This is a genomic window from Lewinellaceae bacterium, from assembly GCA_020636135.1.
Taxonomy (GTDB): Bacteria; Bacteroidota; Bacteroidia; order Chitinophagales; family Saprospiraceae; genus JAGQXC01.
In genome coordinates, this window is record JACJYK010000002.1 from 267,501 (window position 1) to 382,843 (window position 115,343).

Genomic DNA, 115,343 nt, shown 5'->3' on the forward strand with positions numbered 1-115,343 from the left:
GAGACTTTGAAGCGGTCACGCTAGTGGTCGTGGAGTCGTCCTTGAAATACCACCCTTCCTATATTTAGGTTCTAACCCCGTAACAGCGGGGGACAGTGTGTGGTGGGTAGTTTGACTGGGGTGGTCGCCTCCAAAAGAGTAACGGAGGCTCGCAAAGGTGCCCTCAGCATGGTCGGTAATCATGCGTAGAGCGTATTAGTATAAGGGTGCTTGACTGTAAGACCGACGGGTCGAACAGGTAGGAAACTAGGCTAAAGTGATCCGGTGGTTCCGCATGGAAGGGCCATCGCTCATAGGATAAAAGGTACTCCGGGGATAACAGGCTTATCTCCCCCAAGAGCTCACATCGACGGGGAGGTTTGGCACCTCGATGTCGGCTCGTCACATCCTGGGGCTGGAGAAGGTCCCAAGGGTTGGGCTGTTCGCCCATTAAAGTGGCACGCGAGCTGGGTTCAGAACGTCGCAAGACAGTTCGGTCCCTATCTGTTGTGGGCGTAGGAATATTGAAGAGGTCTGACTTCAGTACGAGAGGACCGAGTCGGACGAACCTCTAGTGCACCTGTTGTGGCGCCAGCTGCATCGCAGGGTAGCTATGTTCGGTTTGGATAAGCGCTGAAAGCATCTAAGCGCGAAGCCAGCTCTGAGATGAGTATTCCATTTCCCTTCGGGGATAAAAGGGTCGTGGTAGATGACCACGTTGATAGGCTACAGGTCGAAGTGCAGTGATGTATGCAGCCGAGTAGTACTAATAACCCGAATGCTTCCTTTTTTTTATCTTCTTTGCACCTCATTCTCCAACTGTCTTTTTTACTACCAGCACAAAAAGACATGCTGAGTACACCGTCAACGGACGGTCTACGCACAAGATTAATGGTGGTTATAGCGAGGGTGTTCACCTCTTCCCATTCCGAACAGAGAAGTTAAGCCCCTCAGCGCTGATGGTACTAGGTCAAACCTGGGAGAGTAGGTCGCCGCCAATTTTTATGAAAGCCGTTTCCGCAAGGGGACGGCTTTCTCCGTTTTAGGGCTTTTGTTTTGCAGATCTCTTCAATGACGCAAGAATTTCCCAACCAACCTATTTTCTTGTGGATATTGCCTTTACCTGCTCAATGCTCCAACGATACAACCACTCCTAGATGGTGAATGCCGGCTCCTCCCCAGAAAAGATTATTTATCCAATGGTATAAAAGAAAGCCCATCAGGTTGCGTCAGCTTTGTCCATTGAATTGCACAGCAGTGTTCTATATTAAATTCCCTAACTTGTAAGAGCTAAATTTAATGGAAAGAGTGGCCCTTTGCCTTGATCAAAGCATAACGGGTGCCCACTCACTAATACTCATTTCGTCTGATTTGCTATATTTGTAGGACAATAAATTTTGATCCAGATATATTTTATCAGTAAATAGATGCATTACATTACATCTGCACCAATACGTGGGATGGTTTTCTTGACCAGAAGTACATATGAATAGATGGTTTCGGACAGTCTGAAAATTACCGACCAAACAACCACCCTGGTTGACAAAGTCGAAGAAAAATTGCTCAACTACATCAAGGAAAGCAATTTCATGCCTGGTGATTCACTACCTAATGAAAAAGAACTCGCTGAAGCACTCGGAGTTGCCCGTAGCGTATTACGGGAAGCCCTGAGCAGATTGCGTATGATGGGCCTGATCCAGTCCCGGACTAAAAAAGGCATGACTCTCGCAGAACCGAACATCCTCAATGGGATGAGGCGCGTCATGGATCCCCGCCTGATGAGTAAAGGAGACCTGCTGGATATCCTTAACCTGCGCATTATCATCGAGATCGGAATGTGCAATTCCATTTTTGTAAACAAGACCGATCGCGAGATTGCCGAGCTGGAAGAGATCGTAAACCGGGAGAGTGTGCTCAGTGATAATCTGTTATCCGTGGAGGAAGAATCAAATTTTCACCGTAAACTTTATGAGATCACGAAGAATAATGTAATCATTCAGTTGCACCAGATATTCAATCCCGTTTTTACATATGTAAAAGAACATTACTCAGAGATCCTCGATGACTACCGCAAAATATCCGGCAATACCAAAAGACCTACCCATAAAGACCTGGTTGGAATTCTCAAGAACGGAAGCGCCGATGAATTTCAGATCGCCATGAAGAAACACCTCGATCTTTATTTTCACCTTTTTGATAGTAAATACCGTAGAAAACTGAACGCAACTCAAAATTCGAGCAAGTCTGCCAGCGATAGCGCATGATGAGCTGGTACATTCTCCTGCATCTGTCATCCTAGCCGTCCTATAACTCAACCTGCCCATAAACTTGCATCGGTCTTGATGCACTGTAAATATCTTTATACCCATACTTCCATTGCTTTGATCTCCCTATCTGCCATATTATAAGGGCAAGAAATCTCCATTTGCCCATTTCTACTTCGGGTGTCAGTTCCGGAACAAAAATAAATTCTGTTTGAAATTTGGATTAGTCTGAAAAAAGTGATTTTTTAGCTGCTAAATATGATTTGTCAGACAAAACAGTATAATCAATAACCAACTTTACGCCAACGATATGTCATCTCCTTTCCTTACCGGTTTCATTGCCGCACCATTTACCAGCATGTTGCCAGATGGCAGCATCGAACTGTCGACGACTGAATCGTATGCCGCATTTCTCCGGTCTCAGGGCATCAGTGGTGCCTTTATATTGGGTACTACCGGTGAAGGCATATCACTCACCATTCAGGAAAGGAAGAGCGTTGCAGAAGAGTGGATGAAATACGATACACCGGACTTTAAGATCATCGTGCACGTGGGAAGCGCCAGTTTGAAGGTATGTCAGGAACTTGCAGCACATGCACAGGATATCGGAGCCAGTGCCGTCGGAGTGATCGGGCCATCTTTTTTTAAACCTGCGACCGTCCCTGATCTCGTGCATTACATCGAACAGGTGGCTAACCAGTGCCCCGATACACCGGTATACTATTATCATATACCCTCAATGTCGGGCGTGAATTTGCCTATGCCGGAATTTCTGAAACAAGTTAAGGGCCGTATTCCAAACCTGATCGGCATAAAATTCACACACCATGACCTGATGGAGATGAACGAATGCCTGATGTTGGAAGGCGGACAGTTTGAGATCCTGCACGGTTTTGATGAAACGCTGCTGTGTGGATTGGCTCTGGGTATTCAGGCAGCGGTAGGTAGTACCTATAATTATTTCGTTCCGGTCTATCAGGCATTATGGGAAGCCTTTGATTCCGGGGATCTGGAAATGGCCAGGAAGATGCAACAACATTCTGTGAAACTGGTCCAGGTACTAAAAAAATATGGAGGTGGTATTGTCTGTGGTAAAGCCATCATGAAAATAATCGGCGTGGACTGTGGCCCCTGTAGAACGCCTCTGGGTCAGTTGTCCCCCACCGAACTGAAGAACCTTTATAATGATCTGGTAGCTATCGATTTCTTTTCATTATCCAATACCAGCCCGCTGCATTTTGATGGGATACAAATTAAAAACCAAGGATGAGATTGCAATCAGTTGCGGTTGAGTCCGGATTATCGATGGATTATGAAGGATAACTAAATGGTTGAAAACCAATTAAGTGTAAAATCAACAATCCATCAGAGCTAAAATAAATTGACCATTTTTTAAAGTAAATCGCAATGAGATTGAAATTCGTTACACAATTTCCATTTAGAGCGGGACTGTACACCTTTTTATGGTTACTCTTTTCAGCAGCAGCGCTCAGTCAAACCAATACTGTTACCGGAGTGGTTACCTCTGGAGAGGACGGGATACCTTTACTGGGGGTTACCATTTCTGTCCAGGGCACCGGTAAAGGGACAATTACGGACCTCGATGGCTTGTTTTCCATCGATGTTCCCGTAAACAGCGTATTGGTCTTCAGCTACATTGGCTTTTCAGACCAGGAAGTTAACGTCGGTAAACTCTCTACCGTAAATGTAGTCCTCCAACCGGATGTCAAGAAACTGGATGAGGTCGTGGTGATTGGTTATGGAACCAATTCCAGGCGGACCCTGACTACTGCGGTATCCAAACTGGATGGGGAAACTCTGGCGGATAATCCAATCAGCAATGTTGGGGAAGGCATCAAGGGAAGAATAGCCGGAACACGGGTATTTTCCAGTAATAACGCACCCGGGTCCGATCCGGAGATTAGAATTCGCGGAGGTTCATCCATTAATAAGAGCAATGCACCGCTGGTATTGATCGATGGTGTAGAATTGAGCCTGAGTGACATCAACCCAAACGACATCGCCTCGATCGAAGTACTGAAAGATGCTGCTTCTACTGCGATTTACGGATCACGCGCCTCCAATGGTGTGGTTTTGGTTACAACGAAACGGGGCAAACTGAACCAGGCGCCGCGAATCACGTTTGAAGCTACTCTGGCCCAGCAGGAATTTGAGCGATTCTATGATTTTATGGATGCACGCCAGTACATTTCCGCGGTGCGGCCCATCGTAGCCACCAGCCCGTTTCCGGCACGCAATCAGCAATCGGGCTATTCTGCCAGTTCGGGCAATACCGAAAGTTCAATCTATACAACGCGATATTTACAGGATGGCGAAAGCGTGCCGGCAGGTTATGAATCCATGCAGGATCCGCTGGATCCTTCCAAGACACTGATCTTCCAGAACAACCCTGCCGAGGATCTGCTCTTCCGTAAGGCATTGTGGCAGAATTATTTCCTGGGGATTAATGGTGGCAATGAACAGGTCAGGTATTCCGGAAGCCTGGGCTATACCGGCGATGAAGGCATCGCCCTGTCTTCTGGCTGGAACCGGGTCAGTGCGCGATCAAATGTCGACGCTAATTTGTCAAAAAAGTTAAAGCTCAGCACGAATATTTCCATGACCAAGAGCACCTCTCAGGTGCCTTATAACCAGCAGAATGTGATTTCCCGTGGTTTGGCCACAGCTGCCACCCACCGGGTATACTGGGCTGATGGTACGCCTGCTCCCGGATACAATGCAACATCCCCGGCTCCCTTATGGAACGATTACGTCCGGCGGGATAACCGCGAAGAACTGCGACTGACTTTAGGAGGTCTGCTTAACTGGGAAATTGTGGATGGATTGCAAGCCAATCTGGCCACTTCTTATTATACCCGTAACTGGCAGCGTGATTTTTTTATGCTCGCTCAGGAGTTTGATGGCTCCAGGCATGCCGAATCCTCATTTTCATCCGATGCACAATCAAAACTGGAAGCATACCTGTCCTACGACAAGGTATTCGGAGACTATGGCTTGTCAGCGGTTGCAGGTTACTCCTACCTTGACCTCACCTTTAAAGACGTGAATGCAGAAGCTGAAGGGGCAAGTACAGATAAAATTCAAACGCTGAATGCGGCACCGACTAAAACCGATGCCAGCAGTGAAATACACGAAGAAACCCTATTGGGTTATTTCGGCCGTGTGACACTGGATTTCCGTAAAAAATATTTCATTTCCGGCACTTTGCGTAGGGATGGCTCTTCGCGTTTCCTCCAGGGTAACCAATGGGGTGTCTTTCCCGCCGGATCGCTGGGATGGAGAATCTCCGAAGAGGACTTTATGCAAAGTTTTCCCACGGTCAGTAATCTGAAATTGCGGGTAAGCTACGGTCAGACCGGTAATAATCAGGTAGGTCGTTATGATGCCCAGGGTATCTATTCTGTGGAAGGTAAGTATGATGGAAACCCGGCTATCCGCTCCGTGCAAATGCCGAACAATAACCTTACCTGGGAGACATCCACGCAGCTGGATGCCGGTCTGGACATTGGATTTTTTAACGACCGGATTAATATCACCGGAGATTATTTCGATAAGTTGACCAATAATCTCCTGTTCAGCAAACCGCTGCCCAACACTTCTGGATTTTCCAGTGTGGAAACGAATATTGGGGAAGTGCGTTTCTATGGATTCGATCTTGAAACGGATGCACTGGTTTACAAGGGAGATCATTTCAACTGGACCACCGGGTTAACCTGGAGTTTCGTGAAAAACCTGGTGTTAAAATTACCGGATAACGGAAGGTACAAGAACCGGATCGGTGGCATTGTCCTGGACCCGGATGACCCCACCCTGGATTATGGAGGCATAGCTGAAGGCGAGCCACTCTACCGTTATTACGGGTATATGGTTGATTACATCATCCAGACTCAGGAGCAGGCGGACAATGCCAATTACGATGAAGCATCCAGAGGGTTCAGTCCGGTGGATGGCAAGCGGATCAAGGGTCGGAAGTTGCCCGGCGATTATGAGTGGGTTGACCGCAACAACGATGGCATCATCGACTCCAGGGACCAATTTGAACTCGGCGTGACCGTTCCTCACACCACCGGTGGATGGAACAACAATTTCAACTACCGCAATTTTTCTTTGAATGTAGTCATGGATTGGGCATTGGGTCATTCCATCAATGACAATTCCTACATGCGCTACTTCATGAATACGTTTGCTTACAACTACAACCTGGTCGTCCAGGCCAATGACACCTGGACTCCGGAAAACACGGGCGCCACCTATGCCCGTCTTACGGCCAACGACCCGGGGGATGGCAGTAACAACTTTGCACGAACTTCAAGCGCATTCAATTTCAAAGCGAATTATCTGTGTCTGCGTGAAGTCACTTTGCGGTATCAGATCCCGGAAAAGACCTTCCGGAAGGTAGGCATCAAAGGTGCCAGTGTATATCTGTCCGGATACAATCTGCATTATTTTACTTCTCTGCTCGGTGCATCTCCCGAAGATGGAGCCGAGACGACCTATGGATCCGGGTACAACAATTACCCGGCGGTAAGGAAGTTGGCAGCAGGCATCAAAGTTTCCCTTTAATTAAAATTCAAAGCAACAAAAATGAAAGCTTCATATCGTTTCTTATTCATCCTTGGAATGGCCGTTTTCCTTCCATCCTGTGAAAAAGATCTCAACGTCATTCCCCGTAGTGTCATCACAGCTGCTTCCATGTGGCAATCGGAAGGAGATGCTGTCGCAGCTCTCAATGGTGCTTTATCCCAGTTTCGGGCAGCACTGAGCGATGCCTATATTCAATGGGGAGATTACCGGACCGGGCATTTCGGTGATGCGACCGGTTCACAGGCTTCTTTTCAGGATCTGTATCTCAATTCTCTGGACGATCTGGATGTAGGTACCAACTGGGCGGCCATTTACAAGGCCATCAACGACTGCAATCTCATTTTAAAATACGTACCTGAAATTCCATTTTCAAATGCAAATACGAAAAACTACACCCTCGCGACGGCCTATTTCTTAAGAGCGTTTTCTTACTATTACATTGCACGCGTCTGGGGAGATGCACCCATCGTACTTGCCGGTTTTGAGTCCGACACCCAGGACGATCTTTATCCCAGCCGGTCTCCGGTAGCAGAGGTTCTTAGCCAGGTGAAGAAAGACATCGATGCCTCTACCGGTTTATTTCCGGATGATGCTCCGGGGTCACGGAAAGCCGGATCAAAAGCTGCAGTGCTCATGTTGAAGGCAGACTTCAATCTGTGGATGGCCAAGACACAAAATGGGGGAACAGATGCCCTTAATGCTGCCAAATCAGCGGTTGACGCTGTACTTAATAATGGCAGCTATCAGCTAGCTGATGATTTCTCCAGTCTCTTTTCTTCCGATGATAACAATGAAATCATCTTCGCTTTGAATTTTGCCCGTGACGAATACGAAGGCGGATTCGCAGCAGACTGGCTCGTGGCTGTTCAGTATCTGAATGACAAAAGCCTGGTTGAAAATCCGGTGAAGGTGGGTAGTCATCAGCAGTGGGTTACCTTTACGGATGAATTTGAATCCTTCTTGTTTGAGCGCACCAATGACACCAGGGCGCCTGCATCACTGGAATCGTATAATGAGGAAGGCAATCAGCGCTTTAAATGGATCAATAAATATCCTGGTGAATGGAGCGATGGGACTCGTTTTTTCACTTCGGATATTAAAGTATACCGCCTGGCCGAGGCCATTTTGTTCAAGGCTGAAATTGAAAATGCACTTGGAAATACCGCAGAAGCCATTGTCCAGCTCAACAAGATTGCACAACGAGCCTATAAGGAAGACAATTACTATGGGGCAGGGCTATCCCAATCCGAGGTAAACGACATTATTCTTGATGAGCGCTTGCGTGAATTCGCTGCGGAAGGTAAAGCCTGGTGGGATCTTATCCGGTTTGGTAAGGTTTACGATATGGTTCCGGCGCTTCAGGGTCGGGAAGGTGAACAAAATTTATTGTTATGGCCGGTAAATGCCGCCTCCATAAATTCCAATCCGGCAATTATCCAGACTCCGGGGTATTGATTGAGCATACCGGGACTTCTTGAAACTTAAAATTGACTGGGTATTCTATGATTCGAACGTATTTCATAAAAGCATTTTTTGAACTGGTGATCATCGTATTGGTCACAGGATGTGGTCATCCGTTACCTGTGGACACGACCTATTCAAGCCACCGGGATCATACACCAATTTTGAAATATAAAGACCATAATCCTATTCTGCAGGTCCGGGTGGTCCATTCTGGAAATGAGCCGGTCGAGCTTTCGGAGATTACTATAACGATGGGTGGAAATGCAACATCAGATGATATAGCCGGCATTCAAGCCTGGTATATGGGACAGTCAGACCGGTGGGCCCTGACCGATGATCCGGTTGGATTCGGAACTGTCCTGTCATTCAAACCCACCCTGACCTTTACCGGCCAGCAAAAGCTTTTAGCGGATACCAGTTACTTTTTGATCACCTGTGATTTAACGGGCAATGCGGACTTATTGCACGGACTTTCGGTGCAATGTCCCGGGATTAAGGTCAATCAGCATCAGATATCATCCAATACGTCCGACAGTACTCTTTTTATACAGCGTTTCGGGGTAAGCGTCAGAAAACACCTGGATGATCATGTAGACACGTATCGAATCCCCGGTTTGGTTACGACGAAAGCAGGAAGTTTACTTGCCATTTACGATGTACGCCGTGAAAAGAGCAGGGACCTGCAAGGAGATATTGATATCGGTGTGAGTCGGAGTACCGATCGGGGAAATACGTGGGAACCCATGCGCATTGCTCTGGACCGGGGAACATGGGGAGGCCTGCCGGAAAAATTCAATGGCATAAGCGATGCCTCCATCCTGGTCGATGATAAAACGGGAACCATCTATATTGCCGGACTGTGGATGTATGGCGTGCTTGATGCCAATGGACACTGGATCAAAGGCTTAACCGAGGATTCTGCAGCCTGGGCGCATCAGTGGAGAGGTCGGGCGTCGCAACCTGGATTTGATGTGAAAGAAACAGCACAATTTCTGCTGACGCATTCCGATGATGACGGCCAGACCTGGAGTGAACCAGTGAACCTCACCAGGATGTGCAAAAAGCAGGAATGGTGGCTATGGGCACCGGCACCTGGTCACGGCATTACGCTTGCCGACGGCACCCTGGTTTTTCCTACCCAGGGACGGGATAATCATGGAGAACCGTTTTCGAACATAACGTATAGCCAGGATCACGGAAGGACCTGGAAGACGAGTAACCCAGCATATTCCAACACCACTGAAAATATGGCAGTCCAGCTGAGTGACGGTTCGATCATGTTGAATATGCGCTTTAATCCTAACCGTGGCAATCTCGGCGATGATAATGGCAGGGTGATCTCCATAACCAAAGACCTGGGCAATACCTGGACAGAACATCCGACCTCAAGGCATGCATTGATTGAACCCACCTGTATGGCTTCGATCCACAAACACCCTTACCGGTTGGAGGGTAAGACCGGGGAAATTTTGTTTTTTTCAAATCCAAATTCAAAACAAAGCAGGACACATATGACGCTGAAAGCGAGCCTGGATGATGGCAATACCTGGCCAGAAAAATATTGGCTTTTGCTGGATTCAAACAAAGGCCGCGGTTATTCCTGTATTACTTCTATCGATGAGAATACGATTGGTATTTTATACGAAGGAAGCCAGGCCGATATGACCTTCGAACAGATACCTGTCAATGAGTTAATCCATGGAGACAATACCGGTCAACCGAATTAATTTCTATCATTAATACAGATTTATCCTCTGCATATGAATAAGCTATTTCTTGTATTGATTGCCTCGGTCTTGCTGGTTCCTCTGGTCCATGCGCAGGATACTGGCAAAAAAGAGAAAAAGCAGTCAAGCTGGAATGCACCATTTATTAAAGTGGATGGGGACGCGCCTAATATTTTATGGATTTGCACCGATCAGCAACGCTGGAATACCATTGGGGCCCTCGGGAATCCATTTGTAAAAACACCGAATATCGACAGGCTGGTTCATGAGGGCGTAAGCTTTGATTACAGTTTTTGCCAGGCGCCATTTTGTACGGCGAGCCGGGCAAGCTTTCTGACCGGTATGTATCCTTCCCGGGTTCATGCTACGAAAAATGGCGCTGCGGAATGGCCTGAAGCTGCTCCCCTGGTGACAGAAACACTGAAAGACGCCGGATACGAATGTGGATTGGCCGGGAAACTCCATCTCTCCACCGCGATGGCGCACCGGCCTGAAAAAAGACCCTTGGATGACGGGTACCAGGTATTTTACTACAGTCACAGCCCTTACCAGGGCGGTTCCACAAATGATTACCTTACCTACTACCGGGATCGTGGGGTCGATGTACTTGCATTGAAACAAGAATTGGGATACGTACCTACCCAATACCACCAAACTACCTGGTGTACTGACCGGGCTATTGATTTCATTAAGGAAAAGCGCGAATGGCCCTGGCTGTTCAGCCTGAATATTTACGATCCCCACGGACCTTTTGATCCACCCCAGGAATACCTGGACCGGTATAAGGTCGATGACATAGCCGGGCCACTTTTTCAGCCTTCGGACCTGGAAGAAAAAAGTGTGTTTAATAATGTCATGTTCCAATCGAAACCAAAGCAATATCCGGATCATGAAAATAAAATGCGCCTCGCTCAATACTGGGCGCAAATAGATTTGATTGATGAAAACATCGGAAGGATCCTGAAAGTCCTGGAAGAAACCGGCCAGTTGGAAAACACCCTCATCGTATTTACCTCTGACCATGGGGACATGGCGGGTGATCACGGACTGGTGGCTAAGGGCTGCCGGTTTTACGAAGGCCTTGTCCGGGTACCACTGATCTTTTGGTATCCCGTAAAATTCAAACAAAATCTTCGCAGTGAAGCACTGGTAGAATTGATGGACATCGTCCCGACGCTACTTGAATTGACGGGGCTACCAGTGGATAAACAAATCCAGGGGACGAGCTTGCTACCAATACTTGAAGGCCAGGCAAATGCAGATGAGCATAAGTCTTTTGTACGTAGTGAATTCTACGATGACGGACAAGCGCAAGCCGGCCAGATAGGATTCGCTACCATGTACCGTACCAAAGATTTCAAGCTGATCACTTATCACGGCCATCCCATGGGCGAACTATTTGACCTGAGGAAAGACCCGGATGAATTCCATAATTTATGGAATGACCCCAACTATCAGGACATTAAGTTTAAGTTATTGAAGGACAGTTTTGATGCCACGGTATTATCCATGGACACCGGTCCGGAAAAAATCGGGAGATACTGATCTAATTTATAGTCAATTTATCAGGTATGATTCCAAATTGGTACTTGTTTCTCGCGTTGTTTTTCATCATGAAATCGTCTTATGCACCACAAGAGGTGAAAGTGCATCCAAATATCCTTTTCATTGTTTCGGAAGACAACGGGCCTGAGATGAGTTGTTATGGTGCGCCGGTTAACACACCCAACCTCGATCAACTGGCAGATAAAGGAACCCTCTTTGAACTGGCGTTTGTTCCTCAGGCCGGCTGTTCGCAGTCGAGAGCATCTTTTCTTACCGGGTTATACCCGCACCAGCATGGACAAATCGGGTTGGCGACCTGGGAATACCAGATGTACTTTGCCGATATACCCAATGTCGTGACCAGCCTGAAAGAGGCCGGCTATGCCACGGGAATCATCGGTAAACTGCATGTAAACCCGGAATCTGCATTTCCATTCGATTGGGCGCCGCAGTCCAAAGAACTAACCGGAAGTAATTTCGGGCGTAAACATCTGGACCAGTATGCCGTACAGGCAGAACAGTTTATGATGGCAAGTGATAAACCATTCTACCTGCAAGTCAACTATCCGGATGCCCATGCACCGTTTACACCGCAGGTTGACGGTGTTCCCGCAGTTCCGTTGGTCGGAGACGAAGTTCAGGCGCTTCCCTACATGGAGGTGACGGATTCACTGCTTAAACAAAAGACTGCCGATTATTACAATTGTATGATGCGGCTGGATAAATATGTGGGAGATCTCTTAGAGTCATTAAGACGTACCGGTAAAGCAGAGAATACATTGATTGTTTATATCGGCGACCATGGAGCAGACTTGCTGCGCGGAAAAAGGACCAGTCTGGAAGGAGGCTTGCGGATCCCGATGCTGATCTACGACCCGAGTCATCCGGCCCGGTTAAGAACCAAAGCGATGGTGAGTACCATCGACTTATACCCAACTTTTTTGGAAACGGCCGGATTGTCCATCCCCGGATATTTGCCAGGAAGATCATTGATCCCCTACATCCGGGGAAAAAAAGCCCGGGATCGTAAATACCTGTTTGCAGAATACCACACCCATTCCAATCACAACCCCTATCCCCAGCGGTCGGTCAGGGACGAACGCTATAAACTTATCCATAACCTGGTCACCGGTATTGAAAATCCGGGATATGCCTTTACCCTCGATCACACGGTGGAAATTACGGAAGAGGAGCTGAAGCGTATAGCTTCCCCAGTCGTTTATGAGGCATACCAGCGGATGAAGTATCCACCGGAATATGAATTGTATGATCTGGAGAAAGACCCCAATGAATTGGTTAACCTGGCCAATGATGCCGCATACCAGAAAATACTGAAAAGGCTTCAGACTGTATTGCTCGACTGGCAAAAGAAAACGCAGGATCCCATGATTGATCCGGAAGTGGCACGGAAAGTCTTTGAGGCGATCATGGAAACCGGGGTGGATCAGAAACCGAGAAGGATCGTGCCTTATCTTGAACTTATGACACCGAAAAAGCCTGTGTGGAAATAATGCAGATCTTATTCTATTTTTTCTTGCTAATCGGACGATTGGTTATTCCGGATTCTGTCCCGGACAGGCCCAATGTGCTCTTCATAGCAGTCGATGATCTGCGTCCTGACCTGGGATGTTATGACAACCACCGGGTTATTTCACCAAACATTGACGCATTGGCTAAAGAAGGAATCCGGTATGAACGGGCCTATTGTCAGCAGGCAACGTGTGCACCTTCCAGAACTTCATTACTTACCGGCCTGCATCCGGACGAAGCAGGTGTTACGGATCATGTCACTCACTTCAGAACCTTGCACCCGGATATTGTCACCCTTCCCCAACTCTTTACGCAGGCAGGCTATTCCACCTGCGGCATCGGGAAAATATTTCATTTCGCGGAGGGCTACCAGGATGCCGAATCCTGGAGTGAGCCGGCCCAGTTTGAAACGACATCCAAAGTAAACACGTATGTACAGCCGGGAAACCAAACCAAAGGCAAAGGAGTTTCGTTTGAAATCACGGATGCACCGGATACGGCCTTCACGGATGGGAAAATAGCCACGGAGGTCATCAATAAATTGCACCATTACCAGAAAGAGGGTCAGTCTTTTTTTCTGGCAGCAGGTTTTCTGAAGCCGCACCTTCCCTACTCGATGCCTCAAAAGTATTGGGATAGCTATGCTGAAGGTGACTTTTCATTACCGGAAAAGGATCAGTTGCGACCGGAGGGTGCGCCGGACATAGCCTTCCACCACTGGCAGGAACTACGGGGATATAAAGATGTGCCAAACCAGGGTCCGGTCAGATCATCACTCATGGATTCCCTGCGGAGAGCATATTATGCATGCATCACGTTTGTGGATGAGCAGATTGGTAAAATACTGGATGAGCTGAAAGCCACCGGCCTGGATAAGAATACCATTGTGGTGTTGTGGGGAGATCATGGTTATCATCTCGGGGAGCAGAACCTGTGGCATAAACATACCAATTTTGAACTGGACACACATGTTCCATTGATCTTTAAAGTGCCCGGAATGGCTGCTAAAAGCATAAGTGATGTGGTTGAACTGCTGGACATATATCCTACACTGGCAGAACTGGCGGGACTTAAACTTGCTAACCCGGTGTCAGGAATTTCATTGGTAGACCAGATGAAAAAATCCAGGAAGCAAAATACCCATTTTGCTTTTTCTCAATATTTCCGGCCTTATGGTGCCATTTCCGGCAAGGTCAGGCCAACCCATATGGGATACACGGTCCGGTCTGGTGAATTTCGGTACACCGGATGGTTCGGGACGGATGCAGATATTCCTCAGTTTGAGGAATTGTACGATCTGCGGCAGGAAGCTTTCGAGCGAAAGAATGTAACCGGTGAAAATCAATACAAAGCGATCCTGGAAGATCTGAGGAGGCGGGTCGTGAACTATAAAAATAAAAGATATGCGCAGGCTTATGCTATTGGAGGGTGAGGCGGAATATGCAGAGTATTGCAGATGGATCAGGTGTATAGCCCCGTGTAATGTAAATTGATCAGGATGAGGTTTACAGGATGTATTTTATTAATGCTGAATCTATTTGCTTGTACAGAGCAAAAACCAGAGCAGAGGCCTCCCAATATTCTGTTTATTGCAATTGATGACCTCCGTCCTGTTTTAGGATGTTATGGAAACAAGACCATGATCTCTCCGGTCATGGATTCACTGGCCAGGGCCGGGGTGCTTTTTGAAAATGCCTACTGTCAGGAAGCAGTCTGCAATCCGTCCCGGGCATCACTCATGACTGGCCGGAGACCGGATAACATTGGTGTTTGGACATTAAAGACGCACTTCAGGGAAAAGAATCCGGATGTGGTCACACTGCCTCAATTTTTTAAAGATCACGGGTACAGTTCCCGGGAAGTTGGCAAAATATATCATGACGGCGCCTATTTCAAAGACCCGGCATCCTGGTCTGGCGAATCCTATTACAATGTGACAAAGAACGATGCCGGGCACAAATACAATCTGGAGGAAAATCTGATCCCTCCCCGGAGTAAGGCTGCTGCTACTGAGGAGGCAGCGGTTGCAGACAGTGCTTACATTGACGGCAAGGTGGCAGATGCAGCAATCCGGTTATTGCATGAATTGAAAGACACTTCGTTTTTCCTGGCAGTGGGGTTCAGGCGTCCCCATTTGCCTTTTTCAGCACCTAAGAAATATTGGGATTATTACCAGCGATCTGATTTTGCGGAAGAACTGACCCATCTCAATGCACCGGACGGGACGCCGGAACTCGCAATGACCAATTCAAACGAATTGCGAGGCTATGAGGATATTGTTCCCGAGGGACCAATTGATGGGGAAAAGCAATTGGAACTGCTCCATGGATATTATGCAAGTACCGGCTATGTGGATGCTCAGATCGGCAAATTGATGGAGACACTCCGGCAGCTGGACATTGCTTCGAACACCATCGTAGTCCTCTGGTCTGACCATGGATACCATCTGGGGGATTTCGGACTTTGGTGCAAGTCTACCAATTTTGAAGCAGCTACGCGCGTTGCGCTACTCTTCTCGGGAGGGCCTGTTGCCCAAAACAGAAAAGAAAATGATATTGTTGAGCTGCTCGATGTCTATCCGACCCTGGTCGATCTCGCCGGTTTTCCGGTACCTGATTATGTGCAGGGTAACAGCATCAAACCATTGTTATTTGGTCAGGAGATGAACAAAGACCCGGTGGCCCTCAGTCAATTTGTACGTCCGTATGCTGCCATCAATCAACAGGATCCTCAGATCATGGGTTATTCAATACGCACGCCGGAATACCGGTTCACCGAATGGAGGAAATTCCCCGGGATGGAAGTGATTGACCGGGAGTTGTATGATTTACACGAAAACCGGGTCGAAGCCGTAAATCTGGCGCAGAGAAAGGAATTTAAGCAGCTGATGGACAGTCTCGCGGTTAAAATTGACCAGATCCGAAACTAGAGCATAACAGATAGCCAATGCATTGCTTACACACCAGTTCAACGACAAAAACCTGAAATAGAAAGGATCAGCCAGCCTATGAAGCGTCTTGTCATCCGGAATATGATCTATGTGATATTGGGGTTGTTTATGGTCGCTGTGAGTCATGCACAGGAGCCTTTTCAATTTGAATTCCTTCCCGATTTGCCGCCAAATAAGGGGCTTCAAACCCAGCCTGGATTGGCTGGACCCTACATAGGAGTCACTGAAGGTGCCCTGGTGCTTGCAGGAGGAGCCAACTTCCCGGAGGGGATGCCCTGGGAGGGTGGAATAAAACAGTATTACGACGGTATTTTCTATCTGACCAAAAGGGAGGATGGAACAATAGAGTGGAAATTATCAGCATCGGTATTGCCACAACCGCTGGCTTATGGAGGATGCGTACCGGTACCCGGTGGGTTGTTCGTTTTCGGTGGGAAGAACATAAGTGGTACTACGGATCAATCCTGGCTTGTCAACCTGGACCCGGTGACCGGATCATGCCAGATCGATGAAGGTGAACCATTGCCCATGGCTTTATCTGATTTTGCTTTTACGGTGGTAGGCGATTACGTATACGTTGCCGGTGGTGGAGATCAGGCAGGGGTAAGCACCAACACTTTTTGGCGCTATCCGGTCAGTGGAGCCAATGCACTGAAAGGTGGGTGGCAGCAACTCGAAGACCTGCCGGGACCGCCCCGGAGTTTCGCATTGGCTGCGTCCCAGAGTGATGGCAACCATAACTGTTTCTATCTTTTCAGTGGCCGGACGATAACCCAGGATGGTTCGATAACCTTATTACAGGATGGCTACGTGTATGACCCGGAGCTTGGGCGATGGTCCCGGCTGAACCAGAACGTTGCATTTACCGTGATGGCAGGAACCGCTTTCCCATTAGGCGCAGCCTCCATCGTATTTCCTTCCGGAGCGGATGGTGAGCTGATGTCAAGGGAACTTGCATTGCGTGACACACTGCAATTAGCCCAATCTGCAGGCGATTCTTCAGAAATGAAGCGCCTGGATAGGGCCCTGACCGGTCATATCACCGGACATCCGGGATTTAAAACCAAAATCAGGATTTTCAATACCATTACACAGGAAATGGAAATCAGAGGAGACCTGCCAACCACCGGACAGGTGACGACCACGGTCGTCAGCTGGGACGGCGGATTCATTTTGCCTTCCGGAGAGATCCGGCCGGGCGTACGCACACCAAAAGTCCTGAAGATCATTCCGGAGAACCATAAAAAGACCCTGGGTGTCTGGGACATCCTGGTTATCATCATCTATTTTGCTTTGCTGGGTTTTATGGGTTATTTCTTCTCCAACCGGCAGAAAGATGTCAATGACTACTTCAAAGGAGGGAATCGGGTGCCGTGGTGGGCGGCAGGACTTAGTATTTTCGGTACGGCCCTGAGTGCCATTACCTTCATGGCTATTCCCGCCAAAACGTATGCCACCGACTGGTCTTATTTTATGATGAATATGACCATATTTTTGGTTGCCCCGATTATCATTATCCTGTTTATCCCATTTTACCGGAACCTGAACATTACCACCGCCTATGAATATCTGGAGAAGCGATTTAATCTTACTGTCAGGTTACTGGGCAGCTCATCATTCATCCTGTATCAGGTTGGAAGGATGGGTGTCGTACTTTTCTTACCCTCCCTGGCACTAAATGTGGTAACCAACATCGACATCATTACCTGCATCGTTCTGATGGGAGTGATCAGTTTGATCTACACGATGATGGGGGGCATTGAAGCGGTCATCTGGACGGATGTGGTTCAGGTCGTGGTATTGATGGGTGGAGCTATACTGTGTCTTGGCCTGATCTTATCCCAGTTGGATGGAGGCATTGGTGAAGCCATTCAGGTGGCTGTGTCAAATCACAAGTTTAATGTGATCAACCTGGATTTCTCGCTGAAGCAGCCTACGGTTTGGGTCATGTTAATCGGTGGGGTTTTTGCCAATCTGACCACCTACGGTACGGATCAGACCCTGGTACAGCGATACCTCACCACCAGCTCCAGACAAATGGCCAATCGAAGTGTCTGGACCAATGCCATACTAACCATCCCGGCTACCGTGATCTTTTTCTTCCTGGGCACAGCGATGTATGTCTTTTTCAAACGATTTCCGGAAGAGCTCAATCCGTCGCTGGCAAATAATGATGCCCTCCTTCCCTGGTACATTTCTTCCCAGCTTCCGACCGGAATTTATGGCTTGCTGATCGCGGGTATCTTTGCAGCGGCCATGAGCAGTTTGTCCAGTAGCATTAATTCTGCGGCAGCTGCCTATGTGACGGATTTTCATTTGCGTTTTAACTGGACACCTATGGCCAGTCACCTTTATGTGGCGAGGATCACCTCAGTCGTTTTTGGCGCTGCCGGAATATTTTTTGCAATATTGATGTCGAGCTGGGATATCAAGTCCCTGTGGGATGAGTTTCAGAAAGTGCTGGGCCTGATCATCGGCGGGGTAGGTGGTGTATTTTTATTGGGTATCCTGACGCGCAGGGCGACATCCGTCGGCGCCATGATCGGGATCATCGGCAGTATTGGAATCCAGACCCTGGTCGCGTATTATCAACCGGTACATCTGTTATTGTATTCCATGACGGGAGTGGTATCCTGTTTCATCATCGGGTGGTTTTTCAGTTTATTCCTGGGTGAACCGCTCACAGCGACTGATCTGACGTATAAAGATTTACGGGCGAATAATAAACAGATCAGACCGTGATACGCATCCTGCTTCCAACCTATTTATTCCTCGTGATGGTATGCTGTCGGTCTGCACCGGATCAAGTAAAAGGACCGCTCAATGTACTGATGATTGTGGTGGATGATCTGAATGACTGGATTACCTTGTTTGATCCGGCGAATCCCATCAGGACACCAAACCTGGCCAGACTTGCGAGCCGGGGTGTATTCTTCTCCCGGGCGTATTCCGCTTCACCTGCCTGCAATCCCTCCCGGGCTTCCGTTTTATCCGGCCTGAGACCCAGCCGGACAGGAGTATATGGTAATGCCTCGGATTGGCGCAGTGCGACTGTCGGTAAACCTACACTTCAAAGGTATTTTAAAGACCACGGATACTATGTCGCCGGTGCCGGTAAGATCTTTCATCACCACAAAGACTGGGCCTTTCACGACAACGGCTCCTTCAATGAATATTTGATGATGAGCATAAACGAACCATATCCTCCGCACAAGTTGAATGGTTTGGAAGACTATGGTACCAGGAATACCGACTGGGGGATGTGGCCGGAGCATATCGAGGAGACTGCGGACTACCGCACCATGAAATATGCTGTGGATTTCCTGGAAAAAGAACACCGTGATCCATTTTTCCTGAATGTCGGGATCTACAAACCGCATTCACCATTTTTTGCTCCAGCGGACTACTTTGAACAGTATCCGATGGAAACATTGACGATGCCAGACACTTCCCCGGACGATATGAGGGACTTGCCGCAAGGAGCCAGGACTTTGCTGGAGCCTTCCGATTGGTTCTGGACCGGTATGATGGAGTCCCTGAAAATCAAACCGGAATCCTGGAGGACCTACGTACAGGCATATCAGGCCTGTGCCAGTTTTGCAGACGATATGATCGGACGGGTCATTGATGCTCTGGATCAAAGTTCGTATCGAGACAACACCATCATTGTCCTATGGTCCGATCACGGATTCCACCTGGGTGAAAAGGAACACTTTGAAAAATTTGCCCTTTGGGAAAAAACCAACCATGTACCCTTCATCATTATTGCTCCAGGCGTCACTTCTCCTGGTTCGGTCGAAAATATACCGGTCGATCTTAGTGTAATCTATCCGACCCTGAGTGAACTGTGCGGGTTGCCGGTACCGGATGTAGACGGTACCAGCCTGGTTCCTTTATTGCAAAATAGGCCCATGCAGCTGGGACCGGCTTTGTCTACGTACGGGAAAGGAAATCATGCATTACGTACGGATCGGTGGCGTTACATAAGATATGCCGATGGAAGTGAAGAATTGTACGATCATTCTTCCGATCCTGACGAGTACACCAATCTGGCTCTTCAAGCCGTGTATCGGACATTAATGGACAGTCTTGCGCAGTTTTTACCGGTTAATGAAGCCGACCAGGTACCCGATCTTTAATGCGTAGTGGGTTTCTTCGGGAATAAAAAAGGCCGGAACCTAATGGTTCCAGCCTCCTCTGAAATTATTTGAAGCGTTTGGATTAACTACACGAATCGGTACAGCTGCGGATGTCATTATCCACCTTCCAGTTGTTTCCGGTGGCTTCACAGCCGCATTCAGGCGCCTTTTCGGCCATTGCATCTTCTTCACTCATTGAGATTTTGAAGGCAACCGCCTCATCACCGTTTTTGGCGGTGACGGCATAAAAATAGGCTCCGGAATCTTCGTTCTTGACGACCGAAACGGTCTCTACTGCCGTGACATCATCAAAAGATTGGCTAATGGCGCTCGAAAGCTCCTGGTTTGAGATTTCTTTCACCGTCGTGAATGTGGTCGTTGCATCCTGGCCCTGGAATTGATTCGTTGGTACTGATAAAAACATGATAGCACTAGCTATCAGGCTAGCAATGAGCTTGACCATAAGATTACTGATTTAAAAGATGAATTAAAAAGCGTCTATTCGTGGAGGATGACTGTATCTATATAATCGCTATTTGTAAGTGGTTATTATTTAGGGATAATAAATTAACAAATGTTAATGGGATCGGAAACAGTATTCAGTACTCAGTATTCAGAAGAGTATTATCAGGCGGCACAAACCCTTCAACAATCAACATTCAATCCTCAACATTACTCATATTGCCACACTTCCCGGACCGTAAAGTTCAGATTCTTTTGCATCCGGTTGTCTTCATGTATTTCCAGGCGAAATCCGTAAGCCGGAATAAGCGTCAGCTCCATGTTCCGGGTACCGGTGATCTGATGCATAGCGTAAGAAATGTGGATTGAATCAGGGGTTGACGTTTCACCCGGCCAGATCATGATGGATCGTACGTATGGTTTTTTACTGATAGCCTCATACGTAAGCGGGTTGTCCCTGGTCTGCCGGAACTGATCTGCGAAGGAACGGTCGTTCAGGGCAAAAGACTCCAGAAATTTAAGGTCCTGATGAAATTCAGTGCTGTCGATGGGTTTGGTTTCTGTTGCTTCACCGGCGTATTGTAGGGTTTTCGATACCGGGTGGAACTGGTTTTGCTGGTAGATCGAATGCAGCATGGCTGGCAAATCTACCGGTAATGGAGCCAGGTTTCCGGATGCCGCATCCTTATCGGAGCACGATACCAGGACACTCAGGAGTAGGAAATGCAACAGGAACCTGGTCATGAACTTCCTTTAAGTTCCCGGATCAGGGAGTGGCCGGTCATCTCCCGGGGTTGTGCAATACCCATCAGATGCAATAAGGTCGGTGCTACATCCGCCAGGATACCGTCAGACACCTCATAGTGATGTCCCGGATAAATGACGATGCACGGAACCGGATTCTTGGTATGAGCGGTATTGGGAGTTCCGTCGTCGTTGATCATATAGTCCGAATTGCCATGATCGGCTATGATTACCAACCGGTATTTTTTTTCAATGGCAAGCGGGATCAGCCTGCTCAGACAGGTGTCCACTGTTTCTGCAGCTTTAATAGCCGCCGTGAATACTCCGGTATGACCTACCATATCCGTATTCGCAAAATTCAGACAGATGAAATCCGGGGGATCATTGGATATGCGGTTCATGATGGCATCGGTCACCTCGATGGCACTCATTTCTGGCTGTAAATCGTAAGTTGCCACCTTGGGGCTGGGAATCAGGATGCGATCTTCGCCCGGAAATTTTTCTTCACGACCACCGGAGAAAAAGAAGGATACGTGAGGATATTTCTCGGTCTCGGCGATACGTACCTGGGTTAAGCCTTGAGAAGAAACTACCTCACCCATGGTATTGACCAGGTTATCGGTCGTAAAGACCACCTGTAAACCTTTAAATTCCTTATCATATTCCGTCATCGTGACGTAGTCCAGTTTGAGGGCCTTCATCCCCTGTTCCGGAAAGTCCTGCTGGGTTAACACCTGGGTGATTTGCCGGGGACGGTCTGTCCGGAAATTAAAACACATGACGGTGTCACCATCCTGGATCCGGGCCAATGGATGTCCCTCCATATCGGTCACCACAATGGGTTTCAGAAATTCGTCGGTGACGCCTTCGTGATAACTGGATTCTACCGCTGAAACCGGATCAAGTGTTTTTCTACCTTCTCCGTGGACCAGCAGGTCGTAGGCGAGTTTTACACGTTCCCAGCGTTTGTCCCGATCCATTGCGAAATACCGGCCGATAACAGTGGCAATCTGCGCATGCCTGCCCTGCAAGAAGTGTTGCAAATCCCTGAGGTATCCGACGCCGGATTTGGGATCGGTGTCCCTTCCGTCCATAAAGGCATGAATAAAGACCTTTTCACATCCACAGGATTCCGCCATTTCGATCAGCGCTTTCAGGTGGTTGATGTGGGAGTGAACACCACCATCCGAAACCAGACCGATAAAATGCACAGGCTTCCCGGACTTAGCTGCCTGATGAAAAGCATTATTTAGCGTGGGATTATCAAATAGTGTCCGGTCACGGATCGCTTTATTTATCCGCGCCAGTTCCTGATAGACGATGCGCCCGGCACCGATATTGAGATGCCCGACCTCGCTGTTACCCATCTGGCCTTCAGGCAGCCCTACATCCTCTCCATAGGTGATCAGTTCACTATTGGGATAGTCCCGGTAAAGGGCATCTACAAAGGGTGTATTGGCTTGAGCTATTGCGCTTCTGGATGGATCCGGACCATGTCCCCAGCCATCCAGTATGATTAAGAATCCCTTATTTGTCATGATAACTGCTTGATAGGCTTAGTTGGCACAAAAGTCGGAAGAATGGCAATAAAAAATACCATGCTTAGGTTAATATCTTGTTATATTCTGCCGATTCGCATGGTATTTGACAGCCTGTTTGTGACGGACCGGTATCTGGTCGTCAAAAGGTAAAAGATGCAGGATCGAATTTTCATCCGCATTCATTTGTTTACATTTTTAGTTTGTTTTGCTTATACGTTGTAGAACTACATTGAAACTAAATGATTGCATATGAAAACCTTATTGTTGAGTTTTGTCGTAGTCACCTCGCTTGCTGTGGACCAGAATATGGAGTCCATCTACCAGGCGATGTCTTCCGGGCAGGTAGATCAACTATTGGCCCAAATGGATGACCAAATCGAGTTACACGTCCTGGATCATCAGACAATATACGACAAATCACTGGTTCGCAACCACTTACAGAAGTTTTTCCAGGATCATAAACCGAAATCGTGCCAGCCCATCCATAAGGGGGCAAACAAGTCGGATGAAACTTCATTTACCATTGCCAAGCTGACAACTGAGGACGGAGAATACCGTGTATTCTTCTACTTTAAACAGCAGGGAGATAAGTTTCTGATCCAGGAGATGCGCATTGACCAAGACTAAAATCGAAGTTTGGTGCAGACGGGGACCATTTGATCCTCAGAAAGTAAATGATCAGAAAAGAATATTCTGGATACGGGTGTCTGATGTGAATCTGGCACCCTTTTTTAGTAGTGACAGAATGAAATGATACGATACAACAAACCGAATGAATGTCGAAGGCAGAAATGATCCAGTCAATGCCGGTCAAATGTATCCCGGTCGTAGAAGTAGCGTTGGTCCTGCGTAGGCTCATCTTCATAACTGTAGCGTATTTCTTCATCCGGATCTTTGGCATGCCGGAATATAAAAGCTACCAGGATGCCGACCAGTGCTCCGTAGAGGTGGCTTTCCCATGAGATACCCTCCTTGATGGGCAATACGCCCCAGATAAATCCGCTGTACAATATGGTCACGATCAGAGCCAGTACGATGGAGCGAATGTTGCGCCGGAAGACACCGGACCAGAAGATAAAGGAGAGCAAACCGTAAACAACCCCGCTGGCGCCGATGTGATAAACCGGCCGTGCAAATAACCATACAGCCAAACCAGTGCCCAGATAGATCAGTACAAAACTGATGAATGCAATGCGGCGATAGAAGACGGCAAGAATGAGGGTCAATACAAACAAGGGTACCGTATTGGATATTAAGTGTCCCCAGCTGCCGTGGATCAGAGGAGCAAATAAGATGCCTTTAAGTCCGGAGAGATGGTGGGGATAGATTCCCAATGCCCCTAGTTGACCATTTAACAGATACTGAAACCCTTGGACGATCCAGATCAATACAACCAAGAGTACCGGCCATCGCAGTCTTTGTCCGGCTTGTTGCATAAAACTAGCTTCAGGTTCCGTGCCTTGGTTCATGGTATTAATTTAAGCGTACCCTGCAAAAATCCTAAGGTACCGCTTTGCATGCATCCTTTTTCGATGAATAGCCGGATTAGACAGATGGATATTTTCGGCGGATCAACCGGATAAAGGAGGTTGCTAATTCTGATTTGTCATCCTCGGCCCAATGATTAGGCATGGCAATTTCCCGTACCAGGTAAGCCTTGGCATCGTTAAATTGTGCAAATGAATTCAACCTTCTGATGGTATCAACAAACTTTCCGGAATCCCCTCCGAATAATTCATTGATGATCAGGATCCGCTCATTGACCCCAAAGGCTCTGGACAAATCCGAGATGGGAAGCTGCGAAAGTTTTTCAGACAGATCAGATGCCTTATTGGCATCGAACAATCGCAGGACAGCCTGTGACGGATTGATGCTTTGGGTGTAACTGGGTGCGGGTACTTCTACCGGATCCGGATCAGGTGCTGGTATGACCGGGTCAGACGGAATTACGGGTTGATGTACGGATAGGGTACGTTCCGGGACCGGTAGTGGATCGGCTGCAACAGGTCTTCTTATTTCAGATGGGGTGACCCGTTCTTCCACATAATGGGTGCCATTGGTATGGACAAACGGTTCTTGTTTGGGTGGTTCGGCTGGTCTTGCAACAGGTTCCGTATATTTTGGAGTTTCCTGATGAACGATGGGCCGCGGCTCGTATTCCGGCTTAACTGGTTTGCTGGCTGCTACCGGTTCCTGGTGCAGCGTCTTGGTGGAGCTGGTCCGGTGCTGCTGTACCGGCTCAGCCTCATCCAAAAACGAGTCATAGAGCTTACGCAGGTAGCTGAGCATCAGATCACGCTCGAGAGGTGACAGGTCGTTATCCGTCATGCGGATGTTTTGCCACAAAAGATTGATTTTATCCAGGTTGTTTTTGGCTTTATCCCAATTCATATTTGTTATACTTACTACTGGTTTTTAATTAGAATGAATTCTCAGGTTGGTTTCGTATAACTATTGATTGATAATTTCTTTTTTTGTTCCACCAATCAGTCCACTATAGACAGTTGCGGCAGAAACCATGCCAAATATTATTAAAAAATGTAATATAATTTACGTTCTGGATGTTTTTAGAACCACATTTCAAAGGGCAGCGCAGTGGATGGATCGAAGTGATCTGCGGATCCATGTTCAGTGGTAAAACGGAGGAGTTGATCCGCCGTTTGAAGCGTGCCCAGTTTGCTCATCAGGAAGTGATGATCTACAAACCCAAGATTGATACCCGCTATCATGAGCAACGCATCGTCTCCCATGATGAAAATGCCATCCGGTCGAACCCGATTACGTCATCGCGCGAAATGCTGGATCAGGTCGATGGTATAGAAGTGGTAGGCATTGACGAAGCGCAATTTTTTGATCCCGAACTGCCGGATGTCTGCCAACAACTTGCCAATCGAGGGGTCCGGGTCATTGCTGCCGGGCTGGATATGGATTTCAGGGGCAAGCCATTCGGTCCCATGCCTCACCTGCTGGCCATCGCAGAATACATCACCAAGGTGCATGCGATCTGTGTGCGTTGCGGGAACCTGGCCACCCACTCCTTCCGGTTGACCGATGAAGCGGATACGGTATTGGTCGGAGAGAAAGACAAATACGAACCACGCTGCAGGACGTGTTTTAATATGGGAAATATCCTGGACCTGCGTTAACGACGGCTGGCTAGTTTAGCCAGTAATCGCAGGATCTCCAGATACAACCAGATTACGGTAACCAACAAGCCAAAGGCAGCATACCATTCCATGTATTTTGGAGCATTTTGCTGAGCTCCATCCTCTATAAAACGGAAATCCATCAGCAGGTTCAGGGCAGCAACAACCACAACGACCAGAGAGAAAACTATGCCAACAGTCCCATTATCATGGATGAGAGGTACATGCATTCCGAAAAGATTTGCAACCATAGAAATGATGTAGCATAAGGCGATTCCCGCCGTCGCTGAAAATACGATCATCCGGAAGGTGTCGGTCACCCGGATGATTCGCAGCCGGTAAATGATCAGCATGCCGAACAGAATGGAAAAGGTCAGTAATATAGCTTCCATTGCGATGCCCGGAACACCATCATCAAAGAACGCCGAGATAGCACCTAACGCCAGGCCTTCGGCAACGGCATAGACCGGAGCCAGGTAAGGAGCCGTGGTTTTTTTGAAGATTATGATCAAAGCAAGGATGAATCCGGAGATGAACCCGACCTTCATCAGAATACTCACCAGTGCGCCGTCATCCGCGCGTTGAAACAAATTCCAGGTAAACATAGCGGCAAGCAAGGTCGCAAAGCCCAATAGAAGCACTTTTTGGGTAGCTCCAAGAATGGTCATGGTGGGGGCCCCGGAGTCAATGTGATCAAGAGTTTGGAAGGTGCTGGCACCAAGAGCAGGATTTTTCGTTTTAAAGAGAGCCATATTATCCAGTTTAAGGGTAAAACAAATCTAAATATAATAATCTGTAGTCATCCTTCGTCCGGAAAAATGGGAGGTCAAAACCTTAATTTATTACTCAGGATTAATCTCATACCCGTAAGATGATCCTTCTTCTATAGCAGTTATCCGGTTCCTGGTACCGGTACTCTTCAACCACTGAACCATTTCATGTAACCAATGTTACAGATCAGACAGTTTTACTGCTGTACTTTTGTTCCTGCATTATAAAATAAATCAATTGATACCATGGCAACGGTCAAACTAACAACCGAAAAATTCAAGACAGACATTTTTGATTATACCACCGAAAAAGAGTGGAAATATAAAGGTGATAAGCCGGCAATCATTGACTTTTATGCTGACTGGTGCGGTCCCTGTAAAATGGTGTCTCCCATCCTTGAGCAACTTTCCAATGAACATCCGGAAATCATCATCTACAAAGTGGATACGGAGGTAGAACAGGAATTATCCATGGTGTTCCAGATCCGGAGCATCCCAAGTATTCTCTTCATTCCGATGGATAAAACGCCCATGATGCAAGCCGGGGCATTACCCAAAAATATCCTCGAACAGATCATCACCAAAGAATTACTGGCTCCAGCTGAATGAGGGGAGGGCAGAAAGGTGACAAAAGTTACAGAGGTAGAAGAAGTATCAGAAGTAGAAGAAGTATCATAGGTAGAAGAAGTATCAGAGGTAGAAGAGGTTGAATGCTGAGAAACCATCCATGCCAGACCTCTTACAAGCATATAAAAACCGCAATTCGTTGCGGTTTTTTTGTTTCCGGCAATAGCGACCATACTATCTCCTTTCGTGATTCCGGGATAGATTGAGACAACTGGTCCGCGGTAGTCGTGATTTTTCACCGGAAAGCCTAACCTAAGCCGTTCTCTTCGGACTTATCTTCGTATCAGACCCTACTTCTTGTCTTCCGGACTACTCAACTTACTTGCGTTCTCCTTACCTTTGCGCTTTCTTAAAATCAACAGACCAATTCTGAGCATGAAAAAGATCCAATCGGCCCTGATATCCGTCTACCATAAAGAAGGACTGGACCATATCATCCGCCAACTGCATGAATTAGGGGTTACGATCTATTCTACCGGCGGCACCCAGACGTACATTGAAAGCCTGGGAGTGCCTGTGAACACTGTAGAAGACCTGACCGGTTATCCCTCCATCCTGGATGGCCGGGTAAAAACGCTCCATCCGAAAGTATTCGGAGGTATCCTTGCACGCCGTGAAGAAAGCCATCTTAGCCAGCTCGACGAATACAATATACCAGCCGTGGACCTGGTCATTGTTGATCTTTATCCATTTGAGGAAACAGTCCGCACGACGAGTGATGAAAAAAAGATCATTGAGAAGATCGATATCGGTGGCATTGCTTTGATTCGTGCCGGGGCCAAGAATTTTCAGGATGTGATCATCGTACCTTCCCAGCAACAATACGGTAAGCTGGAGGCATTACTGGCAGAAAAGGATGGTTATTCGGACCTGCAGGACCGCAAGGAATTTGCAACGGCAGCTTTTGCAGTTTCTTCCCACTACGATACAATGATACACCGGTATTTCGCCGGGGGTTCTGTATGGGATAGCAACGTGCCGGCATTCAAGGAGAGCATTCCTGCTGCCATGGACATGCGTTACGGAGAAAACCCGCATCAATCGGGACGTTTCTTCGGCCCGTTGGATGAAGTCCTGATACAGTTGGGTGGCAAAGAAATCTCGTTCAACAACATGGTAGATATTGATGCCGCAGTGGGATTAATGACTGAATTTAAGGATGACGCTCCTACCGTGGCCGTATTAAAACATACCAACCCCTGCGGATGTGCTCAGGCCGATTCGGTTGAGCATGCCTGGGATAAAGCATTGGCCGGGGACCCGGTATCTGCTTTCGGCGGCATTATCATCAGTAATCAGAAAATTGATGTTGGAACTGCCGCCAAAATCGATGAACTATTTTACGAAGTGTTGATTGCTCCTGACTACACGCCGGAAGCACAGGCCCTTCTACTGAAAAAGAAAAAACGCATCATTCTGCAGTTGAAGGCCTATCCTTCCGCCAAATACCAGTACAAAAGCATCTTAAATGGAGTGATCGTACAGGAAACAGACCGGAAAAGAGAGTCTGAAAGCGATTTGACCTGGAGTACGGTACGGAATGGTAATGAGCAGGAGACAGCCGATCTTTTATTTGCGGTACGTTGTGTCAAACATTTGAAATCGAATGCAATAAGCCTGGTCAAGGACCGGCAGCTGGTAGGTATGGGATGTGGTCAGACTTCGCGGGTTGATGCCCTGAATCAGGCCATTCTGAAAGCCCGGCACTATGGGTTAACGCTGGAGGGTGCAGTCATGGCCTCGGATGCTTTTTTCCCATTCCCGGATTGTGTTGAAATTGCGGATGAAGCAGGGATAACTGCCGTTATTCAACCCGGCGGTTCGATCAAGGATCAGGAGAGCATTGATTATTGTGACCAACACGGCATGGCCATGGCGCTGACAGGTTTCCGCCACTTCCGGCATTGATGGATATATGACAGAGTTGGTCTTGGATATCGGTAACCAGCGGATCAAAGCCGGCATCTTTCAGGATAATATCCTGAAGAAAGTAGCAATCTTTCCGGTGGGTGATGTTAAAGAAATATTAAACCTTGGTGACCAGTATTCTCCTGTAAGCGTCATAATGTCAAGCACATCCGTTTTAGAACAGGAAATGGCCAAGGCATGGAATAAGCTTTCAACTGTAATGATCCTGGACCATACCTTGCCATTGCCGATCCGGAATGATTACGCGACACCCAAAACGTTGGGCAAGGACCGGTTGGCCGGTGCGGTAGCAGCAGCTGCCAAATTTCCCGGTGAGCCGGTATTGGTTGTTGACGCCGGAACATGCGTAACCTATGACCTGGTCGATGCGGAGAACTCTTTTAAAGGAGGGTACATCACGCCAGGCTTAAGGATGAGGTTTCAGGCTATGCATGATTTTACTGCACGGCTGCCCAGGGTGGAGCCTGCCGAACGAATAAATCTTTACGGCAGAACCACAGAGGACGCCATGCGATCCGGTACAACAGCCGGGCTGGTAGAAGAGGTGCGCGGTCTGATTCGTCGCTTTCGCCGTTCCTTTCCCGGCCTGCACGTAATCCTTACCGGTGGTGATGGATTTTTTTTGTCAAAACAACTTAAATCTGAGATATTTGTGGAGCCAAATCTAGTTCTGGAGGGCTTACATCGGATTTTAAGATTCAATTTATCTTTATGAGGAAGCTTTGCATCCTGATCATACTTTTCGCTTTTGTACAGGGAATGGATGCCCAACCAAAGGTAAATTCACCTTATTCAAGATTTGGCCTGGGTGATTTCTTCTCCCAGGATTTTATCGCAGTGACATCGGTTGGTGGCACATCTGCCTCCTATACCGATCCCTACCACGTCAATCAGGCCAATCCGGCCTCGCTGGGTTATCTGCGGGCCACTTCTTTTGACGTCGGTGTGAATGTCGGCCGCACCAGGCTGACCGAACCTTCCCAATCCGTCAGCCGCTGGTCAGGGAATCTCAGTTACCTTTCTCTTGCTTTCCCTCTGATCAACCCCATCAATGAAGTATTGGAACGCAAGCAGAAGCCACTGCACCTCGGCATGAACGTAAGCCTGATGCCCTATACCAATGTTGGTTATAACATTGAGGACAGTATCCATATTTCCGAAATAGGTCAGGTGTCCCGGCAATATCGTGGATCAGGTGGAACGTATAAAGTTCAGTGGAACAATGGTCTGAAATACAAAGACCTCGCTGTAGGCCTTAGTTTACAGTATCTTTTTGGCAACATGGCCTATACACGGCAGGTTGATTTCCCGGATGCCTCTTCCTTTTCTGATGTATATGATGACATCATCGGCGCAAAAGGTTTTTTGTGGAATGCCGGGGCGATGTACGACATCGTTCTGGATCGCGAGGAAGCCAAAGCCAAAGACCGTCAGCCGGATAAAATTATCACGGTGGGATTAACGCTGCACAGCAAACAAAGCATTCGGACCCGTTCCAGCTCACTGTATCGCCGGGTATTTGCCACCTCCGGGGCTCTGATCGATACCATCCAGTATGTGGATGATGTCCAGGGTGATGGAACCCTTCCGGGTGGTTTTAGCGCCGGTATTTCCTACCGGCAGGGATTTAAATGGCGCGCAGGCATCAATTTCGCTTCAGAAGGTTGGTCAAAATATAAAAACAGCGCCAAGCCGGAACTCTTGCAGAATGCTTGGACGTTATCCTTTGGTATCGGTTACCGGCCGGATATCAATGCCTTTAACCGATTCCTACAAACCATCGATTACCGTTTAGGAGTGCGCTTTGGAAGCGATCCGAGGGTCTACAATGGTGATCAACTTCATGAATATGCAATAACTTTGGGTGTTGGCGTTCCTTTCTTTGTTCAGCGCAAAATATCGTTCTTGAACGCCGCTCTGGAATATGGACAGTTCGGCCAACCCGATATACTCAAAAACTCGTACATTCAATTGAATGTAGGTTTTACACTTAATGACGATGAATGGTTTCTAAAACGAAAATTCAATTAATCATGAAAAAAATCATGCTTTTGATCAGCGGGGTATTCTTGCTGGGAACCGTAGAACTGCCGGGCCAGTGTACGACTTGGAACTCCTTGGCTCCGGCACAAAAAGAAGAAGCGGAGAACCTGCATGTTACCTACCGGGACTTTATCAAAAGAGAAGACTACGACGGTGCTTTTGCGCAGTGGCAAAAAGCATTTGATCTCGCTCCGGCTGCGGACGGATTGCGGGATGATCACTATGTAGACGGGGTGGCGATCTACAAACATAAATTCCAGCAGGCTACAGATGAAGCCAAGAAAAAGGAATTTATGGAAAAAGCCCTTGGTCTTTACGATCAGGCGATTCAATGTTATCTGGATAAAGCCATCCAGGTGCCCAACTGCAATGAGCAGGCTTGTATCAATCGTACCGTAGGTTTGCTTTATGGTCAAAAAGCATACGATCAGTTTTATACGTTCAATACACCTTATTCATCTACCAGAGAGGCCCTCGATAATGCCATCAAATATGCCGGCAAGGATAACCTGTACACCATTTTTATGCCTTACGCAACCATCGCCGTCTATGAATTTCAAAAAGGTCGCATGGAAAAAGAGGAAGTGCGTGATGTCTATGATATCCTGAATGAAATCGCGGATTATAATGTCGAGAACAATCAGGACTATGGCGAATATTTCCAGCAAGCCAAAGATGCCATGAACGGTAAGTTTTCTGAAATCGAATCGGAAATCTTCGACTGTGCCTACTTTAAACAAAAACTGGAGCCGGAATACCGGGCTAATCCTGAGAACCTTGACGTATTGAAGTATGTATACAGCAAGCTGACACAGGAAGGTTGTGATAAAGAGGATCCTTTCCTCGTTGAGCTCTCGGGCAAATATGAAAAATACGCTGCCGAAGAGAATGCACGCCGGATGGCTGAATTTGAAGAAGCGAATCCTTCCTTTGCAGCCAAGAGGCTCTATGATGAAGGCAACTATACCGAGGCCATCAACAAATACCGGGAAGCCATCGATCAGGAATCCGATGATGCCAAAAAAGGCGAATATTGGTTCTCAATTGCATCCATCCAGTTTCGGAAAATGGATCAGTTAAGCACTGCCCGCGAATCAGCTTATAAGGCGGCAAGACTGAAGGAAAACTGGGGACGCCCCTATATGCTGATCGGTGAAATGTATGCACAATCCAGTCGGAATTGTGGTGATGACGCATTCGAAAGAGGACTGGCGATCATAGCTGCAATCAACAAATGGTCCCAAGCCCGCAGCGTCGATCCGGAAGTATCGGATGAGGCTTCTGACCTGATCAGCCGTTACAGCAAATACAAGCCACCTAAGGAAGACATTTTTCAGCGTGGTGCCGACGGTAAATCCTATAAAGTAGGATGCTGGATCGGTGAAACGGTGACGGTTTCTCTGTAAGTAACAGAAGATCTTAACTATCCCAAATAAATGCTTCGTTTGTTCAACACACGAAGCATTTATTATTTTTGGAGTGGTACCATTAAAAGGACATTTATCATGAAGCGCGGATCAATCTTGGCATACCTGACCGGTTTATTACTGCTCATCGGCTTGGGCTGTTCACCCAAAGTGACGGATCAAACCTCGACGTCTACAAATAATGAACCGGAGCCCCCTAAAGAAGCCGGACCATGTTCTACCTGGTTTGAGACAGGCCATCAGGATGAAGCAGAGACCGAGCATGTCCTGTACAGGGATCTTATCCGCAAGGAAGAATTCGTCGAGGCATTGCCCCACTGGCGTAAGGTGTTTGCCTGGGCTCCCATGGCCGATGGACAACGATCCATCCAGTTTGATGACGGTATAGCGATTTACGATTTCATGTTCCAGCAGGCCACATCGGATGCTCAAAAAAAGCTCTATCTGGATTCCGTCATGTATATCTATGATCATTTGGGGCAGTGCGAACCGAAGGCTCAGATTGAAGGACGCAAGGCTTTCGACTATTATTATAAGTACCGTGCGATGACAGATGACTATACGATCTATCAACTGTTTAAACAGGCGGTGGATAAATATGGTCTGAAAACTGATTATTATGTCCTGAATCCATTCACTGCGCTGATATTACAGATGTATGTGGAAGACCGTATTTCCATGGCTGAGGCACAGAAGTACAGTCAAAAAGTCAAAGCTATTCTAGCAGAAGGACTTGCTAACTGCAAAGATGACAAAGCTTGTGAACCATGGAAGATCATCGAATCGTATGCCCCTGTTCGCCTGGAGGAATTTGAAGGCGTGGAAGGATTTTACGATTGTGCCTACTACATGGACAAATACTACCAGGAGTACCTTGATAATCCGCAGGATTGTGATGTTATCCGGACCGTTCTGGCCCGCTTCCGTTGGGGAGGCTGTGATCCCGAAGACCCAAAGGTAAAGGAACTGTTGGGTGCGCTCCAGGTAAATTGTGTGGTGACCACGGAGACAGGCCCGCTGCGGCAGGGATTTGATGCATTGCAAAATGGTAAATACAAGGACGCGATTGATCAATTCCTTGAATTCGTTAAGAATTCCGATGACCCGGAGAAAAAAGCGAAATACTTGCTGGTAGTCGCCAAGATCTACTACGGCAACCTGCGCAATTTTCCTCAGGCCCGGAAATATGCCCTCGATGCAGCGGCACTAAAAGATGACTGGGGCGACCCTTATATGCTGATTGGTAAATTGTATGCCAGCAGCGGACCATTATGCGGACCCGGCAGGGGCTTTGACAGCCAGCGCGTGGTCTGGGCTGCAATTGACAAGTTTGAATACGCAAAAAAAATTGACCCGTCAGTGGCTGCTGAAGCCAATAAGTTGATAGGCGAATACACGCAATACATGCCAACGAATGGAGACCTCCATATGATGAACATGCATGAAGGAGACCGCTATACGGTGCCCTGCTGGATCAATGAAGTAACCCGTATCCGGGGAGTAAAAGGAGAATAGGTCATCCTGGGAAACCGTTAAGATTAGAGTGCAGGTTGGACAAGCGGGGACAGTTTCTCAACCAGGAAGATCTTGGTTGGTACACCCGGAGCTCCCCAGACCAACTGGCCATGCTGGTAAATCATGATGGTGGGAACGCCCATGATCTGCATTTTCTGAACCAGGTCCAAATGTTTGTCTACGTCAATTTTGATGATCTTGATTTGTTCTCCGAATTCATTTTTCAGTTCCTGTAAAATGGGTAAAAAGGTCATACAGGGACCGCACCATTCGGCATAAAAATCTATCAGAACGGGAATTTCGGACTGAATCAACTCATCAAACCTGATTTTCTCCATGGACTTGGTAAATTATGTAACGCAAACAGCGCAGAATGAAAATAGTTCGAGATTCTTTGTGTCAAAAACGAGCCGTAGACCAATGAATAGCTGCACTTTGGTACTTATCGGATTGACCACTCTCCTGATCGCCTGTGGGCAAACACCCCGGACAACCGAACCCGAAACAGATACGGATCTGGCAGTGTACAGTTATTACCATACCAATCCGGCAACTCAATTTGAACGGGAAGAAAATGCGATCATTGATTACCTGGGAGCTCATTATCCTGGGGCGACACGATTGGATTCGGGTATCTATTTGAAGATCCTGGATCTGGGCAGCGGAGACCCCCTCAAATGGGGAGATCTGATCCAGGTGGATTACAAGGTATCATACGCAGACGGCCGGATGATCGATGGTACCGAACGAAGAGGGGAGCCACTGAAAACCTACATCGGTAACGGAGTGGACGGATGGAACCAGGCTTTACAGCAGCTGCACGTCGGAAGTCATGCCGTCTTTGGGCTCACCAGTTCCCGTGCGTATAAAGAAAAGGGGTTGGGTAATGCCATACCACCGGATACACCGTTGATCTTTGAAGTCACTATTGAAAAAATCCTGGATCCCAGTGATTATTAGCCGCGGTCGAAATGCTGGATGATCCTTTCAGCCAATTCAAGGCCGATGCGGGTCTGTGCTTCTTCCGTACTGGCGCCGATATGGGGTGTGACGGAGACTTTATCGTGCGATAACAGGATTGGATTCGGTGTCGGTTCATTCATAAAGACGTCGATGCCGGCTCCTCCGACCTTGCCACTATTGAGTGCACTTAACAAGGCATCTTCATCGATGGCTCCACCGCGGGCGGTGTTGATCAGAATAACTCCATCTTTCATTTTTTCAATCTCTGCAGCGCCGATCAGAGGTTTACCTCCTTTGAAAGGCACATGAACGGTGATCACGTCGGCTTCCTGCAGCATGGTTTCCATTTTTTCTGATTCCAGGTGCAGGCGAACCTTGATGTCGGAATACCGGTCGAATTCAATATCAATTTCGGCTTCGTCAATCACGATATCTACGGGGATCACATGCATGCCCAGGGCCAGGGCTATGCGGGCTGATTCCTGGCCGATACGGCCCAGACCGAGGATTCCGAGCGTTCTTCCCCGCAATTCAAAACCACTGGAAAAACGTTTTTTAAGCTTGGCAAAATCAGTGCCCTTGGGGAGTTCCCGGTTTGAGAGGTGCAGCCCCCTTGCCAGGGCGAAGATGTGGGCGAAAGCCAGCTCAGCAACCGATTTAGATGATGCTGCCGGGGTGTTGAACACGGTGATGCCTTTGCTCTGGGCGTAATCCACGTCGATATTGTCCAGCCCAACACCGCCTCTGGCGATGACCTTGAGATTTGGACACTGATCGATCAGATCTTTGCGGACTTTTGTAGCACTGCGCACAATGATTACATCGTACTCAGGTAGTCTCTGGGGTAATTCCTCCTGGGGAATTTTTTCGGTATCTACAATGAAATTAGCTTCTTCCAACAGGGTTTGACCATCCTGTTCAATACCATCATTGACTAATATACGTATCATACTCCCGGTTGATTTTACCTCACAATTTTAAATAAAATATAGGGAAATCCCTTTACAAGTAGGAATAACCCCTGGAATGAGGCCTGGGGTATGCCTTTCAATATTGCGTATTTTGAAAGAATGGTTGGTGATTATTCTATACCGGCAAATTAACAACCAATATTTATAGAGATACGTGAATAAGAGCAAATGAAATTTTTTTTGCCATTGGGATACCGAGAGCCATTCCAGGAACCGTCTACCCATACCTGTGCGGCTATTGATTGCCGGAATCCTGCCCTTTGTTCATCTTGTCCAGCAGGGCCTGCATATCCAGGATGTCCTTTTTCAGCTTTTCATTTTCTTTCATCAATTCCTCGATCCGGGCTTCTTTGATCCGGACCTGTTCTTTCAGAATATCCAGGTTGTCGGTGTTAGCCGGATCACTGGAGGTAACCGTAACTTCCTTGCCATCCAGGTGCAGTAAGTGTTTGATGTTGGCGATACCATCTTCGCCGTTCACATAGGCGGCTACCAGATAAGCGACAGGTGCCAGGATGATGATCAGAAGGAAAAACCGGAAACATCCGGTTGTTTTATAGGGTCTGCGACTCATAGTCCAATATGAATTTAGATGTTACCAATTTACCGGGAATAGCCTTATTTCAAAGCATCTTTTCTACTGAAGGGCTTCATTTTCGGATTAAGCTGTGTATTTAGGGGCAGATCATCCAATTTTACTCCAGGTGATCTGATCCGCAATATGGTCCAGATAGAATCGCAGGGGAGCGTTGAACTCGGACTGCAACTGGGGGTCTTTGGTCAGTATCGCTTTGGCCAGAGCCCTGGCTGCCTGCAGGATTTTCCCGTCTTTTCCGAGGTCTGCAATGGCAAACTCCATTTGACCACTTTGTCTGGTACCTTCGATGTCACCGGGACCGCGTAATTCCAGGTCCGCCTCAGCGATTTCAAATCCGTTATTGGTGCGCACCATGATATCAATGCGTTTTTTTGCTTCGGCGGAAAGATTGAAGCCGGTCATCAGCAGGCAGTAGGATTGTTCTCCTCCCCGGCCGACGCGGCCTCTGAGCTGATGCAGCTGGGACAAACCGAAACGTTCTGTATTCTCAATAACCATCACGGAGGCATTGGGTACATCCACGCCTACCTCGATAACCGTCGTAGAGACCAGGATCTGAGTCTTGCGATCAATAAATCGCTTCATTTCATATTCCTTGTCTTCCGGTTTCATCCGGCCATGCACGATGCTCATCTGGTATTTGGGCCGTGGGAAATGCTGGAGCAGCGCTTCGTATCCGGTTTGCAGATTTTGCAGATCCAGTTTTTCCGACTCTTCGATCAGTGGATAAACCACATAGATCTGCCGGCCGGCTTCGATTTGCATCCGCAGGAACTCGATTACCTGCGGACGGGTGGCTTCCGTCCGGTGCAATGTTTTTATTTCTTTCCGGCCCGGAGGTAATTCATCAATGACGGATACATCGAGGTCTCCATAAAGCGTCATAGCCAGGGTTCTCGGTATGGGTGTGGCGGTCATGACCAATACATGCGGTGGATGGGGTGATGCTTTCTGCCAGAGTCGGGAACGTTGTTCCACGCCGAACCGGTGTTGTTCATCGATGATACACAGCCCCAAACGCTTAAAGCGAACCGGATCCTCCAGTAAGGCATGGGTGCCTACGATGATGTGGATTTCACCGGCATGCAACCAGCGTAATATCTCCTTGCGCTGGTTGCCCTTCACCGAACCAGACAGGTAGGCAATGCGGATACCCAGTCCCTGCGTTAACGCCGTAAGGGAACGGTAGTGCTGGCTGGCCAATATCTCAGTGGGTGCCAGTAGGCAGCTTTGAAAACCGTTGTCCAGGGCGATCAGCATGCACATCAGGGCAACCATCGTTTTCCCACTGCCTACATCACCCTGAAGCAGCCGATTCATCTGGTAGCCGGACCCCAGGTCCTTACGGATCTCTTTGATGACCCGCTTTTGGGCATTGGTAAGTTCGAAGGGTAATTTTTCACGGTAAAAATCATTGAGGTGATCTCCTACGACCGGAAAAGCATAACCGGCGGTTGCCAGAGTACGCTGTTGCTTCAGATAAAGTAACCTCAGTTGGGAGAAAAACAATTCTTCAAACTTCAGACGGAAAGTAGCGCGATCCAGTCGTTCCTGGTCCGGTGGATAATGGATGAACTCAAGGGCCTCCTGCCGGTCCATCATTTTCGTTTTTTGCAGGAGGTAGTCTGGCAGTGTCTCCGGTATGAGGTCTCCTTTCAACCGCTCCAGTAAATGTGCGACCAGTCGGGCCCGGCTCCGGCTGTCCAGGCCTGCCTGGTTCAGCTTTTCCGTGCTCCGGTAAACCGGCTCAAATCGAACCGCCTTTTGCTGACCCCCGGTTTTTTCGATTTCCGGGTGCGCCATGGTTGCAGTCCCCTTGAATACATTCACCTTACCGTATAAGATGTATTCATTCCCGACAACCAGGTTCTCAATCCATTGAAATCCTTTGAACCAGATCAGCTGCAGGATGCCGGTATCATCTCTCAGTTTGCCAGTCATTCGTTTTTTTCGGCCGACACCGATGGTGCGCAGGTCGGTAAGAATGCCTTTGACCTGCACCGTACTCCCGTCATCGGTTATGTCCCGGATCTGGTGAAAGGTGGTTTTGTCAAGGTAGCGAAACGGAAAATCAAACAACAGATCTGCAAAAGTATGAATGCCCAGCTCCTGCTGAAGCAGTAAGGCCCTTTTGGGACCGACTCCTTTCAGGAATTCAATGCTGCTGAGAAGAATGTGATTTCTGGCGATCAATGTTTCGCTTTTCGTAGTCAAGTAAGGTATTGCCGCTTAGTGCAAAGGTAAGCACCATTTGTTATTTGAACCCGGAGGCACCGTACAGCGTTAAGAGGTGCTGAGAATTATAATATATTTGCATTAAATCTCGCTCCATGCCTTCCATACGACAAAGTCAGGTTGCTGAACTTATAAAACGGAATATTTCCATGTTCCTGACCCAAGAAGGATCCTATTTGTATGGTGACCCGCTGGTTACAGTGACCAATGTGGTGATGTCTCCTGACCTTCTGATTGCCAAAGTCTACCTCAGTGTTTTCAATACTGAAAATAAGCAGGCGGTTATCCTCGAATTGGAGGAAAACTACAGCAGGGTGAGGCAGGCAATGTCAAGCCGTCTGCGCAAACATTTAAGGCGGATGCCTCAGTTTGAATTTTTTCTGGACGACACCCTGGACGAAATGTACCGGCTACGGGACCTCTTTCAGCGTTTGCGTGAAGACCACCAGATGGGAGAAGAGGAATAATAAACGGAGGTCTCAACCACATCCGGTGATCATGCGACAAGCTGATGACCGGGATACCATTCGGAAAGTATGCCTTCCTTCAGAGCAAACGGAGTATACCAAACCTCCGGGATATCAAAATGCTCGATCAAATAAGCGATCAGGACACAGGCCATTACTATGTAACCTACCCGCTCTGACGGAATAGCCGGATGTGCTGCCCGTGCCTCCTGATTCATCGCGGTAATCTCCCGGCAAATCTTGAGCACTTCTTCAGCACCCCAGGGGCTGGGTATGGGAAAATAATCATCCAGCACTTCAAAACTTCCGGAAGCCCCGATCATGACCGGCCTGGTATCCCTGAACCGTGCAATCAGTGGCTGAAAAAATGGATCCAGATAAGTCCGCATTTGATATTCCTCCGCTGCACTTAGCGGATCACTGTGGTGAAACAACCGGTGCAGAACGGCTACGCCGACCGGGAAGCTTACGGCTTCCACAAGATCATCGTGAGTATGAAAAATGCATTCCACACTGCCACCACCGATATCCAGCATCATGGAGGATGGCATATCGTCCAGGGGAACATCCATGCGGATACCTTTGCTGATCAACTCAGCCTCCCGGTCCGGACTGATAACATCAATTCTGAGTCCTGTGGCTTGTCGGACACGATCCAAAAAAACCGGAGTGTTTGTTGCAGTCCGTAATGCGGCAGTTCCGATGGCACGATAGTCTTCAACCTCATAATCCTCCAATTGCTGTGCAAAACCAGCTAACGTGCGGATACCTCTTTCCATAGCTGCCTCCGAAAGCTTGTGGATACCGTCCGCACCCAGTTTGACGTAATCACGCACCTTAACCAGTGTGCGCAGAATAGTTCCATCCTGCTCGACAATAAGCAAATGAAAGGTGTTGGTGCCTAAATCAATGACTGCTTTGCGCTGCATGTTGATTTTTTACAAAGATAAGTCCTGCCCGGTGAAGTACTTTGTGTGCCGCCTGGTTCAAAAGTTATAAAATGTATAGAGCGCAATGAAATAAGCTTTCCAGTCACGTAGGACGGGACTCGCTATCCGGCTCTTCTCCGCATCAAAAAGCTTATTCAATGACCGGGAAAAACGGATACCCCAGCCCCAGTTACGGTTGATTTTGTAGGCAACACCAAGGATGAACCCGATATCTGTGGAATTAAACTCTCCTGCAATATTGTTAAAGTTTTCTGGCCGGACGGTTGGGTCCGAGATCCTGGTGCGGATGAGCCGGCCAATGGTCGCTCCGGCATAAGCATCGACCCGGTAATATTTCTCCTGCTCGTGTTGCCAGTCCAGTAAATGAAACAAAGCATTTACCTCTGCATATTCCGTGGTGACTTTAAGCGGGGAATCGAGGTAATTTTGCACGCTGAGCCGGTTTGACTTGCTACCCCGCTGGTTATACATCAGTTCGACGGAAAAAGAAAATCGACCGGTGATGTGCGCGGTGGAGTTGAGCCCTGCCATTAATCCCAAATGATCATAACCCTGCAGATTGTCACCATCGATCTGGGACAAAGACATTCCTGCTATCGCGCCCAGCGAAAAACGCAACTCCTGGGCTTCGGTCAAATGACCATAACCAAGCAGCAGAACAAAAAGATAAAAATGGTTCAGATTCGGCACAACATCTATTACTTGGGTTACTTTCAGCCAGCCGGATCATATGAGCACATTTCGCCATGCTGCTATGCTGGCTGAACCTCAGAAAACGAATATCTTTGTTTTAAATTAAACACCCAATGGGAAATTACACGAAAAGAACCCTGGAAAAATTGGAACACGTCTACAAAGAGTTGGATTACACCGTGCGTTATGAGAAAGGTAATTTTCAATCCGGGTATTGTTTGGTTGAGCATCAAAAGGTGGTTGTCGTTAATAAATTCTTTGAAGTAGACGGCCGCGTACAGGTATTGCTGGACCTGCTATCCACGATCGGGTTTAACCCGGAGCAATTCAGCGAAGAAGGAAAGAAATATTGGGCTTCACTTCGACCTTTATTTAAAGCAGAAGCGGTCGGTGAAGATTAATGTACTTGGAACCGGCACCTCCCAGGGTATTCCGGTCATCGGATGCCATTGTGCAGTTTGCCGGTCCCGTGATCCCAGGGACCATCGGTTACGTACTTCGGTACTGGTCCGGACTGCCACCACCACGGTGGTGATTGACGTGGGCCCGGATTTTCGACAGCAGATGCTGCGTGAGAAAGTGGAACAGGTAGATGCGTTGCTGATTACCCACGAACACAACGACCATGTCAGCGGTCTGGATGACGTACGCCCCTATAACTTCATGACCCGCCGTGATATGCCGGTTTTTGGGCTGGAACGGGTGCTGGACGAACTAAAAATCCGGTTCAGATACATCTTTGACGATAACCCATATCCGGGGGCGCCCCGCATCAAAGCCATTCCTTTGGAAGCATATCAGGCGCTTAAAGTAGGCGACCTGGATATTTTGCCCCTGGCCATAGAGCACGGAACACTGGATATTTTAGGTTTTTTGTTCCCTCATTTTGCTTATCTCACGGATGTTAAGTTCATTCCTGCCCGGACTCTGGAGTTGATCCACGGCATTGACGTTCTGATCATCAGTGCCTTACATCACCATCCTCATCATTCGCACATAAATCTCGAAGAAGCATTGCAGTACATCGAACGGATCCAGCCTAAAAGGTGTTACCTGACACATATGAGTCATAGTATGGGGCTCCACGCGGAAACGCAGGCTTCCCTTCCTTCACAAGTCTTTTTTGCTTACGATGGACTCGAAATCAACATTTGAATGAATCGATTGGAAAAATCCACCAGCCCTTATCTGCGACAACATGCGCATAATCCGGTGGATTGGTATCCCTGGGGTGCAGAAGCACTGGAAAAAGCCCGGAGAGAAGACAAGCCCATCCTCGTAAGTATTGGATATTCCAGTTGCCATTGGTGTCACGTCATGGAAATGGAATCGTTCATGGATGAATCCGTGGCTGCCTTCATGAACGAGCATTTTGTGAATATCAAGGTTGACCGGGAGGAAAGGCCGGACGTAGATCAGGTTTATATGGATGCGGTCCAGTTGCTTACCGGTCGCGGAGGATGGCCTCTGAACTGTTTTCTCACTCCCGGGCTGAAACCGTTTTATGGAGGGACATATTTTCCTCCACAACCCCGCCATGGCATGCCTTCCTGGATGCAACTGCTGGAACGCATCAATCAGGCCTATCAACAGGATCGCAGTCAGGTGGATCATCAGGCCGATCATCTGACCAATGCCATCCGTGCCCAGAAATCCCATTTACTTCAGAAAGCAGGAGATGACTATACAAACCGAAATGCTCAGGAATCGCTGGACGAATGGTATTATGAACTGGCTAAACAATTTGACCGTCAGTACGGCGGTATAGGTCAGGCACCGAAGTTTCCGATGATTACCAGCCTACAATTGCTGCTCCGGATCTATTATCATACCGGAAAGGAGGAAGCCTTGGAACAGGTACAACGGACATTGCGGTCCATGCTGCGGGGTGGGATTTATGATTTGGCCGGTGGAGGATTATCCAGGTACGCCACGGACCGGGAGTGGAAGGTGCCGCACTTTGAAAAAATGCTCTACGATAATGCCCAGCTCCTAGAATTGCTTGGCCAAGTCTATCAGCTGGACAGGAATGAAACCTGGGTCTATTTCATCCGTGATATCATATACTTCCTGCGGCAGGAGATGCAGCATAGTCAAGGTGCATTTTACAGTGCACTGGATGCAGATTCAGAAGGAATTGAAGGAAAATTTTATACCTGGACCTGGACGGAGTTGGAATCATTGCTCAACGCCGAAGAATGGACCTGGTTCAAAAATACATTTGCAGTCACTGTCCAGGGTAACTGGGAACATACGAATATCTTATACCTGCGGGATGAGGTCAGTGTAGAAACACTTTGGACGAAAGACGCCCCCTGGCAGACCATACGTAAAAAACTCATGTCGCGGCGAGGGGACCGTATCCGGCCGCAGTTGGATGATAAAATATCCACACACTGGAATGGATTGGTGATTAAAGCCATCTATCAGGCTGGTTCCATTCTCGGGGATCAGCAAATAATAGAGATGGCCGATCAGTCCCTGGATTTTTTCCTGGATCGCTTTCGGAGTACTGGTAAGCTGGCTCATATTTTTGCCGGAGGCCAATGGCAGGATGAAGTATTCCTCGATGATTACGCAGGTATGGTGGCTGCTCTGGCTGAACGGATCCAGTTACCCGGCGGTAAAGCGTATGTTCAGGACGTTCAGGCACTGGTAACCGAGATGACCGGACGGTTTTACCGGCCGGATACCCGTGAATGGCTCATGGTGCCCCACTCAAAACACGAATTACCGGTCGAAGTCAAACCAATGTATGATTATGTGCATCCTTCTGCCGCCAGCTCAGCCGTATCTGCATTGATGCGCCTGGGTAATCTGCTGGATCGCCCGGATTGGCTGGAGACTTCCAGGGAGACCATGGAGCAAATGCAGCCCCTGGTACAGGGATATGTATCCGGCTTTGTTTCCGGTGCGGTCAATTTGACCGAGCAATGGTTTGGAATTCATCAACTGGCGATCATCGGCCCGCGCGCTAATGCCTTTCAGGCCTTGCTAAGCAGGATTTATTGGCCGGATGTTGTTGTTATGGCCGCTGAAGAACGCGATGAATCAATACCGCTGCTTCAGCACCAGCCTGTAGACCCAAAGAAGACATATTATTTTTTATGTGATCAATATGCCTGCAAGATGCCTGTTGAAAACGTTAAAGATTTACAGGCATTACGACAAAACGTTTATTTTTAAAGGAGAAGTGCAAAGATTCTGAAGCGGTTCATCCATATCATTGTAGCATGGCTATTGTGCATTTCCTGGTTGCAAGCCCAGCAGCTGGGGCAGTCTTCTTTATTCTTTGCTGATAAATATTTACAGAACCCAGCTTATGCCGGGTTTGATCGTTCACTCAGTATATTAGCCGGTTACCGGACACAATGGCTGGGCCTGGAGCGCAACCCTGTAAGCCAGATCATCAGTGCTCACATGCCTGTGTATGCACTGAATGGCGGGGTGGGTATAAATCTGGTCAATGAGTTTCTGGGAGCAGAAAAGACGTTGCGGTTAAGTCTGTCTTACAATTATGTGATCAACAATGATCTGGGCACCTGGAGTGCTGGTTTAAGGATGGGTATGGTGCAGAAGAGCCTTGACGGAGCCTTGTTGCGTACACCGTTTGGCATTTACGAAGGCAATCAGATCAATCATCAGGATCCTATTTTACCTGAGCAGCTGGTCAGTGGAACCAATTGGTTCTCCAGTCTGGGAGTCTATTATCAGGCTGATGTTTTTCAGGGTGGGGTGAGCCTGGAATACCTGAACAGTCCCCATCTGCGGTTTAATGGTGTCGAAGGAGGAAGTGTGAAAATGTTGCCAACCATGGTCGTCTTCGGTGAGTATGGATTGCCGGTAGCCGACCTGCTGGAGGTGTACCCATCGATCTTGTTCAAATCGGATTTTCGCCAGTGGCAGGTGGACCTGGCTGCACAGGCTGTCTACCAGGACCGCTATCTGGTGGGACTGGGCTGGAGAGGATTGACAGCTCATACACTGGATGCACTCGTATTTCACGTCGGTCTCTACGTCAATGAACATCTGAAAATCTTATATGCATATGATGTACCTCTTTCTAGTTTAGGGGTCAACAGTACCGGTTCGCACGAACTGGTTTTGCATTATAACTTGAACAAAATCATTGGATTGGGTCTTCCGCCACGGATTATATACAGTCCCAGGTATTAATTAGTTGGACCCTTAACCCAAATTTTGGCAAAATTTTTGCGTAACACAAAATATGAATATAATCACGGGCGTTGTTTTAACATCCATCGTGTGAAAATAGGCCCGGTAATTAGTTTAATTTTACGCCATTTTTATAACAAGATTGTTGGTAAAGCTATGAATAGGATGAGAAACTTTATGGTATTCGGTGTGTGCCTGTTACTTTCTGCGGTGGTGCTTCAGTCATGCGGAAAGAAAGAAACTGGTCAGCTGGTTGGAGTTTTGGACAGACCGAAGTGGAAAGGGATCAACCCATTGGGTATGCAATACATCAAGTCAGGTGTATTTCATATCGGGGGTAATGATCAGGACATATTTAATTCGTATGTCCAAAGGCCTCGTCAGGTATCCATCGTTGGATTCTTTATGGACGAGACCGAAATTACAAACAATGAATACCGTCAGTTTGTAAACTATGTAAGAGATTCTACCGCTCATACGATCCTCGGAGATTTTATCCAGGATGACTATGGCAACGAATCCATTGATTGGGAGTTACCCATCGATTACGCGGATGAGACATTGGATGAGATGTATGTCTCGGAAGATGATCAGATCTTCGGCAAACGTGAATTTGACAATACCAATTTACGTTATGCCTGGACGGAAGTGGATTGGGTAAAGGCTGCACACAGTCCGAAGACACCGCGCAGCCAGTTGGTACGCAAATTTGAAGTTCCGATTTATCCGGACACCCTGGTTTGGATTCGCGACTTCGCATATTCATACAATGACCCGCTGGCAAGAAACTACTTCTGGCATCCTGCCTACGATGATTATCCGGTAGTCGGAGTCAACTGGCAGATGGCCCAGGCTTTCTGTGACTGGAGGACCAAAATGTGGAACAAATATCGTCCGGACGAGCGCCATTCCGAAGGATTCCGTTTACCGACGGAATACGAATGGGAATATGCAGCTCGTGGTGGTCACGATCTTTCCAGCTACCCATGGGGTGGTTATTATCTGCGCAATGCCAAAGGCTGCCTTCTGGCTAACTTCAAGCCCGGTCGTGGTAACTATGCCGATGACGGCGCTCAGTACACCACACGCGTAGACTATTATTTCCCGAACGATTACGGACTTTATCAAATGGCCGGCAACGTATCTGAATGGACCGTATCCGCCTACTACGATAATGCAAACAACATCATTCACGACCTGAACCCGGATGTGAAATATTATGCTCAACAAGACGATCCGGATGTCCTGAAGCGGAAAGTGATCCGCGGTGGCTCCTGGAAAGACATTGGGTATTATCTCCAGTGCGGTGTCCGGGATTGGGAATATCAAGACTCCACCAAATCGTACATCGGCTTCCGTTGTGTGATCACAAACTTAGGAAGAACCTTAACGGAGTAGTATTAGCATCAATGCACCATTCTGCTCCCCCCAAACCATTTATTAATGTGTCTTACGAAACCGACCAATCGTAGAACAAGGATAGATGTGTTAACTAAATTCAATAACTATTTAAATTAAGTAACAATGGCCTTTTACAAAAAAAGTTGGTTCAAGTACATGAAGAACTTTATCATTGGCGTCGGTGCATCATTGGTTATGATCGGTGCTCTTGGTAAGATCAACAGTGAGCCCTGGGGTGGACCTGCCATCACGATTGGTCTGGTCACAGAAGCCTGCTTGTTCCTCATGCTAGGGATACTGCCTCCGGAAAAAGACTACTATTGGGAGAAACTGTATCCAGGATTGGACAATTACCACTCAAATATCGCCAGCCTGACTGCCGGTGATATGCCCGCCGACCTTTCCCGTCCTTTGAACGGAGAAGTCGTAGAAGCACAATTAGACGGAATGCTGAATGAACTGCAGACCTTGTCTAAGAGTATCGGATCATTAAAAGCATTGCAGGAAGTTGATTTCTCTGAGACCAGCAATCAACTGAAAACAATGGGTAACTTCTACAGCCGGATGAGCGACGCAATGTCTACGCTGACGGAAACGGTAGAAGACACCAAAGTTTACCAGCAGCAATTGGGTGCACTGAACAAGAACTTGACGTCATTGAATTCAGTGTACGGTAACATCTTGAACGCCTACAATCAAGGTCCGCGTGTCTAAGATGTAACAGTGCAACATTCATTAATCAAGTTAAAAATCAGAAGCCATGTCAATACCTAAGGAGCCCAGGCAGCTAATGATCAATATCATGTACCTCGTATTGACTGCGTTGTTAGCTCTTAACGTTTCAGCCGAGATTTTCAATGCCTTCAAAGTCGTAGACGATGGATTGAAAAAATCAAACTCGGTGTTGGATGACGAGAACGCAGTTAAACCGGCACGCATTGACCAGCTGTCGAAGAAAAAACAAGAAGAATTTAAAATCTATGCCGAGCGCGCTCCCCAAGTACGAGCACTTTCTGCAGAATTTGCCACCTATGTTAACGGTATCACCGACTATATGATCGACCAAACCGGTAACAAGGACAATAAAGTAGACGAAGGAGACTATGTGGAAGTACAGGGTCACACGCAGTTGCGCGGCAAGAAAGATAAGGACATTACCACTCGTTACCTGGTCGGGGACAAAAAAGAACCCGGAATCGGTGGCGAACTGAAAGCCAAAATCCTGGAATATCGTTCGAAATTCCTGGATTTGGTAGACGAAGCCGATCGCGCAGAATTTGAGAAAAAGATCGCTTTGAACGTGGATGAAGAGACGTGGAAGCACGCCAAAGATAAGAGCAGCTGGGAAGATTATTACTTCCGTCAAATGCCTTTGGCCGCTACATTGCCGATCTTTACCAAATTCATCAATGACGCGAAGAGCTCTGAAAACGCCATCCTCGACTATTATCTGGAAAAGGTAGGTGGTACCGAAATCGTATTTGATCAGTTCCAGGTCGTAGCTTCTCCCAAGAAGTCCTACATCACCCGGGGTGAAAATTACGAAGCCGATATCTTCCTGAGTGCTTTCTCCAAAAACGTTGAGAATCTGAGTGTTAGGATCAACGGCGCCAATGTTCCGGTGAACAATGGAGTTGCTTCCTTCAAAGCACCTGGCAGCAGTGTAGGTATGAAGAAATATACCGCAACCATTTCCTTTACCAACCCGGTAACCAAGGAAGTGACCACCAAAACCCAGGATTTTGAATACGAAGTAGGCGAGCGTTCCGCATCCATCTCTCTGGATAAGATGAACGTATTCTACATCGGTGTTGAAAACCCGATCACCGTAGCTGCAGCTGGTGTTTCCACCAATGATCTGAAAGTGTCCGGTGAAGGCATCACCATGAAAAAGGCCGGATCGGCCAACTGGATCGTTGAAGCCACTCGTCCTGGTTCTGCTTCCATCACCTTGTCAGGTGGCGGACTTGCACCAACGAAATTTGATTACCGTGTGAAGATGATTCCTGACCCGACACCACGTTTGGGTGGCGTAAAGGAAGATGAGGTAGGAAACGGTGTTTTCAAAGTACAAAAAGGTCTGATCGCAGCACTGGATGGCTTTGACTTCGACGCTAAATGCAGCATTACCGGCTACCGTATGGTACGGGTTGCTCCACGGCAGGATCCTGAAATCACCGTGAATGCAGGTGCTTCTTTCTCGGATGATGCCAGCCGTATTCGTGACAAAGCAAAACCTGGCGACCGGTTTTTCTTCGAGAATATCCGTTGCAAATGTCCGGGTGATGCGGCAGCACGTAAATTACCTAACATTGCTATAAGCATTAATTAATCTAACCGATGAAAAACTTATTCATTTTTCCAGTATTGCTATTGTGGGCCGGCATTGGTTTCAGTCAAAATGACCAGCCGCAGGCCGAAGCAGCCTTTATCACCGAGGCAGGGGATCCGTTTGAAGAGCAAGTTATCGATGGTGTAGTTGAACGCAGGATTATTGTGGAGAATCGAGTCTTGCCCTATGAACCGGTACGTGAGGCAGATGTGCCTTGGGAGAAAAAGATCTGGAGTGTGATCAATGTTCGCGAAAAGATCAATCTTCCTTTCGCTTACCCGAAGATGCCTTTCTTCACCATCCTGGCAGATGCCGCTAAAAATGGCGAGTTCTCTGTCTATAAAGATGATGACTTTAAAGACATCATGACGGTATCGGAACTGGAAGGTAAATTGTTTTCTGTTGACACCGTGTCTGTGACCGATCCCGAGACGTATGAGGTGACACTGGCAATTACCAGAAGCGATTTAAATCCTTCAGACATCCAGAGATTCCGAGTGAAAGAAGTGGTCTTCTTCGATAAAAAGGCCTCTCGTGTGAAACGTAGAATTCTGGGCATTGCTCCGATAAAAGATGTGATTGATAAGACCACAGGCCAGTTACTGTATCCAGAACCACTCTTTTGGGTTTATTATCCTCAGGCACGCGAAGCGTTGTCAAAATATCGGGTATTCAATGCTGAAAACGACGCCGCTCCAATGACTTGGGACATGGTATTGGAAGAACACATGTTCTCCAGCTATATCTTCAAAGAATCCAATGTTATGGATCGTCGTCTGCAGGATTATCTGACCGGAGTTGACATTCTGTATGAATCACAAAAGATCAAGGACCGCTTGTTCAACTTTGAACAAGACCTCTGGGAATATTAATAAGTGATTTCAATAAGGAAAGATTTAAAAAGCTTGTCTCTTCGGAGGCAGGCTTTTTTGTTTTTATCCATGTCTGGAATGCCTGACAGGCACTAGGGTTTGAGCAAGACCTTCATGCATCCCGGTGTCCGCTGGGCAAAACGCTGATAGGCCGCAGCACCATCAGACAGCGCAAACACATCGGTAAATGGACTGATCAGCTCCCACCCGGCATCCAGCAATTGTAACAGATCCGGAATGTGTTGCCTCGCCGAACAGCGTCCGGAATGATACGTGATGTTTTTATCGTAAGCGTCAACCGGGCTAAAACTAAATTGCGGTTGTGTATGTACCCCCACACTGGAGATGATACCACCTGCCCGCACCAGATTAAATGCCAGCTGCTGGGCAGAAGCTCCACCTACGGCTTCAACGACACCGTCAATTCCTCCTCCCGGCTGGTTTATGAGCCATTCTTGCAGCTGCGCTCCCTCCGCCGGATTGATGACATCCGCTCCAAGCTGGGAAGCATAGTGGCGACGTCCCGGATCGGTCTCAAATACCGTAACCCGCTCGTAACGCATTCGCTTCAGGACCTGCCACGCCATCATGCCCACCGGGCCGAAACCGATGACGCCTACATGGTTTAATACCCCGGATCCCAGACGGACGGCACCCTGATAGCCGGTAGCCAGGATATCACCAAGCAACAAAGATGTTTCAGGACCAAGATCGCCGGGAACCGGGATCAGGGTGGATTCTGCCAGTGGAACCCGAACCAATTCGGCCTGTCCTCCCTGTAATCCATTCCCTGCTGCTACCCAACCAAATAACTGTCCTCGTGTACACCGGGCGGTCAGGCCAATGCGGCAATAATAACAGGTCCCGCAGCTCGTCGTGAATGGACTGATCACGCGCATACCTTCCCGCAGGGTGGTGACACCCTTGCCTCGGGCTACAATAATGCCGGTAAACTCATGTCCCATGGTCGTACCGGCATCAAGACCTTTTTCTCTGCCGAAATAGACATGCAGGTCTGAACCACAAATGGCCGTATCGGTTACCTGAACGATCACATCACCCGGATCCAGTATTTCCGGATCGGGGACGCTCTCAAAATGAATGTCTTCGGGCCGGTGAAGTGTAAGCGCCCGCATGGTTATTTCTTTTCGACCAGTTCGATCCAGGCTGCATCAATACTGCGGCTTAAACCACTGCCTTTCCATTCCGGAGCACCGGGAATTTCTGTTGCCTGGGCGATCTCATCTTTGGATTTGCCGGCAGCGATTTCTTTTTCCATGAAACTCAGCAAAGCGGAGAGATAACCTTGCATGGCTTGCAGCTCTTCCTTTTTTCCGGTTATATCGTAATCCTCGCCGGAGTGACCAAAAACGAAAAGAGTGTCGCGATCAAAAGTATCAAGGGCATTGTCCAGCACCGAAATCCAGTTTGAGATCGATGCTCCAGCGGATTTGTCAATGAATGGAAATCTGCGATTGAAGACCAGATCACCCATATGGACGATATTGGCATTCGTAAAGTGGATCATGGCATCGCCATTGGTGTGACCGGGACCGAAATAATACATCTGGATATTTTCATCTCCGAGACTGGTTTCCCAGTTGGTGGTGAAGGTTTCGGTAGGAAGCCATTGCTGATCCATTTTACCATTCTCTTCCGCCACTCGTTGTTGGTTGGCTTTGGAATTTTCATGCGCCACCAGTTTTGCAGCCAGATCTTTGAAGGTGATGTTGCCACTGGTGTGGTCACCGTGGTGGTGGGTATTGATCAGCAGATCGATCGGGCGATCCTGCATTTTTTTGATTTCAGCGATCACATGGGCGGCTGGTTCAGGGAATTGCGTATCCACAACTGCGATATGATCTTCAGTTACATACCACAGGATGGTTCCGCCGCTTTCGGTAAATACGCCAACGTTTTCTCTCAACGGACGCATCTGATATTCTGCAAATAGGGAACGCAACCAGGTTGCGCGACCCAGGGTAGGCACCATTGTTGCCAAAGCCCCCTGAACTAAAAATGATCTCCGTTTCATTTATTGTGATTATTGGAACATTAAGTTAATAACTTTTCACTCAGAAACCTTCCGGTATGTGAAGACTCAACCTCCAGGATGCCTTCCGGCGGACCCTGATAAACCAGGTAACCGCCATCAATACCACCGCCAGGTCCCAGGTCGATCAGCCAGTCTGCGGTTTTGATCACTTCAAGGTTGTGCTCTACGACCACGACCGTATGGCCATTTTCTACCAGAGCATTCAGGGCATACAACAATTTATTGATGTCATGAAAATGCAATCCGGTCGTAGGCTCATCAAAAATGAAAAGTATCGACTGGTTGGATTGATCTTTATTCAGATAGGAGGCCAGTTTGACCCGTTGCGCCTCGCCTCCGGATAAGGTGCTTGAGGATTGGCCCAGTTTAACATAGCCAAGTCCTACGTCAGCCAGGGGCTGGATTTTATTGACAATATCCTTTTGGGAAGCAAAGAATACCAATGCCTCCTCAATACTCAGCTCAAGAATATCAAAGATGTTTTTACCCTTGTATTCCACATCCAGTACCTCTTGCTTGAATCGTTGTCCTTTGCAATCCTCACAGGTAAGCCGGACATCAGCCAGAAATTGCATCTCCACGATGATCTCACCTTCCCCTTTGCAGGTATCGCAGCGGCCTCCATCGGTATTAAAAGAAAAATGTCCCGGTTTAAATCCGCGCATCTTTGATAACGGTTGCTTGGACATCAGATTACGGATGGAGTCGTAAGCTTTAACGTAGGTGATTGGATTGGATCTGGATGATTTGCCAATGGGATTTTGATTGATCAACTCCACCTGATGAATGACCTGCAGATCACCTTCTATGCTGCCATGACGGCCTGGATTGGAAGGGATAGGCTCACCGAACTGGCGAACCAGAGCTGGATGAAGGATATGCTTGATCAGTGTCGTTTTTCCCGAACCGGATACGCCACTGACTACGGTCAGGCTCTGTAGCGGAATCGTGACATCGATGTTTTTCAGATTGTGATGGCGGGCACCTTTAATGGTAATCTTATTGGCAGAATGGCGTCGGCGATTGGGCAGTGCGATCTGCATTTTACCGGTAAGGTATTGTGCCGTAAGGCTATTCGGAGCTTTGTTGAGAAACTCCCGGTAGGGTCCGGCGAATACCACCTCGCCTCCATGAATGCCTGCCTCCGGACCAATATCCAGGATGTAGTCGGCATTGCGGATAACTTCTTCTTCGTGCTCCACCACAACCACAGTGTTCCCCAGATCGCGCAGTGATTTTAATACCTCAACCAGTTTTTCGGTGTCTTTCGGATGAAGGCCAATGCTGGGTTCGTCGAGGATGTACAGCGAGTTGGTCAGATTGCTTCCCAGGGTTCGCGTGAGGTGGATCCTTTGTGTCTCACCGCCACTCAGGGTAGCGGCAAGGCGGTCCAGTGTGAGGTAGCCCAGGCCGATCTGATCCATGATCTTCAACCGGCTTTCTATTTCCAGAAGGATGCGGCGGGCTATTTTGATTTCACGGTCGAACCAGGTATGGGAAGTGAAAAATGCCACTAATTGATCAATGGGCATCATCACCAGGTCATGGATATTCTTGCCTGCCACCAGAATATACAGGGCTTCTTTGCGCAAACGCGCTCCTTTACAGGTATGACAGGTCGTCTTGCCGCGGTAGCGGGCCAACAATACCCGGTTTTGAATTTTATACAGGTTTTCCTCCAACTCGTGAAAGAAATCGTGAATGCCCTGGACCCGGGTATTCCCTTCCCACAGCAACTCCTTTTGTTTGGCAGTCAGATCCTGGTAGGGACGATGGATCGGAAAGTCATCATCTACATGATCGATGAACCGGTCCAGCCAGCGGGAGGACTTTTCTCCGGACCAGCAAGCTACCGCTCCTTCGTAAACGGATTTTGACGGATCAGGAATGACTTTTTCTTCGTCGATACCCATCACCTTGCCGTAACCCTCGCAGGTGGGGCAGGCTCCGTAGCTGTTGTTGTAATTAAAAAGTTGCGGTGTCGGTTCGAGGAAGGATTCTCCATCCAGCTCAAACCGATTGTTGAAAGGGTGGATGTTTTCACCGATTTTGATCCAGCAGTCGCCTTCACTTTCGTAAAAAGCGGTTTGAACGGAGTCTGCCAATCGGCTGTTCAAGTCATCGTCGTTGTATTTTACGACAATCCGGTCGACCAGGATCATGTATTGCTGGGGCTCTATTTCATCCAGTGTCAGATCCAGTTCTTCGTGGGCTTCTTCGAGAAACTGATCTACGCGGATGATGTCGTCCTGATGGAAGATCCGGGTGAATCCTTTTTGCATCAGGAGCGACAACTCATGGCGGAGGGTACGATCCAGGTATTTATTTTGCAATGGTGCCAGGATGACCACCTTCGTCTCTTCGGGCTGTTCCAGAATGAAATCCACTACATCGGAGATCTGATGTTTTTTGACCTCTTCGCCGGTGACCGGTGAATAGGTTTTACCGATGCGGGCAAACAACAATCGCAGGTAATCGTAAATCTCGGTCATGGTACCTACGGTGGACCGGGGATTTTGAGTACTCACCCGTTGTTCGATGGCAATTGCCGGACAAATACCCTTTATGAAGTCCACATCCGGCTTTTTCATCCGCATCATGAACTGCCGGGCATAAGATGAGAGGCTTTCGACATAGCGTCGTTGCCCTTCGGCATAGAGGGTATCCATGATCAGCGAGCTCTTTCCCGATCCCGACATACCCGTTACGACAACCAGCAGATCCTTGGGTATGCGTACTTCTATGTCCTTTAGGTTATTGGATCGCGCGCCTTTGATGTGGATTTCCTGGGGTGTTTCAATGTCTGTGACTAAAAAAGTTTCCTCCAGTAGATGCGGTTTCATGAAAATTGGACCGGTTTTTGATTACTTATATTATAAGTATTTGAAAGGTGAAGCCAATGAGCTAAGATAGAATTAGTAATTGGGTTCATGCAAGCAAACCCAGTAATCGCCGGGAAAGTTTAAAAAAATTTACACGAGCACGGTTACTATTGCCAAACTTTCATATATTTGGTGCGAAAGTCTTAATTATATCACAAAACGTAGTAAGTATCGACTAATACCTTTACGCTAAAATTTCTGATTGATAACCGACCAAAAGATTTTAGTTATGAAGGTATTACCGATGAGTGATCAAGAATTGATTAATTGCTACTTAGAAGGTGACGAGAAGGCTTTCGAGACTCTCCTTAACAGACACAAGACCAAAATTTACACGTCGATTTACCTGTTCGTGAAAGATTCTGAGCAAGCCGAAGATATCTTTCAGGAAGTGTTTATCAAGATCATTGATACCATTCGTAGAGGTAAATACAACCACGAAGGTAAATTCCTGCAGTGGGCAATGCGTATCTCGTACAACATGTGCGTGGATCAATTCAGAAGATCCAAGCGGAGAACCAATGTTTCACTGTCAGACGAATTTGACATTTTTGACGTAATACCTGCAAGCGATTCCAACATGGAACAGAGCATGATCCAGACGCAGACCAATGATAAGGTGCGTAAGTTGATCGATCTGTTACCTGATGAGCAAAGGGAAGTGGTCATCTTACGCCACTATGCAGACATGAGTTTTAAGGAGATCGCCTCATTGACCCGGGTAAGTATCAACACAGCCCTGGGCCGGATGCGCTATGCACTGATCAACTTGCGCAAGTTGATCGAAGAAAAAGAACTGATCCTCCAGTAATGGAGGTGCAGATAAATGAAATAACCCTAGCACTTTTATAAGCGGTTATCATCATCTCTTTGGGCGTTAAAGGTGCGGCTTGAAGTAGCTGCACCTTCTTTTTTTGGTACCGGATCATAACCGTGACCACCCCATGGATGACATCGCGATATCCGTTTCATCCCCAGCCACATCCCTTTAATTACACCCCACTCCTGGATAGCTTCAACAGTATAATGTGAACAGGTAGGCGTATACCGGCAATTCTGACCCAGCCAGGGAGATATCAGCAATTGATACATCCGGATCGGGAAAATGAATATTTTCTTGAACATGTTAAAAGTGGATTTCTACCGTCTTCTGTTTCGGCTCAAATAAATGGTAAGTACGCTTCCCCTGCGGGTCCATCACCATCAGAATATTACGTTGATCATCGTATAGTTCCATTAAGACATCATAGCGCACGGACAAATCATTCACCGAGGCTATTCCCGGAATCTCAAGATAGATCCAAACGGCCTGATAGTCCGGCGTAGGTTCCTTGCCAACCCAATCGAAAGTTCTGGGTTCACCGTCTACGGTGAGCTGGAGGTGGGCGGAAAGATAATCGTAGATCCACTGGGTGGCTTCATCCTTCTCATGTTCGGTGGAGATCTTCAGGTCTGTGGCACCGTTCATCGCTTCAATTCCCCGCTCCAGGTCGTCTGTAAAGATGTGCAGACTCATCTGGATGGCCTGATCTTCGGAATTATAAGCCAATTCTGTCTTGGAAATATGCAGGTCGTGAAATGATGATAACGGTAAAGGACGGGGAACCCACCATCCGGTAATCACGCTGAATAAAAGTAAAGGCACATTCATATACCTTATAAGTTTCCCGGTTAAGAATTAGTTTCCAATCAAAGCTTCAAAGGTCTCCAGCATCAGGATAAACGCAATGCCGGCGGTGGCTCCGGAGATCACCTGCGTCCAGTCTTTTTTATTGACCTGCAATCGGTTAAGGAACAGATAGGACAATAACAAGATTACACTCACGATCATCAGCTGACCTACTTCGATACCCACATTGAATGCGAAAAGTGGTTTTACCACACTCTCTTCCTGGCCCATTAAGCTCCGGAAATAGTTGGAGAAACCCATCCCATGAATCAGCCCAAAGAAAAGAGCCATAAAATAATTCAATGTAATCCGATGGACATCTTGTGAACTGGGTTTGCGGGCTATGTTGTAAACACTGGTGATGAAAATGGTTACCGGGATCAGGAATTCGATCAAAGCACTGGGGACCTTGATGACACTGAGTGCAGCCAAAGCCAGGGTGATGGAGTGGCCTATCGTGAATGCGGTAACCAGGATGGCCACCTGCCTCCATTGATTAAGACTGTAGATGGCACAAAGTGCTATGATAAATACGATGTGGTCGTAAGCGTGGATATCCGCGATGTGATCAAGACCTAACCGTAAGTAAAACAAAAATGCACTTTCCACGCGAATCCCTTTTCAAAGCGAAGATACCGGCGGGACCATGACCATAAAGACCGTGGTTCCGCCAGCTTATATTAAGATCAATAGCGGTAATAATCCGGTTTAAAGGGACCTTCCGGAGTTACCCCGATGTATTCTGCCTGGTCCGGACTGAGCACGTCCAATTCAACCCCGATTTTAGCGAGGTGTAGGTTGGCTACTTTTTCGTCCAGATGTTTTGGTAGGGTGTACACCTTATTCTCATACTGATCGTGATGTTTCCACAATTCGATCTGAGCCAGTACCTGATTGGTAAAGGAATTGGACATCACAAAACTGGGGTGGCCGGTGGCGCAGCCCAGGTTCACCAGACGACCTTCAGCAAGTACGATGATATCATTTCCGTCAATGGTGTATTTATCCACCTGTGGTTTGATGGTATCTTTGGTCTTGCCGTAGTTTTTGTTCAACCAGGCCATATCCAGTTCGTTATCAAAATGACCGATGTTACACACGATGGTTTTGTCTTTCAGCAGGCGGAAGTGTTCTTCGGCCAGCACTTTTTTGCAACCAGTGGCGGTGATGATGATGTTGGCTTCCGGTGCTGCGTTGACCATTTTCTTGACTTCATAACCGTCCATTGCTGCCTGTAGTGCACAGATCGGGTCAATTTCGGTGACGATAACCCGGCATCCGGCGCCACGAAGTGAAGCGGCGGTACCTTTGCCGACATCGCCATATCCTGCAACAACGGCTACTTTCCCGGCCATCATGATGTCCGTTGCCCTGCGGATGGCATCCACCGCACTTTCCCGGCATCCGTATTTGTTGTCAAATTTCGACTTGGTTACACTGTCGTTTACGTTGATAGCAGGCATGGACAGGGTTCCTTTCTTTTCACGCTCATACAGGCGATGTACGCCGGTGGTGGTTTCCTCGCTGATGCCGCGGACATTCCGTACCAATTCGGGATAGCGGTCAAGAACGACATTGGTCAGGTCTCCTCCATCATCAAGGATCATATTGAGCGGCTTGCCGTCTTTGAAGGCAAACAGGGTTTGCTCGATACACCACTCGTATTCTTCTTCGGTCATGCCTTTCCAGGCAAAGACAGGAACGCCGGTTGCAGCAATGGCGGCAGCGGCATGATCCTGAGTGCTGAAAATATTGCAGGATGACCAGCTTACTTCCGCGCCCAGTTCAACGAGGGTCTCGATGAGTACGGCAGTTTGAATGGTCATATGCAGGCAGCCGGCGATGCGTGCCCCAGTCAGTGGTTTGCTCGAACCAAATTCCTCTCTGAGCGAAATCAGTCCGGGCATCTCGGCTTCAGCAAGTTCTATCTCTTTGCGACCCCAGCCTGCCAGGTTCAGGTCTTTTACTTTGTAAGCCGGTTTTTGTTCTATAGTTTGCATACAGTGTTATTTAAAATCATCGGTTTTTAAAAGATGGCGCAAGATACGAAGTTCAGTAGTTATCGTCAATTACCTGCCGGTAAAGATGGTTCCATTGATCAGCGACTCCGGCGGGATCAAACCGGGCGAGGTGTTTCCTTTTCTGTTCATCGTAATCAGGATCCGGTTTTGCATTCAGGGCATACAAGGTTGCCTCGGCGAGTTCACCAGGGTCCCTGCCACTGACATAATGGGCCAGCTCTCCTCCTGCCTCCGGTAATGAACTCTCACGGGTGGTGATGACAGGAACATCAAGTACAATGCTTTCCAGTACCGGAAGCCCAAATCCTTCATAGAGGGAAGGATAGATCACCGCCGACGCGCCCTTCATGATGAGGGGAACCTGATCGGGGGCTATGTGCCCCAGCCAGATCACCTGCCCTTGTAACCCATGAGTGTTAGCGTATTCACGGCATTTGCGTTCGTATTGTTTTCCTTTGCCCACGATGACCAGTGGGATATCCAGCTTGCGGTTAACATGCAATGCCTGGAGGACCAGCAGGGCATTTTTGCGATGGGAAAGCGCCCCTACATAAAGCAGGTATATTTCCGGCAGTTGGTATTGTGAACGCATTGCTGCTACAGCTTCCGTGGAAGGGGTATTCCTGAAGATAGGGAGGACGGACTGATGGATAACCCGGATGCGTTCCGGAGATACCGGGAAATGGGTGAGGATATCCTGCCTTGTATGCTCGCTGATGGCTACGATCTGGTCGGCATTTTTCAATGCATACTGCACTTTTCGTTCATAGGTGATCCGGTCAGGCAATGGAAAATCCTGAGGGAAATGCCGGTAGATCAGATCGTGGATGGTAACTACTTTTTTGACATTACTCCGGTCGATGGTAAATGGCAGTTCATGGCTCAGCCCGTGGTACAACTGCAATTCCGCAGGAAAACTCGACGGCAGCGAAAACGATCTCCACCACCAGGTCTTCCTGGCCGGATAATGCGTTTGGAACGGAGAAATTAAAAAAGGCCGGGACCAGGGATGATGTGATATGGAAGGTGAAAATAAATGATAGGCGTTCTCCGGATGATGGGTGCTCAGATCACGGAGCAATGTCCGGCTGTAGTTACCCAGACCGCTGGTATTGTGAAACAAACGTTTGGCATCAAAACCAAGGATCATAGACAGGACTTAATTCCAATTTCCATCGAAAGGTAAGGTCTTAAAAAGAACATTGGGCTACAGGAAACGGATCCAATAGCCCAATGAATACAAATTTCAAACAAATTCGATTCTTATTTTAACCCCAACTGCACCGGAACGACTGTTTTGTCCCAGATAAACTGCAGGGTTGCTGAATTATCCCGCAAATCATTCAAGGTAATCAGGAAACTTTCGCAGGAGACATTCATCATTTCCGGTTTTACCATGACACTTAAATCCGGAGTCTTTTCCATGTAAGCGTTGAATCCGCTTTCATTGTACTTGTAGAAATTGACGGTCCACTGAGAAGCTGTCGGGCTGGTCAGGATTGCATAGGATCCAGCCGGCAAAGATTTGCCTTCAACCATCACATCTTTGCTGAAAGTGATCTTGGTGGCGCTATTGGCACCGGTACGCCACAGCTTACCATAAGGTACCAGTCCATCAGCAGCAAATATCGTCCGGTCTTTAACTCCGGGACGTGAATATTCGATGGTGATATCGGTGGTTCCGGCCTTCTGCTCTACTTTAGAAGTCGGACTGGGCATTGCCTTGTCCTGCGCTTGAGCCGGTGTGAGATAGGCCATCAGGGCCAGGGCAAATAGAAAGACTAATTTCTTCATGTTCTTTTCTTTTGTTAACAGGTTAAAGTTGTGATAGTTAACTCAAAAGCGAACGAATGGTTTGCCGGTTTAAGTATATTTTAACAAATTTCCGCACCCCTTTATTTACTGCCATTGCCCGATTTAACACCAGGAAGATTGGTAGCGGGGCTTCCTCCCTGCCAGTCGAATGCCGGGGCTGATTTTGGATCCGGATAGACCTCAGCCAGGTTATCTGCATTGTAGAGTCTTCCGTTTTTCATCACAAAGGCCACCGTATTGGATTGCCGGATATTTTCCAGGGGATTTCCATTCAGGATGACCAGGTCTGCCAGCTTGCCAGGTTCGATGCTTCCCACTTCCTTGTCCAGTCCCAGGGCGCGGGCTCCCAGGATGGTTGCCACTTTCAGGGCATTGTGATTGGAGATGCCTCCGCTGGCTATCGACCACAATTCCCAGTGATAGCCCTGGCCTTCCAACTGGCCATGAGACCCGATGCCTGATAATCCTCCGGCCTGAACGAGGTGATTGACAAATTCGGCGTGGCGCGGGAAAATATGCTCTTCTTTCATAAACCATCCCGGGCGGCGGCGCGACTTATCATCGAGTTCCTCTTTCGGAGTGAAATAGTTCAATTTGGCATTGCCCTGCACATCTTCGGTGGCGTAATAATAATTCTCCGCCCATGGTCCACCGTAGGCGACCAGTAAGGTCGGCGTATAGGCCATATGCGACTGGGCCACCATCTGTACCACATCGTTGTAGATGGGATATATGGGGAAAGAATGTTCGTGGCCCGGGTAACCATCCAGCAGTTGGGTCATGTTTAGCTTAAAGTCCAGACCGCCTTCGGTCGTGGGCATGATGCCCTGTTCTTTCGCAGCCTGGATGATCCACTGGCGGTTCTGGCGGTTGCCGACCAGGTACATTTTGATGTACTGGGTGTGGTAATAATCCGAATACTGCTTCAGGATGTTGCGTGCGTGATCCAGGCTGGTGATGCGGTAGGCCCAGAATCCCACACCAGGACCAGTCGAATAGACCCGCGGCCCTAACATCATGCCTGCATCCACCATATCAGAGTAGGTCAGCACATCGGTGGTTGCTGTCTGAGGGTCGCGGGTGGTGGTGACGCCATAAGCCAGGTTAGCCGCATAGTTCCAAACCTGTTTTTTATGGATTCCCCATGCCGGCCACATATGCGCATGGGTATCCACAAATCCGGGAATGATGGTCTTTCCTTTCATGTCCATCACCTGGGTTCCGGCAGGTACTTTAAGCGTTCCGGATTTACCTACCTGTACGATTCTGGCATTCTCGATGTATATGTCACCGCGTGACAGGATCTCATCGCCTTTCATGGTTATAATGCGGGCACCTTTCAGCAGGACGTGGCCATGAGGGATGTCTTTTGGAACCATCACCTTGATCCGCATTTCGTTGGGCTTGTATTTTTTGTCATCCTCTTTCTCGTCCTTTTTCGAGTCATCCTCTTTCTTCTCTCCGGCTGACTTGGCCTTTTCCTTCTCCTTCTTTTCTTTCTCGAGCGCTTCTTTCGTGGTTCGGGCTTCCGCCAGATTGTAACGGAAATAAGCATTACCCAGCGTAAAATGAACCTCACTGGCGTCAGCAGTCCAGAGTGGAAATTCGCCTCCCAGTTCGGTAAGTTTCATCGATGGAAACGCTGCATTATCCGGGTTTGATACGCTGATCTTTGGCGTTTCACCCAGTACGGGAGGTATGGTGATGATGTAGATGTCGTTGTTGATCTTGGCCAGGGCCTGATCTCCTTCCGGAGCCATCAGGATCAACTCTGCACTGGATGGTTTGCGCTCCGGTTCGGTGGCGGTGGCTGTCAACAGACAGTCTTCTTCCAGTGAAGCCGGGAAGGTGGTTATGCCAGTCACTTTCACCAGTGTTTTTTCGTCGGTGCCATCCCAGCGCATGGAAAGCAGTCCTTCGCTTTCTTTGAAGAGGTATACGCGGTCATTACTTTTAACGAAATGTGGCTTGCTTCTGCCGTTGGCCTGTTTGATAATGGTCATGGACCCTCCGGCAGCCGGAACCCAGGCAATGTCTTCGCCTGCACCGAAAGCCACCGGTCCTATGGATTGAACATAGGATCGGGCCGGGCCATAGATGAATGCAATACGGTTTGTACGACCATCCCAGGCCAGGTCGGTATACAGCCCGGACTGGGTGGTGATCTGGTTGGGAGTTCCTCCGGATGCTGCTACCGTATAAATGTGACCGGCATTGCCTTCCCAGGTGCTGAAAGCAATGGTTTTGCTGTCCGGAGACCAGGCAGGCATAGCTTCTGTGACCTGCATGCCGGTAACTCTCCGCGGGGTGCCGCCTGGGAAATCCATCACGTATAAGCGATTCAGAGCGGTAAAGGCCAGTTTGGAACCATCCGGTGACAATGCCGGATCGCGGATCTGGTTGACGACCATCAGGGAATCATCCTTGATGGGATAATTGAAATGTACCTGAGGTCCGAAATCCAGATCGGTATCAACCATAAAGGGAATATCTGTGGCAGCGCCGCCGTCGACAGGTATCTGGTGGATCTTGCCACCATAGGAAGCGATCAGGAATTTGCTGTCCGGGGTGAAAGCCATACCCGGCAATACGCCCAGTGGAGCGATGGACTCTTGTTCATCATGTTGGACAGGATAGGCAAGCCAGGACTCATCGCCGGTCGCGAGGTCCCGTTTGACCAGGCCGGTTTCGGTGTTGTACCGGGATCCATAGACCAACCATTTGCCATCCGGCGAAAGCGTGGGGGCAAAAGCGGAGCCATACCGCCCGGTGTGCCGGGTCATTTCGCCTGTTTCCAGATTGTAAGTTCCCAGCTGATACTGTGGCAGCTGCGCATTGTAGTTCCAGGCGGAGTTACGCTGGGAAAACCACACCAGTTTGCCATCGGGCGCAAAGGTGGGTTCGGAAATTTTAAGATTGTCCGGTTTATCGACAAGTTGAATGCCTCCGCCGCCTTCATGATGATAGAGGTAGAGCTTCCAGTTACGGCCCCCCTTCGCTACTGCGATGTATTTGCTGTCCGGGGTCCAGTCCGCACTCTCGTAGTTCTGGTCGGTGTCTTTCGTGATCTGGGTTTCATCTTTCGTGGCAAGATCCATGATCCAGATGTTGTCGGCACCACTTTTATCGGAAGTGAATACCATGGATTTTCCATCGGGACTGATGCGGGGATGGGTCTCAAAGGCCATCCCGGCCCGAACCGGTTCTGCCGTACCTCCGGAGATGGGTATACGGTAGATATCACCCAGTAGATCAAAATAGATGTACTTCCCGTCCGGGCTTACATCCAGACTCATCCACGTTCCTTCATCGGTTTTCAGATGGAGGCTACGGGTGGGTTCCAGGGGCAGCTCCTTGGTTGCTTTCTTCACCTTTGATGAATCGGTTGCCGTTGAATCAGTCTGTGCCATCGCCAGCAAGGAAGTGGCTAACAGCACCAGCAGCATTGAGAATTTAATTTGCATGGTTTGAGACTAAAAAATGTTATCAAAACCGGTTTTACCGGAGAGCGAATAAATATAGAAAATCAATGAAAGTTGTACCCTACTTCTTCCCTGGTACCTTTTCACTGCCTGAAGCCGTACCTTTGATGGACAAATGCTGACCAATGATCAATGATTCTACGGATAGTCATTTTATGCAGCAGGCTATTGCACTGGCCAGGCAAGGAATGATCCGAAACATCGGAGGGCCATTTGGTGCCATTGTGGTTTATGAGGGTGACATCATTGGACAGGGTGTCAACCGGGTCACTTCAACCAACGACCCTACCGCGCATGCAGAAATTGTAGCCATCCGCGAGGCTTGCGTACACCTGGACAGCTATCAGCTGGAGGGCTGCACGATTTATACTACCTGTGAACCATGTCCCATGTGTCTGGGGGCGATCTACTGGGCACGACCGGCGCGACTGGTCTATGCGGCGAACCGTGAGGATGCAACCAGGGCAGGATTTGATGACGATTACATTTACCGGGAATTGCAATTGCCACCGGAAGACCGGCATCTTCCGACCCTGTCCCGGGAGCGGGAAGCATCACTGGCTTTGTTTGAGGAATGGGACGCGAAAAAAGATAAACGATTGTATTAGTATGAATTCCCTATCCGGTATACTGGAGGAATATTACCGGGATAGCCAAATGTAAATGGCGATCGTTGTCAACACCAGGAAAACGCTGAATGCAGGAGCATATTTCCAGGCGGCCAGCTCGACAGCATGATGATCTTCAACCTGGAATCTTTTCTTCACAGGGAAATAATAGGAAATGCCCAGCATCACAGCCATATTGAGCAGGAACTCGATGCCCCACAGATGAATAAAATGCAGATTGACGGGCCAGACGAACGTTGTAGCCAGGTAAAAAGCCAATCCCACGAAGAGAGCAGATCGCGCAGCAACAGCGGAAACCTGCGGGAGAAAGAATCCGGCAAGGATGATGCTGGCAATCGGGATGAAGAAAATGCCATTGAGTTGCTGCAACAACTGATAGAGGCCATCCGGTGCATTGGCTACCCAGGGAGCAACTACGATGGCAAATACGGCCATGATCACCGACACCAGTTTGCCTACCCTTACCAGTTGCCGGTCGCTGGCATCTTTGCGGATGTGCCTTTTGTAAATACCATTGCTGAAGATGGTGGCAGCACTGTTGAGCACACTATTAAACGTACTCAATACCGCGCCTAATACAACCGCGGCAAAGAACCCGGTGAAGGCTACCGGCATTACTTTTTTAACCAATTCGGGATAGACAGTATCCTGATGGTCGAAAAATTGGTCACCGAAATAATAAAACCCGATCACCCCCGGTAAAACGATAATAATAGGGATCAGGATCTTATACAACCCGGTGAGCAGCAAGCCCTTTTGAGCTTCCACCAGATTTTTAGCCCCCAATGCACGCTGTATAATCACCTGGTTCATACACCAGAAGTATAATTGATTGATGATCAGGCCCGTGAACAAGGTGCCGAATGGTAACACCGAGTCCCTGGTTCCGATCACATTAAACCGTTCCGGCACCGTTTCATAGACTTTGCCCAAACCGGTAAACACATTTCCGTCGCCAATAGCCCAAAGTGCAAATACCGGAATGGCGAGGCCGCCGATGAACAACCCATAGCCATTGAGTGTATCCGAAAAGGCAACTGCTTTCAGTCCGCCAAAGATGGCATAAACACTACCGATAACACCAATGGCGATCACCGTATACCATAGGGCTTCACCACGGGTGAGATGCAGTTGATCACTCAGATCAAAAAGGCTTTCAATATTGATTGCTCCGGTGTACAGGACGATGGGCAGCAGGGTTACGATGAATGAAAGCATCAGGAAAAAAGCGACCAGGGTGCGGGTCAGGCCGTCGAAACGGTATTCCAGATACTCCGGAATGGTCGTTAACCCCATACGTAAATAACGGGGTACGAAGTAAAGTGCAGCAACAACCAGTGCCAATGCGGAAGTGACTTCCCAGGCAATAATGATAAAACCATTTTTGTACGAGCTGCCATTCATCCCGATCAGGTGTTCCGTAGAGATGTTGGTGAGCAGCATGGACCCTGCAATCACGACCCCGGTCAGGCTGCGCCCACCCAGAAAATAACCATCTTTTGAACTGAGGTTCTCTTTGCGCAGGCGCCACCAAACGTATAGCGCGACAAATGCGGTAAAACCCAGAAATGTGATGATGGTTAAGGTCATGGCTTATGATGTTAAAGTTGCTTATACACCGCTGAAAGCGCTGAATCCGCCATCCACCGGCAGGACAATGCCGGTGATGAACCTGGCGCCCGGACCACACAGGAATAATGCCGCCTCATTCAATTCATCGGCATGGCCAAACCGGCGCATCGGTGTGCCCTGAATGATCAGCTGCCCCCGTTCGGTGTAACTACCGTCGGGATTGGTCAGTAATGCCCGGTTCTGATTGCCTATGAAAAATCCGGGAGCCAACGCGTTGACCCGGAGTCCTTCCCCAAACTTTAGGGCCAATTCGACAGCCATCCACCGGGTGAAGTTCTCCATGGCTGCCTTAGCCGCCGAATATCCGGCCACCCGTGTGATTGCCCGGTCTACCGCCATCGAAGAAATGTTGAGGATGGCACCCTGACCGGAGGAAGCCATGGCAGCTCCAAATACGAGAGACGGGATCACCGTTCCCATCAGGTTGATGTCGGTAACCCGGCTGAAATCTTCCAGGGATACATCAAATATGGTCTTGTCCGGAGGTACGGTTGCACCGGGTAAATTGCCACCGGCAGCATTGATGAGCACATCAATAGCACCCTGCTGATCCAGAACTTCTTCACGCACTACGATCAGTGAGGGCTTATCCAGTACATCTGCAGCATATATGGAACATTTACCGCCATTAGCTTGAATCATAGCCTGGCGTTCCTCCAGGGAATCAAGGGTGCGACCGATCAGGATGACATGGGCTCCCTCTTTAGCAAAAGCCTGAGCCATATGACCGCCGAGGACACCCCCGCCACCGGTAATTACGATTGTTTTTTGAAGAAAGCGCTGCATATACGGTCGGTGTGTTGACGTTCTGGTTCAATACATTCAGCTATTGCTCCACAGGCAAATCACTCTGCGGGCAGATTCTTGGTTCATCAGCCCCGACGCATTAAAATCGCAGGGTGTCGGGCAGGTATTTTGCGGCCAGGTCCTCGTAATATGGCCTCAGTTTTTTTACATCCGGCGGAGCGGGTGATTTGGAGTAGAGGTCGTAAGGATTGAAAGCTCGAACCCATTTGAACAACTCCCGGTCGTGGTCGTCCATCAGGTGGTCGTAAGCTTCTTCCCGGTGTTGGGCATAAAAGGAATGGTAGCGGATCATATAAAGTGCCGGCTCGGGAAGATGATTCTTCATGATGTGGTACAGGTATTCATCGTGTCCCCAGGAAAGATGTACATTTCTCAATCCACAGTTGGGTGTATAGACGCCATAGGTGGAATTGTACCGCTCATCGTAATAATCGGGATTGGCTGTAAAAAACTCCGGATAGACGATTTTATCGGAGTAGGCGCAGCCTACCGGGAAAGTGTCGCCAACGACAGCCCACTGCGGTTCGCCGAAAAGGCAAAGGACCTTGCCCAGGTCATGGAGAAACCCGGTCAATACGAACCAGTCGGGATGACCGTCAGCCCGGATAGCCTCGGCGGTCTGCAACAGATGCTGGGTCTGATCCAGATCGATGTCCGGATCCGAATCATCAATCAGGGTATTCAGATAGTCCACAGCATCCCACAGAGACATTTCCCGGCGGTTGAAAGCCAGAAATTCCTGCTCTTTCTGCCGGACAAATTCATACGTCTGATAGGTATGATTCATCCGATAGAACTCGCGTACGGTATCCCGGGCTGGATTATCGTAATTCCGGTAGTCGGCTTTGGCTTTGGTATTTTCAGTTGGATAGCGTTGAAGCAAATCCTGCTCCCAGAGCTCTTCCATCTCGTGGGGTGTTACCCTATTTTGAAGTTGATCCTGCATGCGTATCGCTTTAGTCGGCTGCTTATGCCATGACTAAAATAGGAAAACGATAGGAATTCGCTGGTTCTTTCATACCGAGGCTTGAAGGCCCAGGTTCCCGCAGCTATTCATTCGTGGTGTTGGTGCTTCGGGCATGCAGGATCAGATCAAGGCCGGCGCCGCTGATCATCAGCCGGTGTTTGCGATTGGGAATGATCGATTGCGTCCAGTCCACCAGCCCTCCATCTGCCAGCTCCCAGACCTGGCCTGCCCGTTCGACCAGCATCTTGAATTGTGCCAGCGGGTAATAGGAATAATCTCGGTCCTCATGCTGATGGTCCAATGTTGCTCCATCGGCTAATGCGCTCAGGGCTTCCATGATTTTTAAACGCAGTTTGTCATTGGCTTGTCGCCAGTAGAAATTGATCCTGAAGTTTCCATCGGCAAAACAGGTTTTCAGCATCCGGTAATGGGTCAAAACATGATGCGTGAATGCTTCGGCTTCGAAATCATGGTTTCCCTGGTCCCATCCACCGGTAGCCATGCCGATGATGGAAAAATGCGCTGAGAATCCCGGCCGGTCAAAAGCCTGGACCCGCACCTGGCGCTGGGTGGTGGCGTATTGTATCACCCTGTTTTTGTCCGGATTGGCACGAACGTCCCGTGCGATCAGCAAGGCCAGCAGGTTGGTGACATCAGAAACAACTTCTGTATTTCGCAGGGCAGGCAGGATGGTCTGTTGAGATACCGGGGCCATCGATGAACAAGTGCCAAGCGGCGCCAGGGGCCCAAACTGAACCAGTGAAAAACCGGCATTTTTGCAGCTATCAAGGTATTGTATTTCCAGCTCCCTGAGCCGCATTGGATCCGTGGTGGCGGGCATGGTGAACCGGTTTGTGACCAACTGGCTGACCAGGGCTGCGGGTTGCTCTTTTCCAGCCTGCAACCGGAATACCTCCATCAGCAGGGTATTTAGATCTGAACCGGACAGGTCAGCTAATTGGTCAGCTAAGCCCGGAAGTCCCATCCGTTTTTCGATGGTTTTATAATAATTCATTGCAGCCGGATTTTATCCTTGACATCAAATGGTGACTGGATCGCCAACCCGTATTTGCCCCTCTCCTGATTCCCAGCAGGCATTCACACCAAAAAGGACCTTATTGCCGTCCCTGCGGAATCCGGCCAGACTGGTGAGCACACCCGGATTGATGGATGCCGTATCGGGATCGATGGTGATGACCTGGCAGCGCGCGCAGGGCTTGGGCAGTCTCAGCCGGTGCCCACCGATATGGATCTGTTGCCATTGATCTTCCTCAAACGGGATGCGTGTCCGGATCACGATATTGGGACGAAAGCGTTGCACGATGAGGGTTTTCCCCATCCGCTGTGAGAAGTCGTCAAGGGAAGCGGTAGTGGTAATGAGGTAAGGGTAACCATCCGCAAAACTCACTTCTTCGCCTGCCAAGGCATAGTCCGGGTCCACCGGGCGGTGAGAACCGCTACCCATATAAACCAGCCGGCATGGAAACCCCAGGTTTTGTGCCAGCCATTCATCAATTGCAGAAGAGCTGATATGAGCCTGGACGGTATCCTTCCATATCCGGACCGGTACATGCGGATGCCCATCCCAGTGATTGAGTGGGATCTCTAAGCGCACTTCCGGGTCTTTTCGCTGAGAGATGTACAAATGAGCGGCATCGACGTGCGATTGCCACCCGGCAAGGGACGGATATTCCCGTTGACTGATAAACCCGTTCAGAGGATCGACCAGCATCCATCGCCGGTCATGACGGAACCCCCGGGCCTCGGGAGTAGCCCCGGATACGGGTGTTCCGGCCATGCCTTTGACCGGATAGACATACAGCGATTCAACTTCAAACATGACACAAAATAAAAAAGCGCCTGTGGTTCAGGCGCTTTTATGTTGGTTGAAAGTGTGTTTTTATATTATCCTTCCACCTCTTCAGCCTGGTAGGCATCGATGAGATGCTGCTGGATATCTGCTGTGACCGGCATGTATTCAGCAAATTCACGGGTGAATTTTGCCCGGCCCTGGGAGAGGCTCCGCAAGGTCGAAGAATACATATACATTTCCGCCTCAGGCACTTTGGCGATGATCTTCTGGTAGTGTCCATCGCTGTCCATACCCATGATCATTGCCCGGCGGGTTTGCAGATCACCCATGATGTCGCCCATGGATTCTTCCGGGCAAAGGATCTCCACATTGTAGATCGGCTCCAGGATCTGTGAGCCCGCCTGTCTGAAAGCATTGCGGAAAACCATACTTCCGGCAATCTGGAACGCCATATCGTTGGAGTCGACCGGGTGCATCTTACCATCAAAGATGGACACACGGATATCCCGGCAGTACGATCCCGTCAGAGGTCCTTCTTCCATCTTCTGCATGACACCTTTCTTAATGGCGCTGGCAAATTTGGCATCAATCGAGCCACCGACGATACACCACAGGAAGGCCAGTTTGCCTCCCCAGGGGAGATCGGTCATATCGGTATTCCGGACGGATAGTCCGCTGGGGTCCGGCATGCCCTCAAAATAGGGCTCGATGCGCATGTGTACTTCGGCAAACTGCCCGGCACCACCGGACTGTTTCTTATGACGGTAGGAGTCATTGGACGCCTTGGTGATGGTTTCCCGGTACGGGATGCGCGGTTTTACGAATTCCATGGTCACGCCGAATTCTTCCTGAATGCGGCTTTTCACCACATCAAAATGCAACTGGCCCTGACCATAGAGGATGAGCTGTTTCAGCTCCACCGAATTTTCCGAATGCAGCGTAGGATCCTCCTCTTCGATCATGTGCAGTGCCTTGACCATTTTCTCGAGGTCCGTTTTGTTCTGGGTGGTGATGGCCGTGCGGATCCGGGAAGCCGGGAATTCGATGGGCGCGATGACCACGTCGGTACCTTTGGTGTTCAGGGTTTGATTGGTATGCGTGTCCTTAAGTTTGACGGCAGCTCCGAGGTCACCGGCTTTCAGACCATCGACCTGCGTGCGGTTTTTTCCATTGGCCACCAGGATCTGGCTGAACCGTTCGTGAGCGCCCGTTTGGGCATTGATCAGCTCATCGCTGCTTTTGAGTTCCCCGCTGTATACCTTAAAGTAGGACACCATACCGATCCTAGGCTCGTGGACCGTCTTATAGATAAAGAGGGTGGTTGGTTTGGTGGAGTCACAGGGCAGTGTGGTGCCATCTGCCAGAGCAACCGGAGGCCGTTCTGCCGGGTTGGGACAGATGTCATTGATGAATCCCAGGATCCTGCCTGAACCCATATCTTTCTGAGCCGAAGCGATAAACACCGGGCAAAAATCACCGGCGGCAATGGCGATCTTCAACCCCTTGGTCAATTCTTCTTCCGAGAGTGTGCCCTTGTCAAAAAAAATCTCCATCAGCCCCTCATCATTTTCAGCAGCGATCTCAACCAGCTGGTTGTGAAGCTCTTTGGCACGGGCCATTTCACTGGCAGGAATGTCTGCTTTTTCAGGTCGGCCGCCTTCAGAAGGAAATTCGTACACGGTCATGCGCAGAATGTCTACGATCGCATTGAAGTCTTTACCCTGGTTCAGTGGATATTGAATCGGGAATACTTTACTTCCAAACCGGTTCTGAGCTTGTTCGAGGGTATTATCATAATCGCATTTCTCATGATCCATCTGGTTGATCACGAAAATGGTCGGGGTCTGGAATTTTTCAATGTATTCCCAGATGATTTCCGTGCCGACCTCCACACCATGTGCTCCGTTGAGGACCATGACACCGGTGCTGGCTACTTTCAGGGAAGAGATGACTTCACCGCAGAAGTCATCGAGTCCGGGGGTGTCTATGATATTGATCTTGGAATCTTTCCAGTTCAGGTGCATCAGGGTAGAGTATAAAGAGTTTTCCCGGTTGTGTTCTATGTCTGAATAGTCGGATGTTGTGTTGTGGTCCTGCACGGTACCCCGGCGGTGGATCTCATGGCCTTCGAACAGCATGGTTTCGGCCAATGTAGTTTTCCCGCATCCGGAGTGGCCGAGCAAGACCACGTTACGTATGTTTTTGGTGTCGACACTCATATCCAATATGTTTTAGAGATGATCAAATAGCAACAAAAAAGGACCATCGATCTTGCCCTTTTTTGCGCTTGATAAAAGGGAAATCAAGTTATCGAAATTCTGCCGACTTGCCAAACGCGATTACACTGTCAAATATCAGGAAGAACGATGGTCTAGATCATACGAGAGGAGATTGCCCGGCTGGAAGAGGACATGGGGGCGATGAATTGGCAAAATGCAAACGGCCGGCATTTATTAAAATGCGCCGGAATAAGTGGATCAGGATTGGCTAAACTTATCCCTGAAGAAAGGAAGAAATGGTATCTTCACCCCTCTAATCGCAAACTCATCTTATGGCTAGAATAGTAATCGCGCTCATGTTCATCGCGGTAAGTTTGATGGCGTGTGCACCCTCATCCGGTGAATCCTCCGGAGGCAAGGAGACGGCCTCGGAATCAGGCACCAATACTCCGGCTTCTGAGGCGGACAGTGAAGAAGGTAAAAAGTTGTTTACGCAATATTGTGCAGTATGTCACGGACCGGATGGTAAGCTTGGCTTGAATGGGGCCAAGGATCTCACCGTATCCGAATTGACAAAGGAAGAGCGCATCGAGCAGGTGACCCATGGTAAAAATGCCATGGTACCATTTGAAAATGTCCTTACCAAAGAACAAATCGATGCGGTGGTTCAATACACGGAGACTTTAAAACAATAAATGGCGAAAACACGGCTTATCCTTGGGGTCATGTCAGGAAGTTCACTGGACGGTCTGGATATGGCGCTGTGCCGGTTTTCAGCAGATGGTGATCAACTTGATTATGAAGTGAGGGCCACCGGTCAGGCCACGTACGATGACGAATGGCTGGAACGGTTGCGACAGGTGCACCGGGTAGACCTTTCGACCTATTTTACCTGGAATTACGATTATGGCGTATGGCTCGGCAAAAAAATTGCAGACTTTGCCGCTACATCAAAGGCTGCTCCGGATCTGGTGTCTGTCCATGGCCATTCGGTGATTCACGATCCTGCAGCTCATTTTTCAGTGCAGCTCGGACACGGTGCCGCTATCTCGGCTGCCTGTTCATTTCCGGTTATGTGCGATGTGCGTAGTGCCGATATGGCGCTGGGAGGTCAGGGTGCACCCCTGGCTCACCTGGCTGACCTGTACCTCTATCCGGGATATGCAGCCTATCTGAATCTGGGTGGCATCGCGAACATTACCCTGCCTTCTGCAGGCAAGGCCTGGGATCTCTGCGGGGCGAATCAATTGCTCAATGCGATGGCCCGTTTGCTTGGGAAAAATTTTGATGATCGGGGCACGCTGGCAGCAACGGGGCAGGTTGTCCCCGGACTGCTGGATCGCCTGAATGCCGACCACTACCTGTATGAAGACCCGCCCAAAAGCCTGGACAATCAATACGTCACCGATCATTTTACCCGATTGCTCCTGGAAGATCGGCATCCGGTGGAAGACCGGCTGGCTACAGCCACGGAACACATTGCGCAGGCAGTGGTCGGAGCTTTGAACCATTATACTATCAGCGCAGGTAAGATCCTGATCACTGGAGGGGGAGCCTACAATGATTTTCTGATTGAACGCTTCAGGCAACGATCTGAGGAGGCGCGTTTAGGTGTGGAATGGATAGTGCCGGAAGCACAGATCCTGGAATACAAAGAGGCCGTCCTCATGGCGCTGATGGGCTACCTGCGCCTGGAACATCAAGCTAACTGTCTGCCTACCTACACCGGTGCGAGCGGGCCGTCATTAAATGGTGCACTTTATCAAACCTTTCCGGCATCATGAAAAAAATTCTGGTCACCGGTGCGAATGGATTTCTCGGCGCCCATCTGGTGCGTTTCCTGTCCCGTCAGCCGGATATACAGGTTTTGGCGATGCACCGCGAACATTCGGATCTGAGCCTGGTGAAAGATCTTCTGGACTCCCCGGGTATCCGGTGGATTACCGGAGATGTATTGGTATTGTCAGCACTGCGTGATGCCATCCGTACCGCAGACGTGGTGATCCACAATGCCGCGGTTGTCTCTTACAGGCGTCGGGAAGCTGCTCAGATGATTGCAGTCAATGTGGAAGGAACAGCCAATATCGTTAACCTGATGCTGGAAGAAGAAAATCCCGGGCGCCTGATTTACATCAGTTCCGTGGCAGCAACCGGTCATGTGGAGCAGGGGCTTATCGATGAAAATGCGGAATGGCGGGATGAAGTTTATCATTCCAATTACAGCTGGTCCAAGTATTGGGCCGAGCTGGAGGTTTGGAGGGGCTTTGCAGAAGGGTTGAGCGGGTTGATATTTAATCCCAGCACCGTCCTCGGCACCGGCAACTGGGATCAAAGCTCCTGTCAGTTATTTGGACAGGTCTGGCGAGGATTGCAGTTTTATGCTCCGGGAGGTACCGGCTTCGTGGATGTCCGTGATGTGGTGGCCGCCGTGTGGGAGGGCATCAAAAGGGATGACCTTACGGAAGAACGCTATATCCTGAATGGCACCAATACATCCTATCGCGACTTGCTGACCCGTATCGCCGGGCTGCTGGGGAAACCGGTGCCCCGCTGGGAAGTCACCCGCCTGCTGAGGCGAATGGGACTGATGGTCATAGCACCCCTGGAGGCCGTCGGCTGGTGGCCGCATCCCATCTCTACCGAGATCCTGCGCAATACCGGCCAGACCAACCGTTTTGACGCTCAGAAAGCCATCCGTGAACTGAGCATCCAATTCACTCCTTTGGAAGAGACCCTTGAGTTCACGTGTACACAATTCCTGGCCGAACACACCCGTTGATACGGACCCTTTTATCGACCACTTTGGGGCTTTAGTCGAACAATAGCGTTTCCGTCAGGAAACTTTCGAAACATTTTTTGTTTCCATCCGTTTATTCGACTAGTTTTGTGCCGTTTTTCTGACTATGGAGTTGAAGCAAAGAATCATCACGAGTGCCCGGCAGCTGTTTGTTAAGCAAGGTATCAAGGGCGTTACCATGGACGATCTGGCCCGGGATTTGGGAATTTCCAAGAAAACCCTGTATCAGCATTTTGACAATAAGGAACATCTGATCGCCATTCTACTCCAGTCACAGTTGAATGAAGAAACCCGGATCATACGGGATATCCTGGCTAAAAGTACCGATGCCATCGATGAGATCCTCAAGATAGGCACCTACGTATTAAATATCCTCCGCGAATTACCCGCTGAAATCGTCTTTGACCTTCAGAAATATTATGCGGCAGTCTATGGAAAATGGAATGATGTCCATAAGAGTTTTGTCTATGAGATCGTGAAAGCCAATCTGGACCGCGGCAAGACGCAGGGGTTGTATCGTTCGAACCTGAATACCGACGTTTTGGCCAGGATCTATGTGGAGAGCACCACCATGATCGTTAACGATGAGGTATTCCCTCCGGCAAAATACCTGCCCAGTGAATTGTTTGAGCATTTCCTCCGCTATCACCTGAATGGCATTGTATCGCAATCCGGCTATGCACATTTACAAAAACACTTCTATGAACATTTTAATGAAGCAGCTTAAGATTTACCTGCCGTTAGCGCTGATCATCTGGTCAGCAGTATTCGGTGGTCAGCTATTGGCACAAACCCAGGCATTTACGCTGGAGCAGGCCATTCAGTACGCCAAGGATCACAGCACGGCGATGCAAATGGCCAATCTGGATGTTCTGGACGCCAATGAACAGATCACCGCCTACAAAGCCATCGGGATCCCAAAACTCAGCGGCAGTGTTAATTACCAGTATTACATCAACATCCCCACCCAGATCCTGCCCGATTTTCTGGGGCCGGCTGTGGATGGTCGCCTGCTCACCTACAACCTGATCTCCTCCAATGAAGTATTACCGGGGTCTGATGCCGGCTTTCCCGCTCAATTCGGAAGGAACAACAACATCAATGCCGGACTGAACCTGGACATGCTTTTGGTGGACGGCTCCTATTTCCTGGGACTGAAAGCAGCACGCCTGGCCCGTGAACTGGCTGTGCGACAGCAAAATGTGTCCATCCGCGATCTGGAGAACAATGTGACGACGGCATACCTTGCCGTCATGAGCGCTGCCAAAAATGAAACCATACTCCTGAATAACATCGCCTCGCTGGAGCAGACCTATCATGAGACCCGCATCACCTATGAGAACGGATTCATCGAAAAAATGGATGTTGACCGCATCCAGCTGACCCTGGAAAACCTGAAGCGCAACCTCGATAATGTCAAACGTTATATTGAATTATCCAAGAACCTGCTCAAGTTTCAGATGGCTTATCCACTGGATCAGGAGATTACCCTGTCTGATGCTTTCGATGATCTGGTCGATGCAGCAAAAGCAACACCGGAGTGGGCAGCCCTGTCCATCGATTACAACCTGAGACCCGAATACCGGGTGCTGGAAACAGCGCACACTCTGGCGGAAATGGATGTAAAACGTCAGCAACTGGGTTACTACCCATCGTTGCGTGGATTCGGTGCAGCTGCTGCCTCCCTTCAGCGTAACAACCTTTTTGATGGCCAGGAAGCCGGCTGGTTCCCTTCCACCTACGTGGGTGTCACCCTGAATGTGCCCATCTTTGACGGATTTGACCGCAAAGCAAAAATCAATCAGGCCAAGATCGCGCTGCAACGCAATCAACTGCAAACCGACTTTTTCAAACAGTCGGTTTCCCTCGAAGTGAGTAATGCCCGCACGCAATATGCCAATGCGCATGAATCGCTGGAAGCCTCCGAGCGCAACCTGGATCTGGCCAACCGCATTCTGGAGACAGCCAAGACCAAGTTCAAGGAAGGCGTAGGCACCAGTTTGGAAGTCATTCAGGCGGAGCGGGAATATTATGAGGCACAGGCCAATGTGATGAATGCCGAGTACGATCTCGTCATCGCAAAAAAGGACTGGCAGAAAGCCTTGGGAATAAACTAAAGTCACCCTAATCTCTAATAACAGGATTATGAAATGGACCAATGCATTTAAAACGATTGTACTTGTTTTCTCAGTGGGTGTCATCGCCTGCTCTTCGGGACAGGATGAAGCTCTGCCGACAGATCTGACCGAGCTGAAAGCATTGTACGAAAAAAAGCAAAGTGAACTGCGGAGCCTGAATACGGACATCGCTGAGATAGAAAAAGCACTGTCCAGGCTGGACACCACCCAGCATCAGGCATCAAAAACTCTGGTTACGACCAGGACGCTCGAACCTACTGAATTCGAACATTTTATCAAGATTCAGGGGAATGTGCGGGCCGATGAAGCAGTGAATGCCAGCAGCGAGATGGGTGGACGTATCCTGAGCCTGAAGGTGAAAGAAGGCCAGCAGGTCAGCCGCGGAAGCCTGATCGCCGTACTGGATGCTGAAACCATCAAGAAGCAAAAAGCGGAGATCGAGACTTCACTGCAGCTGGCGACGACGGTTTTTGAAAAGCAATCCAAACTGTGGGAACAGGAGATCGGTTCCGAGATCCAGTACCTGCAGGCAAAAAATAACAAAGAACGCCTGGAGAAATCCCTGGAAACCATCGATGCGCAGTTGGCGAAAGCCGATGTATATGCTCCGTTGTCCGGGGTTGTGGACATGCTGTATCTGAAGGAAGGCGAACTGGCTGGCCCGGGAGCCCCTATCATTAGTATTCTGGACGTCCGCCGTGTGAAGGTGGAAGCAGAAGTTCCGGAGAAATACCTGGGCACCATCCATAAAGGAGATCAGGTGCAAATTTCTTTTCCGGCACTCAACCAGGAAGTCACCGCACGGGTCACGTTGCTCGGCCGTACCATCAATTCGGCAAACCGTACCTTTAGCGTAGAAGCCGAGCTGCCCAATCCGTCAGGCATCCTGAAGCCTAATTTGCTCGCTGAAATCAAATTCCGGGACCAGGCAATAGCCAATGCACTGGTCGTACCACTGTATCTCGTCCAGCAGGAAGTCGGTGGAGATCAGTTTGTCATGGTAAGCGATTCCACGGCGACCGGAATGATTGCGAAGAAAGTCTACGTGACTACCGGGGTTACTTACAATGACCAGGCTGTCGTCGATCAGGGCCTCAAGGCGGGTCTGCGACTGATCGTAGAAGGAGCACAGGATGTATCCAATGGAGAAGCCATCGAAATTGTCGAACAGCAAGCCGCATTAACTGAGAAAAATGGAAAATAATTCACCGCAAGCTTCCAAGCAACGTTACTTCAGTCTGACGAACCTGGCGGTGGATAATTCCACCAGCATCTTCATTGTAACGTTCATGATCCTGATCTTCGGGATCCAGTCGTACAACCGGATGCCCAAGGAACAATTTCCGGAGGTCGTCTTCCCCCAGATCTACATCAATACACCTTATTTCGGTAACTCAGCTGCAGATATCGAAAACCTGGTTACGCGTCCGATTGAAAAAGAAATCCAGTCCATCCAGGGCATCAAGAATGTGAACTCCACCTCGATGCAGGATTATTCGGTGATCATCGCCGAGTTCGAAACGGATGAGGACATCGACAATGCCCTGAGAAAGGTCAAGGACGCGGTGGATAAATCCAAATCCGAGTTACCTACGGACCTGACCCAGGAACCTTATGTCACGGACATCAACCTGTCCGAGATACCAATCATGACGGTCAATGTTTCCGGTAACTACAACAATGATGAGCTGCGCAATTATGCCGACTACATCAAAGACCATCTGGAAGACATCGATGAAGTGTCCAAAGTGGACATGAAAGGCGCCCTTGAAAGGGAGGTACAGGTCAACGCGGACATTTCCAGGATGCAGGCCGTAAAAGTCAGCTTTGGTGATATTGCCAATGCGGTATCGGCTGAAAACCTCAATATGTCCGGTGGTGAACTGGTCAATAATGATTTCCGCCGGGCGATCCGGGTAGTAGGTCAGTTTGAAAATGTCAGTGAGATTGAAAACCTGATTGTCAAATCCGAGTTTCAAAATCCCATTTACCTCAAGGATATCGCCACGGTGAAGATGGCCTATCAGGACCGCACCTCTTACGCCCGGTCGGACGGATTGCCGGTCATCTCACTGGATGTCATCAAACGCAAGGGACAAAACCTGCTGGATGCCTCCGACCACGTGAAAGAAGTCATCGATAAAGTGACGCCGGACCTGCCATCCGACCTGCGTATCAGTATCTTCAACGATCAATCCATCCACACCCGTGATCAGGTCTCCAACCTGGAAAACTCCATCATTTCAGGGGTGATCCTGGTCGTACTGGTGTTGTTATTCTTCCTGGGACTGCGTAATGCCTTGTTTGTCGGGATGGCTATACCCTGGTCCATGCTGATGGGTATCATGTGGTTGTACCTTTCCGGTACGACCATGAACATCATTGTTCTTTTCTCCCTGATCCTGGCACTGGGGATGCTCGTGGACAATGCGATTGTGGTGGTGGAAAACATCTACCGGTATATGCAGAACGGGTATAAGGGCATTGAAGCGGCGAAGCGGGGAGCAGGTGAGGTAGCAATGCCCATCATATCTTCCACTGCGACGACGCTGGCTGCATTTATCCCCCTGGCTTTCTGGCCGGGTATCGTGGGTAATTTTATGCAGTACCTGCCCCTGACCCTGATCATTGTGCTGACCTCTTCATTGCTGGTAGCCCTGGTCATCAACCCGGTGTTTACAGCGACCTTTATGAAGGTAGACAAGCGGCTGGAACAAAAATCAGCGCGTCAGCGCAAACGCCGCAATGTACTGCTCGGGGTATTGTTTATGGTCATGGTGGCCATTGGGATGCATTTGGCCGGAATCGAATGGGCCAGAAATTTACTGGGTATCGCGATCCTGGTTACCCTGGTCAATTTCTTCTTCCTCCGACGTGCCGCATTTTATTTTCAGAATAACCTGTTGCCGATCCTGGAGAATTCCTATGACCGGTTTGTACGCTTTGCACTGCGCCGGAAGAACCCGTTGTGGTTTTTCGCCGGAACTTTTGGATTGTTGTTCTTCGCGCTGGCACTGCTGGCGATAAAATCTCCGGCGGTCATCTTTTTCTCCAAGTCGGACCCCTTATACGTGAATGCATTCATTGAATTGCCGATCGGTACGGACATTGAAGCGACCAATAAGCTCATGCATTCCATGGAGGACCGCATTAAAAATGCCATAGAACCTTACCAGCAGGTGGTCGAGTCGGTTTTGGTCCAGATCGGAGAAAATACCTCCGACCCCAACAGCCCTCCGGAACCCGGCGCTTCTCCCCACAAATCGCGGATAACGGTGGCATTTGTGCCCTCGGATAAGCGGAATGGGGTGTCGACCGTCGAGATCATGGAGAAGATCCGGGAAAGCCTGCAGGGATATCCCGGTGTTCAGATCGTGGTTGACCAGAACGCGAACGGCCCCCCGACCGGGAAGCCGATCAACCTGGAGCTTCGCGGTGAGGACATCAATAAATTAGCCACACTGAGTGAAGATGTTATCAACTATTTTAACAGTCAGAACATTCCCGGCATTGAAGAATTGAAAGCAGACGTGGGCATCGGCAAGCCGGAACTGATCGTGAACATCGACCGTGATGCCGCCCGCCGTTACGATGTTTCCACCTACTCCATTGCGGATGCCATCCGGACCTCCGTTTTTGGTAAGGAAATCAGCAAATACAAGGAAGGAGAAGATGAATATCCGATCCAGTTGCGGGTGGACACCACCTCCCGCAATTCCATCACGGATTTGATGAATCAGGTGATCACCTTCCGTGATATGGCGACCGGCAAGATCGCCCAGGTGCCGATTAGTGCAGTGGCCACCAACTCCTACAATTCTTCCTACAGTTCCATCAAACGGAAGAACGGAGACCGGGTCATCACCGTCTACTCCAATGTGCTGGATGGATACAACGCCAACAGCATCGTCACCGAGTTGAAGAAACTGATGACCAATTACGACCTGCCGGAAGGTTTTACCTATGAATTTACCGGTGAACAACAACAGCAGACCGAGGATTTGGACTTCCTGAGCACTGCCTTTGCGGTGGCGATATTCCTGATCTTTATCATCATCGTGGCGCAGTTCAATTCCATCGTGTCGCCGTTTATCATTATGCTGACCGTATTGTTCTCCACCATCGGGGTATTCCTGGGTTATGCATTTTCAGGACGCGATTTTGTCATCGTCTTCACCGGTATTGGTATCATCTCGCTCGCCGGTGTGGTGGTGAATAATGCCATCGTGCTGATCGATTATACGCAGCTGTTGTTGAAACAGAAGCGTGAAGCCCTCGGTGTGGACAGTGATCTGGCTTTGCCGCTGAATGATGTCAAAGAGGCGATCGTCATGGCCGGTTCAACCCGTCTGCGTCCCGTGCTTTTAACCGCCATTACCACGGTATTGGGGTTGATCCCCCTGGCTATCGGATTCAATTTTGACTTCTTCTCCCTGGTACAGGAATTGGATCCGCATGTCTTCATCGGAGGTGATAATGCGACATTCTGGGGCCCTATGGCCTGGACGGTCATCTACGGTTTGGTGTTTGCCACGTTCCTGACACTGGTAGTAGTACCGGTGATGTTCTGGCTTGCCCACCGGGCGAAACTTGCCGGTTCCAGGTTGTTTAAAAGTAATGAACCTTCAGTCGGTTGATCCTGGGATGACTGATGAGGTGAAAATGTGATAACATGGAGAGCGGAAATATATTGCTGAGAGAAGATGCGGTTAAAGAAAACCCGCTGGACCAGTTTATGACCTGGTACGGAGAGGCCTTCACCGCCGAGGGAGAATTGATCGCCAATGCCATGACCCTGGCGACGGTAGACGAAGACAACAAACCGTCTGCCCGGCTGGTCATGCTGAAAGGGCTATCCGCTGAAGGCTTCGTATTTTACACCAACTTCCATAGCCGCAAGGGGCACGATCTGGCACGGAATAGCCAGGCTGCCCTCGTATTCTGGTGGCCAAAACTGGGCCGGCAGGTACGGGTACAGGGACAGGTGCAGACGTACGACGCTACCCAATCCACCGAATTTTTCCAGGAGCGGCCGCGGGCATTCCAGATCGGAACCTGGGCGTCACCCCAGAGCCAGGTCGTTCCGGATCTCAATTTTCTCGTAGAGCGCCACAAAGAGGTGGAATTGAAATATCCGGAAGGCAACATACCACGACCTCCGCATTGGGGAGGATACCTGATGGTGCCCGATCGTATGGAATTCTGGCAGGGCAACGACAACCATCTGCATGACCGACTGGAATACCAGCGTGTGGAATTGGGTGACTGGCAAATGTATCGTTTGGCGCCCTGAGGTACACTCTTGTCTTATCTCGATCAGTTGCCGTGGTAAAAACAGAATGATTTCCAACAGTGACACATTGGTTGGGATAAAGAACATCACGGCGCAGGAAGTACCGTTTTCCGGGATTTAACGGAGCAGGGTGATATCCCCGTTAAGGATACGTCGGTTGCCGTTGCTGAACTCGGCATCCACGAAATAATGAAATACACCCGGATTCAGTATTTTACCCTTCAGGGTCCCGTCCCAGACCGGTTGGCTGGCATCCGGATAGTAAGAATGCGCTTCAAAGACGATTTCACCCCACACATCACGAATGACAAAGGAGTGGATCATGACCAGATTCGATCCCGGATAGAGCCGGAGTTCATCGTTCTGCCCGTCCCCATCCGGCGAGAATACATTGGGAATGAAAAGTCGGCTGGTCTCAGAAACGATGATATTGACATCGTCGGAATAGGTACAACCCTGAGCGTCTTCCGCCCGGATCCGGAATGCTCCGGTCTTTAGCAAGTCCATCGTCAGGGGCAGGCAATTCTGGCAGGTCGTACCGTCAGGAAGGAATACGGTGTAGCGCACCAGGCTCACATTGGTTTCCAGGTTGATGGTTACCGGCTCACCCAGCATCACCTCCCGATCCGGTCCTAGGCTTACAAAGGCCAGAGCGCTGGTATCCTGGAATGATATCACCGTACTTGCTTCACATCCACTTTGATCGGTTACCTGCAGATGGATCACCGTCGTCGTATCGGGTACCGGATAGTCAAAGGGCAACGAGGGAATTCCCAACTCCTGGCCGCCATTGATACGGAACCGGTAAGGAGGGTGGCCATTCGTCAAGGCCGTTATTTCCAGCATTTTACCGGCATTTGCCTGGCATCCGGCCGTGGTTGCGCGTGCCTCGATCATCAGGGTGTCAAAGGTTAAACTCACCTCAATGATGGAGTCACAGCCCTGGTGGTTGCCTGCGACAAGGGTCTCCGTACCGGCCGGATGACCCGCATCGTAACGCACTCCGTTGACCATCAGGAAATCTCCCGGACAAAGCGTAAGCTGGAGCTGGTGCATGGAGGGATGTACCACCTGCAGTGCTACATCCACGATACTATCGCATCCGAAACGGGATGCTCCGGGCAGCAACACGCTGCCTGAAGAGCGATTGGCATCAAAACGCACCGTATCCACAAACAGAAAATCACCGGGGCAGATGGGGTCGTCCAGCAGGAAATGCACAGCATCGGTAAAATGCAGGTCAATCTGGATAATGGAGTCACAACCCCGGGCATTGGCGCCTGGAAACACCTCCCTCCCCGTCGGATTGGATTCGCTGTAGGTGTGGCCGTTGATAATGATCTCCGAGCCCGTGCAGAGATCCATGGTCAAAAAAGACGTTGAAGGCTGCAGCAATTCGGCGGTTACTACCACCAGGGAATCGCATCCCAGATGACTTTCTCCGGCTAGTCGTACGGTGTCGGAGAGATGGGTTTCACTGAAAAATACCCCTTTGATCTCGATGATCTCACCGGGGCAAAGCGCAATCTGCTGAACGCCTACCGGGATCGGAACATAGGTCAACAGAATATCCAGCAGACTGTCACAGCCGAAAGCATCCTGTCCGGCCAGGATCATACCGGAGGGCCTGGCGACATCAAACCGTTCACCCCCGTACATCCGAAAATCACCTTCACACAGTGTTTCCCGGATGACATTGGTGCCCGGCTGGTGGGGTATTACCTCCACATACACCAGGCTGTCGCAACCACTTACTGACTGTCCGGGTAATTGGATCAAAGCACTGGGAGATCCGGCGTGAAATGGTTGTCCTTCTACGGTTAACGTATCACCCGGGCATAGGTCCAGGCGGATCGTATCGGTCAGGCCCGGGTATAGTTTCAGCTGTACATCCAGGATGGTATCACAAGTCATGCCGGCAGACCCCAGAACCAGGCCGGAAAGATGGCCGGCATAGAAGGCTTCCCCGCCGATGGTCAGGGTATCGCCCGGGCACAGCTCCCAACGGATGGGCACGGTATCAGGGGTGGTAAAATGGAGCAGGACCCGCATGATGGAGTCGCATCCTCCCTGTGCGGCGCCGGGCAGTATAGCTAGTCCGGAAGGCCTGGCCATGGAGAAAGTCTCCGTGCCGATGGTCAGAGTATCGTTGATGCAGACGGTGCGCGCGTAGTCGGTCGTATCCTGAGCGATGGTGGTGATGTGCACCTCCCCACTGACGATACCCTCACAAAAATTGTCCTTGAGTCCCGTCAATTTGAGGGTGATGTCCCGGGTGGCCAGGACACGGAATGAAAAGTTCGGGGTATTGGCCTGGATGTTTTGCGGAGTACCATTGCGCTCGTACGAGATGGCGAAGGGTGCGGTGCCGGTCAGGTCGAGCATGATCTCCGGCTCGGATCCAAGGCAGGCGACGATGTCTCCGCCGATGGTGGCGCTTGGCGGCGTACGTACGGCGATGATGGCTGGTGGTGAAACATCCGCGCAGTAATCGCCGGGGTCAAAACCGGAACCTTTATCCGTGCTGGCGGCAGCGGAAAAATAATAATAGCCCGGATCCAAGGGGCTGGTGATGCGACTCCAATCGATGCTTGGAAGATCGGTCTGATAGATGATGGTTCCCAACGAATCGGGTCGACCGGTGTAGAGGATGTAAAATAGACCGTCATCACCGTCATTGACATAATCGAGGTTAGGGACAAAGGGTAAACTTCCGGCAGCCTCCCGGCATACAAAGATTGTATCCCCCTGCTCACGAATTGTGCCTGCAGCGGTGATGCAGCTGCAGTTTGGGGCGCTTTGCTGGATTTCCAAGGTGTCGCAGACCTCGAAAGTGCCTGTCCAGATTTTCAAATGCAGATCTACACCAACCGGAATAGGATCAGTGATAATTTTATTATCCACACGGTTTGCTGGGTAACCGGAAAAACCATAATTATTGCTTGTATCTCCATTAACTGAGATGGTGGCCCTCCAGGCGGTATCACGTAAACAATCAACAAGAATAGATGCCTTGGAGATGGTGCCTTGGAAATGAATTTCCGGGGGACTTAATAACCGGCCTAAACAATGATTATTTGAAATAAAATTCGCTACAAAAAGCTTTGATGGATTACCCTTCAAGTCTCTGATGGTATCATTTTGAGCGTCCGTTTGAAAAATGTATTGTGTTCCGAAGTCCTCATCCAGGAAATAAGCCAGGGTGTAGGGAGGGTCCCCGGAAAATCTGACAGGAATTTCACGTGAGCCATGAAAATCATTAAGGCAAATGGTATCGGGAGATAAAAATTCCACAGTAGCATCTAGGAGCACAATTGTATCAAGTACTATATAATGGCATGAGTCGTTCATGGTGATCTCAACGGTATCGATGAAGGTACCTCCTCCTGTCAGGTAAGCGTTAAAGTTATTGGTTGAGTCGATGATACCAGGGCCATGCCAGTAGAATTTGATACTGTCGCCGGCCGGAATGGGAAGATCCAGGAGTAAAGGTTTGGATAAGACATCGCTCAAACAGAAGGTATCGTTGAAGGTGGTGAATGTAGGTTGGGGACAGGTGACCAGCGGCGCCAGACAGGCAGGACTGCGATCTGCCGTGACTTGTCCGGCTATTTCGGACGTGCACTTACCGCCGTTGGTGAGGGTAACGGTAAAATTCAGATCATCCGATACGACCGGATTGATGTTTTGTGAGGTACTTCCGGTGCTCCAGGAATAGGTATCTGCCATGGGAGCCTGGATGGATACGATCTCACCGGAACATATGGTGTCGTTAGGCAAGTATTGAAGTTTATTGTCCGGTAAGGGAATTTGGGAGATGTTGATGGAGGTGGTTGCGGTACATTTAGTTGATGGGTTTGAACCGGTTAGGGTGAATAATCCGGATTGTGAGTTTATGGTCACATTTTGATTTTTAGACAATGTGGTATTGCCTTTTTTCCACACCCATTGATTAATTTGACCATGTTCAAGTTTCCCTTGTAGCTCAATTGACAAACCCTGACAGTAGGTGCTGTCTCCAAGGATTGAAATAGAAGGACAATCTACTTGAATCGGATTTCCTATCGATGGAGTAATGGTGGAACAATTGGTGTTCCCTTGTTTCCAAATAAGCTTGATGTAAGCAAGGTTGTTTCCACAGAATGTTTCATTCAGGCTAACATTGAATAAAAGTGGTTGTAAGCCCAAATCGGGCCATCCTAAGCAGGGCGCGGATTGTGGTTTATCAGGCCATATAAAAAATGTGCCTTCCGGCATGTTTTGGGAATAACTTATCGTATAGGAACAGCTCGAACAAAAGTTGACCGTATATCGACGAATTCCACTAGGATTATCGGTAAATGCCCCAACAGCCCGAGTGCAACTGCTTTGAAGCACATAGATTGGAACAGAATATTTATTTGCTTCACTACAAAGTGCTGACCAATTGTAAACCGTCGGACTGGCATCTGCACTCACGAACAAGATCACAATAGCGTTCGGCGCAATGTAGTCACCAGGGCCGGCTGGAATGACACTGCATCCTCCCAGGTTTGCAATTGCCGGTTTCTTAAATGGGCAAGCTCCGGATCCTGGATCTTCGCATCCGGAAGGACAGATGCCGGGAAGGTTGTTGTTGTTTTCATCCAGGTCAACCAGTAAATCATTGACAGCAAATCCGCTTCCTGAATTGAATGTCATGTATTCATTGGATTCACTGACACAGGCATTGATCATGGCCCCGATCAAAGTGGGACAAGTTGGATTTTGGCAACTTACCTGATCAAAAGTGAAAGTCTTCAATAAGGTGCCTTCTCCTTTCGTAGGATCGAAACCGGCCTGATCACCCGAATACACCTCCAGGGTGGTGGTAGGTGTAATATTGGTTACAGTCGCCTTGATTTGTAATTCGATGCCAGCACATGCTTTGGTGGCTCCATTGGAGAGTTTTACTTCAGTTGGGCCGGTCACCACCGGGCAGGATTGACCTTGCAGCCACCATGCGGTAAGCAGCAATATCAGGGTGATAGCGCCGGTTCTGTTTTGCATCCTGCAAATGTAGAATTAATTGGTATTGACCCTCGGCTATCAGATGTTAAAAGAGGCGGGAAAATTTCTTCCGGTTTTAAGGCCGCGGTGCCCCGGGATAATCTGGCGGGCAATCCCATTCCATGGGGGGAATTTTACTAACTTTGCCGCCCTAAAATGGTCCAGTCATGGCATTGAGCGAACAGGAACTTGTACGCAGGGAGTCCTTGCAGAAAATCAGAGATTTGGGTATCGACCCCTATCCACCGGAACCGTTTCCGGTCACCCATCATGCTTCGGAAATCAAGTCGGCATTTAATGACGACACCGAACAATGGCAGGATGTGGCCATCGCCGGACGGGTGATGATGATCCGCAACATGGGGAAAGCATCGTTTGCAGAACTGCAGGATGCCTCTGGCAAGATCCAGATCTATGTTGCCCGCGATGAGATTTGCCCGGATGAGGATAAAACGCTCTACAACAAGCTGTTCGCCAAATTATTGGACATCGGGGATTACATTGGCGTGAAAGGATATGTCTTCCGTACCCGCATGGGAGAGATCACCCTGCACGTCAAAGAATTGAAATTGCTGAGCAAAGCCCTTCATCCGCTGCCCATCGTAAAAAAAGATGCCGAGGGCAACATTCACGACGCCTTCACGGATCCGGAGCAGCGCTATCGCCAGCGCTACCTGGACCTCACCGTCAATGACGGCATCAGGCAGATCTTCATTCTGCGCAGTAAGCTGGTCTCCGCCATGCGGCGCTTCTTTGATGCCAAAGGATGGCTTGAAGTGGAAACACCCATTCTGCAACCGATCCACGGAGGTGCGGCAGCCCGGCCATTCAAGACCCACCACAATACCCTGGACATACCCCTGTATTTACGCATCGCCAACGAGCTTTACCTCAAGCGGCTGGTGATCGGGGGATTTGACGGTGTCTACGAGATCGGCAAAATGTTTCGGAACGAAGGCATGGACCGTACGCACAATCCGGAATTTACCGGGATGGAGATCTATGTGGCCTATAAGGACTACAACTGGATGATGGAGATGGTGGAACAGATGCTGGAATACATCACCACAGAGCTTTTTGGCACCACGAAGGTTACCTACAGCGGCCAGGAGCTGGACTTCCAGGGACCGTATCGTCGCCTCTCCATGTACGATTCCATTAAAGAATATACCGGCGTGGACATTTCCGGAATGGATGAACCGGCTCTGCGCACCCGCTGCCGGGAATGGCACATACCCATTGACGACAGCATGGGCCGCGGCAAGCTCATCGATGAGATTTTTGGGGACAAAGTGGAGAAAAATCTGATCCAGCCCACTTACATCACCGACTATCCACTGGAGATGACTCCATTGGCTAAAAAACACCGCAGCCAGGAGGGACTGGTCGAGCGCTTTGAATTATTTGTCAATGGCAAAGAGATCGCCAATGCCTACACCGAGCTCAATGATCCCATGGATCAGCGGGAGCGCTTTGAGGATCAGTTGAAACTGGCCCAGCGCGGGGATGAAGAAGCGATGGCTCTGGACGAAGACTTTTTGCTGGCCATGGAGTACGGCATGCCGCCGATGTCCGGGCTGGGCGTCGGCATTGACCGTCTGGTGATGCTGATGACCGATCAGCAGAGCATCCAGGAAGTACTGCTCTTCCCTCAGATGAAACCGCTCAAGAAGTAATGCGACGGGTAAGTCCTTTTATATGTCTGGCTCTGGCCATGCAATTCCTGGCGGGTTGCGGAAGCAATCAAGCACAGTATGAGAAAACACCGGTGGTCTTTAAGGTTCAGGCGGGCGATCAGCCGGTCCGGATCCAGGTTATGCCGGGAAGTCAGGGTCTGGCCATCCAGGTGGGTAACAATCCCGAGCTGACTTATTTTGATTTATCGGGAGCTATTACCGGGAGCTTCTTGCCGTCTCCGCCTCCTGATGAAGTCCATGCCTTTTATGCCTGGGGTCAGGACAGCGTGATCCTGGTGTCTCACGATCAGTTGCTGGGCTATGGTCCTCACGGGGCCACCCACCCGGTATCCCTGGCAGGCGTATTTGGCGATGTGGTGATGGATGACCGGCATCCCATATTCTCGCTGACGGACCGGATCTATTTCCTGGCCAATAACGACAAACTGGGCATGGTGGATTTAACCATGGTCTATCGTTACAACTTTCACAAGCACACCACCGATGGTCTGATAGCCTATCCGAAGCAGTATCAGCAACCGGTAGGAAACGATAAAGTTCCGGCCTGGACAACGGATGGTTTCCGGTTGATTTGTGCATTACCGGGCCCGGCGCAGTTGCTGGTCTACGATTTGCAAAACCGCACGGAACAAGTGGTTTCCCTTGCGATTGCCGGTGAGACAGCCGGACTTTATTACCGGGAAGGAATGCAGAGTTATTTCCGTTTGACGGTACCGGACGAAGAGCATGTCTTTCAGGTCCAGCTTTTGAAACCGGACTTTTCTTTGGTTAAGGCGATAAAATTATCTGCAGAGGAGTACAATCTCACCCAGGCCTTCGTCGCTGCCGGCGATCTGTACCTGCGTCACCAGCAGAGTAGCGAGGGAGTCGTTTTCGACCGCATCACCTTTTGACCTTTAGTGTTTATTACATCAATTCGCGAAATTCGTGTAATTCGTGGCTAAAATTTTGTGTCTTACAACTTACCGATCACCGTTATATTCCCTTTCACCACGTCACCGATTTTTACCTTGATCTCAGTGCCTACAGGTAACAGCAGGTCGACACGGGACCCCAGTTTGATGAAGCCCATATCATCCCCCTGCCTTACCTTCTGCCCTTGTTTGAGATAGCAGACGATGCGACGGGCCAGCGCGCCGGCGATTTGCCGCATACCCACTTTGCCGCGGGGAGTTTCATAGACGATGGTGGTTCGCTCATTTTCCAGGGAAGACTTGGGATTCCACGCAGGCATGAACTTACCGGGGTGGTATTGCTGGTAAAGGACACTTCCGCTGACGGGATTGCGATTGACGTGGACGTTGAGCGGGGACATGAAGATAGAAACCTGGATCCGGCGGTCTTTCAGGTATTCTGTGTCTGTGGTTTCTTCGATGACCACCACTTTACCATCAGCTGGCGCATAGACCAGATCTTCGGAGACTGCTGAAATGTGACGGTCCGGATTACGGAAAAAATACAGCAGGAACAGGGTCAGACCGATGCTCAGGATGTACAGCATCCACGCCCAATATCCGAGATACATGGATCCTGCCCAGCTAAGAGCGGCCAAGATCAGGATACAGATGGTCAAAAAGATATAACCTTCCCGGTGGATCATCTTCTGTCTATTTAATGTTCAAAGGTAGGATTTTCAATTTCGCCTCAATTGTTTTCTGGTTGAAATAACTTAGGATGCGACAGCCTGACTGGATTTTCGCGATCTGTGTGCGTAACTACCGGGCCAATGCATGATGGATGCAGTATGCTTCACTTCAATTCGGTATCTTGCCGTTGATCTGCGGAACTTTGAAATCCTGAACGATAAAGGATAGGAGAGATTCCCGAATTGCGAAATCATGGAGAACAGTTTTATCCGTATTCTCATCTTCTGCGCCATATTTCTGGGTTGCCTGATCCTGGGAACCCTGGCTACGGCGCTGGCAGCCCTGGCATGGGGGCTTTCCGTAAATGACTTACTCGGTGGAATGACCGGCAGTGATGCAGGCTTGTTGCGGGTGATGGCATTGATCAATCACATTTTCCTGTTCTTGCTGCCTCCCATTGTTTTTGCCCTGATTTACCGGAGCCGTGGCTGGGCAGATTATTTGGGCCTGACGAAAGCGCCGGTTTGGTGGCAGGTGGTATTGGGCATTGCCTTATTGTTTATTGCTTACCCCATCGTTCAGAAGTCATACGAGATCAATAATCTGATCCCACTCCCGGATTGGGCGGGGCAGATGGAAAATTCCACGGAAGAAGTGCTCAGACAGATCCTCACGATGAACAACCCGGGGACCTTCCTTTTAAATGTGGTGATCATTGGGCTGTTGCCGGGACTAGCGGAAGAGATGACCTTCCGGGGGGTCCTGCAGCAGGAATCCTATACCTGGGTGGGACGGAGTGCCGGTGCCGTTTGGATCACGGCGATCCTTTTCAGCTTTTTGCACTTCCAGTTTGAAGGCTTCTTGCCGCGGGTAGTGCTGGGTGCGATCCTCGGTTATGCTTTTTTGTGGACCCGGAATTTATGGGTTCCGATCCTAATGCATTTTGTCAACAATGCGACGCCGGTTTTTGGAATGTATTTTTTCGGTGATGATATGGACACCATGGATCCTTCCTCTGCCGAGCCGGTCACCTGGTGGGCCTTAATGCTCTCCGTGATCGCCACCTTTGGCATTGGTTATTTCTTATACCTCAAGACCCGACAACAGGATGAGCCGCCCAGCATCGCTTAGACCCCGCATCGTCAGTGCCATCGTTTATGGCATTTTGTTGATTGGTTGCCTGATGCTGCACGCCTGGGCGTGGCGCGGGTTACTTTTGTTTTTTGCGGTTGTTCTCCTCTATGAGCTTAGCGGATTATTCTGGCGGGATGTTCCGGATCGTCCGGGGCGGATGATAGCCATCGTCGCGTGGGGAGCCATAACCCTGGGTATGATGATTGAATGGTTGCCGGAAGGAATGATCACCTGGTCTGCCTGTTTTTGGATCCTGACGCTGGCCACCTTATTCCGGTACCGTCTACAAGCCTGGATGCCGGCATTATTTCATGCACTGACGCCTTTATATATAATCATGCCGGTCCTGCTGGCCGATTCACTGCGCGGACAACTTGGTCCGGTATCGGTGTTATTGCTCTTTGTATTATTATGGGCGGACGATGTAGGAGCCTATTTTATTGGCTCCTGGTGGGGTAAAACACCATTTGCCGCTCAGATCTCTCCCAAAAAGACCTGGGAGGGTACCCTGGGCGGGGCTGTCCTTGCGGCACTGATCGGTAGCCTGGCCGGATGGATGGGTATGCCGTTGACACCCTGGCAAGGCGTGATCCTTGGATTGGTGGTGGCCTTATTTGGCACAGTAGGGGATCTGTTTGAGTCCATGATCAAGCGGCATTATGGCATCAAAGATTCGGGAACCATCATGCCGGGGCACGGCGGATTGCTGGACCGCCTGGATTCTTTTTTGGTGGCCATGACGCCTTATTATATTATAGTGGGGTTTTTTAGTAGTCAGTAGTCAGTAGTCAGTAAATGGTAGTCAGTAGTCAGTAGATAGTAGTCAGTAGTCAGATACCCCAACACCAAAACACCATCAAACCACCACACCTAAACAAATAAACACCTAACAAATAAACAACCTAACATCCCAACACCATAAAACCATAAAACCACCACACCATAAAACCACCCTAACAAATAAACACCTAACAAATAAACAACCTAACAACCTAACACCCCAACACCATAAAACCATAACACCAAAACACCATAAAACCATAACACCAAAACACCAAAACACCAAAACAAACAAACACAAAAACACCTCATGACCCATCTCAGTGTAAACCTCAATAAAGTGGCGCTCATCCGGAACTCCCGGGGAGAAAACCTGCCGGACCTGGTACAGGTAGCACGGGACTGTGAAGCCTTTGGCGCCCAGGGCATCACCATCCATCCGCGACCTGATCAGCGGCATGCCCGCTATCAGGATGTCGCAGACCTGAAAGAAGTGGTCACAACCGAGTTGAATGTTGAAGGCAATCCGATTCCCAGGTTTATGGAGGTCGTGTTGCAATACCGGCCGCATCAGTGCACCCTGGTTCCGGATGCGCCGGATGCGTTGACCAGCTCTACCGGGTGGGATACCATCAAACATGTTGAGTTCCTCCGGGATATCTGCTCCGGCTTAAGGGAATCGGGAATCCGCTCCTCTATCTTTGTGGACCCGGTGCCGGAGTTGGTGGAAGGGGCACGGCACGCCGGTGCGGACCGCGTTGAATTTTATACCGGACACTTTGCCCGGCAATACGCTGCAAATCCGGCTCAGGCGGTACACGATCATATCCATTGCGCCCGGCTTGCAGCCGAACTGGGCCTGGAGATCAACGCCGGCCATGACCTTAACCTGGACAACCTGCGCTATTATGTGACGCAAGTCCCGCAGGTGGCGGAAGTATCCATCGGCCATGCCCTGATCTCCGACGCCTTATATTATGGTCTGGAGAATACCATCCAGATGTATCTGCATTGTTTGGATATGTAAGGTGCTGTATGCTATGCACCGTACGCTTTTTGCTGCACGCTGAGCAGGTTGTTCTACCCGGAAGGAAGAGCTGATTGTGGACCGTAAAAAGCAAAAAGCAAGCCGCTAATATCCAATTCCTGACCGCGAAAAGCGAAAAGCCAAAGGCGAACAGCGAACTGCCAACCCGCATGGATTAATTTTTCAAATTGTGATCTCCACCAAATACCCGATGGTAACCAAACATTAACAAAACACATTCTTCGGACGTTATTTGATTAAGAGGTTCTTAACGAATAAGGGCTTTTGTTATGGATGTCTCAATAATGAGCGTTTTTTTTGCTATTGATTTATGAATTTATTGTGATGTCCATGTTAATTAAAAGTTAATAAGTTTTTTGAGTGGGATAAATAATTTCTTACTTTCGTGCTCATTGCAATAATCTTTTTAACAAAAACTGGACGTATGAAAAAACTCTCACTAGTTTTAGCATGCTCCCTATTCTTCCTGGGGTATGCGCTAGCACAAAGAACGATTACCGGTACAGTGTCCGATGTAGGGGGGGAGCCTCTGATCGGAGCGAGTGTCCTGGTAAAAGGAACTACAGTGGGAACTGTTACGGAAGTAGATGGTAGTTATACCATTAACGTTCCGTCAGGTAATACCACGCTGGTAGTGAGTTACACTGGTTTCGAGACCCAGGAGGTTGAAATCGGCGCTTCGGACGTTGTAGACGTTACGTTGAGCGAAGGTTTGGAACTTCAGGAAGTCGTCGTAACCGGTCTGGGTATTAAGAAAGAAAAGAAAGCCTTGGGTTATGGGGTTTCCACCTTGAGCAACAAAGAAGTTGCATCCCGCCCTGAGGCCGACGTTGCCCGGATTTTGCGCGGTAAGGCAACCGGTGTGGATATCGTACAGACCTCCGGTCTGTCCGGTTCAGGTACCAACATCCTGATCCGTGGATATTCCTCCATCACCGGTGACAACCAACCGTTGTTTGTTGTGGACGGTGTACCTTTCAACACCGGTAACAACTCGAACCGTAGCTTTACCTCAGGTAGTGCTACTGCTTCCAGCCGTTTTCTTGATCTGGATCCAAATGATGTAGAGGAGATTTCCATCTTGAAAGGTTTGTCAGCTACCGTTTTGTACGGTGAAGCCGGCCGTAACGGGGTGATCCTGGTGACCACCAAAAATGGTAATGCCGGCGCCAACGCCAACAAGAAGATGGAAGTTACGGTCAATCAAACCATTTCCCGCTCGGAAGTGGCAAACCTGCCGGACTACCAAAACTCCTTCGGAAATGGATTTAGTGGAAACTTCGGATGGTTTTTCTCCAACTGGGGTGCAGCCTTCTCGGATACCAATCCGGGATCTTACGGTCCGGATTACAAAGGAGTCAGCCCGGATGGTTATGTGTACATTACCCATCCCTACGATCAGAGTCAGTTTGCTAAGGATTTTCCAGAATATACCAATTATCCTTCTTATGAATATCGGCCTTACACGGGCATCGAGGACTTCTTCCAGCCAGGTGTAACATCGAATACTTCGTTGTCGATTGCCAAGAACGTAGGTAATGGAACGTCTTTCAGCGCTACCTACAGCTATCTGTCTGATGAGGGCTTCACACCCCGTCTGGATGCTCAGCGCGATGGTGGTGCAAGTAACTTCATCAACAAGCACAACTTCGGCTTGGGAGCACAAACCAAATTGACAAATGGGTTGACCGTCAAAGGTACCTTCAACTTTGCTTCTACCGATCGTCGTACCCCGATTACCGGTCCGGCATTTGGTGGTGATGGTAACGGTTTGTTTGCCGCATTGTTATTTACCCCACGTTCGATCGACCTGATGAATTTACCTTATCAGTCTCCTCTCGATGGACGTAACGTTTATTACCGTCGGGGTGGTCAGATCCAAAATCCACGTTGGGTATTGAACAACTCCGCTGACTTTGAAAAGATTCAGCGATTCTTCTCCACCACGGAGTTGAATTATGAATTGTCTCCTTCCTTTAATCTGATGTATCGTTTCGGTTTAGATACGTATACGCAGCAAAATGAGCGTCAGACCAACCGGGGTGGCGTATCTACTGCTTCCGGTCTATACCAGACAGATAATTTTCAAAATTCCATCTTCGATCATGTACTGAATTTAACGTTCACGCACAGCTTGAGCGAAGACCTTTCTTTGGATGTCATTGCTGGGACCAACTTGCGTCGCAATACGTATGCGCGGGAGTCCTTGTTGAGTACCAATCAGTTCATTTTCAATTTGTTCAACCACTCGAATTTCACGTCACATACTTCTGACGTTTTTGGTAATGGTAGTGGTGATTACCGGGATTTTGAAAATACCATTGGTGTTTATGCAACGGCTACGTTGGGCTTCAAAAACTTTTTGTATTTGAACCTGCAAGGGCGTAACGACTGGACATCCACACTGGAGCCGGAGAACAACTCCTTGTTCTATCCTTCGGCCTCTTTGTCGTTCGTAGTGAGCGATGCTATTCCAAGTTTGCAGAACAATGCCATCCTCAACTACCTGAAGTTGCGGGTAGGTTATGGAACATCAGCCGGATATCCAGATCCTTACCAGACCCGGAATACCTTGGCATCTCAGGCTAGTGCCTTCATCACCGGTGGTGGTGCTACATTAAATACCAACTCGGTGGATGACCGGTTGGGAAATAAAAACCTGAAACCTGAGTTGCATAAAGAATTGGAAGGCGGTATCGAAGCACGTTTATTGCGTGACCGGATCGGAGTTGACCTATCACTGTACAACAAGAATTCCAATGACTTGATCATCGACTTAAGTTTGGATCCAGCCACCGGTTATACCCGGACCACAGTTAACGCTGCCGGACTGACCAATAAAGGGGTTGAATTGGGTTTGAACATCACACCGGTTCGGGGGAAAGTGACCTGGGATATGACCCTGAACTATACCAAGAATGTAAGTGAAGTTACCGAACTGTATCCTGGTGTTGAACGCATCCAAATTGCTGGATATTCTACACTGGGTAACTATGCCATCGTGGGACAACCGTATGGTGTCTTATATGGTTCTCCGTTTGTGAAGGATGCTTCCGGTAACCTGGTGGTAAACAACGTCGGTACGTATCAGTCTAGTGCTGATAATGGAATCATCGGCGATCCTAATCCGGCTTTCCAAGCTAACTGGATCAACAACGTTTCCTGGAAAGGTTTGAGCTTCGGCTTCCAATGGCAGTACATCGACAAAGGTGACATTTATTCATCTACGGTACAAGCATTGCTTGCACGGGGTAATACCTCCGATACGGACGTTGACCGTTACATTCCGTTGATCATGCCAGGCGTGAAAAGCGACGGATCACCAAATGACATCCAAACCTACATCGGTGACTCCTTCTTCGATGCTTATTTTGGAGCCAACGAAGGTGGTGTATTTGACGGGACCACCATCCGTTTACGTGAAGTTTCGTTGTCATACGTATTACCACAGTCGTTGCTGGCAAAAACTCCATTTGGACGGATCGGTCTTACCTTGACCGGTGAGAACTTGTGGTACAATGCACCGAACTTCCCGGTAGGTATCAACTTTGACCCGGAAGTCTCCTCATTAGGTGTTGGAAACGGACGCGGATTTGACTTCCGGACTGCTCCGACAGTGAAGAAATATGGTATTTCGTTGAATGCAACGTTCTAACCTAATGGTCTAACAGAAAAAGCTAGAAACATGAAACTAATACATAAAATTTTTCTGGTTGCACTCGTTTTCTCCATGTCGGCTTGCCAGATGTTTGATCTGGATTTATTGGATAATCCCAATAAAGCGACCTTGGATGATGCGAATACCGACAACCTATACAACAATGTTCAACTCAATTTCAAGAATTTCTTGAATGACATGTGGTATCCAACATCCACTTTATCAAGGATGCTGTGTAATGCCAATGCATACAACTATTTGTCAGCTTATTCACCGGAAAGTTTCAATACCGTTTGGTATCGTGCTTACGCTTCTTTGCTGCCAGATATGGATTTAACCATCGAAAAAGCTTCTAATAATGGATTAGGTATCTATATCGGGAGTATTAAAGTGATGAAAGCATATGTTCTGATGGCTATGGTGGACATGTTTGGAGATGTACCCTATTCTGAATACGGACAAGGTACCGATATTATTGCTCCAGGTAATGACAGTGGATCTTCCATCTACGCCATAGCGCAAGGACTTTTGGATGAGGCCATTTCAGATATTAATGGTGCAACAAATACGACCAAACCATCCGGTGACCTCATTTTTGGTGGAACTGGAACCAAATGGGTTACGGCAGCTAATTCAATGAAACTCAGATTAGCATTGACCACCCGCTTGGTGGATGGATCGGCAGGTAGTAAAATTGCTGCCATTGTGAATGGTGGTGATCTCATCGATCAGACCAGTGAAGACATGCAGATTAATTTTGGATCGAATCGGGATAACCCGAACTCTCGTCACTGGTTGTACAATACCGACTACGAGAACGGTGACCCGGATTTCCAATCCAACTACTACATGTGGTTGTTGCGGGCTGAAAAGCGGAATGAAGATGGAACCGTCGCTGTGATAGATCCACGCATTCGCTTCTATTTCTATCGTCAGACAGATAAACTTAGTGATAACCCGAACGACTGGTCCTGCCACTTTAGTGAACTACCGAACAATGCCAGCAGACCGGCTTATTATTCCGCGATCGATCCGGATATGCCCTACTGTATTGCTGGTGAGGATGGTTATTGGGGACGTGATCACCTGAATTCCGAAGGGGTGCCTCCCGATGGAAACTTCCGTACGGGATACGGTTTGTATCCTGCAGGAGGACAGTTTGACGATAACAGTTTTGCTGTAATCAAAAAACTAGGTACTACCGGTGGATTAGGTAAAGGAATTGCACCAATACTGTTGGCATCCTACGTGGACTTCATGCGGGCAGAGGCAGCCTTAACTGCCAATACCGGTGAAGATGCACGTGCTTTGTTGGAAAGTGGAGTTAAAAAATCCATTGAAAAGGTTATTGGTTTCAAGAGCCTGGTACCGACAACCATGTCCAGAACCGTAGTGGATCGGCAGAATAACTCGGCTACTATCGAAGAATTGTATGTTCCGGATGCTGAAGACATTCAGAAGTACGTAGATTTCGTATTGGCACGTTACGATGCTGCTTCGGATAAACTGGACGTTGTGATGAAGGAGTACTTCATTGCCCTGTGGGGTAATGGTTTGGAAGCCTACAACATGTATCGCCGTACCGGTAAGCCGAATAACATGGCTCCGGCACTGGAATCCAATCCGGGTGCTTTTATCCGCTCCTTCCTCTATCCGGCTAACAACGTGAACCTGAACTCCAACGCCACTCAAAAGGCATTAACCGTACAAGTTTTCTGGGATAACAACCCGGCAGACTTTGTCTATTAATGAATTCAAAACTGCTAAGCATTATGAATAAAAATAAAATAGCAATCATTTTCGGGTCCATATTGGTTTTGGCCTCTTCCTGTGCCGATCCCGATCTGGCTCCGGTAGTAACTTTTGATTCGGCGATAAAAGGAGCTTATGTCCGCTTGCTTGAAGAGAGTGGCGACAAGTTGTTCAACCTCTTTGACCTTGCCGGGTCAAATTACACGTATTCCTGTGACTTTGTGGACCTGGAAAAAGGTGCACTGGTTTCAGAATACAATCTCGATGTTACGTACACCGATGGATATCCTGATAATGGGACGATCACGAAATCTGCGGCTCGATTGAAATCATACTCCCAATCGGATTTCAGTACTTCAGCCGAAGGGAACGTTGGAATTGCCAATATCAAGATTACAGCGGCTGATCTCATGTCTGCATTAGGCTTAAGTATGTCAGATTTGGGCCCAGGTGACGTATTTAGAGTGGTCGGCACTCTGGTACTTAATGATGGATCAGTTCATGGACAGAACAATTCAACTTCCGCGTTGATCGGTGGTGCATTTAGAGGTCAGTTTAACTACAATCTATCGTTGGGATGTCCTTCCGATTTGGCAGGAAGTTTTCCATTTGAAACAACGGCCTCTTGGTGTGGCTCAACGGCAACCGGAAATGTTGACATCGTAGCCAAAGGGGGCGGTGTATACTCCTTCAGTGACTGGTCATTTGGTGCCTATCCTGCCTGTTACGATGGTTTTGTTAACAGCGCATGGGGAGGTCTTGCCTTTAAAGAAGTATGTGCAGTTGTGTCCTTTACAGGATTTACTGACGCTTTCAATGAGACCTGGACTGTTTCAAGCTCCATAGATGGTGATAAATGGACCATTTCTTGGGCTAATACCTATGTGGATCCTAGTGTAGGAGCACCAGAGTCTGGAACAGTTGTTATTACCAATCCTAGTGGTGACTGGCCATTTACTTTGAAATAATCGATTGATGTAAGAAGTAGATCTTCTTATTCGAAAATTAAAGCCATATTCAGATTGTATATTTGAATATGGCTTTTTCTTTTATTAAATACACGTCATGCTTGACCAAAGAAAATTACCTTCCCTATTGCTTGTTTTATTCCTGATGGTTTATTCAAGTCGCAGTTTTGCCCAAAACACTGTTGGCCTATTAAGTATTAAACCCAATCAAGTTTCGGAAGGGTACAATCTGATCTATCCGTATTCCCAATCAACTGTCTATTTGCTTGATCTTTGTGGCGAGGTGGTTCATAAATGGATCGATTTTAGCGGTACTCGCCCAGGTGCTACTGCCTACTTGTTGCCCAATGGAAATTTGGTCCGGTGTTCGAGGGATTTGGATTTTTCCAAAGATTCGATTGTAGCCGGAGGATTCGGCGGTTATGTAGATATCCTATCCTGGGATAACAAGAAGTTGCATTCCTTTTATTTAAATGATTCCCATTTTCGGTTGCATCACGATGTAGCTCCGATGCCAAACGGGAATGTCTTGATGATTGCATGGGAAAGAATAACGGCTGAGCAAGCGATTGCCCTGGGACGGGATCCAAATACATTACCCAATGGCGAGCTGTGGCCCGATAAAATTCTCGAATGGGATCCAGGACAAGATTCCATCGTGTGGGAGTGGCGTTGTTTGGATCATATGATTCAGGAACGGGATTCCCTATTGCCAAATTTTGGAGTTATTGCTGACCACCCGGGAAAGATTGATCTCAATTTTGACACCCAGTCCGGCATCCCGGATTGGATGCATACCAATTTTATTGATTACAACCCCGTATTGGACCAGATCATGATCAGTGTTCGCAACTTTAATGAGATCTGGATCCTGGATCATAGCACGACCACCGAAGAAGCGAAAAGTGATACTGGAGGGAGAAGTGGTCACGGCGGTGAAATAATCTATCGGTGGGGCAATCCTGCAGCGTACCAAAAAGCGGAGGAACGTTTGCATTTTCTGCATTACCAACATTATGCACATTGGACAGAACCAGAAGCACAGCCTGGCCAGGATCTTTTTGGTCAAGTTGCCATCTTTGATAACTTCACGGAAATGAATAAATCAACTGCATTAATCTTAAGGACAAATTTTGATACGGTGACGTGGACATATCCTGTTGTAGATGAATTCTTTGGACCTGGACAACCGGAGCGGATCGTTGCCCATCCAGAAAATAGCATTCTATCCTTTTCCGGTGTGGGGTCAAGTGCACAATTATTGACCAACGGCAATGTATTAATCTTTACCAATCGTTGGGGCTATGCTTATGAGGTAAACCAAAAGGATGAACTGGTATGGGAATACCGAATTCCAATGCGCAATGGAAAAGTAGTTTCTCAAGGGGAAGTGTTGTTTGTGAGTGATAACGAAACCTTTAATATGATACGATATCCTTTGGATTATCCGGCGTTTAATAGTAGAGACTTATTTCCTTCGGGCTATTTGGAATTTAACCCCGATGAGGAATTTTGTGCTTCGCAAACCAGCTCAAGCACTTCTTCATATAGCCCCGTCAAATTCCGAGTTTGGCCAAATCCAGCTTCGGAAGTTATTAATTTGCATATGGAAGATCGTCTACCAGAAGATGTTACATTGTATAATCTACAAGGTCAGGTCATTCGGCGATGGCATAATCCTGCTTCGAAGCTGCAGGTCGATGATCTGGAAAGTGGTATTTATTTGTTGGCAATAAATGGCCAACAATTTCTAAAAATAAGCGTTATGCACTAGTTATGATATTATGGCTCTTTATTCCTGCCTGAAATTACCCCACCTGGATGACGTCGTCTGGCTGGCTACAGCATAAGCCACTTCACTTCAATTCCTTCAATCACCATAGGGGTGAATTATGTTGTTCTCACAAAATGCGTTATTTTATTGCCTGTGCGACTGTCCAGGCGGGCACTTTAAGGTGCAATATTCTAATGAATAAATTGGGTTAAAATGTTAAATTTAATTTATACTTAACTAGAATAAATTAATAAAAGAAGGATGCCTAAATCTTATATATTTCAGCATCCTTCATTTTTATTATTTATGGCTATGGTATTGCCCGAGTTAATGAATTAGAAGATGTTGTGTGATAGTCACGTTTATAGTTATAATACCTGGCTGAAACTTTATAGGTGCCTGCTGGAACATTTTTAATGCTGGTTCTATATATATTACTGTTGCCAGGCCTGAAATAATATCCAGTTCGTGTAACACTAAAAGATGGATTGGTAACCCCCTCAAAAATAAAGTCGATAAAACAAGGTTTACTATTGCTGCTAATCTGTATATCGATAATCCAATTATAGTTGCTTCCAATTGGATTAACTTCTTCGTAAATTCTTCCTATGGGATAATTTGGTAAGAAATCTGGATATAGAAATTGAAGAGCATACGATTCATTTTGTGATAATGATCTTGTAAGTCCGCAATTATCCCAAGACCCTTGCATTAATTCATTATTGTCGGTTGAAGAAGTTCCAATGAATGTACTTAATATTGCAGGACTGCATGAGCCACCTGCTGTACCAGTTGATCCTGTATGCCCAAGTCCTAATGTATGGCCAATTTCATGCTTCACTACAGTTACCTTTTCCGAATAATTCCAGCAAGTACTATTATTGGATAATGTTACATTGTTAAGGCCAAGAATATTTCCTATCTTATTACCAATGGGAAAATAAGCTTGTCCAAACCAAGAATTGCCGCCAAGGCAATTAGGATAATTTGAAAGCCTTTCAATCACGTTAATGCCGTTTGAAGTTGGGCTAGAAACTTCATAGAAGCTTAAAGAGCAATTTGAAAGACTTGTGTATGCAGCAAAAGCATCTCTAACTGCGGTTTTCCAATCCCCTCCGGGAAGATTGTCTATATCCGGATGTATATAATAAGGAATACTCCCTGAATTTGCTCTGCTTATTACATAATTACTGTAATCAACGGACGTCCTTGTTTCCAGGGTAGGGTTGGAAACTATAAAGTCAGCTGCATAAATGTGATCATCTATTACTTTCAAGGAATCGTAGTTGATTCCTAATGAGCATAAGAAATCTTCATAATTTCTATTTTGCTCGTCTTCTGCGGTCTTAACGTTACTTTCAATCAATTTATCTTTGGTACAGCTAGATACAGCAAGTAACATAGTAGTAGCAAGTGAAATTAATAAATAATTCGCTTTCATAGATTATGAATTTAATTGATTTAATGTCTTATTAGCCATAAGACGGTGCCCACCTTGATTATATATTGGAAACGGACATAGTCAATTTAAATTCAATAAATCCAGGAGTTAGTTTGAATTTTAGAGAAACTAGTGCTTGATTATTAAGTTCAAAACTTGGATTGTTAATAATTATTGCATGATTGGTGTTAAGATTAATCATTTTGTGATTTGATTATTAGCCTATTTTATGATGTTTGGATTTATTGGTCCAATACGTATGGGGATTACGGCACCGGCGAGATCTACTATCCCAATGGGGACTGGCCGATCACCCTCAAGAACTAACGGTATTCAATCTGTTAAGAAATCATCGGTTCTGGCCGGACAATAATCCTGCCCTACGTATCAACAATACGCTGGCGCATTACCATGAATTGTACGATATTTGCACTCCAATAAGCAAAAAAAATCCTTGCAGGTTCAGGTCTGCTATACAATTACCTGACTTGCTGAACACCAGAGTCAAGATCTATGCACGATTATTCTTATGTCTTTAATGCCCACCCCGAGTTCATCGATAGCATGTATGCCAAATACCTCGCCGATCCCGCTTCCGTAGAGCCGGGATGGAGAACCTTCTTTGAAGGGTTTGAGTTTGGCGGGATGAATGGCCATGGGAAACCGGCTTCAGCACCGGGTGGTGTCACCAATGTAGAGCGTGACCTGTCTGTGGTTTCCATGATCATCGGGTACCGGAACCGGGGCCATCTGCTTTCCACCACCAACCCGATCCGTAAGCGCAAGGATCGCCATCCGCATCTGGCGCTGGAAGACTACCAGTTATCGGCAGCTGACCTGGACCAGCCTTTTATGGCGGGAGCAGTGGAACTGGGAATGGCACCAAACTCCACATTGCGTCAGATCATCGCTCATCTGGAAGCCATCTATTGCGGAGACATTGGCTTTGAGACCAACCACATCGAAAATAAAGAGAAACGGATGTGGCTACGTGAACACATCGAGCACCGGGACCTTTCCGACTCCTTTGGGATTCCCCTGGAGAAAAAACGCCGGATCCTGGAAAAATTGAACGGTGCAGTCATATTTGAGAAATTCCTGCATACCAAATACATTGGCCAAAAGCGCTTTTCGCTGGAGGGCGGGGAGACCACCATTCCGGCACTGGACGCTATTATCAATAAAGGAGCAGAATTCGGAGTACAGGAAGTCGTTATCGGCATGGCTCACCGGGGCCGTCTGAACGTCCTGGCCAACATCATGGGCAAGACCTATGAGCAGATCTTCAATGAGTTTGAAGGAACGGCTGTACCGGATCTCAGCTTTGGGGATGGTGATGTGAAATACCACATGGGCTATTCCTCACAGGTGCGCACCACAGATGATCACGATGTATATCTGAAACTGGCGCCGAATCCTTCCCACCTGGAGGCCGTTAATCCGGTGGTTGAGGGATTTTCACGTGCCAAGGCCGATATCCTTTACGGATCCGATTACGACAAGATCCTGCCGATACTGATCCATGGAGATGCGGCTGCTGCCGGCCAGGGCGTGGTCTTTGAGACTGTGCAAATGAGCCAGCTGGCAGGTTATTATACCGGGGGTACCATTCATTTTGTCATCAACAACCAGATCGGATTTACCACGGATTTTGATGATGCTCGGTCTTCGACTTACTGCACGGCAGCGGCCGGTATCGTACAAGCACCGGTCTTTCACGTGAATGGAGACAATCCGGATGCTGTCATCTGGGCCGTAGAGCTGGCTACCGAATACCGTCAGCGATTCAACAACGATGTCTTCATCGACATGGTTTGCTACCGTCGCCACGGTCATAATGAAAGTGATGACCCCAAATTCACACAGCCGCAGATGTATGACATCATTTCCCAGCATGCCAATCCGCGCGAGATTTACGCTCAGAAACTGATTACGCAGGGTACCGTAGAGAAAAAACTGGCTGAGCAGATGGAAGATGCCTACTGGAATTTCCTGCAGGAGCGGCTGGATATGATCAAGCAAAAACCATTGCCTTACACCTACCAGGAGCCGGAATTGGCCTGGCGTAAGTTGATGAAAGCCAATAAAGCAAAGGAGTTTCAGTATTCACCGGAAACCGGCATTACACAGAAGCAGGCCATGCATATCCTGGAGCGATCCATAGCTACCCCGGATGGATTCACCCCACTCACAAAAGTGGAACGCCTGCTGAAGAGCCAGCGTGAATACATCAAACAAAAGAAACTGGATTGGTCCATGGCGGAAATGCTGGCTTATGGCAGCTTGCTGCTGGAAGGGCATTCGGTCCGCATGAGCGGTCAGGATGTCAAACGGGGAACCTTCTCGCACCGCCATTCCATCTTTTATGATGCCAAAACCTACCAGCCCTATAACCGTCTCAACCATCTGGATCCCGATCAGAAGGGCCAGTTTATGATTTACAATTCATTGCTGTCGGAATTTGCCGTTTTGGGCTTTGAATTCGGGTATTCCATGGCTTCACCGGACAGTCTGGTCATCTGGGAAGCCCAGTTTGGTGACTTTGCCAACGGGGCGCAGACCATGATCGACCAGTTTGTCACCGCCAGCGAAAGCAAGTGGCAACGGATGAGCGGTCTGGTCATGCTACTGCCGCACGGTTATGAAGGTCAGGGCCCGGAACACTCCAGTGCACGACTGGAGCGCTTCCTGCAAATGGGCGCTGAATTCAATATTACGGTGGCGAATGTGACCAACCCGGCCAACTTCTTCCACCTCCTGCGTCGCCAGATCTACCGGCCCTTCCGCAAACCTTTGATCGTCATGTCACCAAAGTCGCTGCTCAGGCATCCGATGTGTGTTGCAGATGTCAGGGAGGTGACCGGGAAAAGCAAGTTTCAGGAATTTTACGACGACGCCAGGGTCAACACGGAGAAGGAAGCCAAAAAGATCCGTCGTGTCCTTTTCTGCACCGGCAAGATCTATTACGATCTGCTGCAATACCAGGATGAACATGTCCACCCGGATGTCGCGATCGTTCGCCTGGAACAATTGTATCCGCTTCCTAAGGAGCAGTTCGAGCTTTTGATGGCTAAATACGGACACGCAGAAAAATACTGGGTGCAGGAAGAACCGGTCAATATGGGTGCCTGGCAGTACATCCTGTCCTTTTATCCGGATCGCGGCTTCAAGGTTGTCTCCAGAAAGACCAGCGCCTCACCGGCTACAGGATTCAAGAAAGTGCATGATGATCAGCAGTTGCGGATCATGGAGCTGTCGTTCGCCAAGTGATGCAATACGTCACCCTATCTCTAGCAAAACGGTCATTCCGAACAGATTTGCAGAGCAAATCGTCGTGAGGAATCCCTTATCACCGTCAGAACAGCATAAGGAATGAGACTCCATCATCGTTTCTGAGGTTCAGGAAGCAGGGTTTCCATCACAAGATTCCAGGCAACCCTGCTTCTCAAACAAAAATGTCATTAGAGCCGAAACACGAGCGATGCAATCCGTCATGCAAAAGTGCAGCTCGCCTCTGCATCCTGAAAAACATAGAAGCGCTGTTCAGACCGAATATATGAATACGGACATCCGATCGTAAGAAATAAAAAACTCCGTGGCCCTCTGGGTAATCTCCGCAGTTGTATGTGTAACTCTGTGCAAAACCCAGCAAAACTCTGGGGATAAAAAACCATCCTTGATTTCCCTCTGTCAGGGTTTGGGCCCATTCACCAGGACAATGCGAATGCCATAACTCCAGGCCTGTAGTCCGGATGCATCGCTCACCTGGTCGTTCAGCCATTGCTGTAGCTCGGATGTGGAGCGGCTGCCGAACTGGTACCTGGCGTAGGGCTGCAGGGAGAGCTGCACATTGGAAGTACCTGGTAGCAGCCACTCGAGCCACGCTTCCTGGTGAAATCCGCCCTGCCGGTCGAGTTGAACAGACCGCGATTCATTTTCCCATTTGTGCCTTGTGGATACCAGATCGTAGCTTACTGCGGTGCCGATACCCGCCCGGCGTCCACTCGCACCCAGCATCGCCTGCCAGGTGTGGGACTGCAGGTAGATCCTCCGTGTCAGGTTTCCCTGTCCGGCGGGATTGGTCGCTTTATTGGACTGGAGGTGGATGGTCCAGGCGATGCCGGTATAGACCGGACTTTTAAGATAATACCGGGTCCCCAGTCTGAATCCGAAGAGATGATCCAGGTTGGCAAAGTCCCGGTTGTAGTTCTGTTGTTCATTGTGGGTTGAGATAGCCTGATCCAGGCCCGGATCATTGACCGCCAGCCAGTCAAATCCGGTCTCAATGTTGAGCTGCGTAAAAGCTAATGGTATAGCCAGGACAACAAAAGCGCAGGTTAAAAAGACACGCAACTGCATTAAAATTCAATTAGCCTAAAAAATAATTTAGATTAGTCTAAAATATTTGCACCTTTGTAGTGCTTATACTAACTTGGTCTAAAGTTACAACAATTAAAAGAGAGCAAATCAAATGAACCGAAAACACCTTATCGCATGGTTGCTTGTCCTGGGTGGAGGTGTATTGTGGGCTCAGGACGCCAGAGAAATTGTGCAGAAAGCCGATGAGAAACTCCGGGGCAAGAGCAGCATCATAACCATGAAGATGACCATCGTACGTCCCACCTGGACACGGGATGTTGAACTGAAGTCCTGGTCATTAGGCGAAAAGTATGCGCTGATGTACATTCTACAGCCTACCCGCGACCGGGGTGTGGTTTTCCTGAAACGGGATAAGGAGATCTGGAACTGGCAACCCTCCATCGAACGGATGATCAAACTGCCCCCCAGCATGATGATGCAGTCCTGGATGGGCTCGGACTTTAAGAACGACGACATGGTCAAACAATCCTCCATCGTCAATGACTTCAGCCAAAAGATAACCGGTGATGAAACCATCGACGGAAGGGATTGCTACAAGATTGAACTCATACCTAAAGAATCTGCAGCAGTAGTATGGGGCAAAGTCATCCTCTGGATCGACAAAAAGGATTACCTGGAACTCAAGTCGGAGTTCTACGATGAAGATGGCTACCTGATCCATACCATGTATGGCAAGTCCATTAAACTGATGGATAATGTCCTGTTGCCTTCCGTGTTGGAGGTGATACCGGCAGACGAACCGGGCAATAAAACGGTCGTCACCTATGTTAACGTCGACTTTGATGTACCCATCAATGAAGACTTTTTCTCGGTACAGCAAGCAAAGCGGATAAAACCCTGATCCATGTTACTGAGTCTCGCCTGGCGCAACATCTGGCGTAATAAACGCCGCACCCTGATTACGGCTGCTTCGGTTTTATTTGCCGTGTTGTTTTCTTCAGTGATGCAATCCATTCAGCATGGTACCTGGGATCACATGGTCGATAACGTAGTTAACTATTACTACGGATACCTGCAGATCCAGGGAAAGAAATTCTGGGATGACCGTTCCATCGATGAGATCATCGACCGGCAAACGCTATTGGATAAATTGCCGGAAGACTTCAAACAATCTTATGCCCTGATTCCCCGACTGGAGTCCTTTGCCCTGGCCTCTGCCGGGAACCGCACGCAGGGCGCCTTAATGATCGGTATAGACCCGGATGCAGAGAATGCCCTTTCGGGACTCAAAGGACGTATATCCAAAGGCGATTACTGGCAATCCTCCCCAACGGGGATCCTCGTCGGAGAAGGCCTGGCTGAAAACTTTAAGGTCGGCGTGGGCGATACCCTGATCTTTCTGAGCCAGGGCTATCATGGAGCCAATGCCATCGGAGAATACCCGATCCGGGGGCTGATCCATTTTGCTTCCCCGGATCTGTCCAAAAGCATGGTCTATATGCATCTGGAGGATGCCCAGCAGTTTTATGCCACCGGTGATCAGATCACTTCCATGGTGGTAGGCATCAAGGATAAGGAGGTGCTACCTGAGGTGATTCAAATCTTACATAACGATCTGGATACTGCAACGTATGCTGTCAAGGACTGGCAGCAGATGATGCCGGAATTGTTACAGGCCAAAGAAATGGATACGGCCAGTGCAAATGTCATTTTGATCATCCTGTACATCATCATATCCTTTGGCATTTTTGGCACCATCCTGATGATGACGAAAGACCGGCAATACGAACTCGGAGTCCTGCTTTCGATCGGGATGCGCCGCATGCAGTTGTTTGGTATGATGTGGATGGAAGTGGTGATGATCGGGTTGGTAGGGGTGGCTATGGGATTTCTGATCAGCGTGCCCCTGGTGAAATACCTTTCACTGCATCCCTTTCAGATGACCGGAGAATATGCCAGGGCTTATGAGAAATTTGGTGCGGAACCGATCATCCCGCCTGCTTTTGACTGGAACATATTCAGCTGGCAGGTCTTGTTTGTATTTGTGATCACATCCTTGTTAGCCTTTTATCCCTATTGGGTTATCCGGAAAATGAAACCGGTTGAGGCTATGCGATTGTAAGTCCATCATTTGAATTTATCGTGGTATGATATTTAAAGTTGCCTGGAGGAATATTTGGAGGAGCCGAACGAGAAGTCTGGTGGTCATCACCGCGGTCGTCCTGGGAATTTGGGCGATCATCGTGATCACGGGATTCAGCATTGGCATGGTGCGTACCTACATCCATACGGCCATCCTGAATGAATGGTCTCACATTCAGATTCACCGTTCGGATTATTTTGTAAATAAGGCGCTGGAGGACACCATCCCCGACGGCTTTGCTACCTATCAAAAGCTGAAAAGAGAATACCCGGAAACCTATCTGTCACCCCGTTTGCTGGTGCAGGGCATGGTTTCCTCACCCAAAGCTGCCCGGGGAATCACCATCAAGGCTATCTTACCCGCAGCCGAAGATTCGACCACCGAATTAAGCACCAATCTGGTCGATGGCAGCTACTTTGAAACGGATGCCCGCAACCCCATGATCATCGGTCAGGACCTGGCGAATAAAATTCACGTCTCCCTGAATAACCGGGTGGTACTGACCTTCCAATCCTATAGCGGAGAGATCACTGCCGCCTCCTTCCGAATTGTAGGCTTGTACGCAACCAAAGATTCGCGCTACGACAGTCAGCATATCTTCGTGCGGCAGGAGGACCTGAAACCGCTCCTGGGCGGCGATGGACTCCATGAGATCGCCATCCGGGTTCCGGACGGGACCGATTTTGAACCCATCCTGACTTCCATCCAGCAAGGCTATCCAAACCTGGATGTGCAGAGTTACCGTACGTTGTCTCCGGATCTGGTCCTTTACGAATCCACCATCGGACTGACATCCATGATCATGACGGTCATTGTGATGCTGGCCCTGATCTTTGGGATCATCAACACCATGATGATGGCAGTCCTGGAACGGATTAAAGAGCTGGGTATGCTGATGGCGATCGGCATGAATAAAAAAAGAGTGTTTAACATGATCATGATCGAAACGCTGATCCTGGGATGCATTGGAGCGCCCATTGGTATGCTTGTCGGGTACCTGACCATCGTAGGGACCAGTACATCCGGTCTTGACCTCTCGGCTTACTCTGCAGGGATGCGTGAATTTGGATTGTCCGATATCATCTACCCGTGGGTCCCTGCATCGCTTTATTGGCAACTTGCTATCGCGATCATCGTGACCGCATTGATTGGAAGCTTATTCCCGGCCTGGAAAGCCATCCGCCTAAGGCCGGTCGAAGCCATTCGAACCCTTTAATTTGAAAACATGAAGCCAGTTATTGTCACCAAAGGAATCACCAAGACGTATCAGCCGGACACCATCCCGGTCCATGCCCTGCGGGGTGTTGACCTGACTATCAACGAGGGCGAGTTTGTTGCTATCGTCGGTCCTTCCGGATCCGGGAAAACGACGTTATTGAATATCATTGGCGGGCTGGACCGTCCATCAGCCGGATACATCGAGGTGGGCGGCAAGGATATCTCTAAGTTTTCGGACAATGCATTGATTGACTTTCGCCGTGACAACATTGGATTTGTTTTCCAGGCATATAACCTTATTCCTGTCCTGACGGCGATTGAAAATGTAGAGTTTGTGATGCTCTTACAAAAATTACCCAGGGAAAAACGCAATCAACGGGCCATGGAGTTGCTGCATGCCGTAGGTCTCGATGACAAAGTCAACAAACGGCCCATTGAGCTTTCGGGTGGCCAGCAACAACGCGTCGCCGTGGCCAGGGCGCTGGCATCCAAGCCGGCTTTTGTCCTTGCGGATGAGCCTACTGCCAATCTGGACTCGGTCTCAACCGGTCAGCTCCTGGATATCATGGCCAATCTGAATCAGGAAGAGCAGATGACCTTCGTGTTTTCGACCCACGACCAGCGGGTCATCGACCGGGCACACCGCGTGATCACCCTGGAGGATGGTAAAATCATTTCTGATCGGAAAGGTCATGTTCAATAAATACCTAAACACACTATGCCTGCTGATGGCATTGCTGACCCCGGCCGTCCTGTTCAGCCAGACCGATAGCATCAAATGGGACCAGAAATCCTACATCAAGTTTCTGCACACCGAATTTTTTATCCCGGACCTGAAGCAGTCCCTCTCCGATCAATTATTCCATCACCGTTACAATGTCAAATATTATCCCAATCCGAACTGGACCTTAAGAATGGAGGTTCGTTCGCGCTTATTCTACGGAGAGCTGGTGAAGTCGACACCCGATTTTGCCGGTACCATCGACAATGCCAACAACGATTACTTCGACCTGAGCTGGGTGGTGGCCTCATCCAAATCCATTGTCCTGCACACCATGATCGACCGGCTTTCAGCAGCTTATTCCAAGGGGCCCTGGGATATCCGTATCGGCCGTCAGCGCATCAACTGGGGAATCCACACCTTCTGGAATGCCAATGATATCTTCAATGCATTTTCTTTCACGGATTTCGATTACGAAGAACGCCCGGGCAGTGATGCCGTACTGGCACGCTATTATTTCAATGGGAATTCCAGCATCGAAGTGGCAGCCAAAGCAGCCCATCATGTGCGGCTTGGCACCTATGCCAGCCTGTGGCGCTTCAACCGCTGGAACTACGACTTCCAGGTTTTGGGAGGATATTTTCAAAACAACATGGTGGCAGGCTTCGGATGGGCCGGAAACCTCGGCACCGCCGGATGGAAGGGTGAATGGAGCTATTTCCAGGACCTTGCCGATGGAGGGACGAATGTATTTACCGGTGCAACGGGCATTGATTACTCTTTCGCAAAGGGTACGTATGTGCAGGCAGGCTTTATGATCAACAGTCAGGGAGAAACACAGGCGCCGGTGACAGAGCTGTTTAATTTCAGCCTTTCGGCCAAAAACCTCTATCCCTACCGCAGCGCCATATACCTGCAGGCTTCTCACCCGATCAGTCCGCTGGTCAATGGCGGGTTGTCCATCATCTACAGTCCTGTGAAAAGCCAGCCCTTTTTTGTCAACCCCACCATAAGTGTTTCAGTGGCCGAGAACTGGGACCTGGACCTGGTCGGCCAGGTTTTGTGGAATAAGACCGATCACTTCTACTCCCCGCTGCAGGCATTCTTCCTGAGGATGAAATTCAGTTATTAAGTGGGTTGTAGATTTAATTCACAAACTTAAAAATAGATCACGTTTCAACAGGATAGCTCAATTATCCGTGTCTCTCTGCAAAAAAATCTTTCGTAAGCTATGTATACACCATCATTCTTGATTTATGAATCTTGATGTAAATGTGGCTATGTTGCAATTATTCAAAAATGAAAAAATTCAATGTAGAGGTGCTTTGTCATCATTGTTATTAATACTGATTATATTATCCTCATGTAATAAGGACAGAATTGAATTTGTCGAGATCAACTCACCAGAAATAATAAACTTCATTAAGCGTTTTGCTTTCGAGCGTAAGACAAATTTGATGTTAATGGAGATCATGTATAATGGTGATTCGACTGAAATTTACCTGGATGATTTCAGGTCTTCATTTGACTTACATGCAGGAGACGAATTTGGTTTCTTGGTAGATAAAAAGTGGCAAAATTTTACACCTCCCTTGCTCAAAACCCGAGTCAACTCAATTGACATTTATATTATTACGGGCATTGAAAAAATATGCAAATCGCGCAATCGATATCAACGTCTGCTTTGTGATTTAAAGGATAGAATATATAGAAGTGTTGAAAGTTACCTAACTGAAGACGATAGCTTTGAAGTTCAACCGCCTTCATGTTCAATGGAAATGCCATGGAAGATGGTTATTAATTATGATGCTACTAAAATGCGGACCTATGTAAGCAGAAGAGAGGGTTATGGCAATTTTTATTACCAAGTGGAAGAGATACGCATTGATTCAAGCTATATGGAGCGGTACAATTAATAAACCAATAGTTGACCATCAGTTTCCTATCAACCCACATTCGACCCTAAAACCATTTTATCGAATGCGCGAATTGGGTTAAATTGTGTTGAAATTCCTTTACACCGCATGGCGCAAAAGAAAAAAAGCACTACCTCCACACCCAAACCGGTCAAAAAAGTTCGCTCGAAGAAGTCCATTCCGGCACCTGCGGCATTCCATTGGAAACAACACTGGATCCCCGCTTTGATCCTGGTCGTACTCCCGCTTGCGCTGTACTGGCAGTCAGTGAATTACGACTTTGTCCTGGACGACAGCATCGTTTATTCGGAAAACAATTTTGTCAAAAAGGGGATCAGCGGCATAGGGGAAATACTGACCACCGAAACCTTTTCCGGCTATTTCGGGGAACAAAAGAACCTGGTGGTTGGCGCACGTTACCGGCCGTTGTCACTGGTCACCTTTGCCATTGAAAACCAGCTTTTTGGCACCAATCCAAAGACTGCCCATATCATCAACATCTTATTGTATGTCCTGTCGGTCATCCTGTTATACCGGTTGTTTTTTCTGCTCACCGGCGCATCGGCAAGCCGGACCTGGTTCTGGAGCTTACCTTTTGTCGCCGCATTGTGGTGGGTAGTTCACCCGGTACATGTCGAAGTGGTTGCCAACATCAAAGGCCGCGACGAAATTATGGCTTTGCTGCTGGCAGGCGGTGCAATGTGGTATGGTATGCGCTATTTTGATAAGGGTGGCTGGTGGCGCCTGGGCGTGATGAGTATCGCTCTACTTGGTGGTATTCTGGCGAAAGAAAATGCCTTCACCTTTCTCGGATTGATTCCGATGGCCTGGTGGGTATTCCGGGAATGGCGTTTCGACCGCAAAGGCTGGATGTTGCTGGGGAGTATGGCTGTCATCGGCTTGGTGTACTTTGCCATGCGTTATCATGCCATCGGCTATATCCAGGGCGTGGATCCCAATACGCTGAGCATCATGAACAACCCATTCAGAGGGATGAATCTGGGTGAGCGCATGGGCACCATTGCCTACACCATGCTGGATTACGTACGCCTTCTGATCTTCCCGCACCCGCTGACGCACGACTATTATCCGTATCATATTCCGATCACCAATTTTGGAAACTGGCAGCCCTGGCTGGCAATGCTGATATACCTGCCAGCGATTTATTTCGCCATAACCGGCGTGCTCCGGAAGAATACGGGCGCCTATGGGATTGCTTTTTACCTGGCCACCCTGCTGGTGATCTCAAACATCATATTTCCGGTGGGAACCTTTATGAATGAGCGTTTCCTGTACATGCCATCGTTTGGTATTGCGCTAACCTTAGGATGGCTGGTCACCGAAAGAATCCCAGTAAAATATTATCGGCTAGCCCAGGGGTTGCTCGTAATTACCGTCATCGGATTCCTGGTCCGGACCTACACGCGTGTCCCGGTTTGGGAAAATAAGGTGACCTTAAATCGTGCTGCTATGGCTGTTTCAACCAATAGTGCACGAGCTAATTTGTTCTACGGGACCATCTATTTTGACAAATCATTGCAGGCGGCCAATAATGAGGAGCGCAATATTAACCTGGATACCGCAGAAGTACACATCCGGCGCGCCATTGAGATCCTGCCTTCTTATGGGGACGCTATCCGTATGCTGGGGGGCGTTGCGGCTGAGCGGTACAAGACCGATGGCGACCTGAACAGGTTACTGGACCAGTTTTATCAGGTCTTAATGATGTATCCACGGGATGATTACATTCCCCAATACATGGAATACCTGAACAACCGCCGGCAGCAGATCGAGTTACTGACCGATTTCGATTACCGGGTTGGCACCGAGATCATGATGAAGAAATTCCAGTATTATCCGGAGGCAATCAAATA

The 115,343-nt window shown here is 48.6% G+C and carries 88 protein-coding genes and 2 rRNA genes (2 of these 90 cut by a window edge); 58 read left to right on the plus strand and 32 right to left on the minus strand.

All coding sequences use genetic code 11. From position 1 onward, the window contains the following. The 13 genes from H6570_16185 to H6570_16245 all read left to right on the plus strand — a co-directional run. A 23S ribosomal RNA gene (locus tag H6570_16185) occupies positions 1-768 on the plus strand; it begins 2,140 nt to the left of the window's first position. A 101-nt stretch (positions 769-869) separates the two neighbouring features. Then, positions 870-980, plus strand: a 5S ribosomal RNA gene (gene rrf, locus H6570_16190). Between the two features lie 492 nt (positions 981-1,472). Beyond that, a complete protein-coding gene (locus H6570_16195; GenBank protein ID MCB9320824.1) occupies positions 1,473-2,243 on the plus strand; it encodes a FadR family transcriptional regulator in 771 nt (256 codons plus the stop codon). Between the two features lie 310 nt (positions 2,244-2,553). Then, the gene (locus tag H6570_16200; GenBank protein MCB9320825.1) at positions 2,554-3,513 is read left to right on the plus strand and encodes a dihydrodipicolinate synthase family protein; all 960 of its coding nucleotides are present in this window, start codon (positions 2,554-2,556) and stop codon (positions 3,511-3,513) included. 137 nt (positions 3,514-3,650) lie between these two features. Then, positions 3,651-6,827, plus strand: coding sequence for a TonB-dependent receptor (locus tag H6570_16205; GenBank protein ID MCB9320826.1), 3,177 nt, complete (start codon positions 3,651-3,653; stop codon positions 6,825-6,827). 21 nt (positions 6,828-6,848) lie between these two features. Next, positions 6,849-8,303, plus strand: coding sequence for a RagB/SusD family nutrient uptake outer membrane protein (locus tag H6570_16210; GenBank protein MCB9320827.1), 1,455 nt, complete (start codon positions 6,849-6,851; stop codon positions 8,301-8,303). 47 nt (positions 8,304-8,350) lie between these two features. Continuing rightward, positions 8,351-10,039, plus strand: a complete 1,689-nt coding sequence (locus tag H6570_16215; GenBank protein MCB9320828.1) for an exo-alpha-sialidase — start codon at positions 8,351-8,353, stop codon at positions 10,037-10,039. Between the two features lie 33 nt (positions 10,040-10,072). Beyond that, positions 10,073-11,584, plus strand: a complete 1,512-nt coding sequence (locus H6570_16220; protein ID MCB9320829.1) for a sulfatase-like hydrolase/transferase — start codon at positions 10,073-10,075, stop codon at positions 11,582-11,584. Positions 11,585-11,610: 26 nt separating this feature from the next. Continuing rightward, a complete protein-coding gene (locus H6570_16225) occupies positions 11,611-13,095 on the plus strand; it encodes a sulfatase (GenBank protein ID MCB9320830.1) in 1,485 nt (494 codons plus the stop codon). Then, the gene (locus H6570_16230) at positions 13,095-14,546 is read left to right on the plus strand and encodes a sulfatase (GenBank protein ID MCB9320831.1); all 1,452 of its coding nucleotides are present in this window, start codon (positions 13,095-13,097) and stop codon (positions 14,544-14,546) included. Before H6570_16225 ends, H6570_16230 begins: the two co-directional genes overlap by 1 nt. Before the next feature lie 66 nt (positions 14,547-14,612). After that, complete coding sequence (locus H6570_16235; protein MCB9320832.1) at positions 14,613-16,043, plus strand: sulfatase; 1,431 nt, start codon at positions 14,613-14,615, stop codon at positions 16,041-16,043. Positions 16,044-16,121: 78 nt separating this feature from the next. Then, the gene (locus tag H6570_16240) at positions 16,122-18,806 is read left to right on the plus strand and encodes a sodium/solute symporter (protein MCB9320833.1); all 2,685 of its coding nucleotides are present in this window, start codon (positions 16,122-16,124) and stop codon (positions 18,804-18,806) included. Beyond that, positions 18,803-20,203 (plus strand): sulfatase, encoded by a 1,401-nt coding sequence (locus H6570_16245; protein MCB9320834.1) that lies wholly within the window; start codon positions 18,803-18,805, stop codon positions 20,201-20,203. Before H6570_16240 ends, H6570_16245 begins: the two co-directional genes overlap by 4 nt. An 82-nt stretch (positions 20,204-20,285) precedes the next feature. On the opposite strand, the gene H6570_16250 is transcribed toward H6570_16245, so the two are convergent. The 3 genes from H6570_16250 to H6570_16260 form a co-directional block, all read right to left on the minus strand. Then, the gene (locus tag H6570_16250) at positions 20,286-20,666 is read right to left on the minus strand and encodes a hypothetical protein (GenBank protein MCB9320835.1); all 381 of its coding nucleotides are present in this window, start codon (positions 20,664-20,666) and stop codon (positions 20,286-20,288) included. 209 nt (positions 20,667-20,875) lie between these two features. Then, positions 20,876-21,409 carry a hypothetical protein gene (locus tag H6570_16255; protein ID MCB9320836.1) on the minus strand — a complete coding sequence of 178 codons (534 nt, stop codon included), beginning with the start codon at positions 21,407-21,409 and terminating at the stop codon, positions 20,876-20,878. Continuing rightward, the gene (locus H6570_16260) at positions 21,406-22,947 is read right to left on the minus strand and encodes a 2,3-bisphosphoglycerate-independent phosphoglycerate mutase (GenBank protein ID MCB9320837.1); all 1,542 of its coding nucleotides are present in this window, start codon (positions 22,945-22,947) and stop codon (positions 21,406-21,408) included. Before H6570_16260 ends, H6570_16255 begins: the two co-directional genes overlap by 4 nt. A 252-nt stretch (positions 22,948-23,199) precedes the next feature. Between H6570_16260 and H6570_16265 the strand changes: the two genes are divergently transcribed. After that, a complete protein-coding gene (locus H6570_16265) occupies positions 23,200-23,577 on the plus strand; it encodes a DUF4783 domain-containing protein (GenBank protein ID MCB9320838.1) in 378 nt (125 codons plus the stop codon). 173 nt (positions 23,578-23,750) lie between these two features. On the opposite strand, the gene H6570_16270 is transcribed toward H6570_16265, so the two are convergent. Next, the gene (locus H6570_16270; protein ID MCB9320839.1) at positions 23,751-24,419 is read right to left on the minus strand and encodes a rhomboid family intramembrane serine protease; all 669 of its coding nucleotides are present in this window, start codon (positions 24,417-24,419) and stop codon (positions 23,751-23,753) included. Between the two features lie 76 nt (positions 24,420-24,495). Next, entirely contained in the window at positions 24,496-25,341 is an 846-nt protein-coding gene (locus H6570_16275) for a hypothetical protein (GenBank protein MCB9320840.1), read from the minus strand. Positions 25,342-25,511: 170 nt separating this feature from the next. Here H6570_16275 and H6570_16280 point away from each other — a divergent pair, with 170 nt between their 5' ends. Beyond that, positions 25,512-26,096, plus strand: a complete 585-nt coding sequence (locus tag H6570_16280; GenBank protein MCB9320841.1) for a thymidine kinase — start codon at positions 25,512-25,514, stop codon at positions 26,094-26,096. Here H6570_16280 and H6570_16285 read toward each other — a convergent pair. Beyond that, positions 26,093-26,848, minus strand: coding sequence for a Bax inhibitor-1/YccA family protein (locus H6570_16285; protein MCB9320842.1), 756 nt, complete (start codon positions 26,846-26,848; stop codon positions 26,093-26,095). The two genes, H6570_16280 and H6570_16285, sit on opposite strands and share 4 nt — an antisense overlap. Positions 26,849-27,112: 264 nt before the next feature. On the opposite strand from H6570_16285, the gene trxA reads away from it, so the two are divergent. The 6 genes from trxA to H6570_16315 all read left to right on the plus strand — a co-directional run bounded on the left by trxA (position 27,113) and on the right by H6570_16315 (position 34,407). Further along, on the plus strand, positions 27,113-27,475 hold the full coding sequence (gene trxA, locus H6570_16290) for a thioredoxin (GenBank protein MCB9320843.1): 363 nt from the start codon (positions 27,113-27,115) through the stop codon (positions 27,473-27,475). 387 nt (positions 27,476-27,862) lie between these two features. Beyond that, entirely contained in the window at positions 27,863-29,401 is a 1,539-nt protein-coding gene (purH, locus tag H6570_16295) for a bifunctional phosphoribosylaminoimidazolecarboxamide formyltransferase/IMP cyclohydrolase (GenBank protein ID MCB9320844.1), read from the plus strand. A 7-nt stretch (positions 29,402-29,408) separates the two neighbouring features. Beyond that, complete coding sequence (locus tag H6570_16300) at positions 29,409-30,137, plus strand: type III pantothenate kinase (protein MCB9320845.1); 729 nt, start codon at positions 29,409-29,411, stop codon at positions 30,135-30,137. Next, positions 30,134-31,453: a hypothetical protein gene (locus H6570_16305; protein ID MCB9320846.1), complete on the plus strand. Its 1,320-nt coding sequence runs from the start codon at positions 30,134-30,136 to the stop codon at positions 31,451-31,453. The genes H6570_16300 and H6570_16305 overlap by 4 nt, the downstream gene beginning before the upstream one ends. Before the next feature lie 2 nt (positions 31,454-31,455). Next, positions 31,456-32,871 carry a hypothetical protein gene (locus H6570_16310; GenBank protein MCB9320847.1) on the plus strand — a complete coding sequence of 472 codons (1,416 nt, stop codon included), beginning with the start codon at positions 31,456-31,458 and terminating at the stop codon, positions 32,869-32,871. Positions 32,872-32,970: 99 nt separating this feature from the next. Next, positions 32,971-34,407 (plus strand): hypothetical protein, encoded by a 1,437-nt coding sequence (locus H6570_16315; GenBank protein MCB9320848.1) that lies wholly within the window; start codon positions 32,971-32,973, stop codon positions 34,405-34,407. Between the two features lie 23 nt (positions 34,408-34,430). Here H6570_16315 and H6570_16320 read toward each other — a convergent pair whose 3' ends face one another. Next, positions 34,431-34,745, minus strand: coding sequence for a thioredoxin family protein (locus H6570_16320; GenBank protein MCB9320849.1), 315 nt, complete (start codon positions 34,743-34,745; stop codon positions 34,431-34,433). Between the two features lie 82 nt (positions 34,746-34,827). Between H6570_16320 and H6570_16325 the strand changes: the two genes are divergently transcribed. Beyond that, positions 34,828-35,367, plus strand: a complete 540-nt coding sequence (locus tag H6570_16325; GenBank protein MCB9320850.1) for an FKBP-type peptidyl-prolyl cis-trans isomerase — start codon at positions 34,828-34,830, stop codon at positions 35,365-35,367. On the opposite strand, the gene H6570_16330 is transcribed toward H6570_16325, so the two are convergent. From H6570_16330 to recG, 3 genes are all read right to left on the minus strand, one after another. Next, on the minus strand, positions 35,364-36,320 hold the full coding sequence (locus tag H6570_16330) for a D-2-hydroxyacid dehydrogenase (protein ID MCB9320851.1): 957 nt from the start codon (positions 36,318-36,320) through the stop codon (positions 35,364-35,366). The two genes, H6570_16325 and H6570_16330, sit on opposite strands and share 4 nt — an antisense overlap. Before the next feature lie 256 nt (positions 36,321-36,576). Continuing rightward, positions 36,577-36,915, minus strand: a complete 339-nt coding sequence (locus H6570_16335; protein ID MCB9320852.1) for a TMF family protein — start codon at positions 36,913-36,915, stop codon at positions 36,577-36,579. 111 nt (positions 36,916-37,026) lie between these two features. Further along, positions 37,027-39,129, minus strand: a complete 2,103-nt coding sequence (recG, locus tag H6570_16340; protein ID MCB9320853.1) for an ATP-dependent DNA helicase RecG — start codon at positions 39,127-39,129, stop codon at positions 37,027-37,029. A gap of 140 nt (positions 39,130-39,269) precedes the next feature. Between recG and rbfA the strand changes: the two genes are divergently transcribed. Beyond that, on the plus strand, positions 39,270-39,641 hold the full coding sequence (gene rbfA, locus H6570_16345) for a 30S ribosome-binding factor RbfA (protein MCB9320854.1): 372 nt from the start codon (positions 39,270-39,272) through the stop codon (positions 39,639-39,641). 29 nt (positions 39,642-39,670) lie between these two features. Here the strand turns inward: rbfA and H6570_16350 are convergent, their stop codons facing one another. Together H6570_16350 and H6570_16355 are read right to left on the minus strand one after the other, a co-directional pair. Then, positions 39,671-40,570 carry a hypothetical protein gene (locus H6570_16350; GenBank protein MCB9320855.1) on the minus strand — a complete coding sequence of 300 codons (900 nt, stop codon included), beginning with the start codon at positions 40,568-40,570 and terminating at the stop codon, positions 39,671-39,673. 57 nt (positions 40,571-40,627) lie between these two features. Beyond that, positions 40,628-41,281, minus strand: a complete 654-nt coding sequence (locus H6570_16355; GenBank protein ID MCB9320856.1) for a PorT family protein — start codon at positions 41,279-41,281, stop codon at positions 40,628-40,630. Between the two features lie 116 nt (positions 41,282-41,397). Here H6570_16355 and H6570_16360 point away from each other — a divergent pair, with 116 nt between their 5' ends. From H6570_16360 to gldN, 8 genes are all read left to right on the plus strand, one after another. Continuing rightward, positions 41,398-41,685, plus strand: coding sequence for a hypothetical protein (locus tag H6570_16360; protein ID MCB9320857.1), 288 nt, complete (start codon positions 41,398-41,400; stop codon positions 41,683-41,685). Further along, on the plus strand, positions 41,675-42,439 hold the full coding sequence (locus H6570_16365; protein MCB9320858.1) for an MBL fold metallo-hydrolase: 765 nt from the start codon (positions 41,675-41,677) through the stop codon (positions 42,437-42,439). Before H6570_16360 ends, H6570_16365 begins: the two co-directional genes overlap by 11 nt. Next, on the plus strand, positions 42,440-44,470 hold the full coding sequence (locus H6570_16370; GenBank protein ID MCB9320859.1) for a thioredoxin domain-containing protein: 2,031 nt from the start codon (positions 42,440-42,442) through the stop codon (positions 44,468-44,470). Between the two features lie 54 nt (positions 44,471-44,524). Continuing rightward, a complete protein-coding gene (locus H6570_16375) occupies positions 44,525-45,460 on the plus strand; it encodes a PorP/SprF family type IX secretion system membrane protein (protein ID MCB9320860.1) in 936 nt (311 codons plus the stop codon). A 165-nt stretch (positions 45,461-45,625) separates the two neighbouring features. Further along, positions 45,626-46,858, plus strand: coding sequence for an SUMF1/EgtB/PvdO family nonheme iron enzyme (locus H6570_16380; protein MCB9320861.1), 1,233 nt, complete (start codon positions 45,626-45,628; stop codon positions 46,856-46,858). Between the two features lie 126 nt (positions 46,859-46,984). Further along, on the plus strand, positions 46,985-47,575 hold the full coding sequence (locus H6570_16385; GenBank protein ID MCB9320862.1) for a gliding motility protein GldL: 591 nt from the start codon (positions 46,985-46,987) through the stop codon (positions 47,573-47,575). Between the two features lie 46 nt (positions 47,576-47,621). Further along, positions 47,622-49,193, plus strand: coding sequence for a gliding motility protein GldM (gene gldM, locus H6570_16390; GenBank protein MCB9320863.1), 1,572 nt, complete (start codon positions 47,622-47,624; stop codon positions 49,191-49,193). A gap of 8 nt (positions 49,194-49,201) precedes the next feature. Beyond that, positions 49,202-50,065 (plus strand): gliding motility protein GldN, encoded by an 864-nt coding sequence (gene gldN / locus H6570_16395; GenBank protein ID MCB9320864.1) that lies wholly within the window; start codon positions 49,202-49,204, stop codon positions 50,063-50,065. Between the two features lie 92 nt (positions 50,066-50,157). Here gldN and H6570_16400 read toward each other — a convergent pair whose 3' ends face one another. From H6570_16400 to uvrA, 3 genes are read right to left on the minus strand one after another with little or no spacing between them, the layout of a single operon-like run. Further along, entirely contained in the window at positions 50,158-51,201 is a 1,044-nt protein-coding gene (locus tag H6570_16400) for an alcohol dehydrogenase catalytic domain-containing protein (GenBank protein MCB9320865.1), read from the minus strand. Positions 51,202-51,203: 2 nt separating this feature from the next. After that, the gene (locus H6570_16405) at positions 51,204-52,100 is read right to left on the minus strand and encodes an MBL fold metallo-hydrolase (GenBank protein ID MCB9320866.1); all 897 of its coding nucleotides are present in this window, start codon (positions 52,098-52,100) and stop codon (positions 51,204-51,206) included. 20 nt (positions 52,101-52,120) lie between these two features. Continuing rightward, positions 52,121-54,964: an excinuclease ABC subunit UvrA gene (gene uvrA / locus H6570_16410; protein MCB9320867.1), complete on the minus strand. Its 2,844-nt coding sequence runs from the start codon at positions 54,962-54,964 to the stop codon at positions 52,121-52,123. A gap of 268 nt (positions 54,965-55,232) precedes the next feature. Between uvrA and H6570_16415 the strand changes: the two genes are divergently transcribed. Then, the gene (locus H6570_16415) at positions 55,233-55,814 is read left to right on the plus strand and encodes a sigma-70 family RNA polymerase sigma factor (protein MCB9320868.1); all 582 of its coding nucleotides are present in this window, start codon (positions 55,233-55,235) and stop codon (positions 55,812-55,814) included. 35 nt (positions 55,815-55,849) lie between these two features. Here H6570_16415 and yidD read toward each other — a convergent pair whose 3' ends face one another. The 7 genes from yidD to H6570_16450 form a co-directional block, all read right to left on the minus strand. Beyond that, complete coding sequence (gene yidD, locus H6570_16420) at positions 55,850-56,128, minus strand: membrane protein insertion efficiency factor YidD (GenBank protein MCB9320869.1); 279 nt, start codon at positions 56,126-56,128, stop codon at positions 55,850-55,852. A 1-nt stretch (position 56,129) separates the two neighbouring features. After that, the gene (locus H6570_16425) at positions 56,130-56,654 is read right to left on the minus strand and encodes a hypothetical protein (GenBank protein MCB9320870.1); all 525 of its coding nucleotides are present in this window, start codon (positions 56,652-56,654) and stop codon (positions 56,130-56,132) included. 27 nt (positions 56,655-56,681) lie between these two features. After that, positions 56,682-57,281, minus strand: coding sequence for a HupE/UreJ family protein (locus H6570_16430; protein MCB9320871.1), 600 nt, complete (start codon positions 57,279-57,281; stop codon positions 56,682-56,684). 77 nt (positions 57,282-57,358) lie between these two features. Further along, positions 57,359-58,672: an adenosylhomocysteinase gene (locus tag H6570_16435; GenBank protein ID MCB9320872.1), complete on the minus strand. Its 1,314-nt coding sequence runs from the start codon at positions 58,670-58,672 to the stop codon at positions 57,359-57,361. A gap of 52 nt (positions 58,673-58,724) precedes the next feature. Then, the gene (locus H6570_16440) at positions 58,725-59,843 is read right to left on the minus strand and encodes a glycosyltransferase family 4 protein (protein ID MCB9320873.1); all 1,119 of its coding nucleotides are present in this window, start codon (positions 59,841-59,843) and stop codon (positions 58,725-58,727) included. A 113-nt stretch (positions 59,844-59,956) separates the two neighbouring features. Further along, complete coding sequence (locus H6570_16445) at positions 59,957-60,487, minus strand: DUF2911 domain-containing protein (GenBank protein MCB9320874.1); 531 nt, start codon at positions 60,485-60,487, stop codon at positions 59,957-59,959. Between the two features lie 101 nt (positions 60,488-60,588). Beyond that, on the minus strand, positions 60,589-63,972 hold the full coding sequence (locus H6570_16450; GenBank protein MCB9320875.1) for a PD40 domain-containing protein: 3,384 nt from the start codon (positions 63,970-63,972) through the stop codon (positions 60,589-60,591). Positions 63,973-64,115: 143 nt separating this feature from the next. Here H6570_16450 and H6570_16455 point away from each other — a divergent pair, with 143 nt between their 5' ends. After that, positions 64,116-64,598, plus strand: coding sequence for a nucleoside deaminase (locus tag H6570_16455; protein ID MCB9320876.1), 483 nt, complete (start codon positions 64,116-64,118; stop codon positions 64,596-64,598). A 33-nt stretch (positions 64,599-64,631) separates the two neighbouring features. On the opposite strand, the gene H6570_16460 is transcribed toward H6570_16455, so the two are convergent. The 6 genes from H6570_16460 to H6570_16485 form a co-directional block, all read right to left on the minus strand. Further along, positions 64,632-66,209 carry a solute:sodium symporter family transporter gene (locus H6570_16460; GenBank protein ID MCB9320877.1) on the minus strand — a complete coding sequence of 526 codons (1,578 nt, stop codon included), beginning with the start codon at positions 66,207-66,209 and terminating at the stop codon, positions 64,632-64,634. Between the two features lie 21 nt (positions 66,210-66,230). Next, entirely contained in the window at positions 66,231-67,037 is an 807-nt protein-coding gene (locus H6570_16465; GenBank protein MCB9320878.1) for an SDR family oxidoreductase, read from the minus strand. Positions 67,038-67,137: 100 nt separating this feature from the next. Next, positions 67,138-68,004, minus strand: coding sequence for an inositol oxygenase (locus H6570_16470; protein ID MCB9320879.1), 867 nt, complete (start codon positions 68,002-68,004; stop codon positions 67,138-67,140). Positions 68,005-68,107: 103 nt separating this feature from the next. Beyond that, the gene (locus tag H6570_16475; GenBank protein ID MCB9320880.1) at positions 68,108-69,040 is read right to left on the minus strand and encodes a hypothetical protein; all 933 of its coding nucleotides are present in this window, start codon (positions 69,038-69,040) and stop codon (positions 68,108-68,110) included. A gap of 24 nt (positions 69,041-69,064) precedes the next feature. Next, on the minus strand, positions 69,065-69,865 hold the full coding sequence (locus H6570_16480; GenBank protein ID MCB9320881.1) for an MOSC domain-containing protein: 801 nt from the start codon (positions 69,863-69,865) through the stop codon (positions 69,065-69,067). Between the two features lie 65 nt (positions 69,866-69,930). After that, positions 69,931-72,057, minus strand: coding sequence for an elongation factor G (locus H6570_16485; GenBank protein MCB9320882.1), 2,127 nt, complete (start codon positions 72,055-72,057; stop codon positions 69,931-69,933). A gap of 332 nt (positions 72,058-72,389) precedes the next feature. Here H6570_16485 and H6570_16490 point away from each other — a divergent pair, with 332 nt between their 5' ends. The 8 genes from H6570_16490 to pdxH all read left to right on the plus strand — a co-directional run bounded on the left by H6570_16490 (position 72,390) and on the right by pdxH (position 82,285). Beyond that, positions 72,390-72,752 (plus strand): c-type cytochrome, encoded by a 363-nt coding sequence (locus H6570_16490; protein ID MCB9320883.1) that lies wholly within the window; start codon positions 72,390-72,392, stop codon positions 72,750-72,752. Then, positions 72,753-73,841 carry an anhydro-N-acetylmuramic acid kinase gene (locus H6570_16495; GenBank protein ID MCB9320884.1) on the plus strand — a complete coding sequence of 363 codons (1,089 nt, stop codon included), beginning with the start codon at positions 72,753-72,755 and terminating at the stop codon, positions 73,839-73,841. Further along, complete coding sequence (locus H6570_16500; GenBank protein ID MCB9320885.1) at positions 73,838-74,836, plus strand: SDR family NAD(P)-dependent oxidoreductase; 999 nt, start codon at positions 73,838-73,840, stop codon at positions 74,834-74,836. Before H6570_16495 ends, H6570_16500 begins: the two co-directional genes overlap by 4 nt. Before the next feature lie 124 nt (positions 74,837-74,960). Then, positions 74,961-75,581 (plus strand): TetR/AcrR family transcriptional regulator, encoded by a 621-nt coding sequence (locus H6570_16505; GenBank protein ID MCB9320886.1) that lies wholly within the window; start codon positions 74,961-74,963, stop codon positions 75,579-75,581. Further along, the gene (locus H6570_16510; GenBank protein MCB9320887.1) at positions 75,556-76,971 is read left to right on the plus strand and encodes a TolC family protein; all 1,416 of its coding nucleotides are present in this window, start codon (positions 75,556-75,558) and stop codon (positions 76,969-76,971) included. Before H6570_16505 ends, H6570_16510 begins: the two co-directional genes overlap by 26 nt. Positions 76,972-76,999: 28 nt before the next feature. Beyond that, positions 77,000-78,196: an efflux RND transporter periplasmic adaptor subunit gene (locus tag H6570_16515; GenBank protein ID MCB9320888.1), complete on the plus strand. Its 1,197-nt coding sequence runs from the start codon at positions 77,000-77,002 to the stop codon at positions 78,194-78,196. Then, positions 78,186-81,629, plus strand: coding sequence for an efflux RND transporter permease subunit (locus tag H6570_16520; protein MCB9320889.1), 3,444 nt, complete (start codon positions 78,186-78,188; stop codon positions 81,627-81,629). The genes H6570_16515 and H6570_16520 overlap by 11 nt, the downstream gene beginning before the upstream one ends. Positions 81,630-81,664: 35 nt before the next feature. Next, a complete protein-coding gene (gene pdxH, locus H6570_16525) occupies positions 81,665-82,285 on the plus strand; it encodes a pyridoxamine 5'-phosphate oxidase (protein ID MCB9320890.1) in 621 nt (206 codons plus the stop codon). 117 nt (positions 82,286-82,402) lie between these two features. Here pdxH and H6570_16530 read toward each other — a convergent pair whose 3' ends face one another. Next, entirely contained in the window at positions 82,403-87,313 is a 4,911-nt protein-coding gene (locus H6570_16530; GenBank protein ID MCB9320891.1) for a gliding motility-associated C-terminal domain-containing protein, read from the minus strand. 167 nt (positions 87,314-87,480) lie between these two features. Here H6570_16530 and lysS point away from each other — a divergent pair, with 167 nt between their 5' ends. Continuing rightward, positions 87,481-88,989, plus strand: coding sequence for a lysine--tRNA ligase (gene lysS / locus H6570_16535; GenBank protein MCB9320892.1), 1,509 nt, complete (start codon positions 87,481-87,483; stop codon positions 88,987-88,989). Further along, entirely contained in the window at positions 88,989-89,903 is a 915-nt protein-coding gene (locus H6570_16540) for a hypothetical protein (GenBank protein MCB9320893.1), read from the plus strand. Before lysS ends, H6570_16540 begins: the two co-directional genes overlap by 1 nt. A 62-nt stretch (positions 89,904-89,965) precedes the next feature. On the opposite strand, the gene H6570_16545 is transcribed toward H6570_16540, so the two are convergent. Then, entirely contained in the window at positions 89,966-90,610 is a 645-nt protein-coding gene (locus H6570_16545; GenBank protein ID MCB9320894.1) for a phosphatidylserine decarboxylase family protein, read from the minus strand. A gap of 238 nt (positions 90,611-90,848) precedes the next feature. Here H6570_16545 and H6570_16550 point away from each other — a divergent pair, with 238 nt between their 5' ends. The 7 genes from H6570_16550 to H6570_16580 all read left to right on the plus strand — a co-directional run bounded on the left by H6570_16550 (position 90,849) and on the right by H6570_16580 (position 101,710). Further along, positions 90,849-91,727, plus strand: coding sequence for a CPBP family intramembrane metalloprotease (locus H6570_16550; GenBank protein ID MCB9320895.1), 879 nt, complete (start codon positions 90,849-90,851; stop codon positions 91,725-91,727). Continuing rightward, positions 91,705-92,511, plus strand: coding sequence for a phosphatidate cytidylyltransferase (locus H6570_16555; GenBank protein MCB9320896.1), 807 nt, complete (start codon positions 91,705-91,707; stop codon positions 92,509-92,511). The genes H6570_16550 and H6570_16555 overlap by 23 nt, the downstream gene beginning before the upstream one ends. A gap of 309 nt (positions 92,512-92,820) precedes the next feature. Next, positions 92,821-93,537, plus strand: a complete 717-nt coding sequence (locus H6570_16560) for a pyridoxine 5'-phosphate synthase (protein ID MCB9320897.1) — start codon at positions 92,821-92,823, stop codon at positions 93,535-93,537. Between the two features lie 445 nt (positions 93,538-93,982). Beyond that, positions 93,983-97,213 (plus strand): SusC/RagA family TonB-linked outer membrane protein, encoded by a 3,231-nt coding sequence (locus H6570_16565; protein MCB9320898.1) that lies wholly within the window; start codon positions 93,983-93,985, stop codon positions 97,211-97,213. A gap of 30 nt (positions 97,214-97,243) precedes the next feature. Further along, positions 97,244-98,965, plus strand: a complete 1,722-nt coding sequence (locus H6570_16570) for a SusD/RagB family nutrient-binding outer membrane lipoprotein (GenBank protein ID MCB9320899.1) — start codon at positions 97,244-97,246, stop codon at positions 98,963-98,965. 23 nt (positions 98,966-98,988) lie between these two features. Then, positions 98,989-99,936, plus strand: coding sequence for a hypothetical protein (locus H6570_16575; protein ID MCB9320900.1), 948 nt, complete (start codon positions 98,989-98,991; stop codon positions 99,934-99,936). Positions 99,937-100,033: 97 nt separating this feature from the next. Further along, a complete protein-coding gene (locus H6570_16580; GenBank protein MCB9320901.1) occupies positions 100,034-101,710 on the plus strand; it encodes an aryl-sulfate sulfotransferase in 1,677 nt (558 codons plus the stop codon). A gap of 310 nt (positions 101,711-102,020) precedes the next feature. On the opposite strand, the gene H6570_16585 is transcribed toward H6570_16580, so the two are convergent. Next, positions 102,021-103,151 (minus strand): matrixin family metalloprotease, encoded by a 1,131-nt coding sequence (locus H6570_16585; GenBank protein MCB9320902.1) that lies wholly within the window; start codon positions 103,149-103,151, stop codon positions 102,021-102,023. 513 nt (positions 103,152-103,664) lie between these two features. Here H6570_16585 and H6570_16590 point away from each other — a divergent pair. Next, positions 103,665-106,421 (plus strand): 2-oxoglutarate dehydrogenase E1 component, encoded by a 2,757-nt coding sequence (locus H6570_16590; protein ID MCB9320903.1) that lies wholly within the window; start codon positions 103,665-103,667, stop codon positions 106,419-106,421. A 420-nt stretch (positions 106,422-106,841) separates the two neighbouring features. Here H6570_16590 and H6570_16595 read toward each other — a convergent pair whose 3' ends face one another. Beyond that, entirely contained in the window at positions 106,842-107,510 is a 669-nt protein-coding gene (locus tag H6570_16595; protein MCB9320904.1) for a hypothetical protein, read from the minus strand. A 112-nt stretch (positions 107,511-107,622) separates the two neighbouring features. Here H6570_16595 and H6570_16600 point away from each other — a divergent pair, with 112 nt between their 5' ends. The 7 genes from H6570_16600 to H6570_16630 all read left to right on the plus strand — a co-directional run. Continuing rightward, positions 107,623-108,372 (plus strand): outer membrane lipoprotein-sorting protein, encoded by a 750-nt coding sequence (locus H6570_16600; protein MCB9320905.1) that lies wholly within the window; start codon positions 107,623-107,625, stop codon positions 108,370-108,372. A gap of 3 nt (positions 108,373-108,375) precedes the next feature. Further along, positions 108,376-109,593: an ABC transporter permease gene (locus H6570_16605; GenBank protein MCB9320906.1), complete on the plus strand. Its 1,218-nt coding sequence runs from the start codon at positions 108,376-108,378 to the stop codon at positions 109,591-109,593. Between the two features lie 25 nt (positions 109,594-109,618). Further along, a complete protein-coding gene (locus H6570_16610; GenBank protein ID MCB9320907.1) occupies positions 109,619-110,830 on the plus strand; it encodes an ABC transporter permease in 1,212 nt (403 codons plus the stop codon). 9 nt (positions 110,831-110,839) lie between these two features. Next, on the plus strand, positions 110,840-111,535 hold the full coding sequence (locus tag H6570_16615) for an ABC transporter ATP-binding protein (protein MCB9320908.1): 696 nt from the start codon (positions 110,840-110,842) through the stop codon (positions 111,533-111,535). Then, the gene (locus tag H6570_16620; protein MCB9320909.1) at positions 111,495-112,685 is read left to right on the plus strand and encodes a hypothetical protein; all 1,191 of its coding nucleotides are present in this window, start codon (positions 111,495-111,497) and stop codon (positions 112,683-112,685) included. The genes H6570_16615 and H6570_16620 overlap by 41 nt, the downstream gene beginning before the upstream one ends. Positions 112,686-112,809: 124 nt before the next feature. Continuing rightward, positions 112,810-113,469 carry a hypothetical protein gene (locus H6570_16625; GenBank protein ID MCB9320910.1) on the plus strand — a complete coding sequence of 220 codons (660 nt, stop codon included), beginning with the start codon at positions 112,810-112,812 and terminating at the stop codon, positions 113,467-113,469. Between the two features lie 108 nt (positions 113,470-113,577). Further along, positions 113,578-115,343: the 5' portion of a hypothetical protein gene (locus H6570_16630; GenBank protein MCB9320911.1), read on the plus strand. The gene runs 124 nt beyond the window's last position; the window shows 1,766 of its 1,890 coding nt (coding positions 1-1,766); the start codon lies at positions 113,578-113,580; its stop codon lies off the right edge, out of view.

Bases quoted from the DNA above. Each gene is read 5' to 3' on its own strand.
- H6570_16275 (MCB9320840.1), bottom strand. From the start codon at position 25,341: ATGAATTGGGATAAAGCCAAAAACAACCTGGATAAAATCAATCTTTTG.
- H6570_16285 (MCB9320842.1), bottom strand. From the start codon at position 26,848: ATGGCTCTCTTTAAAACGAAAAATCCTGCTCTTGGTGCCAGCACCTTC.
- H6570_16400 (MCB9320865.1), bottom strand. From the start codon at position 51,201: ATGCGGGCGCTTACACTTCACCGGCCCGAAGACATTCATTTTGAGAGC.
- H6570_16500 (MCB9320885.1), top strand. From the start codon at position 73,838: ATGAAAAAAATTCTGGTCACCGGTGCGAATGGATTTCTCGGCGCCCAT.
- H6570_16415 (MCB9320868.1), top strand. From the start codon at position 55,233: ATGAAGGTATTACCGATGAGTGATCAAGAATTGATTAATTGCTACTTA.
- H6570_16555 (MCB9320896.1), top strand. From the start codon at position 91,705: ATGAGCCGCCCAGCATCGCTTAGACCCCGCATCGTCAGTGCCATCGTT.
- H6570_16300 (MCB9320845.1), top strand. From the start codon at position 29,409: ATGACAGAGTTGGTCTTGGATATCGGTAACCAGCGGATCAAAGCCGGC.
- H6570_16615 (MCB9320908.1), top strand. From the start codon at position 110,840: ATGAAGCCAGTTATTGTCACCAAAGGAATCACCAAGACGTATCAGCCG.
- H6570_16440 (MCB9320873.1), bottom strand. From the start codon at position 59,843: ATGATCCTTGGTTTTGATGCCAAACGTTTGTTTCACAATACCAGCGGT.
- H6570_16510 (MCB9320887.1), top strand. From the start codon at position 75,556: ATGAACATTTTAATGAAGCAGCTTAAGATTTACCTGCCGTTAGCGCTG.
- H6570_16270 (MCB9320839.1), bottom strand. From the start codon at position 24,419: ATGAACCAAGGCACGGAACCTGAAGCTAGTTTTATGCAACAAGCCGGA.
- gldM (MCB9320863.1), top strand. From the start codon at position 47,622: ATGTCAATACCTAAGGAGCCCAGGCAGCTAATGATCAATATCATGTAC.
- H6570_16575 (MCB9320900.1), top strand. From the start codon at position 98,989: ATGAATAAAAATAAAATAGCAATCATTTTCGGGTCCATATTGGTTTTG.
- H6570_16505 (MCB9320886.1), top strand. From the start codon at position 74,961: ATGGAGTTGAAGCAAAGAATCATCACGAGTGCCCGGCAGCTGTTTGTT.
- H6570_16405 (MCB9320866.1), bottom strand. From the start codon at position 52,100: ATGAAACGGAGATCATTTTTAGTTCAGGGGGCTTTGGCAACAATGGTG.
- H6570_16385 (MCB9320862.1), top strand. From the start codon at position 46,985: ATGGCCTTTTACAAAAAAAGTTGGTTCAAGTACATGAAGAACTTTATC.
- H6570_16205 (MCB9320826.1), top strand. From the start codon at position 3,651: ATGAGATTGAAATTCGTTACACAATTTCCATTTAGAGCGGGACTGTAC.
- H6570_16545 (MCB9320894.1), bottom strand. From the start codon at position 90,610: ATGATCCACCGGGAAGGTTATATCTTTTTGACCATCTGTATCCTGATC.
- H6570_16360 (MCB9320857.1), top strand. From the start codon at position 41,398: ATGGGAAATTACACGAAAAGAACCCTGGAAAAATTGGAACACGTCTAC.
- H6570_16460 (MCB9320877.1), bottom strand. From the start codon at position 66,209: ATGACCTTAACCATCATCACATTTCTGGGTTTTACCGCATTTGTCGCG.
- H6570_16560 (MCB9320897.1), top strand. From the start codon at position 92,821: ATGACCCATCTCAGTGTAAACCTCAATAAAGTGGCGCTCATCCGGAAC.
- H6570_16380 (MCB9320861.1), top strand. From the start codon at position 45,626: ATGAGAAACTTTATGGTATTCGGTGTGTGCCTGTTACTTTCTGCGGTG.
- H6570_16605 (MCB9320906.1), top strand. From the start codon at position 108,376: ATGTTACTGAGTCTCGCCTGGCGCAACATCTGGCGTAATAAACGCCGC.
- H6570_16515 (MCB9320888.1), top strand. From the start codon at position 77,000: ATGAAATGGACCAATGCATTTAAAACGATTGTACTTGTTTTCTCAGTG.
- H6570_16445 (MCB9320874.1), bottom strand. From the start codon at position 60,487: ATGAAGAAATTAGTCTTTCTATTTGCCCTGGCCCTGATGGCCTATCTC.
- H6570_16305 (MCB9320846.1), top strand. From the start codon at position 30,134: ATGAGGAAGCTTTGCATCCTGATCATACTTTTCGCTTTTGTACAGGGA.
- H6570_16455 (MCB9320876.1), top strand. From the start codon at position 64,116: ATGATCAATGATTCTACGGATAGTCATTTTATGCAGCAGGCTATTGCA.
- H6570_16250 (MCB9320835.1), bottom strand. From the start codon at position 20,666: ATGGTCAAGCTCATTGCTAGCCTGATAGCTAGTGCTATCATGTTTTTA.
- H6570_16540 (MCB9320893.1), top strand. From the start codon at position 88,989: ATGCGACGGGTAAGTCCTTTTATATGTCTGGCTCTGGCCATGCAATTC.
- H6570_16320 (MCB9320849.1), bottom strand. From the start codon at position 34,745: ATGGAGAAAATCAGGTTTGATGAGTTGATTCAGTCCGAAATTCCCGTT.
- gldN (MCB9320864.1), top strand. From the start codon at position 49,202: ATGAAAAACTTATTCATTTTTCCAGTATTGCTATTGTGGGCCGGCATT.
- uvrA (MCB9320867.1), bottom strand. From the start codon at position 54,964: ATGAAACCGCATCTACTGGAGGAAACTTTTTTAGTCACAGACATTGAA.
- H6570_16565 (MCB9320898.1), top strand. From the start codon at position 93,983: ATGAAAAAACTCTCACTAGTTTTAGCATGCTCCCTATTCTTCCTGGGG.
- H6570_16225 (MCB9320830.1), top strand. From the start codon at position 11,611: ATGATTCCAAATTGGTACTTGTTTCTCGCGTTGTTTTTCATCATGAAA.
- H6570_16530 (MCB9320891.1), bottom strand. From the start codon at position 87,313: ATGCAAAACAGAACCGGCGCTATCACCCTGATATTGCTGCTTACCGCA.
- H6570_16315 (MCB9320848.1), top strand. From the start codon at position 32,971: ATGAAGCGCGGATCAATCTTGGCATACCTGACCGGTTTATTACTGCTC.
- H6570_16230 (MCB9320831.1), top strand. From the start codon at position 13,095: ATGCAGATCTTATTCTATTTTTTCTTGCTAATCGGACGATTGGTTATT.
- H6570_16520 (MCB9320889.1), top strand. From the start codon at position 78,186: ATGGAAAATAATTCACCGCAAGCTTCCAAGCAACGTTACTTCAGTCTG.
- H6570_16580 (MCB9320901.1), top strand. From the start codon at position 100,034: ATGCTTGACCAAAGAAAATTACCTTCCCTATTGCTTGTTTTATTCCTG.
- H6570_16280 (MCB9320841.1), top strand. From the start codon at position 25,512: ATGTTTTTAGAACCACATTTCAAAGGGCAGCGCAGTGGATGGATCGAA.
- H6570_16195 (MCB9320824.1), top strand. From the start codon at position 1,473: ATGGTTTCGGACAGTCTGAAAATTACCGACCAAACAACCACCCTGGTT.
- H6570_16220 (MCB9320829.1), top strand. From the start codon at position 10,073: ATGAATAAGCTATTTCTTGTATTGATTGCCTCGGTCTTGCTGGTTCCT.
- H6570_16585 (MCB9320902.1), bottom strand. From the start codon at position 103,151: ATGAAAGCGAATTATTTATTAATTTCACTTGCTACTACTATGTTACTT.
- H6570_16620 (MCB9320909.1), top strand. From the start codon at position 111,495: ATGGTAAAATCATTTCTGATCGGAAAGGTCATGTTCAATAAATACCTA.
- H6570_16425 (MCB9320870.1), bottom strand. From the start codon at position 56,654: ATGAATGTGCCTTTACTTTTATTCAGCGTGATTACCGGATGGTGGGTT.
- H6570_16480 (MCB9320881.1), bottom strand. From the start codon at position 69,865: ATGTTTGAAGTTGAATCGCTGTATGTCTATCCGGTCAAAGGCATGGCC.
- H6570_16465 (MCB9320878.1), bottom strand. From the start codon at position 67,037: ATGCAGCGCTTTCTTCAAAAAACAATCGTAATTACCGGTGGCGGGGGT.
- H6570_16335 (MCB9320852.1), bottom strand. From the start codon at position 36,915: ATGAGTCGCAGACCCTATAAAACAACCGGATGTTTCCGGTTTTTCCTT.
- H6570_16435 (MCB9320872.1), bottom strand. From the start codon at position 58,672: ATGCAAACTATAGAACAAAAACCGGCTTACAAAGTAAAAGACCTGAAC.
- H6570_16350 (MCB9320855.1), bottom strand. From the start codon at position 40,570: ATGCAGCGCAAAGCAGTCATTGATTTAGGCACCAACACCTTTCATTTG.
- H6570_16470 (MCB9320879.1), bottom strand. From the start codon at position 68,004: ATGCAGGATCAACTTCAAAATAGGGTAACACCCCACGAGATGGAAGAG.
- H6570_16370 (MCB9320859.1), top strand. From the start codon at position 42,440: ATGAATCGATTGGAAAAATCCACCAGCCCTTATCTGCGACAACATGCG.
- H6570_16215 (MCB9320828.1), top strand. From the start codon at position 8,351: ATGATTCGAACGTATTTCATAAAAGCATTTTTTGAACTGGTGATCATC.
- rbfA (MCB9320854.1), top strand. From the start codon at position 39,270: ATGCCTTCCATACGACAAAGTCAGGTTGCTGAACTTATAAAACGGAAT.
- H6570_16490 (MCB9320883.1), top strand. From the start codon at position 72,390: ATGGCTAGAATAGTAATCGCGCTCATGTTCATCGCGGTAAGTTTGATG.
- lysS (MCB9320892.1), top strand. From the start codon at position 87,481: ATGGCATTGAGCGAACAGGAACTTGTACGCAGGGAGTCCTTGCAGAAA.
- H6570_16200 (MCB9320825.1), top strand. From the start codon at position 2,554: ATGTCATCTCCTTTCCTTACCGGTTTCATTGCCGCACCATTTACCAGC.
- H6570_16265 (MCB9320838.1), top strand. From the start codon at position 23,200: ATGAAAACCTTATTGTTGAGTTTTGTCGTAGTCACCTCGCTTGCTGTG.
- H6570_16610 (MCB9320907.1), top strand. From the start codon at position 109,619: ATGATATTTAAAGTTGCCTGGAGGAATATTTGGAGGAGCCGAACGAGA.
- H6570_16590 (MCB9320903.1), top strand. From the start codon at position 103,665: ATGCACGATTATTCTTATGTCTTTAATGCCCACCCCGAGTTCATCGAT.
- H6570_16475 (MCB9320880.1), bottom strand. From the start codon at position 69,040: ATGAATTATTATAAAACCATCGAAAAACGGATGGGACTTCCGGGCTTA.
- H6570_16330 (MCB9320851.1), bottom strand. From the start codon at position 36,320: ATGATACGTATATTAGTCAATGATGGTATTGAACAGGATGGTCAAACC.
- H6570_16625 (MCB9320910.1), top strand. From the start codon at position 112,810: ATGAATCTTGATGTAAATGTGGCTATGTTGCAATTATTCAAAAATGAA.
- H6570_16235 (MCB9320832.1), top strand. From the start codon at position 14,613: ATGAGGTTTACAGGATGTATTTTATTAATGCTGAATCTATTTGCTTGT.
- H6570_16570 (MCB9320899.1), top strand. From the start codon at position 97,244: ATGAAACTAATACATAAAATTTTTCTGGTTGCACTCGTTTTCTCCATG.
- H6570_16210 (MCB9320827.1), top strand. From the start codon at position 6,849: ATGAAAGCTTCATATCGTTTCTTATTCATCCTTGGAATGGCCGTTTTC.
- H6570_16495 (MCB9320884.1), top strand. From the start codon at position 72,753: ATGGCGAAAACACGGCTTATCCTTGGGGTCATGTCAGGAAGTTCACTG.
- H6570_16595 (MCB9320904.1), bottom strand. From the start codon at position 107,510: ATGCAGTTGCGTGTCTTTTTAACCTGCGCTTTTGTTGTCCTGGCTATA.
- H6570_16260 (MCB9320837.1), bottom strand. From the start codon at position 22,947: ATGACAAATAAGGGATTCTTAATCATACTGGATGGCTGGGGACATGGT.
- H6570_16325 (MCB9320850.1), top strand. From the start codon at position 34,828: ATGAATAGCTGCACTTTGGTACTTATCGGATTGACCACTCTCCTGATC.
- H6570_16240 (MCB9320833.1), top strand. From the start codon at position 16,122: ATGAAGCGTCTTGTCATCCGGAATATGATCTATGTGATATTGGGGTTG.
- H6570_16310 (MCB9320847.1), top strand. From the start codon at position 31,456: ATGAAAAAAATCATGCTTTTGATCAGCGGGGTATTCTTGCTGGGAACC.
- H6570_16255 (MCB9320836.1), bottom strand. From the start codon at position 21,409: ATGACCAGGTTCCTGTTGCATTTCCTACTCCTGAGTGTCCTGGTATCG.
- H6570_16550 (MCB9320895.1), top strand. From the start codon at position 90,849: ATGGAGAACAGTTTTATCCGTATTCTCATCTTCTGCGCCATATTTCTG.
- H6570_16600 (MCB9320905.1), top strand. From the start codon at position 107,623: ATGAACCGAAAACACCTTATCGCATGGTTGCTTGTCCTGGGTGGAGGT.
- H6570_16450 (MCB9320875.1), bottom strand. From the start codon at position 63,972: ATGCAAATTAAATTCTCAATGCTGCTGGTGCTGTTAGCCACTTCCTTG.
- pdxH (MCB9320890.1), top strand. From the start codon at position 81,665: ATGGAGAGCGGAAATATATTGCTGAGAGAAGATGCGGTTAAAGAAAAC.
- yidD (MCB9320869.1), bottom strand. From the start codon at position 56,128: ATGTTCAAGAAAATATTCATTTTCCCGATCCGGATGTATCAATTGCTG.
- H6570_16485 (MCB9320882.1), bottom strand. From the start codon at position 72,057: ATGAGTGTCGACACCAAAAACATACGTAACGTGGTCTTGCTCGGCCAC.
- trxA (MCB9320843.1), top strand. From the start codon at position 27,113: ATGGCAACGGTCAAACTAACAACCGAAAAATTCAAGACAGACATTTTT.